General features: G+C 69.8%; 103 protein-coding genes and 5 pseudogenes (1 of these 108 running past the window's edge). 45 read left to right on the top strand and 63 right to left on the bottom strand.

Features of this window, described 5'->3' with window-relative positions; genetic code table 11:
* The 4 genes from nthB to BFN33_RS13595 all read left to right on the top strand — a co-directional run.
* Nucleotides 1-455: the 3' portion of a nitrile hydratase subunit beta gene (nthB, locus tag BFN33_RS13610; RefSeq protein ID WP_069760205.1), read on the top strand. The gene continues 298 nt to the left of window position 1, outside the view; only the last 455 of its 753 coding nucleotides appear in the window; its start codon lies beyond the left edge, outside the window; the stop codon is at nt 453-455.
* A complete protein-coding gene (nthA, locus tag BFN33_RS13605; protein WP_069760204.1) occupies nt 452-1,075 on the top strand; it encodes a nitrile hydratase subunit alpha in 624 nt (207 codons plus the stop codon). Before nthB ends, nthA begins: the two co-directional genes overlap by 4 nt.
* Nucleotides 1,076-1,106: 31 nt before the next feature.
* The gene (locus BFN33_RS13600) at nt 1,107-1,424 is read left to right on the top strand and encodes a nitrile hydratase accessory protein (protein WP_069760203.1); all 318 of its coding nucleotides are present in this window, start codon (nt 1,107-1,109) and stop codon (nt 1,422-1,424) included.
* Nucleotides 1,425-1,578: 154 nt separating this feature from the next.
* Nucleotides 1,579-2,676 (top strand): HoxN/HupN/NixA family nickel/cobalt transporter, encoded by a 1,098-nt coding sequence (locus BFN33_RS13595; protein ID WP_069760202.1) that lies wholly within the window; start codon nt 1,579-1,581, stop codon nt 2,674-2,676.
* 302 nt (nt 2,677-2,978) lie between these two features.
* Here the strand turns inward: BFN33_RS13595 and BFN33_RS13590 are convergent, their stop codons facing one another.
* From BFN33_RS13590 to BFN33_RS13570, 5 genes are read right to left on the bottom strand one after another with little or no spacing between them, the layout of a single operon-like run.
* Nucleotides 2,979-4,733 carry an RICIN domain-containing protein gene (locus BFN33_RS13590; protein ID WP_069760201.1) on the bottom strand — a complete coding sequence of 585 codons (1,755 nt, stop codon included), beginning with the start codon at nt 4,731-4,733 and terminating at the stop codon, nt 2,979-2,981.
* Between the two features lie 48 nt (nt 4,734-4,781).
* Nucleotides 4,782-5,603, bottom strand: a complete 822-nt coding sequence (locus BFN33_RS13585) for a carbohydrate ABC transporter permease (RefSeq protein ID WP_069760200.1) — start codon at nt 5,601-5,603, stop codon at nt 4,782-4,784.
* Complete coding sequence (locus BFN33_RS13580; protein WP_069760199.1) at nt 5,600-6,586, bottom strand: carbohydrate ABC transporter permease; 987 nt, start codon at nt 6,584-6,586, stop codon at nt 5,600-5,602. The genes BFN33_RS13585 and BFN33_RS13580 overlap by 4 nt, the downstream gene beginning before the upstream one ends.
* A 9-nt stretch (nt 6,587-6,595) precedes the next feature.
* Nucleotides 6,596-7,843 carry an extracellular solute-binding protein gene (locus BFN33_RS13575; protein ID WP_069760198.1) on the bottom strand — a complete coding sequence of 416 codons (1,248 nt, stop codon included), beginning with the start codon at nt 7,841-7,843 and terminating at the stop codon, nt 6,596-6,598.
* Between the two features lie 43 nt (nt 7,844-7,886).
* Nucleotides 7,887-9,857: a glycoside hydrolase family 127 protein gene (locus BFN33_RS13570; protein WP_069760197.1), complete on the bottom strand. Its 1,971-nt coding sequence runs from the start codon at nt 9,855-9,857 to the stop codon at nt 7,887-7,889.
* Nucleotides 9,858-10,137: 280 nt separating this feature from the next.
* Here BFN33_RS13570 and BFN33_RS13565 point away from each other — a divergent pair, with 280 nt between their 5' ends.
* Together BFN33_RS13565 and BFN33_RS53150 are read left to right on the top strand one after the other, a co-directional pair.
* A complete protein-coding gene (locus BFN33_RS13565) occupies nt 10,138-11,160 on the top strand; it encodes a LacI family DNA-binding transcriptional regulator (RefSeq protein ID WP_079140806.1) in 1,023 nt (340 codons plus the stop codon).
* Between the two features lie 209 nt (nt 11,161-11,369).
* Complete coding sequence (locus tag BFN33_RS53150; protein WP_176742378.1) at nt 11,370-11,531, top strand: hypothetical protein; 162 nt, start codon at nt 11,370-11,372, stop codon at nt 11,529-11,531.
* Between the two features lie 205 nt (nt 11,532-11,736).
* On the opposite strand, the gene BFN33_RS13560 is transcribed toward BFN33_RS53150, so the two are convergent.
* On the bottom strand, nt 11,737-12,087 hold the full coding sequence (locus BFN33_RS13560) for a metalloregulator ArsR/SmtB family transcription factor (RefSeq protein WP_069760196.1): 351 nt from the start codon (nt 12,085-12,087) through the stop codon (nt 11,737-11,739).
* A 211-nt stretch (nt 12,088-12,298) separates the two neighbouring features.
* Here BFN33_RS13560 and BFN33_RS13555 point away from each other — a divergent pair, with 211 nt between their 5' ends.
* The gene (locus BFN33_RS13555; protein ID WP_069760195.1) at nt 12,299-13,093 is read left to right on the top strand and encodes a 2-phosphosulfolactate phosphatase; all 795 of its coding nucleotides are present in this window, start codon (nt 12,299-12,301) and stop codon (nt 13,091-13,093) included.
* Between the two features lie 12 nt (nt 13,094-13,105).
* Here the strand turns inward: BFN33_RS13555 and BFN33_RS13550 are convergent, their stop codons facing one another.
* From BFN33_RS13550 to BFN33_RS13515, 8 genes and pseudogenes are all read right to left on the bottom strand, one after another.
* On the bottom strand, nt 13,106-13,519 hold the full coding sequence (locus tag BFN33_RS13550; RefSeq protein ID WP_069760194.1) for an STAS domain-containing protein: 414 nt from the start codon (nt 13,517-13,519) through the stop codon (nt 13,106-13,108).
* Nucleotides 13,520-13,555: 36 nt separating this feature from the next.
* A complete protein-coding gene (locus BFN33_RS13545) occupies nt 13,556-13,981 on the bottom strand; it encodes an ATP-binding protein (RefSeq protein ID WP_069760193.1) in 426 nt (141 codons plus the stop codon).
* A complete protein-coding gene (locus BFN33_RS13540) occupies nt 13,981-14,367 on the bottom strand; it encodes a hypothetical protein (protein WP_069760192.1) in 387 nt (128 codons plus the stop codon). Before BFN33_RS13540 ends, BFN33_RS13545 begins: the two co-directional genes overlap by 1 nt.
* A complete protein-coding gene (locus BFN33_RS13535) occupies nt 14,364-16,088 on the bottom strand; it encodes a SulP family inorganic anion transporter (RefSeq protein ID WP_069760191.1) in 1,725 nt (574 codons plus the stop codon). Before BFN33_RS13535 ends, BFN33_RS13540 begins: the two co-directional genes overlap by 4 nt.
* A complete protein-coding gene (locus BFN33_RS13530) occupies nt 16,085-16,426 on the bottom strand; it encodes a helix-turn-helix transcriptional regulator (RefSeq protein ID WP_069760190.1) in 342 nt (113 codons plus the stop codon). Before BFN33_RS13530 ends, BFN33_RS13535 begins: the two co-directional genes overlap by 4 nt.
* Before the next feature lie 149 nt (nt 16,427-16,575).
* Nucleotides 16,576-17,781, bottom strand: coding sequence for a globin domain-containing protein (locus BFN33_RS13525; protein ID WP_069760189.1), 1,206 nt, complete (start codon nt 17,779-17,781; stop codon nt 16,576-16,578).
* 300 nt (nt 17,782-18,081) lie between these two features.
* Nucleotides 18,082-18,493 (bottom strand): annotated as a pseudogene (locus BFN33_RS54255) (nitroreductase); the annotation flags it as partial.
* Between the two features lie 55 nt (nt 18,494-18,548).
* Nucleotides 18,549-18,974 carry a DUF1003 domain-containing protein gene (locus tag BFN33_RS13515; protein WP_069760284.1) on the bottom strand — a complete coding sequence of 142 codons (426 nt, stop codon included), beginning with the start codon at nt 18,972-18,974 and terminating at the stop codon, nt 18,549-18,551.
* Nucleotides 18,975-19,421: 447 nt separating this feature from the next.
* Here BFN33_RS13515 and BFN33_RS13510 point away from each other — a divergent pair, with 447 nt between their 5' ends.
* From BFN33_RS13510 to BFN33_RS13495, 4 genes are all read left to right on the top strand, one after another.
* On the top strand, nt 19,422-20,135 hold the full coding sequence (locus tag BFN33_RS13510) for a CBS domain-containing protein (RefSeq protein WP_069760188.1): 714 nt from the start codon (nt 19,422-19,424) through the stop codon (nt 20,133-20,135).
* Between the two features lie 423 nt (nt 20,136-20,558).
* Nucleotides 20,559-21,251 carry a response regulator transcription factor gene (locus tag BFN33_RS13505; protein WP_069760187.1) on the top strand — a complete coding sequence of 231 codons (693 nt, stop codon included), beginning with the start codon at nt 20,559-20,561 and terminating at the stop codon, nt 21,249-21,251.
* 128 nt (nt 21,252-21,379) lie between these two features.
* Nucleotides 21,380-22,408: a type I glyceraldehyde-3-phosphate dehydrogenase gene (gene gap / locus BFN33_RS13500; protein WP_069760186.1), complete on the top strand. Its 1,029-nt coding sequence runs from the start codon at nt 21,380-21,382 to the stop codon at nt 22,406-22,408.
* 247 nt (nt 22,409-22,655) lie between these two features.
* A complete protein-coding gene (locus tag BFN33_RS13495; RefSeq protein WP_069760185.1) occupies nt 22,656-23,321 on the top strand; it encodes a DUF4389 domain-containing protein in 666 nt (221 codons plus the stop codon).
* A gap of 50 nt (nt 23,322-23,371) precedes the next feature.
* Here BFN33_RS13495 and pflA read toward each other — a convergent pair whose 3' ends face one another.
* The 6 genes from pflA to BFN33_RS13465 form a co-directional block, all read right to left on the bottom strand.
* The gene (gene pflA / locus BFN33_RS13490; protein WP_176742377.1) at nt 23,372-24,118 is read right to left on the bottom strand and encodes a pyruvate formate-lyase-activating protein; all 747 of its coding nucleotides are present in this window, start codon (nt 24,116-24,118) and stop codon (nt 23,372-23,374) included.
* Nucleotides 24,115-26,376 carry a formate C-acetyltransferase gene (gene pflB, locus BFN33_RS13485; protein WP_069760184.1) on the bottom strand — a complete coding sequence of 754 codons (2,262 nt, stop codon included), beginning with the start codon at nt 26,374-26,376 and terminating at the stop codon, nt 24,115-24,117. Before pflB ends, pflA begins: the two co-directional genes overlap by 4 nt.
* A 393-nt stretch (nt 26,377-26,769) precedes the next feature.
* Nucleotides 26,770-27,600 (bottom strand): universal stress protein, encoded by an 831-nt coding sequence (locus BFN33_RS13480; protein WP_176742376.1) that lies wholly within the window; start codon nt 27,598-27,600, stop codon nt 26,770-26,772.
* 153 nt (nt 27,601-27,753) lie between these two features.
* Nucleotides 27,754-28,194: a pyridoxamine 5'-phosphate oxidase family protein gene (locus tag BFN33_RS13475; protein WP_069760182.1), complete on the bottom strand. Its 441-nt coding sequence runs from the start codon at nt 28,192-28,194 to the stop codon at nt 27,754-27,756.
* Nucleotides 28,195-28,523: 329 nt separating this feature from the next.
* Nucleotides 28,524-29,447, bottom strand: coding sequence for a carbamate kinase (locus BFN33_RS13470; protein ID WP_069760282.1), 924 nt, complete (start codon nt 29,445-29,447; stop codon nt 28,524-28,526).
* Between the two features lie 119 nt (nt 29,448-29,566).
* Entirely contained in the window at nt 29,567-30,475 is a 909-nt protein-coding gene (locus BFN33_RS13465) for a universal stress protein (RefSeq protein ID WP_069760181.1), read from the bottom strand.
* A 282-nt stretch (nt 30,476-30,757) separates the two neighbouring features.
* On the opposite strand from BFN33_RS13465, the gene BFN33_RS13460 reads away from it, so the two are divergent.
* Nucleotides 30,758-31,222, top strand: coding sequence for a Crp/Fnr family transcriptional regulator (locus BFN33_RS13460; RefSeq protein WP_069760180.1), 465 nt, complete (start codon nt 30,758-30,760; stop codon nt 31,220-31,222).
* Nucleotides 31,223-31,260: 38 nt separating this feature from the next.
* Complete coding sequence (locus BFN33_RS13455; RefSeq protein WP_069760179.1) at nt 31,261-31,968, top strand: CBS domain-containing protein; 708 nt, start codon at nt 31,261-31,263, stop codon at nt 31,966-31,968.
* A gap of 129 nt (nt 31,969-32,097) precedes the next feature.
* Here BFN33_RS13455 and BFN33_RS13450 read toward each other — a convergent pair whose 3' ends face one another.
* The 5 genes and pseudogenes from BFN33_RS13450 to BFN33_RS13430 all read right to left on the bottom strand — a co-directional run bounded on the left by BFN33_RS13450 (nt 32,098) and on the right by BFN33_RS13430 (nt 38,104).
* Entirely contained in the window at nt 32,098-32,595 is a 498-nt protein-coding gene (locus tag BFN33_RS13450) for a flavodoxin domain-containing protein (RefSeq protein ID WP_069760178.1), read from the bottom strand.
* A gap of 16 nt (nt 32,596-32,611) precedes the next feature.
* Entirely contained in the window at nt 32,612-33,343 is a 732-nt protein-coding gene (locus tag BFN33_RS13445; protein WP_069760177.1) for a CBS domain-containing protein, read from the bottom strand.
* A 13-nt stretch (nt 33,344-33,356) separates the two neighbouring features.
* Complete coding sequence (locus BFN33_RS13440) at nt 33,357-36,068, bottom strand: bifunctional GNAT family N-acetyltransferase/acetate--CoA ligase family protein (protein WP_069760176.1); 2,712 nt, start codon at nt 36,066-36,068, stop codon at nt 33,357-33,359.
* Between the two features lie 176 nt (nt 36,069-36,244).
* Nucleotides 36,245-37,141 carry a universal stress protein gene (locus tag BFN33_RS13435; RefSeq protein ID WP_069760175.1) on the bottom strand — a complete coding sequence of 299 codons (897 nt, stop codon included), beginning with the start codon at nt 37,139-37,141 and terminating at the stop codon, nt 36,245-36,247.
* 25 nt (nt 37,142-37,166) lie between these two features.
* Nucleotides 37,167-38,104, bottom strand: a pseudogene (locus tag BFN33_RS13430) (universal stress protein).
* A gap of 169 nt (nt 38,105-38,273) precedes the next feature.
* On the opposite strand from BFN33_RS13430, the gene BFN33_RS13425 reads away from it, so the two are divergent.
* Entirely contained in the window at nt 38,274-39,986 is a 1,713-nt protein-coding gene (locus BFN33_RS13425; protein ID WP_069760174.1) for a SulP family inorganic anion transporter, read from the top strand.
* Between the two features lie 307 nt (nt 39,987-40,293).
* On the opposite strand, the gene BFN33_RS13420 is transcribed toward BFN33_RS13425, so the two are convergent.
* Nucleotides 40,294-40,944: a TetR/AcrR family transcriptional regulator gene (locus tag BFN33_RS13420; RefSeq protein WP_256122742.1), complete on the bottom strand. Its 651-nt coding sequence runs from the start codon at nt 40,942-40,944 to the stop codon at nt 40,294-40,296.
* 166 nt (nt 40,945-41,110) lie between these two features.
* Between BFN33_RS13420 and BFN33_RS13415 the strand changes: the two genes are divergently transcribed.
* The 3 genes from BFN33_RS13415 to BFN33_RS13405 are packed head-to-tail and all read left to right on the top strand — an operon-like array spanning nt 41,111 to nt 43,654.
* On the top strand, nt 41,111-42,307 hold the full coding sequence (locus BFN33_RS13415) for a cytochrome P450 (RefSeq protein ID WP_069760172.1): 1,197 nt from the start codon (nt 41,111-41,113) through the stop codon (nt 42,305-42,307).
* A 1-nt stretch (nt 42,308) separates the two neighbouring features.
* Nucleotides 42,309-42,503 carry a ferredoxin gene (locus tag BFN33_RS13410; RefSeq protein WP_069760171.1) on the top strand — a complete coding sequence of 65 codons (195 nt, stop codon included), beginning with the start codon at nt 42,309-42,311 and terminating at the stop codon, nt 42,501-42,503.
* Entirely contained in the window at nt 42,500-43,654 is a 1,155-nt protein-coding gene (locus BFN33_RS13405; RefSeq protein ID WP_069760170.1) for an NAD(P)/FAD-dependent oxidoreductase, read from the top strand. The genes BFN33_RS13410 and BFN33_RS13405 overlap by 4 nt, the downstream gene beginning before the upstream one ends.
* Before the next feature lie 81 nt (nt 43,655-43,735).
* Here the strand turns inward: BFN33_RS13405 and BFN33_RS53145 are convergent, their stop codons facing one another.
* The 13 genes from BFN33_RS53145 to BFN33_RS13345 all read right to left on the bottom strand — a co-directional run bounded on the left by BFN33_RS53145 (nt 43,736) and on the right by BFN33_RS13345 (nt 56,449).
* Nucleotides 43,736-43,882, bottom strand: a complete 147-nt coding sequence (locus tag BFN33_RS53145; protein ID WP_176742375.1) for a hypothetical protein — start codon at nt 43,880-43,882, stop codon at nt 43,736-43,738.
* Nucleotides 43,883-44,387: 505 nt separating this feature from the next.
* On the bottom strand, nt 44,388-45,407 hold the full coding sequence (locus tag BFN33_RS13400; RefSeq protein WP_069760169.1) for a dihydrodipicolinate synthase family protein: 1,020 nt from the start codon (nt 45,405-45,407) through the stop codon (nt 44,388-44,390).
* 21 nt (nt 45,408-45,428) lie between these two features.
* Nucleotides 45,429-46,922 (bottom strand): NAD-dependent succinate-semialdehyde dehydrogenase, encoded by a 1,494-nt coding sequence (locus BFN33_RS13395; RefSeq protein ID WP_079140802.1) that lies wholly within the window; start codon nt 46,920-46,922, stop codon nt 45,429-45,431.
* A gap of 8 nt (nt 46,923-46,930) precedes the next feature.
* A complete protein-coding gene (locus BFN33_RS13390; RefSeq protein ID WP_069760168.1) occupies nt 46,931-47,911 on the bottom strand; it encodes an ornithine cyclodeaminase family protein in 981 nt (326 codons plus the stop codon).
* Between the two features lie 36 nt (nt 47,912-47,947).
* On the bottom strand, nt 47,948-48,598 hold the full coding sequence (locus tag BFN33_RS13385) for a CoA transferase subunit B (protein ID WP_069760167.1): 651 nt from the start codon (nt 48,596-48,598) through the stop codon (nt 47,948-47,950).
* Nucleotides 48,598-49,380 (bottom strand): CoA transferase subunit A, encoded by a 783-nt coding sequence (locus BFN33_RS13380; protein WP_069760166.1) that lies wholly within the window; start codon nt 49,378-49,380, stop codon nt 48,598-48,600. The genes BFN33_RS13385 and BFN33_RS13380 overlap by 1 nt, the downstream gene beginning before the upstream one ends.
* 43 nt (nt 49,381-49,423) lie before the next feature.
* A complete protein-coding gene (locus BFN33_RS13375; protein ID WP_069760165.1) occupies nt 49,424-50,176 on the bottom strand; it encodes an SDR family NAD(P)-dependent oxidoreductase in 753 nt (250 codons plus the stop codon).
* Nucleotides 50,173-51,132 (bottom strand): fumarylacetoacetate hydrolase family protein, encoded by a 960-nt coding sequence (locus tag BFN33_RS13370; protein ID WP_069760164.1) that lies wholly within the window; start codon nt 51,130-51,132, stop codon nt 50,173-50,175. Before BFN33_RS13370 ends, BFN33_RS13375 begins: the two co-directional genes overlap by 4 nt.
* A gap of 110 nt (nt 51,133-51,242) precedes the next feature.
* Nucleotides 51,243-52,181 carry a VOC family protein gene (locus BFN33_RS13365; protein ID WP_069760163.1) on the bottom strand — a complete coding sequence of 313 codons (939 nt, stop codon included), beginning with the start codon at nt 52,179-52,181 and terminating at the stop codon, nt 51,243-51,245.
* 50 nt (nt 52,182-52,231) lie between these two features.
* Nucleotides 52,232-53,281: an amidohydrolase family protein gene (locus tag BFN33_RS13360; RefSeq protein ID WP_069760162.1), complete on the bottom strand. Its 1,050-nt coding sequence runs from the start codon at nt 53,279-53,281 to the stop codon at nt 52,232-52,234.
* Nucleotides 53,278-54,408, bottom strand: coding sequence for an FAD-dependent oxidoreductase (locus tag BFN33_RS13355; protein WP_069760161.1), 1,131 nt, complete (start codon nt 54,406-54,408; stop codon nt 53,278-53,280). The genes BFN33_RS13360 and BFN33_RS13355 overlap by 4 nt, the downstream gene beginning before the upstream one ends.
* A 92-nt stretch (nt 54,409-54,500) precedes the next feature.
* Nucleotides 54,501-55,457 (bottom strand): cyclase family protein, encoded by a 957-nt coding sequence (locus BFN33_RS13350; RefSeq protein ID WP_069760160.1) that lies wholly within the window; start codon nt 55,455-55,457, stop codon nt 54,501-54,503.
* Nucleotides 55,454-56,449, bottom strand: coding sequence for a fumarylacetoacetate hydrolase family protein (locus tag BFN33_RS13345; RefSeq protein WP_069760159.1), 996 nt, complete (start codon nt 56,447-56,449; stop codon nt 55,454-55,456). Before BFN33_RS13345 ends, BFN33_RS13350 begins: the two co-directional genes overlap by 4 nt.
* Before the next feature lie 129 nt (nt 56,450-56,578).
* Here BFN33_RS13345 and BFN33_RS13340 point away from each other — a divergent pair, with 129 nt between their 5' ends.
* From BFN33_RS13340 to BFN33_RS13330, 3 genes are all read left to right on the top strand, one after another.
* On the top strand, nt 56,579-57,538 hold the full coding sequence (locus BFN33_RS13340; protein WP_069760158.1) for a LysR family transcriptional regulator: 960 nt from the start codon (nt 56,579-56,581) through the stop codon (nt 57,536-57,538).
* 147 nt (nt 57,539-57,685) lie between these two features.
* Entirely contained in the window at nt 57,686-58,891 is a 1,206-nt protein-coding gene (locus BFN33_RS13335; protein WP_069760157.1) for an MFS transporter, read from the top strand.
* 337 nt (nt 58,892-59,228) lie between these two features.
* On the top strand, nt 59,229-60,515 hold the full coding sequence (locus BFN33_RS13330; RefSeq protein WP_079140819.1) for an FAD-dependent monooxygenase: 1,287 nt from the start codon (nt 59,229-59,231) through the stop codon (nt 60,513-60,515).
* A 111-nt stretch (nt 60,516-60,626) separates the two neighbouring features.
* Here BFN33_RS13330 and BFN33_RS13325 read toward each other — a convergent pair whose 3' ends face one another.
* Nucleotides 60,627-61,193, bottom strand: a complete 567-nt coding sequence (locus BFN33_RS13325; protein WP_069760156.1) for a dihydrofolate reductase family protein — start codon at nt 61,191-61,193, stop codon at nt 60,627-60,629.
* A 505-nt stretch (nt 61,194-61,698) separates the two neighbouring features.
* Complete coding sequence (locus tag BFN33_RS13320; protein WP_069760155.1) at nt 61,699-61,914, bottom strand: hypothetical protein; 216 nt, start codon at nt 61,912-61,914, stop codon at nt 61,699-61,701.
* Between the two features lie 440 nt (nt 61,915-62,354).
* On the opposite strand from BFN33_RS13320, the gene BFN33_RS13315 reads away from it, so the two are divergent.
* Nucleotides 62,355-62,870 carry a VOC family protein gene (locus BFN33_RS13315; RefSeq protein WP_256122741.1) on the top strand — a complete coding sequence of 172 codons (516 nt, stop codon included), beginning with the start codon at nt 62,355-62,357 and terminating at the stop codon, nt 62,868-62,870.
* Between the two features lie 516 nt (nt 62,871-63,386).
* Nucleotides 63,387-63,638, top strand: a complete 252-nt coding sequence (locus tag BFN33_RS13310) for a hypothetical protein (protein WP_069760153.1) — start codon at nt 63,387-63,389, stop codon at nt 63,636-63,638.
* Between the two features lie 395 nt (nt 63,639-64,033).
* Here the strand turns inward: BFN33_RS13310 and BFN33_RS13305 are convergent.
* The 3 genes and pseudogenes from BFN33_RS13305 to BFN33_RS13295 all read right to left on the bottom strand — a co-directional run.
* Nucleotides 64,034-64,597, bottom strand: a pseudogene (locus BFN33_RS13305) (sigma factor-like helix-turn-helix DNA-binding protein); the annotation flags it as partial.
* A gap of 192 nt (nt 64,598-64,789) precedes the next feature.
* On the bottom strand, nt 64,790-66,952 hold the full coding sequence (locus BFN33_RS13300; protein WP_069760152.1) for a SpoIIE family protein phosphatase: 2,163 nt from the start codon (nt 66,950-66,952) through the stop codon (nt 64,790-64,792).
* 563 nt (nt 66,953-67,515) lie between these two features.
* Nucleotides 67,516-68,139, bottom strand: coding sequence for a TetR/AcrR family transcriptional regulator (locus BFN33_RS13295; protein WP_069760151.1), 624 nt, complete (start codon nt 68,137-68,139; stop codon nt 67,516-67,518).
* 448 nt (nt 68,140-68,587) lie between these two features.
* Between BFN33_RS13295 and BFN33_RS13290 the strand changes: the two genes are divergently transcribed.
* From BFN33_RS13290 to BFN33_RS13280, 3 genes are all read left to right on the top strand, one after another.
* Nucleotides 68,588-69,460: an alpha/beta fold hydrolase gene (locus BFN33_RS13290; RefSeq protein ID WP_069760150.1), complete on the top strand. Its 873-nt coding sequence runs from the start codon at nt 68,588-68,590 to the stop codon at nt 69,458-69,460.
* A 47-nt stretch (nt 69,461-69,507) separates the two neighbouring features.
* On the top strand, nt 69,508-69,915 hold the full coding sequence (locus tag BFN33_RS53680; RefSeq protein WP_218108981.1) for a hypothetical protein: 408 nt from the start codon (nt 69,508-69,510) through the stop codon (nt 69,913-69,915).
* A 403-nt stretch (nt 69,916-70,318) separates the two neighbouring features.
* On the top strand, nt 70,319-71,149 hold the full coding sequence (locus BFN33_RS13280) for an enoyl-CoA hydratase/isomerase family protein (RefSeq protein ID WP_069760149.1): 831 nt from the start codon (nt 70,319-70,321) through the stop codon (nt 71,147-71,149).
* A 175-nt stretch (nt 71,150-71,324) separates the two neighbouring features.
* On the opposite strand, the gene BFN33_RS13275 is transcribed toward BFN33_RS13280, so the two are convergent.
* The gene (locus tag BFN33_RS13275) at nt 71,325-72,038 is read right to left on the bottom strand and encodes an SDR family oxidoreductase (RefSeq protein ID WP_069760148.1); all 714 of its coding nucleotides are present in this window, start codon (nt 72,036-72,038) and stop codon (nt 71,325-71,327) included.
* A gap of 175 nt (nt 72,039-72,213) precedes the next feature.
* On the opposite strand from BFN33_RS13275, the gene BFN33_RS13270 reads away from it, so the two are divergent.
* Nucleotides 72,214-72,816 (top strand): TetR/AcrR family transcriptional regulator, encoded by a 603-nt coding sequence (locus BFN33_RS13270; protein WP_069760147.1) that lies wholly within the window; start codon nt 72,214-72,216, stop codon nt 72,814-72,816.
* A gap of 441 nt (nt 72,817-73,257) precedes the next feature.
* On the opposite strand, the gene BFN33_RS13265 is transcribed toward BFN33_RS13270, so the two are convergent.
* Nucleotides 73,258-73,905 carry a hypothetical protein gene (locus tag BFN33_RS13265; protein WP_069760146.1) on the bottom strand — a complete coding sequence of 216 codons (648 nt, stop codon included), beginning with the start codon at nt 73,903-73,905 and terminating at the stop codon, nt 73,258-73,260.
* A gap of 467 nt (nt 73,906-74,372) precedes the next feature.
* Nucleotides 74,373-74,831, bottom strand: a complete 459-nt coding sequence (locus BFN33_RS13260) for a MarR family winged helix-turn-helix transcriptional regulator (protein WP_069760145.1) — start codon at nt 74,829-74,831, stop codon at nt 74,373-74,375.
* 94 nt (nt 74,832-74,925) lie between these two features.
* Between BFN33_RS13260 and BFN33_RS13255 the strand changes: the two genes are divergently transcribed.
* The 4 genes and pseudogenes from BFN33_RS13255 (at nt 74,926) to BFN33_RS49720 (ending at nt 80,228) form a co-directional block, all read left to right on the top strand.
* Nucleotides 74,926-76,065 (top strand): ABC transporter substrate-binding protein, encoded by a 1,140-nt coding sequence (locus tag BFN33_RS13255; RefSeq protein WP_256122740.1) that lies wholly within the window; start codon nt 74,926-74,928, stop codon nt 76,063-76,065.
* A 595-nt stretch (nt 76,066-76,660) separates the two neighbouring features.
* A pseudogene (locus BFN33_RS55470) lies at nt 76,661-77,777 on the top strand (IS630 family transposase).
* Nucleotides 77,778-77,849: 72 nt separating this feature from the next.
* Complete coding sequence (locus BFN33_RS52640; RefSeq protein ID WP_141757967.1) at nt 77,850-79,355, top strand: hypothetical protein; 1,506 nt, start codon at nt 77,850-77,852, stop codon at nt 79,353-79,355.
* 79 nt (nt 79,356-79,434) lie between these two features.
* A protein-coding gene (locus tag BFN33_RS49720) for an IS5 family transposase (RefSeq protein ID WP_088245319.1) occupies nt 79,435-80,228 on the top strand; the annotation gives its coding sequence in 2 pieces (ribosomal slippage) (nt 79,435-79,939 and nt 79,939-80,228; 795 coding nt in all).
* 65 nt (nt 80,229-80,293) lie between these two features.
* On the opposite strand, the gene BFN33_RS13225 is transcribed toward BFN33_RS49720, so the two are convergent.
* From BFN33_RS13225 to BFN33_RS51290, 3 genes and pseudogenes are all read right to left on the bottom strand, one after another.
* Complete coding sequence (locus tag BFN33_RS13225) at nt 80,294-81,034, bottom strand: class I SAM-dependent methyltransferase (RefSeq protein WP_069760141.1); 741 nt, start codon at nt 81,032-81,034, stop codon at nt 80,294-80,296.
* A 249-nt stretch (nt 81,035-81,283) separates the two neighbouring features.
* Entirely contained in the window at nt 81,284-81,751 is a 468-nt protein-coding gene (locus BFN33_RS13220; RefSeq protein WP_069760140.1) for a hypothetical protein, read from the bottom strand.
* Nucleotides 81,752-81,791: 40 nt separating this feature from the next.
* Nucleotides 81,792-82,604: pseudogene (locus BFN33_RS51290) on the bottom strand (IS5 family transposase).
* Between the two features lie 977 nt (nt 82,605-83,581).
* On the opposite strand from BFN33_RS51290, the gene BFN33_RS13200 reads away from it, so the two are divergent.
* Genes BFN33_RS13200 through BFN33_RS13190 form a run of 3 tightly spaced genes read left to right on the top strand, consistent with a single transcriptional unit; the run spans nt 83,582 to nt 86,892 of the window.
* Entirely contained in the window at nt 83,582-84,430 is an 849-nt protein-coding gene (locus tag BFN33_RS13200) for an alpha/beta fold hydrolase (protein ID WP_069760137.1), read from the top strand.
* Entirely contained in the window at nt 84,423-85,280 is an 858-nt protein-coding gene (locus BFN33_RS13195; RefSeq protein ID WP_218108980.1) for an SDR family NAD(P)-dependent oxidoreductase, read from the top strand. The genes BFN33_RS13200 and BFN33_RS13195 overlap by 8 nt, the downstream gene beginning before the upstream one ends.
* A gap of 49 nt (nt 85,281-85,329) precedes the next feature.
* Complete coding sequence (locus tag BFN33_RS13190; RefSeq protein ID WP_069760136.1) at nt 85,330-86,892, top strand: long-chain fatty acid--CoA ligase; 1,563 nt, start codon at nt 85,330-85,332, stop codon at nt 86,890-86,892.
* A gap of 511 nt (nt 86,893-87,403) precedes the next feature.
* On the opposite strand, the gene BFN33_RS13185 is transcribed toward BFN33_RS13190, so the two are convergent.
* A complete protein-coding gene (locus BFN33_RS13185; protein ID WP_218108979.1) occupies nt 87,404-87,835 on the bottom strand; it encodes a helix-turn-helix domain-containing protein in 432 nt (143 codons plus the stop codon).
* Nucleotides 87,836-88,090: 255 nt separating this feature from the next.
* Between BFN33_RS13185 and BFN33_RS13180 the strand changes: the two genes are divergently transcribed.
* The 5 genes from BFN33_RS13180 (at nt 88,091) to BFN33_RS13165 (ending at nt 92,502) form a co-directional block, all read left to right on the top strand.
* Entirely contained in the window at nt 88,091-88,723 is a 633-nt protein-coding gene (locus BFN33_RS13180; protein WP_069760134.1) for an isochorismatase family cysteine hydrolase, read from the top strand.
* 439 nt (nt 88,724-89,162) lie between these two features.
* On the top strand, nt 89,163-89,591 hold the full coding sequence (locus tag BFN33_RS13175; protein WP_176742374.1) for an ester cyclase: 429 nt from the start codon (nt 89,163-89,165) through the stop codon (nt 89,589-89,591).
* A 431-nt stretch (nt 89,592-90,022) separates the two neighbouring features.
* Nucleotides 90,023-90,238: a hypothetical protein gene (locus tag BFN33_RS52635; RefSeq protein ID WP_141757965.1), complete on the top strand. Its 216-nt coding sequence runs from the start codon at nt 90,023-90,025 to the stop codon at nt 90,236-90,238.
* Nucleotides 90,239-90,276: 38 nt separating this feature from the next.
* Nucleotides 90,277-91,161, top strand: coding sequence for a hypothetical protein (locus BFN33_RS13170; RefSeq protein ID WP_256122739.1), 885 nt, complete (start codon nt 90,277-90,279; stop codon nt 91,159-91,161).
* Between the two features lie 81 nt (nt 91,162-91,242).
* Nucleotides 91,243-92,502, top strand: coding sequence for a cytochrome P450 (locus tag BFN33_RS13165; RefSeq protein WP_079140800.1), 1,260 nt, complete (start codon nt 91,243-91,245; stop codon nt 92,500-92,502).
* Between the two features lie 209 nt (nt 92,503-92,711).
* Here the strand turns inward: BFN33_RS13165 and BFN33_RS13160 are convergent, their stop codons facing one another.
* Nucleotides 92,712-93,731 carry an SDR family oxidoreductase gene (locus BFN33_RS13160; RefSeq protein WP_069760132.1) on the bottom strand — a complete coding sequence of 340 codons (1,020 nt, stop codon included), beginning with the start codon at nt 93,729-93,731 and terminating at the stop codon, nt 92,712-92,714.
* A 265-nt stretch (nt 93,732-93,996) separates the two neighbouring features.
* Complete coding sequence (locus tag BFN33_RS13155) at nt 93,997-94,698, bottom strand: TetR/AcrR family transcriptional regulator (protein ID WP_069760131.1); 702 nt, start codon at nt 94,696-94,698, stop codon at nt 93,997-93,999.
* Between the two features lie 151 nt (nt 94,699-94,849).
* Here BFN33_RS13155 and BFN33_RS13150 point away from each other — a divergent pair, with 151 nt between their 5' ends.
* Together BFN33_RS13150 and BFN33_RS13145 are read left to right on the top strand one after the other, a co-directional pair.
* The gene (locus tag BFN33_RS13150) at nt 94,850-95,923 is read left to right on the top strand and encodes a medium chain dehydrogenase/reductase family protein (protein ID WP_069760130.1); all 1,074 of its coding nucleotides are present in this window, start codon (nt 94,850-94,852) and stop codon (nt 95,921-95,923) included.
* Nucleotides 95,924-96,039: 116 nt separating this feature from the next.
* Complete coding sequence (locus BFN33_RS13145; RefSeq protein WP_069760129.1) at nt 96,040-96,609, top strand: nuclear transport factor 2 family protein; 570 nt, start codon at nt 96,040-96,042, stop codon at nt 96,607-96,609.
* Nucleotides 96,610-96,733: 124 nt separating this feature from the next.
* On the opposite strand, the gene BFN33_RS13140 is transcribed toward BFN33_RS13145, so the two are convergent.
* The 3 genes from BFN33_RS13140 to BFN33_RS13130 all read right to left on the bottom strand — a co-directional run bounded on the left by BFN33_RS13140 (nt 96,734) and on the right by BFN33_RS13130 (nt 99,250).
* Nucleotides 96,734-97,651 carry a pyridoxamine 5'-phosphate oxidase family protein gene (locus BFN33_RS13140; RefSeq protein WP_218108978.1) on the bottom strand — a complete coding sequence of 306 codons (918 nt, stop codon included), beginning with the start codon at nt 97,649-97,651 and terminating at the stop codon, nt 96,734-96,736.
* Nucleotides 97,652-97,666: 15 nt separating this feature from the next.
* Complete coding sequence (locus BFN33_RS13135; protein ID WP_069760127.1) at nt 97,667-98,239, bottom strand: TetR/AcrR family transcriptional regulator; 573 nt, start codon at nt 98,237-98,239, stop codon at nt 97,667-97,669.
* Between the two features lie 132 nt (nt 98,240-98,371).
* Nucleotides 98,372-99,250 carry a helix-turn-helix transcriptional regulator gene (locus BFN33_RS13130; protein ID WP_069760126.1) on the bottom strand — a complete coding sequence of 293 codons (879 nt, stop codon included), beginning with the start codon at nt 99,248-99,250 and terminating at the stop codon, nt 98,372-98,374.
* A 131-nt stretch (nt 99,251-99,381) separates the two neighbouring features.
* On the opposite strand from BFN33_RS13130, the gene BFN33_RS13125 reads away from it, so the two are divergent.
* Complete coding sequence (locus tag BFN33_RS13125) at nt 99,382-100,332, top strand: NAD(P)-dependent alcohol dehydrogenase (RefSeq protein WP_069760125.1); 951 nt, start codon at nt 99,382-99,384, stop codon at nt 100,330-100,332.
* Between the two features lie 478 nt (nt 100,333-100,810).
* Here BFN33_RS13125 and BFN33_RS13120 read toward each other — a convergent pair whose 3' ends face one another.
* Nucleotides 100,811-101,263, bottom strand: coding sequence for a MarR family winged helix-turn-helix transcriptional regulator (locus tag BFN33_RS13120; protein ID WP_069760124.1), 453 nt, complete (start codon nt 101,261-101,263; stop codon nt 100,811-100,813).
* Between the two features lie 63 nt (nt 101,264-101,326).
* On the opposite strand from BFN33_RS13120, the gene BFN33_RS13115 reads away from it, so the two are divergent.
* Entirely contained in the window at nt 101,327-101,695 is a 369-nt protein-coding gene (locus BFN33_RS13115; protein WP_069760123.1) for a VOC family protein, read from the top strand.
* A gap of 46 nt (nt 101,696-101,741) precedes the next feature.
* Here BFN33_RS13115 and BFN33_RS13110 read toward each other — a convergent pair whose 3' ends face one another.
* Nucleotides 101,742-102,656, bottom strand: coding sequence for a GNAT family N-acetyltransferase (locus BFN33_RS13110; RefSeq protein ID WP_069760122.1), 915 nt, complete (start codon nt 102,654-102,656; stop codon nt 101,742-101,744).
* A gap of 636 nt (nt 102,657-103,292) precedes the next feature.
* Here BFN33_RS13110 and BFN33_RS13105 point away from each other — a divergent pair.
* Complete coding sequence (locus BFN33_RS13105) at nt 103,293-104,732, top strand: DUF488 family protein (RefSeq protein ID WP_370743278.1); 1,440 nt, start codon at nt 103,293-103,295, stop codon at nt 104,730-104,732.
* A 29-nt stretch (nt 104,733-104,761) separates the two neighbouring features.
* Here the strand turns inward: BFN33_RS13105 and BFN33_RS13100 are convergent, their stop codons facing one another.
* Nucleotides 104,762-105,475, bottom strand: a complete 714-nt coding sequence (locus BFN33_RS13100) for an SDR family NAD(P)-dependent oxidoreductase (protein ID WP_069760121.1) — start codon at nt 105,473-105,475, stop codon at nt 104,762-104,764.
* A 371-nt stretch (nt 105,476-105,846) separates the two neighbouring features.
* Between BFN33_RS13100 and BFN33_RS13095 the strand changes: the two genes are divergently transcribed.
* Nucleotides 105,847-106,566, top strand: a complete 720-nt coding sequence (locus BFN33_RS13095) for an SDR family oxidoreductase (protein ID WP_069760120.1) — start codon at nt 105,847-105,849, stop codon at nt 106,564-106,566.
* On the opposite strand, the gene BFN33_RS13090 is transcribed toward BFN33_RS13095, so the two are convergent.
* The 4 genes from BFN33_RS13090 to BFN33_RS13075 form a co-directional block, all read right to left on the bottom strand.
* Complete coding sequence (locus tag BFN33_RS13090; protein WP_069760119.1) at nt 106,556-109,342, bottom strand: AAA family ATPase; 2,787 nt, start codon at nt 109,340-109,342, stop codon at nt 106,556-106,558. The genes BFN33_RS13095 and BFN33_RS13090 overlap by 11 nt on opposite strands.
* A gap of 107 nt (nt 109,343-109,449) precedes the next feature.
* Nucleotides 109,450-110,049 carry a peroxiredoxin gene (locus tag BFN33_RS13085; protein WP_069760118.1) on the bottom strand — a complete coding sequence of 200 codons (600 nt, stop codon included), beginning with the start codon at nt 110,047-110,049 and terminating at the stop codon, nt 109,450-109,452.
* A gap of 77 nt (nt 110,050-110,126) precedes the next feature.
* Entirely contained in the window at nt 110,127-110,744 is a 618-nt protein-coding gene (locus tag BFN33_RS13080; RefSeq protein WP_069760117.1) for a VOC family protein, read from the bottom strand.
* A gap of 41 nt (nt 110,745-110,785) precedes the next feature.
* Entirely contained in the window at nt 110,786-111,478 is a 693-nt protein-coding gene (locus tag BFN33_RS13075; protein WP_069760116.1) for a type 1 glutamine amidotransferase domain-containing protein, read from the bottom strand.
* A 434-nt stretch (nt 111,479-111,912) separates the two neighbouring features.
* Between BFN33_RS13075 and BFN33_RS13070 the strand changes: the two genes are divergently transcribed.
* Complete coding sequence (locus BFN33_RS13070) at nt 111,913-112,932, top strand: GlxA family transcriptional regulator (protein ID WP_069760115.1); 1,020 nt, start codon at nt 111,913-111,915, stop codon at nt 112,930-112,932.
* Nucleotides 112,933-112,998: the final 66 nt, after the last annotated feature.

Raw genomic sequence — 112,998 nt, 5'->3', positions numbered from 1 at the left:
TCTCCCAGGGCTACATCACCGCGGAGGAGTTGGAGGAGAAGGCCGCGGAGTACCTCCAGGAGCCGGGACGCGGCCTGCCCGAGGGCGGGGACGAACGCATCGACGACCAGGTCATCCGCTACCTGCGCGAGGGTGACTCCCCCCGCCAGGGTCCGGCCGAATCCCCCGCTTTCGCCGTCGGTGACCGGGTGACCGTCACGGACGTACCGCCCACCGAACACACCCGGCTGCCGGGCAACCTCCGCGGCCGCACCGGCACCGTGGAGCGCGTCTTCGAAGGCAACTACGGCTACTTCTGCTCCACCGGCCCCGACGGCATCGGAGAGCCGATGCCCGTCTACGCCGTCCGCTTCGAACCGACCGACATCTGGGGAGAACTCGCCGAACCCGGCGCCGTGCTCTACGGCGAGCTCTACCAGACCTACCTCACCCACGCGACGGAGGACCAGCAGTGACCGTGCAGTTCGACTACCCCGAGGACCGCGAAGCCCGCAGCGCCGCCCGCGTGCGGGCGCTGGAAGCCCTGCTCATCGAAAAGGGGGTGATCACCGACGCCACCGTCGACAAGGTCCTCGGCTACTTCGAGACCGACATGACGCCGCTCAACGGAGCAAAGATCGTCGCCCGCGCCTGGACCGACCCGCAGTTCGCGGAACGGCTCGTCAAGGACACACCGGCCGCCGTCGCGGAACTCGACCTCCCCATCGGCATGGACGGCGCCGAGGGCGAACACCTGCAGGCCGTGGCCAACACCCCCGGCGTGCACAACCTGGTCATCTGCACCCTGTGCTCCTGCTTCCCCTGGCCCGTGCTCGGCCTCCCGCCGTACTGGTACAAGGACCCGACCTTCCGCGCCCGCGCGGCCCGGGAACCCCGGGTGGTGCTCAAGGAGACCGGCCTGGACCTCGACCCGTCCGTCGAACTGCGGGTGTGGGACAGCAGCGGCCATTCCCGCTGGTTCGTCATTCCGCAGCGACCCTCCGGAACCGACGGCATGACCGAGGAAGACCTCGCCGCCCTGGTCACCACCGAGTCGATGATCGGCATCGCCGCGGTTCCCTCACCCGCCGCCTGAGCCGCAACCGGACACCACAGAAAGGGAATTCATGGAGGCCACCGCCACCACCACGCCCCCCTCGCCCCTGCACGACACCTGCGTCACCGACATGAACGCGCCCACCTTCGACGCCGACTGGCAGCGCCGGGCGTTCGGCGTCGCCGTGGCCCTGTCCGAGTTCGGCCACTACCCCTGGGACGCGTTCCAGCAGCGACTCATCGCCGCCATCGGCGCATGGGAGGCCACCTCCGCGCCCGAGCAGGGCAGTTGGCAGTACTACGAGCACTGGCTCGCGGCGCTCGAAGGCGTGCTCGTCGATCACGACCTGGTCGCCGACGACGAGATGCGTGCCCTGCTCGGGGCGTAACCCGCTCCAAGGCCCGGGCTGGGCCACCCAGGACGTCCGTTCCGGCCCGTCCGCCAGGGCCGCACCCGCGCATGACTCACGATCAGCGGGTGCGGCCCGCGCTATCTCACTGCTGACGACGGCACCGCGCGGTGCCCCCGCCAAGGATGTGTGTGTGACCACAACGACCATCACCGCCGGCCGATGGACCCGCGCCGAACGGCTGCGCATCACGGGCATCGTCGGCGTCATCGCCGCCCTGCACGTCATCGGATGGAGCCTGTACCTCTTCTACGCCCGCGGCCCGGCCGGCGCCGGGGCCTTCGCCGGAGCCGGAACCCTCGCCTACACGCTCGGTATGCGGCACGCCTTCGACGCCGACCACATCGCAGCCATCGACGACACCACCCGACTGATGATGCAACGCGGACGCAGACCCGTCGGCGTGGGCTTCTTCTTCGCCATGGGCCACTCCACCGTGGTCCTCGCCCTCGCCTTCGTCGTCGCCCTCGCCGCAGGCGCCGCCGGTTCGGGCATCGACACCTTCCGCCACGTCGGCGGCCTGGTCTCGCAGATCGTGGCCATGGTGTTCCTGCTGCTCGTCGCCGTGCTCAATCTCATGGTGCTGACCGGCATCGTCGGCCTGTGGCGGCGCATGACCTCGGGCCGGCTCGACCAGGGCGAGCTCGATCTGCACCTGCTCAACCGCGGCCTGATGAACCGTATTCTCGGTCGCCGCGCCCGCGGACTGATCCGTTCGTCATGGCACATGTACCCGGTCGGCATCCTCTTCGGCCTCGGTCTGGAAACCGCCAGCGAGATCACCCTGCTGGCCCTGTCCGCCAGCGCCGCCGCCCACGGGTCCGGCCTGCCGACCCTCGCCGTCCTCTCCCTCCCGCTGCTGTTCGCCGCGGGAATGAGCGCCTTCGACACCGCCGACAGCATGCTGATGACCCGCCTGTACTCGTGGGCGTACCGCAGCCCCGCCCGCAAGCTCTACTACAACATCGCCACGACCGGCATGACCGTCGCCGTGGCCGCGTTCATCGCCAGCGTCTACGTCGCGGGGCTCGTCGCCGACGTCACCAGATCCGGGACACTGGTCACGGCCTACGCCTCCCTGGCCGACCACTTCGAACTGCTCGGCTACATCGTGGTCGCCATCTTCGCGGCCTCCTGGCTCTGCGCCGCCGCCATCTGGCGCTTCCGCGGACTCGCCGAGAAGTACGGCGACCGGCAAGGCGCCGCTGACGACGCACCTCAGCGATCCTGAGCTCTGGTTCCGGATGAGCACGGCCGCGCGCCAGGCGGCGACCAGGGCGGAGCAGTCGGCGATCGACATGTCCTCGGAGCCGAGGGCGAACGCCTGGACGTCGAGGAGCCAGGAGACGTCGATGTGCAGGTGCATCAGGCGGCCGCGGCCCCGCCCGGACACTCGCCGCAAGAGCCCCGCTCCCCTGCCCTCCCACCCGGTGCCGGAAGGCTGGAGCGCGAGAGCTGCCCTCCCCGAGGTCCGCGCCCCCGCGTCTGCGTCCCCGGCCGCCGACAGCGGCCGGGGACGCGCACGTCCATGGGTCAGCGCGCGGTCAGTTTCCAGAGGTGGTCGGCGGTGCCGTTGTCGGTCCACTGGAGGACCTGGGCGCCGGAGGACGTGTTCATGTCCTGCACGCCGAGGAGCAGGCCGCTGTTGTAGTTGGCGATCTTGTAGTAGCCGTCGCGGGCCGGGATGAGCTGCCAGAGGTGGTCGGCAGTGCCGTTGTCGCCCCAGATCAGGGCGGTGCCGCCGTCACCGGTGCCCGCGTTGGTGATGCCGAGCAGCAGTCCGCTCTTCTGGTTGACGATCTTGTAGAGGCCGGAGCCGGCGGCCACCAGGGTCCAGTTCTGGTCAGTGCCGGTGGTGGACGTGGCCTGGACGACCGAGGTGCCCTGGGCGGTGCCCGCGTTCAGGGTGTCCAGGGCGAGGCCGCTGTTCTTGTTGGTGATCTGGTAGCGCCCGGCGAGCGAGGTGTTGGTGCCGCTGGGCGTGACGACCACGTGGTAGCCGTCGGTGGCGTTCATGGTCACCGGTACGGTGACGGAGCCGCCGGACACCGTGTAGTCGGCGTCCGAGACGGTGATCGGGCCGGGGGACGCCGTGGTGCGGCCGGTGCCCGGGCTGTACTCCACCTTCACGTGGACCGTGCTGCCGAAGGCCGACAGGGACGACAGGCCGTTGACCGTCACCGCGCAGGAACCCGTGCAGCCGCCGGCGACGACGCTGATCTGGTTGCCCGCACTGTTGCGGGAGGCGATGCCGTCGATGCCGGTCTGTGCGGGAGGCGTGGTGACGAGCATGTTCCCCGACATGTCGCCGTACCACTTGTACGTCCAGTACGAGCCGTTCGGTGAGCCGCCGGTGTCGGTCAGGGTGTCGCCGAGGGTGCCGTAGTGGTTCCAGAAGGCGAGTTCGGCGTCCCGGACTCCCGTCCGCTCGAACTTGGCGGCGTAGCCGATGAGAGCGCCGGAGTTGCCCATCTCGGCGGGCGTGCCGTACTCCTCGATGGAGATCGGCCGCGGGCTGATGCCGAGGCTCGACTCCAGGGACCGGTACGCGGAGACGTGCGCGGCGATGTCCTTGCTGCCGTTCAGCTCGTGCCAGGCGATCACGTCGGGGACGGTGCCGCTCGCCTTGGCGTCGGTGAGGAACGAGCTCATCCAGGACTGGTTCCACGCCGAGTAGCTCGGGCCCTGGATGGGGGCGGCGGCGTCCTTGGCGCGAACCTCCTTGAACGTGCGTGCCCAACCCGCGTTGAAGGCGCCCGCGTTGGTGGTGTCCCAGGTCCAATCAGGCTCGTTCCACAGCTCGTACGCGCTGATGTTGGTGGCGCCGGAGGACTGCACCGAGGCGACCTGCTTGTCGACGGCGGACAGCCAGTCAGTCCAACTCACCCACTTGTAGGGGAAGTTCGGGTACCAGTCAGGCATGCGGACGACCACCTTGGCGCCGGCTCGGGCCGCCTTGGGCGCTACGACGAGCGCGTCACCGGCGGGCTTCGGCTCGCCGTTGGGCAGCTGACTGCCGCCCGGGGCCATCTGCACGAAAGTGTTCGGCTTGAGCGCCTGGACCACGCTGTCGGCGGGAGTGGTCCCGTCGGCGAGGCCGTAGAGGCTGCCGGTCGCGACGTGGGTGACCGCGCGCAGGGTCTGGTTGGCGTTGACGACGAGGGTGGTGGCGGAGGTAGGGACCGCCTCGGCGGACGGCACGGTGACGGCGAGTGCCGTGACGGTCAGCGCGGCGGCGCCGATGGCGGCGGTCAGGCGGCCGGGCGTGGGGGGTCTTGTGCGGCTCATGACAGGGGTTCTCCTCAACGGAGGGGGTTGGATGGAAGGTCGTGCGGCTCAGTCCTTCACGGCGCCCGCGGTCACACCCGCGGCCACGTAGCGCTGCGCGAGGACCAGCAGGACCGTGGCGGGGACGGACGCGACGACGGCGGTGGCCATGATCGCGTTCCACTCCTGGTTGTTGTTGCCGATGTACTTGTAGATGCCGAGGGTGATCGGCCTCCAGTCGCCTCCGCCGTCGAGGGTGTTGGCGAAGACGAAGTCGGACCAGGCCCACAGGAAGCTGAAGAGCGAGACGGTGACGACGGCGTTGCGGCTCACGGGCAGGACCACCGACCAGAAGGTGCGGAAGGTACCGGCGCCGTCGATGCGGGAGGCGGCGATCAGCTCGCCGGGGATGCCCGACATGAACGCGGTGAAGATCATGACGCCGAACGGCACGGCGATGGTGGAGTCCGCGACGATCAGGCCCCACCAGGAGTTGAGCAGCCCGAGATCGAGGAAGATGCCGTAGAAGCCCATCGCCATGACGATGCCGGGGATCATCTGAGCGACCAGCAGTACCAGGCCGAGCGCGCCGCCGCCGAGGGGACGCAGTTTCGCCAGGGCGTAGCCGGCCGGGGCGGCCAGGACGAGGGTGAGGGCGACCGTGCCGAGGCCGATGAGCAGGCTGGTGCCGAGGTAGGGCATCTGATCGTCGAGGACGGCCCGGTAGCCCTCGAAGGTGGGGTGCAGCGGGAACAGGTCGGGCGGGGTTTTGCGCATGTCCTGCTGCGGGGTGAGGGACACGTTGAGCATCCAGTACACCGGGAACAGCATCAGGGCTGTCAGCAGGAGCCCGATGAGGGTGTAGCGGCGGGAACCGGTACGTGACTTCACGCCTCCTGCCTCCTCTGGCCGGACTGGACGCGGATGTACAGCAGGCCGAACACGAGGGCGATGAGGATGAGGATGTTGCCGACCGCCGCCCCCGGCCCGAACTTGGGCAGCAAGGTGCCGAAGCCCAGTTGGTACGACCAGGTCGCCAGGGTGGAGGAGGCGTCGCCGGGCCCGCCCTTGGTCATGATCCAGATCAGGTCGAACACCTTGAGGGTGTAGACGAGTCCGAGGAGCAGGGTGATCGCCGACACCGGCCGCAGCAGCGGGAAGGTGATCCGGCGGAACTGCTGCCAGGCACTCGCCCCGTCGAGGGACGCCGCCTCGTACAGCTCGCCGGGGATGTTCTGCAGCCCGCTGTAGAGGATGACCAGGTTGAACGGGATGCCGATCCAGACGTTGGCGATGATCACCGAGGTGAGCGCCCAGTCCGGCGAAGTGAGCCAGCCGACCGGGTCCACGCCGAAGAAGTGGAGGAAGTAGTTCACCACGCCCGACTCGCTGTTGAGCATCCACGACCACGAGGACGCCGACACGATCAACGGCAGCAGCCACGGAATGAGGAACAGGGCGCGGAGGGTCGGGGCCAGGCGGAAGTGCCGGTTGAAGAACACCGCGAGGGCGAGGCCGATGGCGTACTGGAAGGCGATCGACACGAAGGTGAAGATCATGGTGTGGCGCATCGCCGGGCCGAACGTCGGGTCGTCCAGCACCTTCTGGAAGTTGTCCCAGCCGGAGAACGGCGCGTCCCCCGACACGAACGACCGGACGGTGTAGTCGCGCAGGCTCAGGTCGAGGTTGCGGTAGAGGGGATAGACGTAGAACGCGGCGAGGTAGGCGAGCAGCGGGGCGACGAAGGCGAGGGCGGTCAGCCGGCTCCGGCGCCGCTGCCGGCGCCGCAGCGGCAGGGAACCGGTGCCACCCGTAGAGCTCGCCTTCGACACGGCCCCGGCCCGCCGCGGTCGGTCGACTCGGGCGATGGTCATGGCGGCGGCCTAGCCCTTCTCGGCGCTCGACTGGGCCGTGTCCAGGGCGTCCTTGGGGCTCTTGGCGCCGGACAGGGCCGACTGGACGGCGGTCCACATCGGCTGCGAGATGGTCGGGTACTTCGAACCCAGACCGCCGCTGGTGCGGCCGCGGGCCGCGGCGACCGCGCTCACCCACGGCTCGAGCTTCGGATTGGCCGCCACCTGCTTGGCCTGCACGGCCGCCGTCGGGGCGATGTACGTCAGGGTCGTGTCCGTGGCCAGGAGGTTCGTGTCGTTGGTCAGGCACTCGACGATCTTCTTGGTGACGTCATAGCGGGCGCTGTCTTTCTGCACTGGCACGGTGACGAACTCGCCGCCCGTGGGTACCGGCGCCGAACCGCCGTTCTGCGCGGGGACGTTGATGACGCCGTAGTCGAAGCCGGCCTTGTCGGCATTGCCGAGCTGCCAGGTGCCGTTCTCACCGAAGGCGTAGTCGCCGGTGGCGAACTCCTGCCAGCTGGTGGTCTGCGTGTTCTGCAGCACGTCCTTGGGGGCCAGTCCGTCGTCCACCCATCCCTTCCACAGCGACAGCGCGGCAACTCCCTTGTCGGAGTCGAGCTTTGTCAGATCGCCGCCCGCGCCCCAGAACCAGGGCAGGAACTGGAAGCTGCCCTCCTCCGTGTTGATCGCGGAGAAGGTGATGCCCTTCTTCCCGGCCGCCTTGACCTTGTTCAGGGCCGCGGTGAGGGACTTCCAGTCCTTGATGCCGGCGGGGTCGACGTCCGCCGCCGTCAGAACCTTCTTGTTGTAGTAGAGGGCGAGCGTGTTGGCGCCGATCGGGACGCCGTAGGAGGCGTCGTCGATGGTGCCCGCGCCGATGATGTTCTTCTGGATCGACTTGGTGTCGAGGCCGAGGTCGCTCGTCTTGTTGAGGATTCCCGCCTCGACGAGCGTGGAGACGACCGGGTTGTCCACCAGCATCACGTCGGGCGCGTTGCCCTGCTGGGCGGCGAGCAGCGCCTTGTTGCCGAGGTCGGTGGTGTCGTACGCGGTGCGCTTGACGGTCACCCCGGCCTTCGTTCCGCAGCCGGTGACGAGCTTGCCCCACGGGGAGGAGGCGTCGAACTGCGGGTACGGGTCCCAGAAGGTGTACGTCCCTCCGGACGCGTCGGTGGAGCCCGACCCGTCGTCGGAGCCGCCCGAGCAGGCAGTGAGTGAGGCGAGGGTGCCGACGGCGGCGAGCGCGGCCAGGAGGGTACGGCGGTTGGGTATCACGGGGTGACCTCGTTGTCGTGGAAGAGGGGAAGGCAAGGGGGCTTCAGGAGGTGGGCAGCCAGACGCGCATGCTGCCGTCCTCGCGGTTGGCCCAGGCGTAGTAGGGGACAGCGGTCAACTCGACGGGGTCGCCGTCCTGTTGCGGCGAATCGGACGACTCGTCGACTGGGGCGTACGGCCACCAGCCCGCGTCCGGGTGGTGCCGCCGGCTGCCCGCCGCCACCACGGTGGTGACGCCGCCGAGCAGGTCCGGGCGGTGCTTCAGGGCGAGTGGGCGGGTGGTGTCGATGACGATGTCGTCGAGGCCGCCGCCGGGGTGATCGACCCCTTCCAGGCAGTAGACGAGGGGTCCGCGTTCGATGGCCACGCAGCCGCGTACGGCGTCCACGCGGGGGTCGGCGGCCGTCAGCCGCGGCTCCAGGGAGAGTTCGAGGACGACCTGGTCCCCGGGCGACCAGGTCCGCTCCAGCCGCAGCCAGCCGTCGGCCACGGGACCCTCGTACGTCTCCGGCCCGCATCGCACCCGGAACTCCCGGCACCACTGCGGGATACGCAGGGAGAGCGTCCAGGGCTCCGCCGGAGTCTCCTCGACGGTGAGGGCGATCGTGCCGTGCCAGGGGTAGTCGGTCTCGGCCCTGATGACGGCCACGTCGCTTGCGTAACGCCCGGATACGTACTGGTGGATCTGCAGGCCGTTGTCGTCGCTGCTGGCCAGGTAGTGTTCCAGGCTCGCCAGCAGGCGCATGACGTTCGGCGGGCAGCAGGCGCAGCGGAACCAGCGGGTGCGGCGGGCCGACTGGTCGCCGCCGGGGTCGGTGTGGCCGTCGCGGACCTGGAGCGGGTTGACGTACAGCCAGCGCTCGCCGTCCAGCGACACCCCGGCGAGGAAGCCGTTGAAGAGGGTGCGTTCGATCAGGTCGGAGTAGCGGGCCTCGCCGGTGAGCAGGGCCATGCGCCAGCTCCACTGGATCGAGGCGATGGCGGCACAGGTCTCGCAGTAGGCACGTTCGTTGGGCAGTTCGTACGGGTCACCGAAGTCCTCCTCCTCGTGGTGGGCGCCGAGGCCGCCGGTGAGGTGGGTCTTGGTGGTGGTCATGGCGTGCCACAACCGCTCGGCGACGGTGCGCAGTTCGGCGTCGCCGGTCTCGGTGGCCAGGTCGGCCGCGGCGGCCAGCAGATACAGCTGTCGTACGGCGTGGCCCTCGACGTTCGTCGCCTCGCGCAGCGGGACCCGGTCCTGGCAGTAGGCCTCACCGCCGAGCAGTCCATGGCCGTAGCGGTCGACGAAGTAGGCGGCCAGGTCCAGATAGCGGCGCTCACCGGTCTCCCGGTACAGCTCGACCAGGGCGGTCTCGACCTCGGGGTGGCCGTCGATGCCGTCGATGGGTTTGCCGCTGCCGGGCGGCCCGAAGACGGAGTCGATGTGATCCGCGAACTTACGTGCCACGTCGAGGAGTTCGCCGCTGCCGGTGGCCCGGTGGTGGGCCACGGCCGCCTGGATGAGGTGGCCCGCGCAGTACAGCTCATGGCCCCAGCGCAGTTCCTTGTAGCGCTCACCGCCCTTGACCAGCTGGAACCAGGTGTTGAGGTAGCCGTCGGGCTGCTGGGCGCCGGCGACCAGGCCGATGATCCGGCCGACTTCGGCGGCGAGGTCGTCGTCCGGGGCCAGGTCTCCGTCCGGGGCCAGGTCTTCACGGGCCTGGTCTTCGCCCCGGTCCTGGGCGAGCTGCCAGGCGGCCGCCTCCAGCCACTTGTAGACGTCCGTGTCCACGAAGGGATAGGCGCCCTGGAACTCGCCCGCGGCCGTGCCGGCCGCCAGCCTGAGGTTGTGCAGGTTGCCGGCGGCCTCCAGCAGTGCCGGTCCCTGCGGGATGGAGACATGCGCGTTGCTCGCACGGCGGGCCTGCCAGAACCCCGTGTCGATGCCGACGGCGGCGGGCCGCAGTGCGGCCCGGCTGTCCGGGCCGAGTCGGACCGGTCCCGTCGCGGGCAGGGCGGAGTGTGTGCGGGGCATGGCTCTCCGGTGGTGAGTGGCGGGGCGAAGCCGGCATACGGCCGTGACGGGCAGCCTCGCCAAGGACCGCCTCCCGTGCACGAGGAGCGTCGAAGGCGGGTGACCGACTACCTGGAACTCGTTTTGAGCAATCGTTTTCTCGTCGAGAATGTAGAGGGCAGACCACCTGACAGGTCAAGGGTCACGTCAGGTGTTTGTTCAACTTTTCCCTGGACTGGCGCAACGACGCAGCACCTGTCACGATGTCGGGCGTCTGACTCATCCAGGAAAAGGTTTGCCCGTGACTCCTGCCGCTCCAGACTCTCCTCCGGCCGGGCGGGCCCGGCTCGCCGACGTCGCCGCCCTCGCCGGCGTCAGCGTCGGAACGGCGTCCAAGGCGCTCAACGGCGCCGGACGCATGCGGCCCGAGACCCGGCAACGAGTGCTGGACGCGGTCGCGCAACTCGGATTCAGTCCCAACCAGCACGCCCAGAGCCTGCACAGCGGCCGCAGCTGGACGGTCGGCCTCATGACCACTGACGGCATCGGCCGCTTCAGTACCCCGGTGCTCCTTGGCGCCGAGGACGCGCTCGGCGCGGGGAAGATCTCCGTGCTGCTGTGCGACACCCGGGGCGACGCCATCCGGGAGCAGCACCATCTGCAGAACCTCATGGACCGCCGGGTGGACGGAATCATCGTCACCGGCCGACGCACCGACCCCCGGCCGCCTCTGCCCGGCGTGGAGGGCATCCCGGTCGTCTACGCCCTGTCTCCCTCCACCGACCCGGCCGACACCTCCGTGGTCACCGACGACCGCGGCGGCGCACGCCTGGCGGTCGAGCATCTCGTGGCCGCCGGACGTACCCGGATCGCGCACGTCACCGGCCCGGAGCACCACGCCGCCGCCCGCGAGCGCGCCCGGCACGCGGTGGAACAACTGCAGGCCGCCGCGCTGGAACCGTCCACCGGGCGCATCCATCACGGCGAGTGGAGCGAGGCGTGGGGCCGTCGGGCCACCGAGGCGGTGCTACGCACAGCGCCGGACACTGACGCCTTCTTCTGCGGCAACGACCAGATCGCCCGAGGCGTGACGGACGCACTGCGTGAGCGCGGGGTGGCGGTGCCAGACGACATGGCTGTCGTCGGCTACGACAACTGGGACACCATGGCCCTGGCCAGTCGCCCCCCTCTGACCACCATCGACATGAACCTCGCCGAGATCGGCCGTATCGCGGCCCTGGAACTGCTGCGGGCCATCGACACCGAGCCCCGGCCGGGCGCGCACACCGTGCCCTGCCGGCTGGTCGTGCGCGAATCCAGCTGAATGCGGACGCGGGCCCGTGCGGATCTCCGGTAGCGAGTGGGCCGGTCCGGCACCTGCCCGCCGTCCCGCCGCGGGCACCGCGTACTTCAGCGGTGCCGACGGGGCGACGGCATGCAGGCGGGAGCCATCGAGGGGTGCCGCAAGAGACATCCCCGGTGTGACTGGTGGCGGACGAGCACCCGCCGGAGCGCAGAGCGAGACACGCGTGGGTGACCATCGCGATCGTCATGGGTGGGTCGGCCGCGGCGGCTACGGTCATGGCGGGGACGATTCTGCGCGGGCGGGGAAGCGGTGTGCGGGACGTGGGCGTCCACCTCAACGCCGGCGACCGCGCCCTCGACGCCGTACCCGCCGGCGAACACCGCAGTTGATCGTGCAGTTCCCCACCGCGACCACCAGCCGGGCTCGGCCATGTTCCGCATGACGAGTCCGGTCACCGCGCCACGTCCGTATGCCGGGGCGGGGCCACCAGCTGTGCGCGGTACGTGTCGGCGCGGGTTCGGCCATCTTCCCGGTACTTGACCTCTGGCGCCCCTCGCCACGGGGGGAAGACGGCCACCGCTCAAGAGACCGTCGCTACGACGACGGTTTTCCCTCGGCCTGGGCCGCTTGCAGGTCAGCGAGCAGCTCGGCCTGACCGGCCAGCACACCCGACAGGATCGTGCGCGCCACCCGCAGCAGCTCCGCCACGTACGGGCTGGTCAGTGAGTAGTAGACCGTCGAGCCCACCTTGCGGGTCACGACCAGGTTCGCCCGGCGCAGCACGGCCAGTTGCTGCGAGAGGTGCGCCGGCTCGATCCCCACCTCGGGCAGCATCTCGGCGACCGCGTGCTCGCGCTCGCTCAGCAGCTCCAGGACGCGGATACGGGCCGGGTGGCCGAGGGTTTTGAAGAACTCGGCCTTCAGCTGGTACAGCGGCGTACTCACCGTGCCGTCCCCTCCGCCGTAAGGCAACACGGCCCCAGCGGCCGGGCCTTGGCGCATCGCATCCACCCACTCGTCAAGAACATGCGGCCAATCCTCGCGTGTGGCGCCGGGCAGGCCGAATCCAGCAGTGACGGTCTCAGTAATTGCTAATATTAGCAATTACTGAGACGAGGGAGCCGCCTTCTGGCGTTGCCCCGGCGAGAGGGGTGCAATGGGTGGCTGGGACGTCCAGTCCGGAAGCGGAGTGCGCTTCGAATGGGGGCCCGCGGGTGCGAGCCGGCTCGCGAGCGAGGCTGTCTGTCTTGTCGCCGTCGACGTGCTGTCGTTCACCACAGCGGTGAGCGTCGCCGTCGACCGGGGCATCCGCGTCCTTCCCTTCCGGTGGCCGGGCGGCCCCGTGTCCGGCGCGGAACGGACCGGCGCCGAGCAGGCCGCCGCCGCGTATGCGCGCCGGTCGGGTGCCCGGCTGGCCTCCCACCGCCACACCGTCACACCGGAAACGCCCTGGTCGCTGTCGCCCGCCCACCTGCGCGCCGCCCCGTTCGTGGGCCGCCTGGTGCTGCCGTCACCGAACGGCGCCGCGATCGCAGCCGCCGCGCCGCCCAGGGTGCGGGTGGTCGCCGTCTGCCTGCGCAACACCACCGCGGTCGGTACCTGGCTCGCCTCCCACGGCTACGGCACCCCCGAACGTCCCGTCGTCGTGATCGCCGCCGGTGAGGCGTGGCCGGACGGCAGCCTACGGCCCGCGATCGAGGACCTGCTCGGCGCCGGAGCCCTCATCAGCGACTTGTGCTCCCGGGGCGCGGGCCCGCTCTCCCCAGAGGCCGCCGCCACGAAGGCGAGCTACGAAGGCACCGCCGATCTCGCCCACACGGTTGCCACCAGTGCGTCCGGCCGTCAGCTGGCCGCGATGGGATTCGTCGAGGACGTGGCGATCGCCACCGAAGTGGACACGTCCGCCCTCGTCCCGGTACGCCACGACGACGGTTCCTTCGTCTCGGGTTGAGAGCCGGAGCGGTCAGCCGGCCGGCTCATCACCGTCCGGCCACCCCGTGGTGCGCCATTCGTGACGCCCCTCCACCTGGTCCCCGCATGCTGAGCGGTGTGCGGCACGCGCGGCAGCCAGGTCGGCATGGATCGGGATGGGCGGGCACTCGGCGGCGGGGACGAGCGATCCGTCAGCGGGAATGGCGGCCAGCTCCAGAGACCGGCCCGCCTGGGCGAGGCGACGGGCGGCCTCGGTGATCGCCAGCTGCCCTCCGGCCGACCAGCTGCGCAGCTCGGTGAGGTCGACGACAACCGGGCCGGCGCCACGGGCCAACGCCCAGCCGATGGCGCCGGTAAAGCGGCGCACGGCGTCGGGGCCAAGGTAGCCGGCGACGGAGAGGATACCGAGGTCACCCTCGGCGGTGTAGCGCCAGTCGATGGTCATAATGGTGAACTTCCTTGCCGTTCAGCCCAGTTGGACTCAGAGAGGGAGAGTGATCCAGATGCTCTTGCCGCCGCCGTCGGCATCCGCGCGGACGACGGCCGTGCCCGCCAGCCCGAGAACCAGCTCCATTACGGTGCCCAGTCCCCCGACTTCAGAGTCTGTGACGGCCTCGTACAGGACGGGCTGGTAGGGGTGGCGGTCGTGGACGGCGAAGGCGAGGCAGTCCGGGCCCGCCGCGTAGATCACCGTGAGCTGCGGGGAGACGACGGCGGCGTGCCGCACGCTGTTGGTGACCAGCTCGCTGACTATCAGCAGGGCCGGGTCCACGGTGGGGTGGCGCAGGCCGATCCCCCATTCCACCAGTGCTTGTTGGGCGGTCTTCCGTGCTATGCGGACGGCTGACGGCTCGGCGGGCAGGGTGAGTACATGCCGGTGGGGCAGGGCTTCGAGGCGCGTGGACATCAGCCCTCCGTGGGCCGCGCGCAGCGGTAGCCGGTCGCACTCTGCGGGCGGATGCGCACGACTGGGTCGTGTGGACCGTGCACCCGGCCGGGCGGGGTGCACCGGTAGTGGGCGGCCTCGCCCAGGTCGGTGAACACGTCGGCGGGGCCGACCGCGGTCACCGTCCAGCGGTTGTCGGCGGCGGACAAGGACAGCGGCTCAGGCGGGGTCGGGGTCAGGGTGCGGACGATCCGGCGGACGAACTCCCCCACGTGCCGGACGGGAGGCGCAGCGGCCATCCCCCGCTGTACGTGCGCAGGCCGCACCGGAGTGCTGCCATCCAGCAGCCGCACGGCCTCCGCGCCGGAGACCTCGGTCAGAGGCAGTTCGGCGGAACGGGTCCTCATCGGACGGCTTCCTCGCTGGTGGCGGTGGTCCGCTGGGCCGGGCCGCCCGACAGGACGCCGGCCTTCTCCAGGTGATCGCGGGCACCCCGGATCGCGTCAGGTGTGGAGGCGTACTCCCGCCCTTCGTGGCGCAGCAGGTCCAGTGCCCCGACGGAGTCGAGGACCTGAATCTGGCTAGGGCGTATCCCGGAGGCGAGGACGAGGATGCCGCGCCGCTGCAACTTCTCGACCGCGTCCTTCAGGACGAGGGCCCCGGTGGCGTCCATCGTGGAGATGCGCGACATGCGCAGGATGACGACGCGGACGTCGGCCACCTCGGTCAGCTCGAGCAGGAAACGGTGCGCGGCGGCGAAGAACAGCGGGCCGTCGATGCGGTACGCCACTATGTGCTCGGCCAGCAGCGCGTGTTCCTCCGCGCTGTGGTCGCCGCGGTCCAGCGGTACCTGGTCGAGACGAGCCTGCTTGGCCACGGCACGCAAAGCCAGGGCGCCCGCCACCACCAGGCCGATGATCACGGCGTACACGAGGTCGAGTGCGAGCGTGGCGACGCAGGTGAGGACGAGGATCAGCGCGTCGGAGCGGGTGGCCCTGGCCATGGCCCGGAGCGAGCCGACCTCGACCATCCGGATCGCCGTGGCCAGCAGGACGCCCGACAGGGCGGCCAGTGGAATCTTCGAGACGAGAGGCGCCGCCGCGAAGACGATCACGGCCAGGACCGCGGCATGCGTCAGGGCTGCCAACCGGGAGCTCGCGCCGGTGCGGACGTTGACCGCGGTGCGGGCGATCGCTCCGGTCGCCGGGACACCGCCGAACAGTGGGGCGGCGATGTTGGCCAGACCCTGCCCGAACAGCTCCCTGTCCGGGTCGTGCCGCTGGCCCACGGTCATGCCGTCGGCGACCGAAGCCGACAGCAGCGACTCCAGTGCGGCCAGGGCGGCGACGGCCACGGCCGGCGCGAGCAGCGTCCCGAGCGAGCCGAGTTCCAGGAAGGACAAAGACGGTACGGGCAGCCCGGAGGGCAGGTCGCCGATCGGCTTCGCCTCGTCCAGGTGCGCGAGCTGTGCCACGGCCGTAGCGGCGATCACGGCCAGGATGGAGAACGGCACGGTCGGCAGCCGGCGGGCACCGAGCAACATGACGGCGGCCACCGCGGTCGCGAAGCCGACGGCCGTCCAGTTGGGGGCCTTGGCGAACTCCTCGATCGCCCGCCAGGTCACCACCAGGACGCGGTCGCCCCCGGGCTTGGGCACGCCGAGGGCGCTCGGGACCTGCTGCAGACCGATCACGCAGGCGATGCCGAGGGTGAATCCCTCGACGACCGGGGCGGGCACGTACTGCATGTACTTGCCGGCCCGCAGCGCGGCCAGCCCGACGAGCATGACGCCCGCCATCAAGCCGACGGTGAGCACCCCACTCGCCCCGTACTTGCCCACGATGGGCACGAGGACCACCGTCATCGCACCGGTCGGGCCGGACACCTGCAGATTCGACCCGCCGAAGACCGCAGCGAGCGCACCCGCGATCACGGCGGTCGCCAGGCCCGCCTGAGCGCCGAGCCCCGAAGAAACACCGAAACCCAGCGCGAGCGGCAGCGCGACGATCGCCACGGTCAGACCCGCGAGCAGGTCCCGTCGCGGGTCACGCCGCATCTGAGCCAGCTCGACCCGCCTGGGCAGCAGTGCGGCGATCCGGTCCCCCGCCCGGCCAAGTGCCGTGGTCATCGCGCGACGACCTCGGCGTTCCGCAGCTCGGCCAGCAACTCGTTCCGTCCGGCCAGCACCTCGGTGAGGATCCGCCGCGCCGCCTGCAACAGGGCGGCCACATCGCCGCCGGCCAGCTCGTAGACGACGGTCGAGCCGTTCCGCGTGGAGGTGACGATCCCGGAGCGGCGCAGCACCGCCAAGTGCTGCGACAGGCCAGAGGACTCCACCTCGATCGCCGTGAGCAGGTCCCGTACCGGCAGCGGGCCGTCCTGGAGCAACTCCAGCACCCGTATCCGTACGGGATGCCCCAGCATCCGGAAGAACTCGGCCTTGGCCTGGTACAGCGGAACGGACACGGCCCCTCGGCTCCCTTCGAAGACCCCACCTCGGGGCAGACACCAAACGCTGCGTCCGCTTCTACTTGCGATCCCAGCCAACCCAGCATCTAACCAATTGCGAAATTTTGCAATTAAGCATTCGGTTGTCGCGCTCTCGGTGCCGGTGCTCAGCCCTCCGTGTGGGCCAGCCACAGGTCGGGGCCGAAGACCTCGTAGCGGATGTGGCGGGCGGGGATGCCGGCCTGCAGCAGCTGGGCCCGCACGGTGCGCATGAAGGGCAGTGAGCCGCACAGGTAGACGTCCGCGTCGGCGGGCAGGTCCAGTCCGTCGAGGTCCATCAGACCGGGGTGGGCGCCGGGTTCGGCGGCGGCGTCCTGTTCGTACCAGAACTCGGCCCGGGCGCCGGGCAGTCGGCCGACGAGGCGGCGGGTGTCCGCGCGCAGGGCGTGGTCGGCCGGAGAACGGTCGGCGTGCAGCACCGTGACCGGGCGGGCGGCTCCGGTCGCCGCGAGGTGTTCGAGCATGCCGACCATCGGGGTGCAGCCGATGCCGGCCGAGACCAGCAGCAGCGGGCTGTCGGCGTCGTCGAGGACCACGTCGCCGAACGGGGCGGACAGAGTGAGTTCGTCACCGGCCCGGACGGTGCGGTGGAGCTGGTTGGACACCTCGCCCTCGGGGGCGTCGGCCACGCTCGCGACCCGTTTGACGGTGATGCGGCGCACCTGGTCGCCGGGAGCGCCGGAGAGGCTGTACTGGCGCAGCTGGTGTATGCCGTCGGGCATCTGCACGCGGACGCTGACGTACTGGCCGGCCCTGCCGGAGGGGATCGGGCCGCCGTCGGCAGGGCGCAGCAGGAAGGACACCGCGTCGGGGGTCTCCTCCCGCCGCTCGACGACCGTCCACTGCCGCCACGGATCGCGGGGATCGACCCGCGCCTCCTGGTACAGGCGGGCCTCCTGGGCGATGAGCGCGCCGGCCATCAGCCAGTACACCTCGTCCCAGGCGGCGGCGACCTCCGGCGTGACCGCCTCGCCGAGCACCTCGGCAATGGCCCCGAACAGGTACTTGTGGACGATCGTGTACTGGTCCTCGGTGACACCGAGTGCGGCGTGCTTGTGGGCGATCCGCGACAGCAGCGCGTCCGGTCGGGCGTCGGGGTCGGCGAGCAAGGCCTGTGCGAAGCCTGCGATGGACCCGGCCAGAGCGCGGCGCTGTTGTCCGCTGGCCTGATTGCCGCGGTTGAACAGCCCGTCCAGCAGCTCCGGTTGCTCGGCGAACATCGTGTCGTAGAACCGCGCCGTGATCTCGTCCAGGGCTCCGCCGACGGCGGGCAGGGTGGCACGGACGACGGTGGCCGACTCGGGCGAAAGCATGGGTCTCCTCAGCAGACGAGGTGGACAAGGGGATTGGCGCCCACCATCGTGGCTTGATCCATGGACGGGGGCCGAGGGCCGAATGGCCCTCTCTTTGAGGCCGATCGGCTCGTGTGGACGCGGACGCCCCCACCAACGGATCCGTCGGCGGCAACAGCGCCCCCGGCCACCCCTCGGTCCGAACAGGTCACGGAGTCGCGCCTGGTTTCCGTGCGGGTCACCCCGCGCGCTGTGCCGGACGTGCGCGGAAGACGCCGATGGCCAACGCCGTCGTCCGGCCACGAAGGTGAAACGGTGCGGTTACACGATGTCGAGAACGTCAGCGACCGGGCGGCGGGGGGTGGCCGGACCCCGCGGGCCGTAGCCGAGACGCAGCACCATCTGCACCTGCCCGGGCCCGACCCCGGGTCGCGGACCGGCATGCGCAGCTCGGGGGTCTCCAGCGCGTGGGAGGTGAGGGAGGTGGCCAGGTCGGCCGCAGTTGCCTCCAGGAGCACATGTTCCAGTGCCTGACCGGCACGCAGCCAGTCGGCGGGCCCGTCGCCGGGGTGCTCAGCAGGGCCAGGTGCGGGGTGTACTCGAAGGTGGTGGTGCCGCGGTCGGCCACCGGTCGGCGCCCGGCGAAGTCCGGTACCGGGGCCTTGCCGTCCCGCTTGCGCGGCCCGAAGGCGTACTCGGGGACACCGTCGACGGCGCTGTACGCCTCCGGGCCTGTGGTGCTACGGCCCGGGTGACACCGGGCTGCCCCGCGACCCGGTGGGCGGGAATCAGAGATCCTGGGGATCGACCGGCGTCCCACGCTGTTCGAAGTCCATGCCTGCCTTGCTCTGGGCGATGATCTCCTGCACGTGCTGCTCGATCTGCAGAGGGTCGAGGCCCAGTGCCTTTCCTATGTGAACGGACCACACCTCGGAGCGCAGGTTGGTCTCGAAGTCCAGGTCGGCGCGTACGTTCTCGCGTGCCGCCTGCCGGTTCTGGCTGACCATGACGAACGTCGACAGGAAAATCGCTTCCAAGCTGACGATCATGGTGAGCAGCCCGTAGGGATACGGGTCGAAGATCGCTGCTTTCCCGAGCAGGCCCTCGTTCAGCGCGATCCAACCTGCGAACCAGAGAGCGTGCAGGTACACGAATCGCATCGTCCCCGCGAACGAGGTGATCGCGTCCGCGACACGGTCCTGCGAGGTGCGCATCCGTGCCAGCCGGACACGCTCGTGGGGAACGCGGACGGCAGCACGCCGAGGACGGCTCCGGCCCGCGGAAGCGGGGCTGCTCTCATCGGCGGAGCCCGGCTTCACGCCCTCCATCCGTCGTCCTTTCGATCGGTGCCCGGTGGTGACCGGGGTCGCGCTCCCAGCGTGACAGCAGGGAAGCATGTCATGTGGCCCGCATGGGGACGGCATCGGGGACGTCCGGCCCAGCCGCCTCCTGCGAGAACGCCGGTCCCTTCGCGCCGGAGCCGGCCGTCTTCCCCGCGAGGAAGAGCCGGCCGATCTGGATGAACTCCTTTCCAGGGGGCCGGAGGTCCCGGGGCAGTTCGGTCCTCGACCCAGGGACGCTCGGCCCTGCCCCCGCCGCCCATACGGAAGGGAAGCTGAAGGAAATGGCACCAGGGGGCGGCTCGGAAGGAAGTGGGCGCGATGACGCACATTGTTGGTGACGTGATGACCCGCGAGGTCGTCGAAGCCCGCCGCGAGACGCCGTTGAAGGATCTGGCACGGCTCCTCGACCGGCACCGGATCAGCGGGTTGCCCGTGGTCGACCACGACGACAAGGTCCTGGGCGTGATCTCGGAGACCGACCTGGTCCGCCGTCAGGCGGCCCGGTCCGCCGACCGTCCTGTACGGCGGTTCCGCGTGCCCGCACTGCGACGCTCCGCCCGCCGCGCGGCCGCCGTCGCCCGGGCCGCCACCGCGGAGGACCTGATGACGTCTCCAGCCATCACGGTGCACCCCGAACAGCGGGTGGCGGACGCCGCGCGCGTGATGGAACGCCACGGCGTCGAACGTCTCCCGGTCGTGGACGAGGAGGACCGCCTGATCGGCATCGCCACCCGCCGCGACCTGCTGCGCGTCTTCCTGCGCAGCGACGAGGAGATCCGCCGGGAAGTCATCGTCGAGGTGTTCACCCGCGCCTTGCGCGTGCCGCCCGACACCGTGACCGCCTCCGTTCGGGACGGCATGGTCACGCTGGAAGGGTGCCTGGAGCACGACAGCGACATTCCGTCGGCAATCCAGCTGACGTACCGGATCGACGGTGTGGTCGGCGTCGTCAACAGCCTGACGGGCGGCGACGGCGACGGCCGGACCCCGACTTCGCGGAGGCCGGGCAGGAACAGCCATCACGTCGGGTGAAACTCTCTGCCGCAGGAACCCCCGGATCGGAGAGTCGTAGGCGAAGGCTGATCGGTACGCGCGATCGCCCTGCCCACCCGAGATGGACGGAAGCGTCGGTGCCATGACGTCCGGAGTCGCCCATCAGCCGCCGTTTCAGCCGGAGCAGCCTGGACACCCACGCGCATGACTGAGCCCTGGCGATGGTGCTCGCGACCATGGTTCCGCGCCGGTCGAGCAGATCGATTGTTCGGCCGCTGACGGTCGGCGTCGGCGATCCGATCGGGATGCCGGGAGAAAACCGGGCGCTGGTGGCAGTAGGGCCGAACGGCCCTGGCCCTTTGGCCCCGGATCGCGCAAGATCGGCCATAGGCAAGGATCGGTCACACCCTGTGGGTGACAGCCCGGTGCAGGATTCGGACGGCGCAGAACAAGGAGCATCCAATGGCGGACGGCGCGCAGCCCAGCCCCGACAACTCGATCCGGGTCTTCCTGCTGGACGACCACGAGGTGGTACGGCGAGGGGTGCACGACCTGCTGAACGACGAGCCGGACATCACCGTCGTCGGCGAGGCCGCCACTGTCGAGCAGGCCCTGATCCGCGTGCCCGCGCTGCGCCCGCAGGTGGCGGTGCTCGACGTCCGCCTGCCCGACGGCGACGGCGTGACCGTGTGCCGGGAGCTGCGCTCGCAGATGCCGGAGCTGGCCTGCCTGATGCTGACCTCGTTCGACGACGAGGAAGCCCTGCTGGACTCGATCATGGCGGGGGCGTCCGGCTACGTACTGAAACAGATCAAGGGCTCGGACCTCGTCTCGGCCGTCCGCACGGTCGCCGCCGGCCAGTCCCTGCTCGACCCCAGCGCCACCGCCAAACTGATGGCCCGGCTGCGTCAGGGCCAGGAGCCGGAACCCGAGCCCGACGCCCTCCCCGGTCTGACGGACCGGGAGCGGGAGATCCTGGCCCTGATCGGCGAGGGACTGACCAACCGCCAGATCGGCCAGCGGCTCTTCCTCGCGGAGAAGACGGTGAAGAACCACATCTCCCGACTGCTGGCCAAGCTCGGCGTGGAGCGACGCATCCAGGCGGCGGTCATCGCCACCCAGGCCCAGGACCGGGCCACGCAACAAAAGCGCTGAAGCCGCACGGCGAGTCGCCGGGCCGAACGTCCCCCCCGGCTCGCCCCCGTCCGGCCCAAGCACGATCCCGTACCCGGCCAGCACGCTGGCAGCGACACGGAAGCGGATCGATCGGGAGGACGACGGACATGAGCGTGCGCGTGGGAATCAACGGCTTCGGCCGCATCGGGCGCAACTACCTGCGGCTCGTGCTGGAGCGCGCGGAGACAGCGGCTGGCACGCCGGTCGAGGTGGTGGCGGTCAACGACCTCACCTCACCGGCGGCGCTCGCCCATCTGCTGGAGTACGACTCGACGTACGGCAGGCTGCAGCGCACGGTCGAGCACGACGACACCTCGATCACGGTCGACGGCCACCGCATCGCCGTGACCGCCGAACGCGACCCCGCCGCGCTCGACTGGGCCGGGCTCGGCGTGGACGTCGTCATCGAGTCCACCGGACGCTTCCGTAGCCGCGAGGACGCCGGGCTGCATCTGAAGGGTGGCGCCCGCAAGGTGCTGCTGTCCGTGCCGGGCAAGGGAGTTGACGCCACCATCGTCATGGGCGTCAACGAGGGCACCTACGATCCGGAAAGCGACCACGTCGTCTCGAACGCCTCGTGCACCACCAACTGCGTGGCACCGATGGTGAAGGTCCTCGACGACGCGTTCGGCATCGACAAGGGCCTGCTGACCACCATCCACGGCTACACCAACGACCAGGTCGTCCTGGACGGCCCGCACAAGGACCTGCGGCGGGGCCGCACCGCCGCTGTGAACATCATCCCGACCAGCACCGGAGCGGCCCGTGCCGTGGGCCTGGTCCTGCCGGAGCTGGCCGGCACCCTCGACGGCCTCGCGGTCCGCGTCCCCGTCGAGGACGGTTCCCTGACCGACCTGACCCTCGTACTCGACCGGGAGGTGACCGTCGACGAGATCAACGCCGCCTTCCGGGAGGCCGCCGACGGGCCGCTGAAGGGGATCCTGCGGGTGTCCGACGCCCCGATCGTCTCCCGCGACGTCGTCGGCGACCCCGCGTCCTGCGTCTTCGACGCCCCGCTCACCCAGGCCCACGGGAACCTGGTGAAGGTGTTCGGCTGGTACGACAACGAGTGGGGCTACACCAACCGGCTCCTCGACCTCACCGAGTACGTCGTCGCCCGGCTCCCCCTGGGCTGACCGGCGAGCGCAGATCACGGGGTGTCGTCGCCCCACATCGCCCACGGCCGCACCAACGCCGTCCTGAGCAATACGACCGACGAGCAGGCCCGATCGGACGGCACGGCATCCGCACCGCGCGGGTGTGCCGATCCGCCCGTCGCGGCCTTGCCTGTCGGCACAGATGGCGAGGCTCCCCGTCAGCGGCCAGGCTGGTCTTGGGCCCGATTCAGCGGCCGTCGCTCCGGGCCCGGAGGAGTTGATCGCCATGACAACCCTGGCAGGAACACCAGAGCGCCCGGTCCGGGTGAGTGCGGTGCTGGATACGCGGCTGTCCCGGTGGCTGTGGCTGGTGAAATGGGTCCTGGTCATCCCCCACTACGTGGTGCTGTTCTTCCTCTGGATCGCCTTCAGCGTGGTGAGCGTGATCGCGTTCTTCGCCATCCTGTTCACCGAGCGTTACCCACGCCCCCTGTTCGACTTCAACGTCGGGGTGCTGCGATGGAGCTGGCGCGTGACCTATTACTCGTACGGCGCCCTGGGTACCGACCGCTACCCGCCCTTCAGCCTGGGTGAGGAACCCGACTACCCGGCCCGGCTGGACATCGCCTACCCGGAGCGCCTCTCCCGCGGCCTGGTGCTGGTGAAGTGGTGGTTGCTGGCCATCCCCCACTACATCGTCATCGGCTTCTTCCTCAGCGGCTGGCACCCCGGCTGGTGGGGCGGCGGGCTGATCGCGGTACTGGTGGTGATCGCCGCCGTGGCCGTGACCTTCACCGAGAAGTACCCGCGGAGCCTGTTCGACCTGATCCTCGGCCTCAACAGGTGGGTGCTGCGCGTCGTCGCCTACGTCGTCCTGATGACGGACTCGTATCCACCGTTCCGGCTCGACATGGGAGGCACGGAACCGCACGAACCGGCGGTGGTGCCCTGATCACCTTTGCGTCTGGACTGCGCCGCAGACACGGCGAACCGCTCGGCGCGTCAGAGCGCCCGCAGGCCGTGGTCCCGAAACTGCTCGCGCACCCGCTCCGTCAGGTCCGGATCCGGCGTGGGTGTGTCGCGCAGGGGGAAGGGGATGCCGAGCGCGTCGTACTTGTGGGTGCCGAGCTTGTGGAACGGCAGGACGTCCACCCGGTCGACGTTGCCCAGCCCGGCGAGGAACCCGCCGAGGGCGTCGACGGCCGGCGGGTCGTCGGTCCAGCCGGGCACGAGGACGTAGCGGATCCACACCGGGACGCCGAGCCGGTCCAGGCGGGTGGCGAAGTCGAGGGTCGGGGAAAGGTCGCCGCCGGTCAGCCTCCGGTAGGTCCGGACGTCGAAGGACTTGATGTCCAGGAGGACGAGGTCGGTGTCGGCGAGCAGCTCGTCGGTGGCGCGGGCGCCGAGGAAACCGGAGGTGTCCAGGGCCGTGTGCAGACCGAGCTCCTTGCAGCGGCGGAAGACCGAGGCCGTGAACGCCGGCTGCAGCAGGGCCTCGCCGCCGGTGAGCGTCACTCCCCCGCCGGCGACGGAGATGAAGGGCCGGTACCTCTCGATCTCGGCCATCACCTCGTCGACGGTGGTCTGCTTCCCGTCCCGCATGTGCCAGGTGTCGGGGTTGGCGCAGTACAGGCAGCGCAGCGGGCAGCCGCTGAGGAACAGCACGAACCGGGTCCCGGGACCGTCCACTCCCGTGGACAGGTCCCAGGAGTGGATGCGGCCCGTCACCGGTGCGACCGTGCTGCTCACAGCGATCCGTGGAAGGTACGGCTGATCACGTCGAGCTGCTGCTCGCGGGTCAGGCGGACGAAGTTGACGGCGTAGCCGGAGACCCGGATCGTCAGCTCCGGATACTTCTCCGGGTGCTCCATGGCGTCCTCCAGCGTCGCCCTGTCCAGGACGTTGACGTTCATGTGGAAGCCACCGGAGGCCGTGTAGGCGTCGAGGATGCCCACCAGGTGGCCCGGCCGCTCGTCGGGGTTGTGCCCCAGTCCCTCCGGGGTGATCGTCGTGGTCAGCGAGATGCCGTCCCGGGCCTCCTCGTACGGCAGCTTCGCCACCGACAGCGCGGAGGCGGCCACCCCGTGCCGGTCCCGGCCGTTCATCGGGTTGGCGCCGGGCGCGAAGGGCTGTCCGGCGCGGCGGCCGTCGGGGGTGTTGCCCGTGTGCTTGCCGTACACCACGTTGGAGGTGATGGTCAGCACCGACTGGGTGTGCTCGGCGTTGCGGTAGGTGGGGTGCTTGCGCACCTTCGCCATGAAGGACTTCACGAGGTCGACGGCGATGGAGTCGACACGGTCGTCGTTGTTGCCGTACGCCGGGAACCCGCCCTCGATCTCGTAGTCGACGGCCAGGCCCGTGTCGTCCCGGATCACCTTCACCCGGCCGTACTTGACGGCGGAGAGGCTGTCGGTGGCCACCGACAGTCCGGCGATCCCACAGGCCATGTAGCGGTACACGGGGTGGTTGTGCAGAGCCATCTCGATGCGCTCGTAGGCGTACTTGTCGTGCATGTAGTGGATGACGTTGAGGGTGTTGACGTAGGTGGCCGCCAGCCAGTCCAGCATGCGGTCGTACGCCGCCGACAGCTCCCCGTACTCGAGGTACTCGCCGGCCAGCGCGGGGGCTTCGGGCGCGATCTGCTCGCCGGTCATCTCGTCGCGGCCGCCGTTGATCGCGTACAGCAGCGCCTTGGCGAGATTGACGCGGGCCCCGAAGAACTGCATCTGCCGACCCACCGTCATCGCGGAGACGCAGCAGGCGATCGCGGTGTCGTCGCCGGTGCGCGGGCGCATCAGGTCGTCGGACTCGTACTGCACGGCGCTGGTGTCGATGGACACCCGGGCGCAGAACTCCTTGAATCCGGAGGGTAGTTGGGGTGACCAGAGCACGGTCAGGTTGGGTTCGGGGGCCGGGCCGAGGTTGTAGAGCGTCTGCAGGAAGCGGAAGGAGGTCCGGGTGACGAGTGTGCGCCCGTCACCTCCCATGCCGCCGATGGACTCGGTCACCCAGGTCGGATCGCCGGAGAACAGCGCGTCGTACTCCGGGGTGCGCAGGAACCGTACGATCCGCAGCTTGATCACGAAATCGTCGATCAGCTCCTGGGCGCGGGGCTCGTCGAGGGTCCCCTCGTCCAGTTCCCGCTGCACATAGACATCCAGGAACGTGGAGGTACGGCCCAGCGACATCGCGGCGCCGTTACGCTCCTTCACCGCCGCCAGGAAGCCGAGGTAGAGCCACTGCACGGCCTCGTGGGCGGTGACGGCCGGGCGGGAGACGTCACAGCCGTACGAGGCCGCCATCTGCGTCAGTTCGCCCAACGCCCGGATCTGCTCGGCCAGTTCCTCACGGTCGCGGATGACGTCCGGGCTGGAGAGCCGTGCGTCCAGCAGCGCGCGCTCGGCCCGCTTGGACTCGATGAGCCGGTCGGTGCCGTACAGCGCGACCCGCCGGTAGTCGCCGATGATCCGGCCGCGGCCGTAGGCGTCCGGCAGGCCGGTGATGATCCCTGCCTTGCGGGCGGCGCGCATCTCGGGGGTGTAGGCGTCGAAGACACCTTCATTGTGGGTCTTGCGGTAGGTGCCGAAGACACGGGTGACGAAGGGGTCGGCCCGGTAGCCGTACGCCTTGAGACTGTTCTCGACCATCCGCAGGCCGCCGTTGGGCATGATGGCCCGCCGCAGCGGGGCATCTGTCTGCAGGCCGACAATCAGCTCCCGGTCGCGGTCGATGTAGCCCGGCCGGTGCGAGGTGATGGTGGACGGGTTACCCGGGTCGACGTCGAGGATTCCCTTGCGCCGCTCCTCGGGGAACAGCCGAGCGACCTTGTGCCAGACGGCCAGCGTGCGCTCGGTCGGACCGACCAGGAACGCCGAGTCGCCCTCGTAGGGCGTGTAGTTGGCCTGGATGAAGTCACGTACGTCGATGCGGTCGCGCCAGCGCAAGCCGGCGAAGCCCCGCCACGCCTCGGTTGCCGCCCGGGCTCCAGTTGTCACCGTTGCCGTCATCGCCGGTCTCTCCCTCGCTCTGCACGTGGAACTTCTTCGCCTTTGATGCTCGTCGCTCGCGATGCCCACGAGGAGGGCCTGTCGGAGCACCTGGGGCTCGCCATCGGTCCCTCGTCTGCTGGGCCGTTGGGCCCGGTCGGGCCCCCGGAACCGCCCCTGGCTGCCGGCAAGGGAGCAACTGGCCCCCAGAGCAGCCCGCGGTTGCGGCTGACGAACGGCAGCCGCTCCCAGGCGTACGGGTTGGTCGACACGCCCGTCGAGCCGTCGGACAAATGCTTCACCGGCGGCCACTCGGCGATCCAGATGAGCGCCATCTTGGCGATGCCGGAGACGAAGGCAAGGCCGATGCCGAGCAGGCCGACCGGGCCACACGCTGTGCCGCTGTCGTTGTCTTCAGGTCGTGGGCACCAGCACCACAGGGCAGTGGGAGTGGTGCAGAAGGACATGCCCGAACGGGCCGAGTGGTGGACCGAGTCGGCCCGCGCGCCGGTGCGTGCCGATGATGACTACGTCGGCCTCGCAGGTAGCCGCCAGCAGGGCATGAGCCGGGCCGGTGCGCACCGTGCGGCTGTCGACCTCGACTCCGGGGTACTCCTCCCGCAGCCGGGCCAAACTGAAGCGCGGCACGGCTTCGTCCGCACGGTCGCTCTGGGCCCGGCGCTGCCGGACAGGACTCGTCGCGGCCACCAGCGAGGCCGGTTCCGGTGTGGTGTGCGGGTGTGTCGCGGAGTGCACGACACGCAGCCGGACCCCACGCCGGGACGCCTCCTGGAAGGCATGAGCAGCCGCGGCCTCATCGGCGTCGCTCTCCAGGCCGAGCAGCACCTCGCGCCCCTCGTCGCGAGGGTGATCCCCGCGGACGACCAGCAACGGACCGTGGACGTGCGCGGCCAGGCGCCAGCTCACGGAGCCCGCCAGCAGGCCGGAGACACCGCCGAACCCCCGGGTGCCCACAGCGGTGAGAGCCGCGCTCTCGCTTTCCCGTGCCAACACCCGCACGGCGCCGCCCTCCACGGCCCTGGCCTCCACCGGCAGTCCGGGATGACGCTCGTGCACCCGCGAGACTGCCGACGCCAGCACCGGCCCCGCCTCGTCCCAGTCGGCCACGGCGTAGACGACGCGCAACGCGGCGCCGCGGCGCACCGCCTCCTCGGCGGCCCGGTCCAAGGCCCGTACGGCGACCAGTGAACCGTCCACTCCAACAACCACATGACGCTCCGTCATTGTCCTGTTCCCTTCTGCTCCAAGGAAACGCTCGTCGTCCGCGGGCGCTGCGGGCAGAGGCCGTCGGAACCCGATGGCGTGCCGTACGGCCCCATGTCGTCGGGCCGTACGGCCCCGGCCGACGACAGACAACGGGAAGGAGGAGGAAGACCTTCAGGCGGGCAGATCCACCCCATACAGCGTTCGTCCGCCGACGAGCTCCCGTCCGGTGACAAGTTCGGCCTCGATGCGGACGAAGACCTCCGGCGGCGCGGGCACCCAGGAGACAGGGCCGGTGCGGGCCAGGCGTTCATGCTCGGCCGGGTCGGTCACCACGGTGGCCGTACCCGTGACGACAACGCTCCAGCCGGAGTGGTGGGCCGCATCGACGTCGTCGGCCTCGAAGGCGACCACCGCGCCGTCGATCGCGCGGACCAGTTCCGAGGCTGTTGAGGTGCGCAGCAGGATCGCGTCGTCGCCGTCCAGGGCGAAGTTGACCGGCAGCACGGCGGGCAGGGCGCGGCGCGTGTAGACGATGCGGCCGATGGGCGCCTTGGCCATCAGCCGCAGGCACTCCTGCCGCCCGAGTTCGCGGTAACCGTCATTGGAATCCATCAGCCGACCTGTCTCTCACCTGGTACAGCGGCATTGCGTTCTTCCACCCTGCATCGGAGCAGGCCCCAGGATGAGGGGCCATGAGTCCCGTCCGAGACGGAGAGCGGCCCGCGCACCACCACAGTCGATGGGCCGCACGGCAGGCCTGTCCGCGGTGTTCGGCAATGCGCGGCAGGCTCGCTACTCAGACAGGCCGTACGAGCACTCGGGCGGTTCCCGTTCCGTAGTCGCGCGTGCCGGGAAACCGATGTGCGCCACGGTTCGCGTATCGCTGCGATGGCGGGAGAAGAACTTCTTCTGGAGCCCCACGCCCTTCGCGCCGGCGGCTCTCAGCCGACGGTCAGGTCGGAGCGCACGAGGGTCCCCGACCGCCCGTGGACGATCTCGTACGCGGCGTCGAGGGCGCCGATGGCGGCCAGACCGCCCGTGCGTTCGACGAACCGGGCGGCGGCCTCCGTCTTGGGGCCCATCGAGTCCTCGGGGAAGCCGCCGCGCCGCAGATCGTCGGGGGTGACGTCGGTGACGGACTGCTGGTGCCGGGTGCCGTAGTCGGCGTAGACGTTCGGCACGTCGGTGAGGATGAGCAGGAAGTCGGCCTTGAGTTCCTCGGCGAGCAGGGCGGCCGTGAGGTCCTTGTCCACGACCGCCTCGACGCCGGTCAGCGCGCCGGTGTCGTGGTCGGCGGTGACGGGAACGCCCCCGCCGCCGGCGCAGATGACCAGCACGCCGCAGGTGAGCAGGTCGTGGATGGTCTCGGTCTCCACGATCCCCTGGGGCGCGGGCGAGGCGACGACCTGGCGCCACCCGGTGGCGTCCTTGGCGAGGTGCCAGCCGCGCCTTCGCGCGAGGGAGTGGGCGACGTCCCGGGGATACACGGGGCCGACGGGCTTCGTGGGCCGAGCGAACGCCGGATCGTCGCCCCGTACCAGGGTGTGGGTGACGAGTGCGGCGATCTTGCGTCCGGGAAGCGTGTCGTGCAGGGCCCGGACCAGCAGCGATCCGATCAGGCCCTCGGTCTGGGCGCCGAGCAGGTCGAGCGGGAAGGGGGCGGTCAGGACGGGGTCGGCCGCGCTCTCCATGGCGAGCAGGCCGATCTGCGGCTCGTTGCCATGAGTGATGACGATCTCGTGTTCCAGGGCGAGGGCGGCGACTGCGGTGGCCACCCGGTCGACGTTCGCCTGCTGTACGGCCGCGTCGGGGCGATCACCCCGGCGCAGCAGGGCGTTGCCGCCGAGGGCGATGACGATGCGCACTGTTCTGTCCTCCAGAGTGACGGCCGGCACGGCCTTCATGGTGTGCAACCCAGTTGTTGATGAGCTCCGGCCCGTCGAGGTGGTCGGGCGGCGCCGGTCGGAGCACCGTGGGGGCCGGTTCAGGTGTGCGGTACGACGGCGACGGGGCAGCCGACATGGTGCAGCGCCGCGTGCGTCACGGGACCGATGTGCGTGCCGAGGTGACCGTCCCGGATGCGGCGTCCCACGACGACGAGGGAAGCGCCGGACGACGCGCGCACCAGTGCGGTGGCCGCCCTGCCTTCGGAGACGGTCTCGGTCACGGAGATCTCGGGGAACTTCTCGCACCACGGACGCAGCGTCGAGACGACGGCGCGTTCCTGTGCCGCAAGCAGTTCCGGCCCCGTCCCCCTGACCGCGGGCAGGTCGGCGCCGTCGGCCGACGGAACGGTGAAGGCGTGGATCACGCGCAGTGCGGCGCCGTAGCGCCCGGCGGCCTCGAAGGCGAACTCGATCAGCTCGTCGCAGGGGCGCCGGGTGTCCAGCCCCAGGACGACATCGCGGTACGGGGTCCCGGGAATCTCCTCCGGTGAGACACCGTCGGACACCGGAAGGTGTTCGTCGGCGGCGGCCTCGCCCGCCCGGACGAGCACCACGGGGCGCACCGACCTGGCGACGACCCGCTGGGACACGGATCCGACCACGAAGCCCGCGACACCGCCGAGCCCGCGGGACCCCAGCACCAGCGACTCCGCCTCCGCCGGCGCGGCGAGCAGGGCGTCGACCGCGGAGCCGGACACCAACTGCTCCACGATCCGCAGCCCTGGGTGTGCGGCCCGGACGCTGCCGGCCGCTCGGTCCAGGGTCTGCTGGGCCCACTCGCGCTCGCTCGTGCCCATGGGTACGGAGGCGGCAGGGCGGGGATGCCGGGTCCACGCGTGCACCAGCCTCAACGAGGCTCCGCGGCGCAGGGCTTCCCTGGCCGCCCAGTGTGCGGCCGCGAGGCTCTCGGTGGAACCGTCGACTCCTGCGGTGACGTGCTGAACCATGATGCCTGCCTCCTCCGGTTGAGCCTGTCTGCTCTTCTGGGTCGAGCGGCGTCCAGGAGCGGCCTCGAGCGCTGGGCTCCGGACGGGGCGGCGGCGCGAGTCGCTCAACAGGTTGTCTCTCGTCTTCATCGAACCGCCCGGCCCGTTCCCGGCCCAGGGGCCCAAGGGCTCTCATGGGGTACCGGACGGCCCGGCGATGGGGCCGGGTGGCCCATGGACCAGGAGCAGGCACGGGAACACGCTGGACATAGCAGGTTCGTACGCCCTGACTGGAGGCACGCCATGAACGCTCCCGCCACGGCCGGCATGCTGCGGGCACTGCCGGCCGAGCACCGTAACCGGTTGATGTGCTTCGCCCGGGAGGTGTCGTTCCCGCAGGGCACCCGCCTCTTCGAGGAAGGCGGCAAGGCGGATCGGTTCTGGATCATCCGGACCGGCACCGTCGCCCTGGACATGCGCGTGCCCGGCCGCTCCGCGGCTGTCATCGAGACCCTCGACCACAACCAACTCCTCGGCTGGTCCTGGCTGTTCGCGCCGCACAGCTGGCATCTGGGCGCCGAGGCGACCAGCCCGGTGCGGGCATACGAGTTCGACGCCACCGCGATCCGCTCGATGTGCCGGGACGACCCCGCGCTCGGCGCGAGCGTCGCCCTGTGGGTCGGGAACGTCCTCGCCCACCGCCTGCGCTCGTCCCGCACCCGGCTGCTGGACCTGTACGCCCCCTACGGCAGCGGCAGCCTCCTGTGAACGCGCCGAGTCGAAGTGACAGCGCCGATGGAGGCGTCATGCACGGCGGCCCGCACATCGTCAGCGACGTCATGACCCAGACCGTCGCCGCCATCGGCAGGGGCGCCTCCTTCAAGGAGATCGTGCGGATGATGCACGACTGGAAGGTCAGCGCCCTGCCCGTACTGGAGGGCGAGGGCCGCGTCGTCGGGGTGGTGTCCGAGGCCGACCTGCTGCCCAAGGAGGAGTTCCGCGACAGCGACCCCGACCGGTACACCCAGTTGCGCCGCCTGTCCGACCTCGCGAAGGCCGGCGCGGTGACCGCAGGGGAGCTGATGACCTCGCCGGCCCTCACCGTCCACGCGAACGCGACGCTCGCCCAGGCCGCGCGGGCCATGGCCCACGCGAAGGTCAAGAGGCTGCCCGTCGTCGACGACCTGGGCATGCTGCAGGGCATCGTCAGCCGCGCCGACCTGCTCAAGGTGTTCCTGCGCGAGGACGAGGACATCGCGGAGGAGGTCCGTCGCGAGGTGGTGTCGTACCTCTTCCCCGCTCCGGCGTCGGCCGCACGCGTCTCGGTACGGGACGGTGTCGTGACGCTCGGCGGCCGTATCCGGGATGCGTCACTGGTGCCCGTGGCAGCACGGCTGATCCGAGCCGTCGAGGGCGTCGTGGACGTGGAGTTCGACGTCTCCGAGCACGGCCGTTCCTCTGAGTCGGCCCCTGCCCCGTCGAGTCACGGCGGCGAGGACGCCGCACCGTCGTGATCCAGCAGCTGTGTGCCAGGCCGCCCGGGCAGCGCGCGGGGGGCTCCGGCGGTTGCCGCAATCGATGTCGCCGCTCTACTCAGGCCCCGGTGCCGGGCACCGGGGCCTGAGTAGAGCGGATGACCCGCCCTATGTAGGCGTCAGCTCGTCGGCGACACGTGCCGCCCACGTCTCGATCGCGGTGAAGTCGCGGAAGTCCCCGCCTTTTCCATTGCGGAGGATCATCCGTGCGACCCATCCCTTCGCGCCCTCCTCCAGGCATCCCCCGAAGGTGACGTGGTCCCTGACGTCGAGCTCGACCATGGCCTTCCTCACCCCGGGAACGGGCGGGATCTCCCGCTCCGAGGCCGAGGCGTCGAGCGGGCCGCTGCTGAACAGCCACAGCGGGCGTTCGGCCAAGTCGTGGCGGTGCCGGCGGAGGAACCGGCGCGCGTCCTTCTGCCAGCGCCCGGCGTACAGTCCGCCGCCGACCACCACCGCGTCGTACGCCGTCACAGTCGGGACGGCCTGGGCCGGAAGGGCCTCGACCGTCAGCCCGCTCTTGCGCAGGACGTCGGCGATGGTTTCGGCGATCTGTGCCGTCGATCCGTTGGTGGTTCCGTAGGTGACCAACACGGTGCCGGTCATGGCGGTACGCCTCCTCTCACATCTTGCGCAGCCAGTCGTCGGCCACGCCGTGCAGTGCCTGCTCCTGGGGGTGCAGGCGTGTGTCGTCCAGTCGGTAGGTGAGCTTGTCGACCACGCCGACCACGCCGTCGATCCGCGCGATCATCGACAGGGCGATCACCGTCTCGCTCTTGCGTTCCATGTGGCCGGTGAGCGTGACGACGCCCTGCACGACGGACACGTCGACGCTGCGGGGCGGAAGCCACAGGGTGCGCCCCAGTACGTCCTCGATCACCTCGTCGCGGATGTCCCCGTCAGGCCGGAGGAACACCTGGAGCAGGTCGCGGCGGGTGACGATGCCGACCAGCCGGTCCGCCTCGTCGAGCACCGGCAGGCGTTCCACCTGACGCTGGGCCATGGTGCGGGCGGCCTCGACGATGGTGTCGTCGGCGTGGGCGGTGACGGGCGGCTCGGTCATGAGCTGCCCGGCGGTGCGGGCGTGCGCCTTCGCTGTCTGCCGCCGGGCGCCGCGTGTCACCCCGGGGAATGCGAGGCGACGGCGCGGTTCGTACGGTCCTGGGGTGGCCGCCTGGCGTGCCACCAGGTCCGTTTCGGAGATGACGCCGATGACCTTGTCGTCCTCGTCGACCACCGGCAGCCCGCTGATCCGGTGGGCCGCGAGCAGCCTGGCGACCTCCTTGAACGGGGTGCCGTAGGTGGCGCGGACGACGTCCGTGGTCATCACGGAGCCGACCTTGTTGTGCCTCATGTCCGTTCCTTCCTCAGCGGAGTCGGCGCAGATAGGGGTCCTGGGGCCTGCACGGCACCAGGCGGATCCGCGCGTCCAGCACGGTGACACCGCCCGGTGTCGCGAGGACCGGGTTGAAGTCGGTCTCGGCGAGCTGTGGCAGGTCCGCCGCCATGCGGGACAGCCGCAACAGCAACTGCTCGAGCTCCCCGAGGTCGACGGGGCCGCTGCCCTGCGCGCCGAACAGGAGCGGGGCGCAGCGCGGGGAGGTGATCAGGTCGTGCACGTCGTGGTCGCTGAGCGGGGCGAGCCGGGCCGCATGGTCGGCGAGTACCTCGGTTGCCGTACCGCCGAGGCCGAACAGGACGAGCGGCCCGAAGACCTCGTCCTGGACGACGCCGGCGAACAGCTCGGTGCCACGGGCGGCGAGCGGCTGCAGCACGACGCCGGTCGTCAACCCGGCGAAGCGCGTCTCCAAGTCCCGGTAGGCAGCGCGGACTTGGGAGTCGCCGCGCAGGTCGAGGTGGACGGCGTGCTGCCGGCTCTTGTGCACAAGGCCGGGCCAGTGGGCCTTCATGACCACCCGGCCGTCGAAGCCGCGCAGCCGGTCCGCGGCCAGGACCGCGTCGTCCTCGGTCTCGGCCCAGGCCCACGGGATCTGCGGGATGCCGTAGCAGGACAGGAGGTCGGCGCAGGTACGCGGGTCCAGCCAGCCGCCGTCGGGGTGCGCGGCGAGGTAGGTCTCGACGACGGTGCGGGCTCGGTCCGTCTCGATGCCGTCGAGGTCGGGGACGGTCCCGGCGGGGCGGGCGAGCCAGGCCGCGCGGCGGGTTGCGTGGGCCAACGCTCGTGCCGCCGCCTGGGGTTCGGCGTACGACGGGACGGTGCCGTCGTCCGTTGCGGGCAACAGCTCGACGGGCAGGCCCTGTTCGAGCCGTACCGCGACGATCGGCTTCGCCCTTCGGCCGGGTCCGCTGGTGAGGGCCCGGACGAGGTCGTCACCGGTCGCAGCGGCGACCGCCGTGGGGACCAGGGCCACGAGGACGGCGTCGACACCGCCGTACCGCATGATCCGGTCCAGACAGTCGGTGAGCTGTTCCTCCGTGACGGCGGCGGTGGTGTCGACCGGGTTGCCCACCGCGGCCCCGTCCGGCAGTACGGCGAGCAGGTCGTCGACCAGTGCCGGTGCGGGCGCTGGGAGCGACAGTCCGGCTTCGGCGCAGGCGTCGGCCGCGAGGACACCGGCGCCGCCCGCGTTGGTGATGATCGCCACCCGTGCGCCCTGGGGCAGCGGCTGGGAGTGCAACAGGGCGGCGGCCTCCAGGAGTTCGCCGACCGAGCGGGTCGCGGTGATGCCCGCCTGGGTGAACAGGGCCTGGCGGGTCATGGTGCGGGTGGCGGCGGCTGCCGTGTGCGAGGCGGCGGCGCGACGGCCCGCGTCGGTACGCCCGGCGTCGACGGTCAGCAGCGGCATCCGGCGCGTCACGCGCCGAGCGGTACGGGAGAAGGCGCGCGGGTTGCCGAAGGACTCCAGGTGCAGCAGGGCGAGGCCGGTGCGGCCGTCGCTCTCCCACCACTGGAGCATGTCGTTGCCGCTGACGTCGAACTTGTCGCCCAGCGAGGCGAAGGACGACACACCGATCCCGAGCCGCGACAGCCCGTCCAGCAGGGCGATGCCGACACCGCCCGACTGCACCGCGACACCCGCGGTGCCGGGGCGCGGATGTCCGGCGGCGAACGTGGCGTCCAGGGTCAGCTGCGGGTCGGTGTTGGAGATACCGAGGCAGTTGGGGCCGACGAGGCGCATGCCGTACGAACGGCAGGTCGCCAGCAGCGCCTGCGCCTGATCCGCGTCCAGGCCCGTAGTGACGACGAGGAGGGCGCGTACGCCCGCCTTCCCGCACGCCTCGGCGGTCTCCGGGACCGCGGCGGCGGGTACGGCGAGCACCGCGAGGTCAGGTGTCCTGGGCAGGGCGCTGACCGACGGGTAGGACGGCACGCCGATAATCGCGTGCGCGGCGGGGTTCACCGCGAACAGGCGCCCGGTGTAGCCACCCGCGTGCAGCTGGTGCAGGATCGCCCGGCCGACCGAACCCGGCTTGCGCCCGGCGCCTATGACGGCTACCACCTTCGGCCGCAGCAGCGGCTCCAGGCTGGCGACGTCGGCGGCCCGGCCACGTTCCTCCACGGCCGTGAGGTAGCTGTCGCTCTGGTCGAGGGCGATGCTGCAGCGCACCTCCGGGCCCTCGAAGCGGCGGGTCGTGCGCAGACCGAGGTCGGCGAAGAGCTTGAGCACCGCGTGGTTCTCACTGAGCGCGTCGGCCGTGAAGGCCTTGATGCCCTCCGCACGGGCGGCCGAGACGAGGTGCTCGACGAGCAGGGTGCCCACGCCCCGGTGGTGCAGCCCGTCGGCGACGGCGATGGACACTTCGGCCGCGTCCGTCTCGTCCCCGGAGTCCCCGGCGTCCCCGGCGTCGTACTCGGCAAGGCCGACCACCTGGCCCTGCGTCTCGGCCAGCAGCGCCCGGTAGCCGCTGCGGGCCGGAGCACAGGCCCGGTCGGCGGCCAGATGGGCGGACCGGTGGCTCACCGCGAAGAACCTCAGGCGCAGGTTCTCCGGCGACATCTCCTCGTACAGCCCCTCCAACTGGTCGTGGTCGCCCGCCACCACGGAACGGATGCACACGGTGGTGCCGTCCGCGAGCAGGGCGTGGACGGGGGGTCGGTCGGTCAGGTGGTGCGCCATCTCGGGATCCTCCAAGCCTCTTGTCACTTCGAGCATCCGGCGGATCAGGAGGTTGTCCCATGGGCTGTCCGGGGGCGACGTGGGGGCCGATAGGCCCCAGATCACACTGGTCGTCCCCGACCCGCATGCGGGAGGCACGCCTGACGGCGCACGTTCAGGTGCGCTGGTCACCTTCGTCACGCCTGCTGCGGTACGACGGCGACGGGGCAGTCGGAGTGGTGCAGCGCCGCGTGGGCGACCCGGCCGAGCTGGAGCCCGAAATGCCCCTCACGGCGCCGGGCACCGACGACCAGCAGGTCGGCCTCGTGCGAGGCGGCCAGGAGCACCCGGCGGGCATGACCCTCGACGGTACGCCGACGCACCTCGATGTCCGCCGGGACGTCCCGCAACGCCGCTTCCAGTTGCTCGGCCGCCCGTTCCTCGTGCAGGCGGGCGGGTTCGCCGGAGATGAGCGGGTGGTCGGTGGACTCATGCGCGGGGCACCGCCACGCGCGCACGGCCTCCAGAGTCACCCCACGCCGCCGTGCCTCCGCGACGGCGAATCCGACGGCTGCCGACTCCTTGACGTCCTCGCCGACGCCCACGACGACGCGGCGGTGCACCGGGGGCGTCGCCCGGTTGTCGTGGCTGCCGCGCAGCACGATCACCGGGCAGTCGGCACGGGCGGCGACGGCCAGGCTGACGGAGCCGAGCAGCATCTCGGCGATGCCGCTGCGGCCGCGGGTGCCCACGACCAACGCCGAGGCGTGCCGCCCTTCGCGGACCAGGGCGTACTCCGGCTCCTCGAACACCACGTCCGCGGTCACCTTCAGGTCAGGATGCCGGACACGTGCCCGCTCGGCGGCGGCGCCGACAACGTCCTGGGCCAGCGGCAGAGCGGTCGGCCTGCCGATGTCCCGGGCGAGTGCGGCACCCTCGTACCGCTCCCACAGACAGGCGTACACCAGCCGCAACGGCACCCCGCGCAGCACGGCCTCGTCCGCCGCCCAGTCGACGGCCCGCAGGCTCGGCTCGGAACCGTCCACGCCCACGACCAAAGGCCCACCGAGGGCTCGTTCCACCGCTGTGTTCATGATCCCACTCCTTCAGAGGGTGCGTTCAGTCGTGCGCGACGACGGCGACGGGGGCGGTGGCGTGGTGCAGTACCGCGTGCGTGACGGATCCGATGTGGACGCCGATCGGGCTGCGGCGGATCGGCGGCCGACGACGACCAGCGATGCGTCATGGGAGGCGTCGATGACGTGGTGGGCAGGGCTTCCGGACCGGGACTCCTCGACGACCTCGACATCCGGGTACTTCCGCCGCCAGGGGCGCAGCACCTCGCTCAGCGCGGCAGCCTCCTGTCGGCCCAGTTCGGCGTTGAGCTCGGGGTCGGCGGGCACGCCGTAGGCGGAGTAGGGCGGTAGGTTCCAGCCGTGCACGACCCTCAGCGAGGTACCGCGGCGGGCGGCCTCGTCGAAGGCGAAAGCGAGCACCGCGTCATCGGGGCGGCCGGTGTCGATGCCGAGCACCACCGGCCGGTACGCGGTCGCGGCGGACGGGATGCCCGCGGGACCTGCCTCGTGCTCGTCGGCGGCCTGCTCTCCGGCCCGCACCAGGACGACGGGGATCTCCGTGTCCGCGATCACGGCCATGCCCACGGATCCGACGAGGAATCCCCCGATCCCGCTCAGGCCGCGCGAGCCGAGGACCAGCAACTCGGCGCCCTTCGCCGCCACGGCAAGAGCATCCGCCGGCCTGCCGGGAATCTGCTCCGTGTCCACGTGCACGCCGGGATGGCGCATGCGCAGTTCCTCGGCCGTCTCACGCGGAATGCGCTCCCTCCAGTGCGCTGGCGTCTCGGCCCCGAGCAGCGGGGCCTGTGCCATGGGCTCCGGGACGGGTTCCCAGACGTGCACCAGCCGCAGCGGCAGTCCGCGCAGCTTCGCCTCGCGGGCCGCCCTCCCCCACTGCCCGAAAGGCGTGGGAGGTGCCCCCATGGCGGCGGCGCGGCTCTCGGTCGAGCCGTCGAGGCCCACGGTGACGTTGCGGGACATGGTGTCCACCTCCTGGTCGGCTTTCCGACTCCAGGGTGGCGACGAGATGAGACGGGGTGCAGAGACCGCAGGTCCCCGGTCGGGGGCCGACCGGCCCCATGGCCGTTCGGCATCTCCCGGCCATCCAGCGGCCCGGAGAATCATGAGACCCTTCGGCCCGAGGAGGATCATGTCCCAGAGTTCGGTCGGCAGTGCTCCGATGTGGCGCCGGCTCGTCCCCGGGCTCGCCGCGCTGCTCGGCTATCGGCGCTCGTGGCTGAAGGGCGACGTCCTGGCCGGGGTGACGGTGGCCGCTTATGCCGTGCCCCAGGTGATGGCGTACGCGGGCGTGGCCGGCCTGCCGCCGGTCGCAGGACTGTGGGCCATCCTGCCCGCCTTCGCCCTGTACGCCCTGCTGGGCTCCTCCCGCCTTCTGTCGGTCGGCCCCGAGTCGACGACCGCGCTGATGACGGCGACAGTGGTCGGTCCGTTGGCCGCCGGAGATCCGGCGCACTACGCGACGCTGGCGGCCACGCTCGCGATCGCGGTCGGCCTGTTGTGTGTGGTGGCCTGGGCGGCGCGCCTCGGCTTCGTCGCGGACCTGTTGTCCCGGCCGGTGCTGATCGGGTATCTGGCGGGCGTCGCACTGATCATGATCGTGGACCAGCTCCCCAAACTCACCGGTGTCCGGACGACGGGCTCAGCCTTCTTCCCCCAACTCTGGTCGTTTGCAGGGCACTTGTCGCGGCTTCACCTGGCCACGCTGTTGTTCGCCGTCGCAGCGCTCGCGGTCCTCTTCACGGTGGCCCACTTCTTCCGCACCGTCCCCGGACCCCTGCTCGCCGTGGTGTTCGGCACGGCCGCCGTGTCCGTCTTCGACCTCGACGGCCGCTACGGCATCAAGGTGATCGGTGACGTCCCCTCGGGCCTGCCCACCGTGGCCGTGCCGGACATGACCGAGTTGCCGCACCTGGTGCTCCCCGCCTTGGGCGTGCTCCTGGTCGGCTACACGGATTTCATCCTCACCGCGCGGGCCTTCACCAAGCACGAGGAAGGGGAATCCGGGCTCGACCCCAACCAGGAGTTCCTCGCAATGGGCGCCGCCAACCTCGGCGCGGGCACGCTGCACGGCTTCCCGGTCAGCAGCAGTGCCAGCCGTACCGCGCTGGCCTCCTCGGCCGGCGGTCGCAGCCAGGGGTACTCGCTGGTGGCCGGCGCGGCCGTCCTGTCGGTCCTGCTCTTCCTGAGCCCCCTGCTGTCCCGCACGCCAACGGCAGTCCTCGGCGCGCTCGTCGTCTATGCGGCGGTTCGCATGATCGACCTGGCGGGCTTCCGACGGCTGGCGTCCTTCCGCCGCCGGGAACTCCTCCTGGCGCTCGGCTGCCTGGCAGGGGTTCTCGCGCTCGACATCCTGTACGGCGTGCTGGTCGCCGTCGGTCTGTCCGTGGCCGAACTGCTCACCCGGGTGGCCCGCCCGCACGACGCCGTCGAGGGCCTGGTACCCGGCGTGGCCGGCATGCACGACATCGACGACTACCCGCAGGCCCGCACCATCCCCGGCCTGCTCGTCTACCGCTACGACTCCCCTCTCTTCTTCGCCAACGCCGAGAACTTCCGTCGCCGGGCCCTGGCCGCCGTCGACGAACAGAGGGAACCGGTCCGCTGGTTCGTCCTCAATACCGAGGCCAATGTGGAGGTCGACATCACCGCTCTGGACGCGGTCGACGAACTCCGCCGCGAGCTCACGCACCGCGGCATCGTCTTCGCCCTCGCCCGCGTCAAGCAGGAGCTGCTGGACGACCTGACGGCGTACGGTTTGGCGGGCACCGTCGGCAGCGAGCGGATCTTCCCGACCCTCCCGACGGCCGTGACTGCTTACCGGACGTGGAGCCGCGAGCAGTAGTTCGGTGGTAGCGCCACGCGCTTCACGGCCAGGGGCGAGCCCTGGTCCAGCACGACAACGACAGGTGACGACCAGCGGACCCCCTGCCAAAGCAGCGGCAAGTCGACCGCTCGCCGGGGACCCGCCCACGGTCCGGAGCGCTGTGTCGGCGCCGACCAGTCATCACATACCTATCGGACCGGAAAACCCGCGCTCGCCCGGGTACGCGAGGCAGGCGTTCGCCGGTGTCGCCACCGGGGCGGACACCGTGCCCGCCTGCCGGCCCCGCCGGACTCGGCAGGTCGCAACCATGCCGTCGCCGCGCGGCTCACTCACCGCCGAACAGGTACCGCACCGCTGTCTGGGTGAGGTGTCGGACGAACACGTCGGTGTCGGCGGCGGGAGCTGCGAAGTCGGGGCCGTAGCCGACCCTCATCATGAGAGAGGCGAAGACCGTGCTGAAGCAGAGGCGTACCGCCGTTTCGGGGTCGGGATGTGTGATCTCGTGCGCGGCGCCGAGGACCACGGCGGTGAACCGGTCCGCCATCTGCGCGGTGTAGGAACGGGCCCGGCGGTAGACCTCCGCGTGCGCTCCGCTGAGCAGCACCATCGGCTTGAGGAACGCCGCGTGACGCTCGAAGATCCCGGCGAACTCGGCGACGGCCTCGCCCACCAGCGTGTGCGCGTCGAGGCCGGCCCAGCGCTCCTCGCGATCGAAGACCTGTTCGTCGACGCGGATGCGGCTGAGACCGTGCTCGTAGACGGCGAGGAAGAGCGCCTCCTTGCTGGTCGTACGGTCGTAGATGGCCCGTGGGGCGACCTTGGCGCGCTCACAGACGGCCGCGATGGTGAAAGCCTCGTACCCGCCCTCCTCGATGATCGCGGCGCCCGCCTCGAGGATGCGGGTCCATGCCTGCCGGGTCCGTTCCTGGCGCGGCGGACGTATCGCGAGCTCGTTGTTCCTGTCCGTGGATGTCACCACGCCATTCTCCCCGTGAATCGCCGGCATCCGGCTTGCCGATAGGCCGCGGAAACCCCTCCGCGCCCATTGACAGCGCCCCATCGTGAGTCGGATGCTTCCCGCTAATCGTAGCGCGTACTACGGTTTTTCCGCAGCCTCATCACCACTCAAAGGAGAGTCCGCTGTGACGCAGGCGACCTTGCCCGTACCCACCTCCGACGTCGACCTGTTCGCCGACGAGACGTTGCACGACCCGTACCCGGCTCTCCGCCGACTTCGGGAAGCCGGCCCGGCGGTACGGCTGACCACGTACGACGCATGGGTCCTCCCCCGCTACGACCACGTCCGCGCGGCCCTGGCCGACCACGAACGGTTCTCGTCCGCGCAGGGTGTGGGCTACGAGGACCAGTTCAACGCCCCGATGAGGGGAAGCGTGCTGGCCAGCAACCCGCCGGACCACACCCGGCTTCGGGCGGTGCTGTCCGACAGGCTCGCCCCCAAAGCCCTTGCCAAGCTCCGGACGCGGATCGCCGAGCTCGCGGACGACCTCGTCGCCGGCGCCGTGGCCAAGGGTGATTTCGATGCCGTGGCGGATCTTGCCGCGGTGTTCCCCGTGACCGTGGTCGCCGACCTGATCGGGCTCGCCGAGGAAGCAAGGGGTCCGCTGCTGTCGTTCGCGGACGCGGCGTTCAACACCTTCGGCCCGTTCAACGCCCGCGCCCAGGCGTCCCTCCCCTTCATCGGCCAGATGTTCGAGTATCTGAACACGGTGATGGTGCCGGAGAACCTCCGCCCGGACGGCTGGGCCGCCGCGGTCTACCAGGCCGCGGACCGGGGAGAAATCGAGCCGACCTCCGTGGTGCCCCTACTGTCCGCCTACGTGGTCGCGAGCATGGACACCACCATCAACGGCATCGGCAACACGATCCTCCTCTTCGCCCGCCATCCCGAGGCATACCAGGAGGTACGCGCGGACCCGGCGCTCCTCGGACCGGCGTTCGAGGAGTCGCTGCGGCTGGAGTCGCCCGCACAGGGCTTCTTCCGGCGCACCACCCAGCCGGTGGACATCGAGGGCATCACCATCCCCGCCGACACCAAAGTCCTGCTGTCCTGGGCCTCGGCCAACCGGGACGAACGCAAGTGGGAGCGCCCCGAGGAGTTTCTCGTCCGCCGCAACCCGGTCGACCACGTCGGTTTCGGCTACGGCGTCCACGGCTGCGCCGGCCAGGGGCTGGCCCGTGTGGAGGCGCAGGCGGTGCTCGGCGCGCTGGTGCGGCACACGTCGTCGATCGAGCTCGCGGGCGAGCCGGTCCGCAAGCTCAACAACGTGATCAGGGGCCTGGCCTCGCTCCCCGTCACGGTACGCGCGGAAGGGAAGTGAGATGTCGAGGATCGTGGTGGACTTCGACCGTTGCGAGGGCCACGGGCTGTGTGAGCAGACCGCGCCCGACGTGTTCCGGCTCGACGACGAGGGCGAACTGCACCTGACCCACGAGGAGGTGGCCCCTGAGCACGAGAGCACCGTCGCCGCCGCCGTACGGGTCTGCCCAGTCGCGGCCCTGAAGGTCCAGTCGTGAAGCGGATCGTCGTGGTCGGCGGGTCCATTGCCGCGCTGACGGCAGCGGAGAGCCTGCTGGCAGAGGGGTTCGACGGACAGGTGACCGTCCTGTCCGACGAACCTCACCCGCCCTACTCGCGGGTCCCGCTGTCCAAGGGCGTCCTCGCCGGCCGGGAACCCGTGGAATCGGCCCTGCTTCCCCCTCCGGCCGAGGGCATCGACTTCCGCCCCAAGGCACGGGCCGTACGACTGGACGTTCACGGTCGTGCGGTGACACTGACCGACGGCACCCGGGTGCCGTACGACGGGCTGGTCGTCGCCACCGGCGCCCGGGCCCGTCGCCTGACCGGCCGCGACGATCTGGCGCTGCGCACCCTGGACGACGCTTCGGCCCTCGCTTCCCGGCTTGCCGTCGCCCGAAGTGCGATCGTGCTGGGCGGCGGATTCCTCGGCATGGAGATCGCCACGACCTGCCGCGCCCTGGGCCTGGACGTCACGGTGGTCGACCTCGTCCCGCCGTTGCTCAGGCTCCTCGGACCCTGGCTGGCCGATCTCGCCGTCACGGCCGCGCGGGATCACGGCATACGTGTCCGGGTCGCGCCGGACGGCGTCGACGTCCTGGGTGAACACCGCGTGCGCTGTGGCGAGTCGGTCCTGGAGGCCGACGTGATCGTGTGCGCGGTCGGAGACGTACCGAACACCGAGTGGCTGAAGGACTCCGGCCTGCCCCTGGACGCCGGCGGCGGCCTCGTCGCCGACGCGTGCTGCCGTGTCGCGCCGGGCGTGGTGGCCGCCGGGGACGTCGTGTCCCGGCAGGGACGCCGGACTCCGCACTGGACCAACGCGGTCGAGCAGGGCCGGGTGGCCGCGGCCGGCCTGCTGCACGGCGCGTCGGCCCGGTCCTACCGACCGGACCCGTACTTCTGGACCGAGCAGTCCGGACTCGACATCAAGATCAGCGGCGAACTGCCCCTGACCGGGACCCCCGAAGTCCTCGCGGGCTCGGTGAACGACCGCAGTGCGCTGCTGAGGTGGCGGAATGACGGAGGCACGGCCACAGCCGTCGCGGTCAATCACCGCCTCCCCGTCATCAAACTCAAGCGGCTCGGAGCCGGAGTACCCGACGCTCGCACGCCCCGGCATCGTCCCGTCCTCGGCCACTCCTCCTGATACGCCTGCCTGGCGGATCACCACCGACGTGTCCCTGATACGTGAAGGAAGCTGACCACGGCTCCCTCCTGGTGAATCCGGTCAAGCCGCGCCTGCTGCAAGGAACTCGTACTGCAGTCCGCGCGCGCCGAGGCCGACCTGACCGGTCAGGTCGGACAGGTCGGACAGGTCGGCCAGTTCCGGCAGGGTGTGGGGACGCTCGGGGGCGGCCTGGATCGCCTCCGCCACCCTGCGGAACGAGCGCGGCAGAGCGGCCTGGCGCGGCCTGCGTCAGTGTGTAGCTGTAGAAATGGGCGTGGGCCGGCAGCAGGCCGGAGATCAGGCTGCGCTGAAGCAGCTGCTGGTCCATGGCCGCCCCCGCGGTCCAGTTGGGCCCTGCTCCAGACGACCGAAGCGGACGTAGCCGATGGTCACGTGCTCGAGGTCGACGGCTGACAGCCGCGGTCGGCGCATGAACGGCGAGCTGTTCTGTCCAACGGCTCAAGCCCGGCGGCGTGATAGTGCCGGCGGTCTTCTTTGTCACCGCGGCCCAGTCCCCGTGCGACCACGAGGAGCCCGGACTCTGCCCTCCGGGAGACAGCCGCCCGTCGACGGAAACGGTCAACAGGGCGACCGTCAGGTAAAGCTCACGTTCACGCAGGTGCGCCTCGCTCCCTCCGGACACCGGAGGGGACGTCCGCCGCAGACCTCAGGTCAATCACCTCGCGGCGGGCGCACGGCAACCTCGGGCGGCTCAGGCCGGGTTGCGGCCGATGAAGAACTCGCGGAACGGGTCCATGCTCGGTTCGAGGCCGGCGTCGACGAGGCCCTTGCGCAGGGCGTTCATCTGGGCGTCGTGGATGCGCTGGGTCGGCATGCGCAGCGGGCCGCCGTTGTAACCCTGGAGCCAGCCCTGGAACTTCCACGCCTGGCGGTTGATGAATGCGCCGCCGTGCAGGGCCGGAGCGAGGCCCCCCTTGATCTTGCGGGCCGGGTGGAGCTGCCAGTAGATGTCGGCGGCGTCGTCGTACTTGCCCTCCCGCAGGAGCTGGAAGACGCGCGGGATCATCGGGCCGTAGTACTCGTGGTCACTGGTGGCGGAGAACTGGAGCGGCATGATCTGCGACAGCGGGATCAACTCCCCCTCGATGGGCATCGAGATGACGACCTCGTCACCGAAGTGACGGTGGCACTCGATGACGCTCTGGATGCTGGGGAAGCCGCCCTCGGCCTTGATGGCGACGATGTTGGGGCAGTCGTCGAGCAGGCGCCGGATCAGGCGCACGGGGATGTCGGAGGGGTGGATGCGCGGACTGAAGCCCCACAGGTACATCGGGAAGAGCATGACGCCGAGGTTCGTCGCGTCGCAGACGGCCTTGGTGTAGTCGTAGATCTCCTGCTCGGACTCGGGGTAGAAGTTCGGCGGGTACGACAGCAGCACCAGTTCGGCGCCAGCCTCCTCCGCGCCCTTCACGGCCTCGATGTTCTGCTCCAGGTTGTTCCAGCTGGCGTGGTGGGTGAGCAGCAGCCTCTCGCCCGCCTCGTCCTTGATGATGCGCAGGAAGTCCAGGTACTCGGGGAGCTGGATGGAGACCTCCGAGACACCGAGGGTGCCCATGAAGCCGTGCTCGATGGCGAGGCGGGTGTCGTGGCGGATCGCCTTCTCGTTGATCGCCGTCAGGTCGGCCGTGAAGGACGGGATCGTGCAGTTGACGACGCCGACGAGATTCTCGCGCGCCCAGTCGCGGGCTTCGGCGCGGGTGTAGCGGGCCATGGTGTGCTCCTTGTGGGGTGATCAGCTGGGTTCGGGGGCGGAGGTGGGGGTCTTCGCGCCTTCCCAGGCGAGGTACTTGAGCTCCAGGAACTCGTCGAGGCCGTAGACCGAGCCCTCGCGGCCGACGCCGGACTGCTTGACCCCGCCGAACGGGGCTGTCTCGTTGGAGATCAGGCCGGTGTTGATGCCGACCATGCCCGCCTCCAGGGCGGCGGCGACGCGCCAGATGCGCTCGGCGTCCTTGGCGAACAGGTAGGCGGCCAGGCCGAATTCGGTGTCGTTGGCCATGCGCACCGCGTCGCTCTCGTGGGTGAACCGCACCAACGGCGTCACCGGTCCGAAGGTCTCCTCGCGGGTGACGGCCATCTCGGCGGTGACGCCGGTCAGCACGGTCGGCTCGTAGAAGAGGCCGCCACGCGCGTGGCGCCTGCCGCCGTGCAGGATCACGGCCCCGTGGGCGACGGCGTCGGCGACGTGGGATTCCACCTTGGCCACCGCGTCCTCGTCGATGAGCGGGCCCTGTTGGACGCCCTCGTCGAAGCCGTCACCGACGGCAAGAGCGCCGACCCGTTCGGCGAGTCTCTTCGCGAACGCGTCGTGGATTCCGTCCTGTACGTAGACGCGGTTGGCGCTGATGCACGCCTGGCCGGTGTTGCGGTACTTGGTGGCGATCAGGCCCTCGACCGCCTCGTCGAGGTCGGCGTCGTCGAAGACGAGGACGGGGGCGTTGCCGCCGAGTTCCATCGATGTCTTCTTCACGGTCTGCGCCGCCTGGGCCAGCAGCAGCCGGCCGACCTCGGTGGAACCCGTGAAGGTGATCTTGCGTACCAGTGGGTTGCCCGTCAGCTCGGGGCCGATCTCGCGCGGATCGCCGGTGACCACGTTGAACACGCCCGCCGGGATGCCCGCCCGGTCGGCGAGTTCGGCGAGCGCCAGGGCGGTCAACGGGGTCTGCTCGGCGGGCTTGAGGACCATCGTGCAGCCCGCGGCGAGCGCGGGCCCCGCCTTGCGGGTGATCATCGCCGCGGGGAAGTTCCACGGGGTGATCGCCGCGCACACACCGACGGGCTCCTTCAGGACGACGATCCTGCGCGAGGCCTCCGGCGCCTCCATGACGTCACCCCGGATACGCTTGGCCTCCTCGGCGAACCACTCCAGGAACGACGCCGCGTACGCGACCTCGCCGACGGCCTCCGCATACGGCTTGCCCTCCTCGAGCACGATCAGCCGGGCGAGGTCCTGCGCATGCTCGGTGACCAGGTCGAACCAGCGCCGCAGGAGCCGGGACCGCTCCTTGGCCGGGCGTGCTCGCCAGGCCGGAAGGGCGCGGTGCGCCGCCTCGATCGCCGCGGTGGTCCGCTCCCGGTCGAGGAGCGGCACTTCGGCCAGCAGGTCTCCGGTGGACGGGTTGTGTACGGCGAGGGTGACGTCGGTGGTGATCCAGGTGCCGTCGACGTACGCGGCGCTCTTCAGCAGCGACGGGTCGTCGAGTTCTCTGCGCACGGCGTTGCTCACGGGGTCGCTCACTTCGAGACGGGGGAGATGGTGACGGGCAGTTCGGTGCCCAGGGACAGTTCGGCGGCCCGCCGCACGCACATCGCGGCGACGGCGAGGTCCTGCGCCGCCGAGCCGACGGACTTGTAGATCACGACCGCGTCCGGGTCCTCGGCCGGTCGGCCGGGCGCGCGGCCGGAGACGACGTCGGCGAGCGGGACCACCTTTCCGGCGAGGTCGACGCCCGCCTTCCTCGCCGCGATCAGGTCTCCCGTGTCCTCGGTGACCTCGTCGGCCATGTCGGCGACGATCACCTCGGCGCGAGCGATCACCTCGGTCGCCAGTTCGCGCTGCTCGGGAAGGGTGGAACCGATCGACACGACGGTCACGCCGGCCGGAACCTCCCGCAGGGTCGGCTGCTCGTCGCGGGAGCGGGCCGCGCAGATCACCAGGTCGCTATCGGCGACGGCCGCCTCGGCGCTCTCCGCGCCGACGAGCGGCAGCCCGAGGTCGGCGAGTTCCCCGGTGAAGCGGGTGCGGCTGGCCGGGTTGGGGCTGAACACCGTTACGGACGACAGCGTGCGCGTCGCCGCCAGGGCACGGACATGGTTCTGCGCCTCGAAGCCGGACCCGATCACGGCTACCCGCAGGGGGCCGGCAGGGGCGAGCAGGTCGGCGGCGAGTGCCGAGGTGGCCGCGGTACGGAAACCCGTGATGGAGTGGCCGTCCAGGAGCGCCGTCAGCTCCATGCTGTCCTGGTCGAACAACGGGATCAGATACGAGGCGCGCCGGTGCCGGGGTGAAGCGGCGATCAACTTCGCCCCCATGGGGCCGCCGTCACCGGGCACACCGCTGAGCGTGCGCAGCCACAGGCCGTCTCCGCGAGCCATCGTGCGGGCAGGGAAGCGGGACTCGTCAGGCGGTGCGGCGTAGGCGCTGTGCAGGGCCGTGATGGCGTCGGCCCAGTCGAAGGCGGCTCTGACGTCGGCGTCGGTGAGAAAGACGGTCATCTCGGGGCTCCGTGCGGGATGAAAGGACGAGGGGAATCAGCAGGTGGCCGTGACGGCGTCGGTGTGCAGCGGCGCGCCGGTGCGGGCGCGAATGTCCTCGACGGCGACCCCGGGTGCCGTCTCGACGAGCGCGAGGCCGGTCGGCGTGACGTCCAGGACGCCGAGGTCGGTGATGACGCGATGGACGCAGCGCTCGCCGGTCAGCGGCAGAGAGCATTCCCCGACGATCTTGGGGGTGCCGTCCTTGGCGGTGTGGTCCATCAGGACGATGACACGCCGGGCGCCGTGAACGAGGTCCATGGCGCCGCCCATGCCCTTGACCATCTTTCCGGGAATCATCCAGTTGGCCAGGTCGCCCGTGGCCGACACTTGCATGGCGCCCAGGACGGCGGTGTCGATGTGCCCGCCGCGGATCATCCCGAAGGACAGCGCGGAGTCGAAGAAGGAGGCGCCGGGCAGCACCGTGACGGTCTCCTTGCCGGCGTTGATCAGGTCGGGGTCGACCTCGTCCTCGGTGGGGTACGGCCCGGTGCCGAGGATGCCGTTCTCGGAGTGCAGCACGACATGCACGCCGGCCGGCAGATGGCCGGGGATCAGCGTCGGCAGGCCGATGCCCAGGTTCACGTAGGAGCCGTCGGTGAGTTCGGCGGCGGCGCGGGCGGCCATCTGGTCGCGGGTCCAGGCCATCAGGTACCTACCGTTCCTCGTGTCGGAGACGCGGAGATCGAAAGCCGCTCGACCGGCTTGTCGGCTGCCTCTTCAGCGGTGAGGGCCACGACCCGCTGGACGAAGATGCCGGGCAGGTGCACCTCGTCGGGACGCAGCTCGCCCGGCTCCACGAGCTCCTCCACCTCGGCGACGGTGATGCGGCCGGCCATCGCGGCGAGCGGGTTGAAGTTGGCGGCGGACCTACGGAAGACGAGGTTGCCGTGCCGGTCGCCGCGCCAGGCCCGTACGAGGGCGAAGTCGGTGTTGATGCCGTGCTCCAGGACGTGGGTACGGCCGTCGAAGTCCCGGGTCTCCTTTGACGGCGAGGCCACGACGACCGTGCCGTCGGCCGCGTACCGCCAGGGCAGTCCGCCCCGCTCCACCTGGGTGCCGACGCCGGCCGGGGTGTAGAAGGCGGGGATGCCCGCGCCGCCCGCGCGCAGGCGTTCGGCCAGCGTGCCCTGCGGCACCAGCTCCACCTCCAGCTCGCCCGACAGGTACTGGCGGGCGAACTCCTTGTTCTCGCCGACGTAGGAGCCGGTCACCCGGGCGATACGGCCCGCGGCAAGCAGAACGCCGAGGCCACGGCCGTCGACCCCGCAGTTGTTGGAGACGACCTTCAGACCGTCCGCACCCTGTGCGTACAGGGCACGGACGAGGACTTCGGGTACACCGCTGAGGCCGAAGCCCCCGACGGCCAGCGAGGCGCCGTCCGTGATGTCGGCGACCGCCTCCGCGGCGCCGGCGCTGACCTTGTTCACTTGCGATGGTCCTTTCTGGTGACGGCACGGCACAGGGTGTCGGTCATGGCGTCTCCGGTCGCAGGGCGTCCGAGACGGACTTGACTCCGCCGTGCGCGGTGAGGCCGCCGTCGACGGGGATCTCCGCGCCGGTGATGAACGACGACTCGTCCGACAGCAGGAAGACGATCAGTGGGGCGACCTCGTCGACGGTGCCGGTGCGGCCGAGCGGGGTCTCGCGGATGTTGGCCTCGCGGAAGGCGGGGGCGGCGGAGGCGGTCATCTCGGTCTCGATGTAGCCGGGGTGGATCGTGTTGACGCGGATTCCGCGCGGTCCGAGTTCCAGCGCGGCCGCCTTGGACAGCCCGCGCAGGCCCCACTTGCTGGCGGTGTACGCCACCGGGTAGTGGGCGGTGAGCGCGGCGGAGGAGCCGACGTTGACGACCGAGGCGCCGGGCGGCATGAGCGGGGCGAGGTGCTGGATGCCGAGCAGCGGGCCGGTGACGTTGACGGCGTGGACGCGGTCGAAGTCCTCGGGGCGTACGTCGCCGAGCCGGGCCCGCCAGGTGATGCCCGCGTTGTTGACCAGGCCGTGGACCTGCCCGTACGCCTCCTTCAACTCGGCAGCGAGATCGGCCCAGTCCTGCTCGCTGGTGACGTCGAGACGGCGGCAGCCAGGCGCCTCGGTCACATCGGTGGCGATCACCCGAGCGCCCTCGCGGGTCAGTGCCTCGGCCTCGGCGGCACCCTGGCCGCGAGCCGCGCCGGTGACCACGACCACCCTGCCCAGCAGCCTCTTGGAGCACAGGTCCGTCATGGCCGCTCCCGGCTGCGGCGCCGGCCGGCCGGCAGGGGCACGGGATCGACCCCGGGAATGACTGTGTTGGTGAGCGTGCCGATGCCCTCGACGGTGAGCGAGACGGTGTCGCCGGGCCCCAGCGGCGGCGGGGTCCGCTCGCCCCGCAGCCCCCACAGCTCGGCGAGGCAGCCGCCGTTCCCGCACGTGCCGGAGCCCAGGACGTCACCCGGCACGACCCGGGTGCCACGGGAGGCGTAGGCGACCATCTCCTCGAACGTCCAGCTCATGTTGGACAGCAGGTCCTTGCCGACCACCTGCCCGTTGACCTCGGCGGTCAGGGCCAGCCGAAGAAAGCCCTCCGCGTCCCGGTACGGCTCCAGTTCGTCGGCGGTGACCAGGTACGGGCCGAGGGTGGTGGCCGTGTCCTTGCCCTTGCAGGGGCCGAGGCCGACCTTCATCTCGGCGGACTGGAGGTCGCGCGCGGACCAGTCGTTGAAGACCGTGTAGCCGACGATGTGCTCACGCGCCTGCTCGGGGGTGAGGTCGCGGCCCTCGCGGCCGATGACGGCGGCGACTTCGAGTTCGAAGTCCAACACCTGGGACCCCGGCGGCATGGGGATGTCGTCGTACGGCCCGTACACGGCGTGGGGGTTGGTGAAGTAGAACGTCGGCGCCGCGTACCAGGCGTCCGGCACGCCACTCGCCCCGTCCACCGAGCGCCGTACGCCCTCGACATGCTCCTCGAAGGTGACGAAGTCACGTACGGAGGCCGGCAACAGCGGCGAAAGCAGTCGCACCTCGGAGACGTGGGGTCCGGCCGGGACATCCAGGGCCGTGGCTCCCGCCTCCAAGAGGGCGCCGCCTGTGATCAGTTCGGTGAGTGTGCGCCGGCCGGGGACCGGGTGGAGGTGGCCGTCCTCGCCGACGACGGCCACCTGGCGCTGGTGTCGGTGCTCGTACGCGGCGAAACGCATGTGCGTGCTCCAGGCTCTGGGATACGAGGTTCTCGGGGGCGGGAGGAACCGGGGGCGCGGCGCGCAGTCAGGGCAGGACAGGAGGTGCCGCGCCCCCGGATCTGAAGGGGTCAGACCGGCGGGGCGACGAACACGCCGGGGTCGACGTCGTTGAACGACTCCTTGGCGACGAGTTCGTTCATCGGGTTGGCCGTGCCCCACTGGTCGGCGACCTCGGGCTGGGAGAAGTCGTAGACATGCGGGTGCCAGGTGTCCTCGTCGACGAGCTCCAGCTCGGTCGTGTACTCGACGGTGTTGCCGTGCGGGTCGAGGAAATAGGTGAACGTGTTGTCGCCCGCCGTGTGCCGGCCGGGGCCCCAGACCTTGTGGACTCCGGCCCGCAGCAGGCGTCCGGTGCCACGCAGGTACTCGTCGACGCCGCGCATCTCGAAGGAGACGTGGTGCACGGAGGTGTGCGGGCCCTGCGCGACGGCCATCGAGTGGTGCTGGTTGGAGATCCGCATGAAGTGCATGACCTCGCCCATGTGCGGCGAGCTGAGCGTGTCGGTCAGGCGGAAGCCGAGGTGGCGCTCGTACCACTCCCGAGTCCTGTTCAGATCAGGGGAGTTGAGGACGACGTGGCTCAGCCTGACCGGGATCGACTCCTTCTCCTCGATCCTGCGGTGCCGGCGGGCCTCGACGTCCGCGGAGACCTCGACCGTACGGCCGTCGACATCGAAGAAGCGGAAGCCGTAGCCGCCTCCGGGGGTGTCGACCTTGCCCGGCTGCGAGATCAACTGCACACCACCTGCGAGGAGTTGCTCGGCGAGAGTGTCCACGTCGGCCGGGTTCGCGGCGCCGTAGGAGACGAGGTCGAGGCGCTTCTCCTCGGCCTTGCGCAGCCGGACGACGTACTGCTCAGGGCTGCCCTCGGCGGCCAGGAAGGAGATCCCGGAATCCTCGGCGACCTTGGTCAGGCCCCAGACGCCGGCATAGAAGTCGAGCTGTTTGTCGTAGTCGGGTACGGCGAGGTCGACGTGGCGGAGGTGGGTCAGCAGACGTGCACTCATGATGGGTTTCCTCCTGTGGGGGCAGGCGTGGGGTCAGGCGAGCGTGGGGGTCAGGTGAGCCGCAGCAGCGCTGCCGCGTTGCCCCCGCGTACGGCGTGGAAGTCGGCTTCGGGCAGGTGGGCGGAGCGCAGTGCCCCGACGGGGTCTTCGGTGCCCATGTCGAAGGGGAAGTCGGAGCCGATCAGGACCCGGTCCGCGCCCGCGGCGGCGATGAGCGCGCGCAGGACGTGGGGGTCGTGGACGAGGGAGTCGAAGTAGAGCCGCTTGAGGTAACTGCTGGGCAGCTGGGCGCAGTCGGTGCCCGCGTCGGCGCGGACGGACCAGGCGTGGTCGGCGCGGCCGATGTGGGTGGGGAGGTAGCCGCCGCCGTGCGCCGCGATCAGTTTCAGTCCCGGATGGCGGTCCAGGACCCCGGAGAAGATCAGGTGGGACAGCGCGACCGCGTTCTCGGTGGGCTGGCCGACGGTGTTGGACAGGTACCACCGGTCCAGCCGCTCGTCGAGGGTGCAGCCGAACGGGTGCAGGAAGAGCACCGCGCCGGTTTCCTCGGCCCGCCGCCAGAAGGGCTCGTAGGCCGGGTCGGACAGCTCGCGGTCCGGCGAGTGGCTGGAGATCTCCACACCCAACAGACCAAGTTCCAGGGCGTGTTCGAGTGCCGCGACGGCCAGGTCGGGGTGGTGCAGCGGGACCAGGCCAAGCCCTTTGAGTCGGTCCGGTGCGGCCGAGCAGTGCGCCGCCGTGCCCTCGTTGGCCAGCCGGCACACCTTGTCGGCGGTCGCCTCGTCCGTCCAGGGGTGGTAGTGCGACGGGGACGGGCTGACCAACTGCACATCGACGCCCTGGGCGTCCATCGCGGCCAGCCGCACGTCGGCGTCGGTGAGCCGGGGGATCCGCTCGCGCACCATGGGCCCGTTGACGGCGAGCGCGGCCGGTCCGTTGCGGCGGGCGTCGAGTGCCCTCGCTTCGGCGAGGCCCGGCGAGCCGTCCACGAGTGCCTCGATCGCGGGCAGCAGGACGTGGGCGTGCACATCGACCGTGGGCCAGGGGTACGGGTCGGTGCTCGTCGTGGGCTGGTGGCCGGGTGCCAGGTGGGAGGTCACGGCAAGTCCCTGAGCATGGTCGACATGCGGTTGACCAGGCCGGGCACATCGGCGTCACGCACTCCGTCGAGCTGCCACTGACCGATCTGCATGGAGGCGTCCACCACCGGGCGCACCCGCGAGATGCGGCGCTCGTAGTACGTCTGGAACAGCTGGTCGTCCCAGTCGTCCGTGCCGGTGAGCAGCTCGGCGAGAACCAGCGCGTCCTCCAGGGACATCGCGGCGCCCTGAGCCAGGGTGGGCGGGCAACTGTGGGCCGCGTCACCGATCAGCACGACCCGTCCGCGATGCCAGGAGCCCTCCACCAAGAGCCGGTGGTACCACGTGTAGTTGACCTTCGCCGGATCGTCGATGTGCTTGACGATCTCGGTCCAGTGGCCGCCGTACCCCTGCACGAGGCCGCGCATCTCGTCGGCGTAGCTCTCGGGGGGTATGGACGCGCGATCGCGGTTGGCCTCGACCGCGTAGGCGTAGATGGTGTCCTGACTGGTGGGGCAGTAGCCGGCGATGTAGGCGGGACCGCCGTAGGCGAGGTCGGTCCGCTCCAGGCCCTCGGGACGGGGAGCGGCGATGCGCCAGATCGCCATACCGGTCGGCACGGGACGGTCGGGGATGCCGATCGCGTCTCGTGTGCTCGATCCCATGCCGTCCGCGGCGATCACCAGGTCGTAGCGGCTCTCGCTGCCGTCGGTGAAACGCACCCGCACGCCGTCGGCGTCCTGGTCGAAGCTCTCGGCTCGGGTGCCGAGCCGCACCGAGGCGCCGCTCGCCCGGACGGCGTCGATGAGGATGCACTGCAACTGCGGCCGCTGCATGCCGACGGTGGCGGGCAGGTCGTCACCGCCGGTGCGGATGTCCTCCACGACGTGCAGGACGGTGCCGTCAGGGCCGGTGATGCCGAGCGATCCGAAGCCGAACCCGGAGGCCTGCACCTGCTCCCACACGCCCAGTTCACGCAGGACCCGCAGGGCGTTGCCCTGGACGGTGATGCCGGAACCCGCGGTGGCGTTCCAGTCCTCCCTGGCCTCGATGAGGTCGACGGTCAGTCCGGCCCTGCGGAGCAGGATCGTGGCGGCGTTGCCGGCCGATCCGCCGCCGACGACCAGGACGGTGCGGGGTGTTCTCATGGGAAGTCCTTTGTTCCTCTAGTTGCTCCGGGCGAGGGTGTTCCTCTGGTTGCTCCGGGCGAGGGTGTTCCTCTGTGTGGGCTGGGCGAGGGCTACTTGACGGCGATCGGGTTGACGGGAGAGCCGACGGCGCCGGTGATCGGGAGGGGGGCGGCGGTGAGCCAGAACTCGTACACGCCGTCGGCCGCGCAGTCCGCGGCGAGGGCGTCGAGGTCCCACATCTCGCCGATCAGCAGGCCCATGTTGGGGATGACGACCTGGTGCAGTGGCTGGAAGGCGTGCTCGAACTCGTTGGGCCTGACCTCGAAGCCCCAGGTGTCGGTGGCGATGGCGGCGATCTCCGTGCGGTGCAGCCAGCCGGCCGTGGTGAACGACAGGCCGGGCGCCGCGCCGCCCGCGTAGTCGCCCCAGCCGTCGCGGCGGACCCTGGTGAGCTGCCCTGTGCGTACGACGACGATGTCCCCGCGGCCGACCCACACCCCGTGGGCGGCGGCGGTCCGGATGAGGTGTTCCTCGGTGACGGCGAAAGCGTCGGGCAACTCGCCGTTCCGCCCGTGGACTTGGCCGACGTCCAGCAGCACGCCGCGCCCGGCGACGTGCGGCGCCATGTGCTCGATGCCGGTGACCAGGTCGCCGTCGGAGGTGACGACCTTCTCGGCCGCCCGGCCGTTCCACGCCTTGCCGTGGTCGAAGATGTGCCCCAGGCCGTCCCACTGGGTCGAGCACTGCAGCGGCATCGCGATCACGTCGTCGGCGCCGCCGATGCCGTGCGGGAAGCCCTGGTTGCCGAGGGCGGCGTCGGTGCCGGTGTCGAGCATGGTGTGCACCGGGTTGGTGCGGCGTCGCCAGCCCTTCTGCGGGCCGTCCATGTCGAACCGCTGCGACAGCGAGAAGCTCACGCCCCGCCGGACGAGGGCGGCGCCCTCGCGGCGCTTGCCCTCGTCGAGGAAGTTGAGGGTGCCGAGGACGTCGTCCTCGCCCCAACGGCCCCAGTTGGAGTACGCCTTGGCGGCCTCGGCTATCGCGCCTTCGGGGTCGTACCGGTTCATGAGGCCTTCTCCCCGATACACCGGGTGCGCTGGGCGCCCAGCCCGGTGATGGAGCCGTCCATGACGTCGCCGTCGCGCAGCAGCCGCCCCCAGTGGATGCCGTTGCCGGCCGGGCTGCCGGTCAACACGAGGTCGCCGGGCAGGAGTCGGGAAGTCCGGGAGATGTACGACACCAGCCTGGCGACTCCGAAGAGCATGTCCTTGGTGGACTCGTCCTGCATGGTGTCGCCGTTGAGTCTGAGCGTGACCCGTAGATCGCCGGGGTCGGCGATCGACTCGGCGGGCACGATCCACGGGCCGAGGGGGGTGAAACCGGGGGCGTTCTTGCTGCGCAGCCAGTCGGTGCCGATGGCGGGCATGTCCCGGCGGAAGACGGTGGCCCGGTCGGTGAGGTCGTTGGCGATGGTGTAGCCGGCGACGTACTCCAGCGCCTCTTCCGTGGACACCCGGTAGGCGGGTTTGCCGATGACGGCCGCCAACTCCAGTTCCCAGTCCGGCTTTTCGGCCCAGTCAGGAAGGTGCACGTCGTCGTACGGCCCGGTGATCGCGCTGGGCAGCCCGATGAACACGTACGGCAGGTCCTCGGCCGCCCGCCGGTCCATGACCGCGGCGATCTCCTCGCGTGCCTCCTCGACCGTGCGGGGGTCGTCGGGGGCGCGGTGGGCGACCTCCAGGTCGATCACGTGCTGCCGGTAGTTCGCACCCGACTGGAAGACCTGCCGGGGCTCCACCGGAGCGTGCGCCCGCAAGTCCCCGAGGGGCTGGCAGGCGGCCTTGTCGTCCCTGGCGAGGGCGTACAGGCGGGGCGTGGCCTCGGCCCAGCTCTCGAGGAGTGTGCGGGTGGTCAGCTCCCGCTCGCCGAAGGCGGCGCGCAGGTCGAGGGCGCGGCCGTCCGGCGTGACGAGAGCGGGGAACGGGACCCCGTCAGGGGCGGAGAGAGTACCGAGGGCAAAAGGTCCGGCGAAAGGGACGGACGTGGCTGCGGGTTTCACGAACGTGTCCTCCTGATTGCGATGGGACTAATCTGGCCGCAGCCCTTGGGATAAGGGAAATCGATTATCTGGATGACAGTCATCCGTCGGACTTATCCTGTCGACGCCCTCGCACGCTGGAGTGCCGCCGTGAACCTGGCAAGCCTTGATCTCAATCTGGTCGTCGCCCTGCGCGCCCTGCTCGAGGAGCGCAACGTCACCAGGGCCGGCCGGCGGGTCGGTCTGAGCCAGCCCGCGATGAGCGGCGCGCTCGCCCGGCTGCGCCGGCACTTCGACGACGACCTGCTCGCCCGCGTGGGAGGGCACTACGAACTGACGGCACTCGGACAAGTACTGCTCGACCGCACCTCCACCGTCTGCGACCAGCTGGAACGCCTCTTCACCAGCCAGGCCGCCTTCGATCCGGCGACGGAGTCCCGCGAATTCACCCTCGGCGTCAGCGACTACTCGGTGGCCGTCTTCGGGGCCGAGCTCACCCGGATCCTCGACCGCGAGGCGCCCGGTGTCCGCGTGCGCTTCGTCCAGATCCCGCCCCGCATCACCGAGGTGGCCGGTGCCGTGCTGAGCAGCATGGACGGCGTGGTCATGCCGCACGGCATCATCAGCGACTTCCCCGTCACCGACCTGTACGAGGACGGCTGGGTCTTCCTCGTCGCCGAGGACAACCCCGAGGTGGGCGACGGTCTCTCCCGCGACGACCTGGCGCGCCTGCCGTGGGTGACCTATCTGCGCGCCTACGACACCCCTGCGGTCCACCAGCTCGGCATGCTCGGCATCGAACCGCGGGTGAGCGTCTCCGTCGACAGCTTCACTGTGCTGCCCTTCCTGGTCGCGGGCACCCACCGGATCGCCCTCGTCCCGGCACTCCTCGCCGAACGCCTGCGCGGCACCGCACCGGTACGCATCATGACGCCGCCCTACGAGACCGTCCCGCTGCGGGAGGCGCTGTGGTGGCACCCCGTCCACACCCACGACGCCGCGCACATCTGGCTGCGGGAGACCGCCGCCCGCGTGGCGTCGGCGGTGCGGGCAGACCCCATCCGCGGCACGGATGACGAGGATCCGGCAGTGCGATCACGTAAGGGCTAGTCGCCGGGAACGGCCTGGCTCATAGTCGGGGCAGTCCCCGACGCCCGCTGTCCAGGGCGTGTCCCCTCCGGTGCGCCGGTGCCCCGCTGCGTGGCCCAAGGGCAGCGGTTCTGCGCCGCACCCCTGCCACCATCCGTGGAGTTCGGCATGTCCAGACCCATGTCCCCGCCCGCGCCCGCCGACAGCCTGCGCCCGAATACCGAGAACGCGGGGCCGCTGCGCGCCGTGCTCCTGATGGCGGGCAGCTGTCTGCCGGTGCTGGGCGCCGTCCTGCTCGCGCCGGTCCTGCCGAAGATGCAGGACCACTTCGCGACCGTGCCCGGAGTGAAGACCCTCGTCCCGATCGTCCTGACCATCCCCGCCCTCGCGCTCGCGCTGCTCGCCCCCTTCGCGGGCGTCATCGTGGACCGCCTCGGCCGGGTACGGCTGCTCGTCGCGGCGACGATCCTGTACGCACTGCTCGGCACCGCCCCGCTGTGGCTGGACTCGCTCGGCGCCATCGTGATCAGCCGGGTGCTGGTCGGCATCGCCGAGGCGGCCATCATGACCTGCTGCACCACGCTGATCGGTGACTACTACAGCGGTCGGACGCGCGAACGCTACCTGGCCCTGCAGACCATGTGCGCCTCCATCTCCGCCACCGCGTTCTTCGTCATCGGCGGCGCCCTCGGCTCGGCGGGCTGGCGCGCACCCTTCTGGATCTACGCCGTAGGCCTGCTGCTGGCCCCCGCCATGGCGCTCACCCTGTCCAGGCCCGGGCCTGCCGGCGCCGCGGAAACCGCGGAACCCGCGGGCGAGAAGCGGCCGTTCCCCGTGCGCCTGCTGGCGGGCATCTGCGCACTCACCGTGTTCGGCGCGATGGTCTTCTACACGGTGCCCGTCGAGATGTCCTACCTGCTCGACGACCTGGGCGTGAAGTCCACCGGCGTCATCGGCCTGGCCACCGCGGTCGCCAGCGCCGCCACCGTGGTCGGTTCCATCACCTTCACCAGACTGTCCGGCAGCCCGGACCGCAGGCTGCCCCTGATCTTCGCCCTGTGCGCGACCGGTTTCGTGGTGATCGCTCTGGCGAACAGCCCGGTGATCGTGATCGTCGGCGCGGTGCTCAACTGCCTCGGCACCGGGATGCTGTTGCCCTCGCTGCTGACCATCGCGATGTCCAAGCTCAGCTACGCCGACCGGGGCCGCGGCACCGGTCTGTGGACGGCCGCCTTCTTCGCGGGCGAGTTCATCTGCCCGCTCATCGTGATCGGCCTGGAATCGGCCGCCGGCAGCATGGCCCACGCCGTCGGCATCCTCGGTCTCGCCTCGGCCCTGGTCGCCGGCGGGCTATTGCTCGGCCGTCGCCGGTAGGCGTTGTTCCGCCCCCGAGGGATCCGGCGGGCGCACGCCGCTCAGGCCCCACCCCACAACGAGACAGGCCCCCCGTCACGGCATCACAACGCACCCGGATTCCACGACATGTCCTCGATGACATCCGCCTTCGGGAACCTGAAGGCCATGGCCCGGTACAGCTGTTCGCGACAGTCCCGGCGGACCCTACCGATTGAGTTGACGTGGCGTTTCTCATCAACGTCTGCCGTGACCGATGAGTTTTGTGCGGATCCGTGGTCGATACGGCTGGAACACCGACAGCGGTGGGCCTGTGCTGGGAACGTTCCAGCGCGGGAGGAAACAGATGGAGGCTGTGATGAGCGTCGACGACTCCGACCAGGGGCACGCGATCCGGACGGGCGCGCAGGGGGCGCGGGTGAGCGGTCCCAGGGTGTTGGTGGCGGGGGCGAGCATCGCGGGACCCGCGCTGGCCCACTGGCTGCGCCGGTGGGGGGCTGAGGTGACCGTGGTCGAGCGGGCTCCCGAGCTGCGTCCGGGCGGGCAGGCGGTGGACGCGCGCGGGATCGCCAAGGAGGTCATCGGGCGCATGGGGCTGGACGCGGCAGTGCGCGCGGCGTGCACCGACACCGCCGGCGCGCACACCGTGGATTCGGACGGGCAGGTGCTGGAGACCTTCCGTGCCGATGACCACGGTGGCGACGGATTCATCGCGGACATCGAGATCCTGCGCGGGGACCTGTCCCAGGTGCTCTACGACGACACCCGCGACGGCGTCGAGTACATCTTCGGCGACCGTATCGCCCAGCTCGCCCAGGACGCGGACGGGGTCGACGTGGTCTTCGCGGGCGGCAACCGGCGGCGCTTCGACTTGGTGGTCGGGGCGGACGGGCTGCACTCGGAGCTGCGAGCGATGGTCTTCGGGCCGCATGAGCGGTACCTCCGCCACCTCGGGCAGGTGCTGGCCTTCTACAGTGTGCCCAACGAGTTCGGACTGGACCGCTGGCTGCTGGAGTACCAGGATCAGGAGTCCGGGCGCTCCGCCCTCCTGCGGCCCATCCAGGACGCCACCCGGGCGATGGCCATGTTCTACTTCGCCTCCGCTGACTTCAACGTCGACCACCGTGACGTCGCGGCCCAGAAGGTCCAACTGCGGGAGCGGTTGGCGGGCCTGGGCTGGTTGACCTCGGACATCCTCGCCCACCTGGACGACACTCCGGACTTCTACCTCGACCAGGTCGCCCAGGTGGTGATGGACGGCTGGTCGAGTGGACGGGTTGGGTTGCTCGGGGACGCGGCGTTCAGCTCGTCGCCGATGTCCGGGCAGGGCACGGGGCTGGCCCTGGTCGGCGCCTACGTGCTGGCCGGAGAACTGGCCGCTGCCGGATGGGACCACGACGCCGGGTTCGCTCGCTACGAGGCGCGGATGCGCTCGTTCGTCGAGGCCAACCAGGAGATCGGCCGGTTGAACGCCCGCACCCGCGACGTCCCCGGGCCAGACGCCGAGCCGCGCCCCGATTTCGCCGGCGAATGGTTCACCGAGCTGGTCGGGCGCGCGATCAACGGCGTCGAGCTGCCCGACTACGCGGTGCCGGACTCCGCAGCCCCGGCCGGATCGCCGATCACCTCGTCGGCCAAGCCGTAGGTGTCACAGAACGTGTCGAGAGGGACCACGCTTCGGCAGGCCACATTCTGATTCGGCGCAGATCGCCGGTATGGCTCCCTGACCCGATGGATGAGAACGGACAGCTGCTGCTCAGCGCCTTGTCTCGTACCTGGTCAGGACCACGCCGCCGGGGCACGTCCGCGTCTCCACCAAATTCAGGTTCACCCAGCTGTCCAGCGCGGTGAAGAACGGCGTGCCGCCGCCCACCAGGACCGGATGGGAGGCGATGACGTACTCGTCGATCAGCCCGGCGCGCATGGCCGCCCCGGCGAGGGTTGCGCCGCCGATGTTCATGGGGTCGCCGTCCTCGGCCTTGAGCCGGGTGATCTCGGCGATCGCGTCGCCGGTGACCAGGCGGGTGTTCCAGTCGACCTTGTCGATCGTCGAGGAGAACACCACCTTCGGCGTGTCCCGCCAGTTCCGTGCGAACTCGATCTGCGCCGGGGTGACGCCCGGCTGCTGGTCACCGGTCGGCCAGTAGGAGCTCATCGCCTCCCACAGCTTGCGCCCGTACAGCGACAGGCCACTCGCCTGCTCGTGGTCGAGCCACCACTGGAACAGCTCGTGGCTCGGCGGTCCGCTCCAGCCGATGTCGTCCCCGGGCGCGGCGATGTAGCCGTCCAGGGTCAGATTCATGCCATAGATCAGTTTCCGCATGGCCCAGCCTTCCGTCCGTGGGTGTCCGGCGTACAGACCAGCGCGGCGCGAGAAACTCATCGGTGCACGATCTGGGCTCGCCGCTAGTACTCATGCTCGGGGCTCAGCGTGGTGCACTCGGCCGACGCGGGCAAGCCGCCTGATCTCGCCCTCGCCCTCACCTCGCGAGGAATGCGGCGGACTTGAGGCCGATCATGGGTGACAAGGCCGTGAGTGTGGCTGAGGAGCCAGGTGAGCGCTACCTGCCGGGGGGCGTCGAGCTCGGTCGCCCCGGACCCCAGGTACGGGGGGTCACGTCGGAAACCCAGTCGTAGGCGGGGTGGTCGGGAGGCCGCCGGACGACCACGGCCGCAGCTCGGCGAACAATCCCCTACTCGGTCTCGACCGGATGCCGCGCTCCGCCAGACATAACACCGCCTTGCTCTCCAGGAGCGTCTTGCGGGTGCCCCATCTCTTCGACGGTGCAGTGGAACTGCTCCAGCTGCGCGGACAGCTGACAGGCCGGTCAGTGTTCCCAGACGTCGGCCCCGCCACCGCGCCATTCGATGAGCCCAGATCGGGCGACGTCCATCTCGTCCCAGTCCTGCAAGCCGGCTTCTTGGACGAAAGCGGCGATGTCGAGGAGCCCGTAGGCGATCCCGACGAAGTGGTCGCCTATCCGGACGCGTCGGCCTCCGTCTTCAGTGGGCGGGTATACGACGACGGGCTGATCAGACGCCATAGAGCCAGCGTGCCGTCGGCGCGGTTGGGCTGCGCGGTGGGGTGCGCCAGTTGGGGGACGCTCCTCGGTGTAGGTGTTCAGCTGCGCAGGCGGCTGTCTTGGAGCGTTCTTCACGCACTCCGGCCGGAGGAAGTCGTCAAGGGTGTCGTCGTTGCGTGCCGCAACCTGACGTGTAGGATCTCGCGACTCGTGGCACGGAGCGCTGCCCTGACCACGAAGTTTCGGGCGTGCCTCACAGCGTGTCCCTCATCCTCGCGGTCTCAGCTCCCCCTGGTATTTCCTCGGCCCGGCATCGGGCCTGTGCGCAAGGATGAGGCCGTGCTGCCCTACGCGTACCGCGTCACCAAGTACGACCCCCCGACCGCGACTGGGCACTTCGTGAGCACCCAGGGTGAGCGCTCCGACCAGCCTGACTCCGAGTCGTGGCCGACCATTGGGCCATGCAATCTCAGCTCCCCCAAGCCGGTTCAAGCACCAAGTCCTTTCCGCTGTTGTGCAAGTCAGTCGGCGTGTCATCGGATGCGGTCCAAGGTTTTCTGGGACCTGAGCGTGCCAAGATGCCGAAGGGCACGAGCGCCAGCACGTCGACGGGGCAGGAGCCAGCCATGATCAGCGGTGCACACGTCATCCTCTACAGCCACGACGCCGAGGCGGATCGCGCCTTTCTCAGTAACGTTCTCGGCTTTCCCGGCGTCGACGCGGGTGGCGGCTGGCTCATCTTCAAGCTGCCCCCAGCCGAGGTGGCCGTCCATCCAACCGACGGCCCGCCGCAGCACGAGTTCTACTTGATGTGTGACGATCTTGACGCCCAGCTCGGCGAGCTCCGCGCACAGGGGATCGAGATCACCCGCCCGGTCAGTGAGCAGCGTTGGGGCAAACTGACTGCGGTTCGCCTCCCCAGCGGCGCCGAACTCCCGCTGTATCAACCGCTGCACCCCATCGCCCACAGCCTGTGACCTCACGGCGCCCAGCCCAGCCTGACGCATCTCGCGCCGGCCATGGCGCATCGGCAGCTTCGCCACCTCAGCGGGGCCGTCCGCAACGCACATCACGATCGCAGCGGTTGGTAACGCTGCGACCAGTGCGCGACGCTGGGATGTTGTGTCGTCGGACTTGAGTCGCCGCAGGTCAAGGCGCCGCAACAGATCAGCTTCGGTTGCAGGTTGTCACTGCTACCCCAGTACGCCCGGCTGCTCACGCGACAGGACATGCCCCGCCACGGCCGGTAGCATCCGCGCGCTCACACCTGTTCGCTCGAACTCGAGCACCCTTCGGCGGCGGTCCCACCCCCGATCACGATGACGGGCCGGCCAGCCCGTCGGGAACCCCTCCCGAGCCGGTCCTTCTGTCTGCGCGCCCCAGAGCCCCCGGACGGCTCCCCCGGTGAGCGCCGTGGGAAATGTCGATCTAGCCTCCGAAATGAGCGCTTGGTGATCTTTGACGGCGCGCTCCATTCGACTCCAGGAGGACAAATGCGCAAGCTTCACAAGGCCGCTGTCGCGGTCGCCATCATCAGTGGATTCAGCTTCATGGGCGTCGGCCCTGCCACCGCCCAGGCTGCGGGAGGCTCGCATGGCGGCGGGTGCAAGTCCCACGACCTCAACATCGACATCCTCGGCGAAGTGAACCTCCTCGGCGGCCTCGCCGGCAACCTGATCAACGGCGAGGGCAGCCCGGGTGCACAGAGCACCGACATCGGTTCGGACTGCGGGCACGGCTGGTAAAGACACTCCATGACCCACTGAACCGGCTTCCGCCGCCCGGGCGCGGAACCCCTGCACCCGCCCGGCCGTCAGTGGCCGCTTGCGTTCATCTCGAGGTGAGGCCAGAGGCCCCGGACCACGGTCGGTCCGGGGCCTTCTGCCCGTCGGCCCCGGCAGGCACTTGGACCGGCGGAACCCGCTTCCGGAGGCGTCGTGCCCGACGGCGCCGCTTCCCTGCCGCTCCCGGCCGGCGACATCGTCGAACGCCTGTGGTGGCGTCGGGTCAGCAGCCGGAGGATGAAGGCGACCGAGACGGACACGACCTTCCGAGCATGCTGTCGTCCCCGCACGGTTTCCTGCTCAAGTAGACCCGACGTCCCAAGGGCAGCTCATGCCCGGAACACCCACGCCGCGCTCTACCTGGTGAGGTCGGCCGGTTTGTCGAGTCGCGTCAGCTTCTGCGGATTGGAGGTCGCGTAGATCCGGGTGATGCGCCCGTTCTCGACCACGATGCTGACCGCGGCCCGCCCCCTGTCGGATTCGATCCGGATGGCCGGGGCGCCGTTGAGCCACACTGTCGTGGTCTTGGAGGCGGCCCGGTCGGTGCCGGCGAGCATTGTCGCCACCAGACCGGCCCCGTGGACGGGGGCCAGTGCGGCGCCGGACAGCCCGCCGCCGTCAGCGATGAAGACCACGTCCGGCGCCATGATCTCCATCAGGTCCTGGATGCGCCCGGTGTGCAGCGCGGTGACGAACCGGGCCACCACGGCCTTGTGTTCCGACCGGCTCACGCTGACGCGTGACTGCCGAGCGGCGATGTGGCTCCGGGCCCGCCGGGCGATCTGGCGAACCGCAGCGGGGGTCTTGCCCACGGCCTCGGCGACCTCCTCGTACGGAATGTCGAAGACCTCGCGGAGCACGAACACGGCCCGCTCAGTGGGGCCGAGCGTTTCCAGCACGGTCAGCATCGCGATGGAGACGCACACAGACCCGGCAGCGCCTCGAACCCGGCTTGGCTCAGGAACGGGTGGTCGGCCCGGACGGGAGGAGGGGCGACCGGCGACCCCGGTCCGAGTTCCATTCGGTTCGGGGCAGCGGCATTGCTGGGGCCGTCGCCGCCGACGTCCTCCGTTTCGCACCCCTCACGTCAGAGCGGACAGCTCTTGGGCAATTTAGGCCGGAGTCAGCTGCTCCGCCCAGATGACCTTGCCTTCGCGGTTGTGCCTTGTGCCCCAGTGCTCGGTGAGCTGGGCGACGAGGAGCAGACCGCGGCCGCCCTCGTCGAAGACCCGGGCGCGACGCAGGTGTGGGGCAGTGCTGCTGGCGTCGGAGACTTCGCAGGTCAGAGCGGATTGAAGGATCATCCGCAACTGGATGGGGCTCTTGCCGTAGCGGATGGCGTTCGTCACCAGTTCGCTGACCACGAGTTCGGTGGTGAAGGCCATTTCTTCCAGCCCCCACGCGGTCAGCTGGCCGGATACGTGGTCGCGGGCCTCGGAGACGAACGCCGGGTCGCTGGGAAGGTCCCATGTGGCGACGTGATCGGCGTCGAGAGCCGCGGTTCGTGCCATGAGGAGGGCGACGTCGTCCGTGGGGCGGCTGGGCAGCAACGCGGCGAGCAGTTCGTCGCAGGTCTCCTCGAGTGACGCCGGTGCCCGGACGAGCACGTCGTGCAGCAGTGCGAGGGACGTCTCGAGGTCACGAGAGCGGCTCTTGACGAGGCCGTCGGTGTACAACACCAGCCGACTGCCCGGTGGCAGTTCGAACTGGGCGGTCTCGAAGGGGAGCCCGCCCAGGCCGAGAGGCGGGCCGATCGGCAGTTGCGGGAAGTCGACCGCGCGGGGTGCGGAGGCTGCGCCGTCGGCGGTCGGTGGAGTCACCACGGCGGGAGGAAGGTGTCCGGCGCTGGCCAGGGAACAGGTGCGGGAGACGGGGTCGTAGACCGCGTACAGACAGGTGGCGCTGATCTCGTCCGTGCCCCGTTCCTCCTCGCGCTGCATGCGGATGACCACGTCGTCGAGGTGGGTCAGCAGCTCGTCAGGGGTCAGGTCTATGTCCGCCAGAGTGCGCACGGCCGTCCGCAGCCGGCCCATGGTGGCCGCGGCATGCAGGCCGTGACCGATCACGTCGCCCACGACGAGTGCGACGCGGGCGCCGGAGAGCGGTATCACGTCGAACCAGTCCCCTCCCACGCCCGCCCGCGATCCGCTGGGCAGGTAGCGCGATGCCGTCTCGACCGCGGACTCGTCCGGCACATGGTGTGGCAGCAGGCTGCGTTGGAGGGTGAGCGCGGTGGAACGCTCCTGGGTGTAGCGACGGGCGTTGTCGATGTTCACCGCCGCTCTGGAAGCGATCTCCTGGGCCAGCAGCAACTCGTCGTCGTCGAAGGGCTCCGCCGTTTGACGGCGGAGGAACTGTGCGAGTCCCAGCGGGCTTCCGCGGGCCCACAGCGGGACCAGGAGCACCGCGCGCAGGCCCAGGGCGCGCAGCGCGAGCTCGTGGTCCGCCGACATCGCCAGCCATGGGGGAACGTCGTCGGCGGTGATGCTGAGCCGGGAAGGTTGTCCGGTGGCCAGTACGCGAGCCGGCTCCGAGTCTTCCGGGTAGGTGTGCGTCTGTCCTGTGCCGACCGCCGGGGCCGGGCAGCTGTCCGAGACGGCCTGGGCGATGCGGCGGAGCGTCGCGGGACTGGACGGCGGGTATGTCCCCTCCTCCTGGAGGGCGGAGGACAGGAGGTCGACGGTGACGTGGTCGGCGAGGTGGTCGGCACCGACATCCGCCAGTTCCTGCGCGGTGCGGGTGGTGTCCAGGGTGGTACCGATCCGTGCCCCGGCCTCGTTGATCGTGATCAGGCGCCGCTGCAGCCAGCGGTCGCGTTCCCTCTGGTAGGCGGCGACAGCGTGTTCCGCCGTGCGATCGACGTACTCGAAGGCCATCGCGCTCAGGGTGAGAGTCGTCGCGTTGATCAGCTCCTGGGACCCGGCGACACGGGCCGTTTCCGCATAGAGCTGATCAAGCATGTCTGCGTGGACGAGCCGATAGATGCGAAGGAGTTCGCTGATCGGCACCCCGTGCTCGGCGAGTCGGCAGGCGAACTCGATGGCGGCGGGGGGCGTCCTGACCTCGCTGATGTCGAGGTCGCGCTCGAGGAAGTCCAGAACGACCCCGATGTTTTCGGACAACGCCAGCGGCGCCACGGAGGCGATGTCCTCGTACTTCCACACCTCGGGGAGCTCGTCGATCAGATGGCGCAGGAGGGCGTCGACCAATTGATCCGCTCGGGGTGCGAGGCCCCGAGCGAGATCGCTGAGGAAGGCATGGGTGTCGGTTCCCATACTCAAAAGGTACGCCTGGCCTGGGCGACGGGCCGTGTCGGCCAGAGCCAGCTGGAATGCGCTCGCACGCCGTCGGCCAGGGACGCGTCGTCCGTTTACCGCGGCCGTCGGCGATGCCGCGCATGGTCTTGCGCAGGAACTTTCCCGAGCGGGTTTTTGGGCGGGACGGCCGCGGCCGTGACGTCCACGAGAGAGGCGACGGCGCCGATGCGCTCGCCCCCGAGCTAAGCCCAGGTCGCCGCAGGCATACGCGGATCCGGGCGGCGTACGCGCGGGGGTTGCGGACGAAGCTCGCAGGGTCGTCCTGCACGCGCGGTGGCACGCTCCCGTATGGATCGCAAGATCGCGGGAGAACCGTGATCGCCGACCCGCAGGACGCGAACAGGCCGAGCCACTGTGACCGTTGGAGGGCGCGCGGGACATCCGCAGTATCTGGGCCTGTGACGGCGGCGCAGGGCAAAGTAACTGGCAGCAGGTGTCCGCCGACTCCTGCTCATGTTGGTGTGGGGCGAAAAGCCTGCCAGACGCCTGATGTTCGATGGTTCGCTCGTGGAACGCGTTGGTCATGCGGCGCGATGACGGGCTGTCAGAGCGGCGTCAATCTGGTCGCGAATGTCGGCGAGGACAGCGTCGTCGCTGCGATGCAGGTACACGGTGGCAGTCGTGCTGATGTGGATGATCGCGGTGACCACGCGCGCCAGCGTCGCCGCGTCGGCGGCGTCGATGGACTCGCCGCGAGTGAGCAGGCCGGTCACGGCGTCCTCAAGGCGGGCCGAAAGAGCGAGACCCGCCCGCCGGTAGGGCTCATCCGGATCGCCGAAGACCAGCTCGTGCAAGTACGTGCGGCCATTCTCGGTCTGCTCCCTGATACAGGCGACCACAGGCCGTATGAGAGCTACGACCGGCTCTGGCAGAGCCTGCCCCAACGCGGCGTTCGCGGCAGCGAGGCCCTCGTCGATGGCGTCGGCGAACTTGTCGTTCTGCACCATGATCAGCAGCTCCGCCTTCGTGGACGCGTACAGGTACAGGGTGCCGATCGCGACATCGGCACGCTCGGCGACCTGCTGCGTCGTGACCCCGTTGACGCCGTGTTCGGCGAACAGCTCGCGAGCTGCGGTCATGATGCGCTCGATCTTTTCCTTCTTGGCCCGTTCTCGGCGCCCTGTCGGCATCTGACCGCGTCCCATGAAGCGTCCCCTCCCTTGACAGAATTCTGAATCCACTCATAATTGAGTATACTCGGCTTGGTCGAGTGGAGAGAGACCTGGGGAAGGCATTCCGCAGACGGGGCCCCACCCGGGCATACCTGAACAACTGACATGACTGCCGCGTCTGGCCGTCGCAAGCCTCAGCGGCAAGATCCGTAAGCGGGCGGAGCAGCTCGACGTGACGTACGAGTTCCTGTTCATGCACACCGCCGACCACCGGTCTCGCCAGATCATCGCGCTCGTCGACCAAGAGGTGGTCCGGTCGGCCGTGGGAACGGTGCCCGGTTTCGGACCAGACGGGCACGGGCTGCAGTCGTGTCCAAGGGCGGCATCCCGAGGCGAGGCCATTGATCACCCCCGACATCCACCCCCCCGACCGCGACGGGCGGCCCGGCCCCCCGACACCAAACGAGCAAGGAAAACCCTCATGAGCACCAACGGCACTGGCACCCCGAACGAATCCGTCATCACCTCCTACGCGAAAGCCCCGGCCCGCACCATCACCGCCGGCGGCGTCACCTACGCCTACCGCGAGCTGGGACCCAAGGGCGGCATTCCCGTCGTCTTCTTCGTCCACCTCGCCGCGACCCTGGACAACTGGGACCCGCGCATCATCGACCCCATCGCCAAGGGCCGTCACGTCATCGCCTTCGACAACCGCGGTGTCGGGGCGTCGACAGGCCAGGTGCCGGACAGTGTCGAGGCCATGGCCGACGATGCCTACACCTTCATCAAGGCGCTCGGGTTCGACAAGGTCGACGTCTTCTCGTTCTCCCTCGGCGGCATGGTCGCCCAGGCGCTGGTGGTGAAGCACCCCGAGCTCATCCGCAAGCTTGTCCTCACCGGCACCGGGCCCAAGGGCGGCAAGGACATCGACAAGGTTGTCGCCACCACGTACTGGGACACGCTGCGAGCCACCCTGACCCGGTCGGACCCCAAGGAGTTCCTCTTCTTCAACCGCAACTCCACCGGCAAGGCCGCCGCTCGCGCGTTCGTCAACCGGCTCAAGGAGCGCACCGTCGACCGCGACGCGAAGATCAAGTTCAAGGCGTTCCAGACGCAGCTGAAGGCGATCACGAAGTGGGGGCGCTCCACCCCGGACGACCTGTCGAAGATCACCCACCCGACGCTGATCGCCAACGGCGACAACGACCGCATGGTCCCCTCGGTCCTCTCCGAGGACCTGCACCGGCGCATCAAGGGCAGCGAGCTGATCATCTACCCCGACTCCGGTCACGGCGGCATCTTCCAGTACTACGACGAGTTCGCCCCGTTCGCGGTCGAGTTCCTCGCCCGATGACCACCGTCTGGGGGGGAAGAGTCGGCCAGGGAGAGGAGGGCAACACCATGAGCATGCCAGCAAGCGCCGTGCAACTGGCTGTCAAGAAGCACCTCACCTGCTCGATCCTGTTGTGGATGCGCACCGACCCGCCCCGCCAGACCGGCATGGACCACTGGAAAGGCCCGCACTCGGGGATCATCTCCGCCAGCCCGGGCCTGGAGGAGTACCGCCAGATCCACCTCGCCGAGCACAACTCGGGTGCCTACGCGGACGAGATCAACGTGTTCCGTCGCACCCTGCTCTACGGCGGCCCGCCGAACTCGTCCCGCTGGTACGACGTCGCAGGCCCGGGCGAGAAGGTCGGTGCCCTCGTCCTCGTCTGTCTGCGCCGCAAGGACGGGTCGGCGCGGGTGTGTCCCGGAAGTTCGTCAAGAAGCAGCTCGCCCGCGCAGTCGCCGGCACCGGAGTGCTGAAGGAACTGCGTACACAGACGCTCCTGCCCTGGATCCAAAAGCTGTAGGACACCCCGAACGTCGCCCACGACAACCCCACGACCAGCGCTTCCACGCCTCGCTCACCCTCGAGTTCCCCCGACACCGCGGCACGGGACGCCTTCTTCACCGGCCACGTGATCCAGGACCAGTCCAGCCGGCCGGCACCTCTGGTCTCCGCGATCCACGCCTACGACGTCGCCGCCGCCCTCACCTACGTCAAGAACGGCGACATCGTCCCGCACTACCAGGAGTGAGCGACAACGGCCGGCAGCAGAGCCGCCGGACCTGCTCGGCAATCCCCCATGCCTCCCCATCCCCCAAGCCTCCCTCCCCCTGACGCCCCTTCGGCCGTCGACACCCATCACACATCTGGAGCCAGACCATGAGCGAGCAGAGCACCATCCACTACGAGCGCAGCTCACCCCAGGTCGCGAAGATCACCTTCGCCAACCCGCCCGTCAACCTCATCGTCGGCGAGACCGTCCTGCGCCTCACCGAGATCGTCGAGAAGCTGGCCACCGACCCGGACATCCAGGTCGTGGTGTTCGACAGCGCCACCCCCGACTTCTTCTACAACCACTTCGACCTGGCCGCCGCCGCCGACTTCCCCGCCCCCGAGGACGAGAACGAGGTGCCGGCCTGGACGAACCTGGTCCTGGCACTCTCCAAAGCGCCCTACATAACCATCGCGGCCATCCGTGGGCGCACCCGCGGCGGCGGGAACGAGCTCGCCCTGGCCCTCGATCTGCGGTACGCCAGCCGGGAGAAGGCGATCTTCGGGCAGCCGGAGGTCGGCAGCGGACTGCTCCCCGGCGGTGGCGGCACCGAACGCCTCCCCCGGGCCATCGGGCGCGACCGCGCCCTCGAAGCCATCCTCACCAGCGACGACTACGACGCCGACACCGCCGAACGCTGGGGCTGGATCACCCGTGCCCTCCCCGACAGCGAACTCGACGGCTTCGTCGACACGATCGTCGGCCGGCTCGCCTCCTTCGACCGCACCTCACTCGCCTCGGCCAAAGCCCAGATCAACCGGGCATCCCTGCCCCCGGACGAGGATCTGGTCGCCGCCTACGGCGAGTTCGCCCACTCCCTCGCCCTCCCCGGGTTCCTCGTCCGCGCCGTCGGCACGCAGGCCTTCGTCGAGCAGGCGGGCATCGACTTCGAGTACCGCCTCGGGCACTACATCGGCCTTGCCAACCAGCAACTCTGACCCCCATCACGAAGCGAGCACCGACGCAGCAGATGCTGCGGCGGTGCTCGTCTGTCGGGGGGCCACCATCGCGGCGACCCGACGATCGTGGCGGCGCACACCTCCTCGACGCCGGCCAGCCGCTCGAACGCCATGGACCGACGTGAAAGGACCATGTCGGGGCCGCAGAACAAACTCAGGCGTTCGTGCTCTGCAGGTCCGGGTAGAGCGCCTCGACCGGGCCGCTCAGGGCCGACTTCACCTGCACGGTCAACTCGTCGGCCAGGACCTCGTACGCGCCGGCCTCGACGGCGTCGTAGACCGTGGTCACCAGCTCTCCCGGCAGCAACTTGGGGCCTTCGGCGTGCTCGGCCATAGGGGTGTCGACATAACCCATGTGCACCCCCGTCACGTGGACGCCCTTGGGCGCGAGCTCGATGCGCAAAGAGTTGGTGGCCGACCACAGTGCGGCCTTGGACGCGCTGTAGACGCCGCCGAAGGCGTACCAGCTGGCAACGGAGTGCACGTCGACGAGGAGCGAATCCGGCTTGGCGGCGAGGATCGGTGCGAAGGCGCGGGCGAGGAAGACGGGGCCGAAGAAGTTCGTCTCCATGTTCCCCCGGATGTCTGCCTCGCTGACGTCGAACAGGCTCGCGCTCGGCGGGACCGCGCCCGCGTTGTTGATGAGCATGGTGACGTCCGGCGCGGCGGCGACAGCCGCGTCGATCGACGCGGGATCGGTGACATCGAGCGTGAGGGGGACGATGCGCTCATCGTCCCAGGTCCGGGGGGAACGGGCGGTGGCGTAGACCTTGGTGGCTCCGCGAGCCAGGGCGTCGTGGACGAAGTGGGTTCCGAGGCCGCCGTTCGCTCCGGTGACCAAGACGACTGCTCCGTTGAGGGAGGGCATGGGCGTTCCTTTCAAGGGGTACGAAGCGCGCGGTCGGCGCCATCGCTCCGCACGGAGAGAGCAATGGCTCCGCTCCCGGCTGTGGGAGCATGAGCGAAGACACTTTCGAGCCGACACGTTAATGACTACGTTCACAACTGAGTCTAGTCAGAATCTATTCCCGGAGGGCACCGCCATGTCTCTCGCCTCCCAGCCGACCGGACGGCGCGAGCGGAACAAGCGGGACAAACTCGAGCGCATCATTGCCGCCGCGAGCGAGCTGTTCGCCGAACGCGGCGTGGACGAGGTCACGACCCAGCAGATCGCCGACAAGGCCGACATCGGCACCGGGACACTGTTCCTGTATGCCAAGACCAAGGGCGAACTTCTCCTGCTCGTGCAGAACGTCAAGTACGCCGAATCACTCGCCCGGGGCCGGGCGGAAGCCGAGACCACCCCGGGCGTGCTCGACGCGGTACTGGCGATCGTCCGGCCGATCGTGGAGTGCAACCGCACCCAGATCGACAACGGACGCACCTACATGCGAGAGGCGGTCTTCGGCGACCCCGAGGAGCCCCGGCACGGCGAAGCACTCGCCATCGCCGCGCAGGCCGAGGAGGCCATCGCCGCCGTGCTGCGCCGAGACGAGCGGGTCACAGAGGGCGATGCCGCGACGCTGGCGCACATCGTGTCCGCCGTGATGTTCCTCAGCATGGCGGCGAGCGTGAACATCACCTTGAGCGTCGAAGAGCTCGTGCAGGACATTCGACGGCAGGTCAGCGTCCTGCTGCCTCGCTGAAGCGCGCCGCACGTTCTGCAAGCGGACGCATCCCAGGACGTCTTGCACCTGCAAGCCCTCCAAGACCGCCCTCTGGGGCTGCGGCGGGGCGTTGCAGCCCTCGGTGGACAGACCGGACACCACAAGGGCACCGGCAGTTCGACCGGCGCCTTGCTCAACCCGGCGGAAGACGCCGCCTCGGACTGTGCTTGTTCGGTCGGCCCGCTTACGGGCCCGTCGGACCCGATCAGCGCCGCCGCGACCGACGGACCACGCGGGCCCGCAGGTCACGGCGAGCACGGAAGCGTTCCGGCACAACGGCACCCGGCGTCCTCGGGTGACATGCGCCGCCGAAATCGACGGCGTCACGCACCCACCCGGCCGGAGCCGGCCGGCGCCGTTCTCGACCTTGGTGAACCGCGGGTTCTCCCCCGCCCTTGATGCCGCCGCCCGGCCGAAAACTCAGCTCGGGCAGCCGCGAGGAGATTCGTTGCGCAGCCTCCAGATCTCCTTCCACTGCCGGGCATGGTCGACCGCCACCAGCGGGTCGGGTCCGTCGGCCCGCTGCACCGCGAGACTGACCCCGCATTCCCTGCACAGCCGATGGATCCGGTAGGCACCGTCGTACCAGACGATGGTGTCGTCCAGGCTTCCGCACACACGGCACGTCAGTACAGGAGCCTCATCCGGCGCCACCGACGAACGGAGCACCCGCTCGACCACCGCCGGCAGCGGCTCGTCGGGATGAATCGTCGGCTCGGGACAGTAGGCAATGTTCCCCCACCCACGCTGCCAGCCTCTCCAGGACTCGTCTCGTTTCACTTGCCGAAAGCCACGCGCTTTGTCCGCTCGGCGACTGTTGGCATAGGCCCGCTCATCGGCGAGCCAGAGCTGTCGTGCGTGGTGCAACTCCTCGACGGCACGTATGAGCGAGCTCGGATCCTTCTCCAGATCCTTGGGGATCCCCGCGCTGAGGCAGAGATGGTGGTACGTGGCCCGGAAGCCGTAGGGCGCGAAGTGGACGAGGCACGACCGAAGATTCGTATGCCGGACGCGCGTCGGCAGGCCCTCGTCGTACACCCGTCTCCGGTGCGTGTTGAAGCTGCTCATCCCAGGACGCTATGGCCTGCCACGCACCGATCGCACTTCACTTTCACGCAAGGTTTCGCCTCTGCCGTATTCTTCACGAAAATGCCGCCAGAACCGTTTTCAAGTTGCGCCATGACTGGCGGGAAGCCGCACCTGACCCGCGCCAGTGGTTGACCGAGCGTCACGCTCCACGTCAGCGCGGCAAGCAGAGTGGTGAGGGAGACCGCGGCGTGCAGAGCGCCCCGAGCCGCTGTGATAGCCGGGCTTCCATGGACATCGTCCGGTGATCGGCACTCTTTCGGCCCACCGAGATAGGCAGAAGGAAGACAGCGCACGAGCCGAGCTCGGCGGAGTCGGCCCGCAGGGTCTCGAATCCGCCCGCGACCCTTCTGGCCGCACTTCTAGAGCTCGTCGGGGTCGCCCTCCGTCGCAGGTCAGCACCTTCAGCGTGGCTGACCTCCACATCCTGAGGTGTGGCGAGTGCCGACTCACTGCCCCAGCATGCGGTCGCGAGCCCTGCCCAGACCGTCGGCCAAGGCAGTGAGCTGCTCGGGGGTCAGGACGTCGATGAGCAGCTCGCGGACCGCGGTCACGTGGCCCGGGGCCGCCCGCTCCAGCGTGGCGAAACCGGTGTCGGTCAGGACGGCGTACACGGCACGAGGGCCGCTCGGGCAGATCCGGCGCCGTACCAGCCCCGCCTTCTCCAGTTGGGTGATCTGGTACGTCACGCCGCTCTGGGAGGCGTACACCGACTCGGCGAGTTCCGTCATGCGCAGCTCCCGGCCCTCGGCTCCGGAGAGCCTGGCAAGGATTTCGTACTGCACGTGGGTCAGGTCGGCGTCGTCCTTCAGCTGCTGGTCAAGGCGCCGGTTCAGCAGCGCGGCGGCGCTGAAGAACGCCATCCAGGCCCGCGTCTCCTCGCCGGTCAACCATCGCGTGTGACCCACGGCGCCACCTCCTTCATCAAATTTTAAGTAGAGGGTAGTACCTTGGCGAACGACTTCAAATTTGAAGCCGATTGCGTAGCGAGAGGTACCCACGATGGGATTCAGCAGAAGGACGCTCCTCCGGACCGCGGCGCTCGGCACCGCCGCGGCCGGTCTTCAGGCCATGACGTCGAACACGGCCTCCGCCGCGCCCTCCGGCCAAGCGGCGGCCGGTGAACAGGAACAGCTCCAGGCCCTGTACCGCACGGCCAAGGACGAAGGCGGACGACTGACCGTCTACATGGGCGGCGACGCCCCCGGATTCTTCGACTTCATCCCGCAGGCCTTCCTAACGCAGTTCCCTGGCATCCAGGTCAACACGATCACCGACCTGAGCAAGTACCACGACGCGCGCATCGACAATCAACTCGCCACCGGCAACCTGGTCGCCGACCTCGCCATCCTGCAGACCACACACGACTTCGACCGCTGGAAGGCCATGGGCGAACTCCTGCGGTACCGCCCGGTCGGCTGGGACAACGTGTTCGACAACGCCAAGGACCCCGATGGCCACTGGACAGGCGCCTACTACGGGGCGTTCGCCCCGATCGTCGGCATCCATCAAGTGCCGGCCGACCCGAACGACTTCCGTGCCACCGACCTGCTCAGCCCCGTCTTCACCAACAAGATCGTCTCCACCTGGCCGAACGACGACGACGCGGTGCTCTTCCAGTACAAGCTGTTCGTCGACCAGTACGGCTGGGGCTGGCTGGACAAGTTCGCCGCGCAGCGGCCCACCTACGTGCGCGGCCTGCTGGGGTCGATCAGCGGCGTCACTGACGGCACCTACCTTGCCAGCCCGGCCGGAGCCGGGGGCACGGGTCCCAACAGCGTCCAGGTGCTGCCCCGCCACGACCGATTCCCGTCCTGGGCACAGCGCGCCGCCATCTTCCGGCGGTCCCGGCACCAGGCCACCGCCAAACTGTTCATGAGCTGGCTGCTCTCCCAACAGGCTCAGCAGAACGTCATCGCGAGCTTCACCTGGTCGGTACGCGCCGATGTCGCCCCGCCCGCGGGGCTGAAGCCCCTCGCCGACTACCCCACCACCGACCCCCTCGCCTTCCCCAGGTTCATGAGCGACCGCGCCGCCGTCGATCGGTTCAAGTCCCAGGTCGAGTTGTACGTCGGCGCGGTACAGGGCCCCGACCCGGCCGACTCCCAGAACACCCTCGGCCGCACCCCCGGCGGATTCTGAAACCCGCCATCCACGCCTGCGCATCAAACCGACCCCGGTCGGTGTGCGGGCCTCCGAGATTCGGTAGGTGAGTCCGGCCGTTGGGGCGGTGCTTGGGGTGCGGACACCGTGCCGCGGTGTCGCCCCAGAGAGCCTTGATGTAGGCGTCCGGCACGGACAGCGCGTCTGCGGGGACGCCTAGTCGGCGGCCGGTCGCCCGGTGCCAGCAGCCGCAGCAGGGTTGGCGGCGTCAAGGCCTGGGCGTCCACACCGACTTCACCTGTTCAGGTCAGACTTCGGGCGCGAGGCCAGCCAGCCGGTGAGCTCGCGGATGTGACGGGGATGGGCTGCCGAGGTCGAGCCGGTGAAGAAGTGGCGACCGCAGGGCCGTGCGGCGGGCATCAGGTGCGGCTGCTCCCGTCGCTGGACAACTGGCTGACCCAGCACCACCTGGCCCGGTTCGTCGCGGATTTGGCCGGCGTGCGCTCGACCTCGGACCGGTTCTGGCTGGCTGCGCCGGAAAGTGCGGCTAGTGCTGTGACCGCACAGGTTCACCGGTTTGGTGGTCGCGGCGGTTGGATGTGGGGTGACGTCCTATCCGACCGCTGGAGGCGCGGTGGCTGAGCCCGTCCGTGTGCGCAGGCTGACCGACCAGGAGGGGCAGAAGCTGCAGCAGATCGTGCGCCGGGGCAACACCAGTTCGGTGCGCTACCGGCGGGCAATGATGCTGCTGGCAGCGGCCGGCGGGAACGCCCGTGATCGCCCAACTCGTGGCGGCCGACGAAGACACAGTGCGCGATGTGATCCACCGATTCAATGAGATCGGCCTGGCCTGCTTGGACCCTCGGTGGGCGGGAGGCCGTCCCCGCCTGCTCAGCCCTGACGACGAGGACTTCGTTGCGGCGACGGCCACCACCCGACCGGCCAGGCTCGGCCAGCCCTTCACCCGCTGGTCGTTACGCAAACTCGTCGTCTACCTGCGCAAGGTTCACGGCCGGGTGATCCGCATCGGCCACGAGACCTTGCGCTGCCTGCTGGCCCGCCGCGGCGTCACCTTTCAACGGACCAAGACTTGGAAGGAGTCCACCGACCCCGAACGTGACGCCAAGCTGGACCGCATCAAGCACGTTCTGGAGCAATTTGCCGCCGCGTTTTCGCCTTCGACGAGTTCGGCCCGCTGGGAATCCGGCCCACCGGTGGGACCTGCCTGCTGAGCCCCACCGAAGCGGCCCGACCGCGTCCCTGCGACCTACCACCGCACCCACGGTGTGCGCTACTTCCACGGCTGCTACTCGGTCGGCGACGACACGTTATGGGGCGTGAACCACCGAAAGGGAGCCGTGAACACGCTGGCCGCGCTCAAGTCGATCCGCGCTGCCCGCCCGGACGGCGCACCGATCTACGTGATCCTGGACAACCTGTCCGCGCACAAAGGCGCCGACATCCGCAGCTGGGCGAAGAGGAGCAAAGTCGAGCTGTGCTTCACCCCGACCTATGCCTCGTGGGCGAACCCGATCGAAGCCCACTTCGGACCGCTGCGGCAGTTCACCATCGCCAACTCGAATCACCCCAACCACACCGTGCAGACCCGGACTTTGCACGCCTACCTCCGCTGGCGCAACGCCAATGCCCGCCACCCGGCCGTCCTGGCCGCCGAACGCAAGGAACGCACCCGCATCCGCAGCGAGAAGGGCATCCGCTGGGGCGGACGCCCCAAGGCCACCGCAGCCTGAACGACCCGGCGAATTGCCGCGCTCACAGCACTAGCATGGGCGCAGGGCCGACGGAGGGGAGTGACAGACCTGATGGAACCCTTGGAGCCGAACATCACTCCCCTGCCCGCGTCGTTTCCCATCGTGCCTGCGACAAATCCCGACGGCGGCTGGGGTGCGCGGCGGACTCCGCTGCCCGCGCCACCGCTCGTTCTCGACCCCGCGCAGCGAGACGGGGACCTCGACCCCCTCGCACTGCGCACGTTCGTGCTGTCGACGCTGTCGCCGCAAGACCGTCGAGCCCTGCGCGAAAGGCTCACCCCCCAGGAACGAGCCCGCCTTGCAGCGGAGACGGCGGGCCCTGAAGGAGAGCGCCTCCTCATGGTCCGCGCGGGGCTGCGGCTCCTCCTCGGGCAGATGCTGGACGCCGACCCAGGGGCCGTCGTCCTCGATGACGGCCCCTGTCCGCACTGCGGCCAGCCCCATGACCTCACCGCCAGCTCCCCGGCCGGCCGACGACTGCACTACGCCGCCGTCGGGCGAGGCGATCTCGTCGTGTACGCAATCTGTCGCTTCCCCGTCGGACTCGGACTCGGCGTGCCCGACGGACCTGGCCGCCAGGCATGGCTGAGGGCCCGCCGTCCGGCCCGGCTCGCCGCGCGCTGGCAGGCCGTGGCCCGGGGACTGTGTTCCGCTCCGCGGGACAGTTCGGTGGAGTACATCCTGCGCTTCGTCGATACGGCGCCCGCAAACGACTGTGTCGTATCGGTGGCGCTGGAGGTGCCCTACCGCCCGGACAACCCCGTTTTCCGGGACCCGCCAACCGACTCACACAGACGAAGGGGAGTGACAGACCTGGTGGAAGAACGCGTGGAGCGAGATGTCACTCCCCTGCCCGCGTCGTTTCCCATCGTGCCTGCGACAAATCCCGACGGCGGCTGGGGTGCGCGGCGGACTCCGCTGCCCGCGCCACCGCTCGTTCTCGACCCCGCGCAGCGAGACGGGGACCTCGACCCCCTCGCACTGCGCACGTTCGTGGTGTCGACGCTGTCGCCGCAAGACCGTCGAGCCCTGCGCGAAAGGCTCGCCCCCGAGGAGGAAGCCCGCCTTGCAGCGGAGATGACGGGCCCTGAAGGAGAGCGCCTCCTCATGGTCCGCGCGGGGCTGCGGCTACTCCTCGGGCAGATGCTGGACGCCGCCCCAGGGGCCGTCGTCCTCGATGACGGCCCCTGTCCGCACTGCGGCCGGCCCCATGACTTCACCGCGAGCTCTCCGGCCGGCCGACGACTGCACTACGCCGCCGTCGGGCGAGGCGATCTCGTCGTGTACGCAATCTGTCGCTTCCCCGTCGGACTCGGACTCGGCGTGCCCGACGGACCTGGCCGCCAGGCATGGCTGAGGGCCCGCCGTCCGGCCCGGCTCGCCGCGCGCTGGCAGGCCGTGGCCCGGGGACTGTGTTCCGCTCCGCGGGACAGTTCGCTGGAGCACATCGTGCGCTACGTCGACACGGCGCCCGAAAACGACTGTGTCGTATCGGTGGTACTGGAGGTGCCTTACCGCCCGGACAACCCCGTTTTCCGGGACCCGCCAACCGACTGACAGCCTGGAACCGTCAACTCCTAACAAAATGATCTCCAAGGTGGCTGGATCACTCCGGGACTGATGATCGAGGGTTGGAGTGGCTCGGCCGAAGCCGCGGGAAGTCGACCACGAGCTGTGGGCGGTGATCGAGCGGCTGCTGCCAAAGGTGGAGCGTCGGCCGCGGCACCCCGGGCGAAGGCGGCATCCGGACCGACTGGTATTCCAGGGCATCCTGTTCGTCCTGCGCACGGGGATCGCTTGGGAACATCTGCCGCAGGAACTCGGCTTCGGCTGGGGCATGACCTGCTGGCGCCGCCTGGCCGAGTGGACCGAGCCTGGAGTCTGGCCCCGGCTGCACGAGGTCCTGCTGGCCAAGCTTCGCAGGGCGAACGCCCTGGACTTCTCCCGGGCGGCCGTCGACGGCTCCCACATACGGGCATTGAAAGGGGGATCCAAGACAGGACGAAGCCCCGTTGACCGGGGCAGGACGGGCAGCAAGCACCACCTGATCACCGACGCCACCGGTATCCCGCTTGCCGCCACCTTGATCGGCGGCAACCGCAACGACGTCACCCAGCTGATTCCGCTGCTTCAGGCGGTGCGCCGGTGCGAGGCAAGCGCGGCCGGCCCCGGCACCGCCCGGGCGTGGTGCTGGGCGACCGCGGCTACGACCACGACAAGTACCGCCGCCTCGTCTGGGATCTCGGCGTGAAGCCGCTGATCGCCCGTCGGGGCACCGAGCACGGCTCCGGACTCGGCACCCAACGCTGGGTCGTGGAGCGAGCATTCGCCCACCTGCACTGGTTCCGCCGCCTGCGGATCCGCTGGGAGATACGCGACGACATCCACGAAGCTTTCCTCACCCTCGGATGCGCACTGCTCTGCTGGTGACGCCTGAACTCCTGACAGGAGCTTCAAGACAGGCACGGCCTACATTGACAGCCCGGTGGCCGACCTCAGGTTGGCTTGCGCCACACGGAGATGTGCTTCGCGGAGCCCTGGGTGAACGGATTCTCGTCCCAGTCCGCGACGCGACGTTCAAGCTCAAGGCCGGCGATCCGCGCCATCAGGTCGAGCTCTGCCGGCCAGGCGTACCGGTGTCGGGAGTTGTCGCGGCGGTAGCGGCCGTCGTCGCCGTCGCGGGTGAGGTGGTGCGAGACGAGAATCTGCTCGACCAGATCGAAGGTGTCGAAGCCGAGATGCTGCTCGGAGACATCGAACGGTACCGCGACCTGGCCGGGCGGCAGGAACCGCAGCGGCGGCACACCCAGCTCAATGACGAATCGGCCGCCGGGCTCCAGATGCCGTGCGGCGTTGCGGAAGCACTCGACCTGCTCGTCCTGAGTGAGCAGGTTCGTGATGGTGTTGTAGACGAGATAGACCAGGGTGAACCCACCGGGAACGACGGTGGTAGCCATGTCACCGATGACTACCGGGAGCGTGTCCTCGTCGATCTTGCGCCGCAGCACCGCTGCCATGTGCTCGGATAGTTCGATGCCCACTACCGGCACGCCGCGTTCCCGGAGTGGGACTCCAACTCGTCCGGTACCGATGGCGAACTCCAGTGCCCGGCCGTCTCCGGCGAGCTCGGCGAGGAAGGCGAGGGTCGGTCCGAGGACGGCAGCCGAGGACGCTTCGGCCTCCTCGGCGTCGTAGCGGTCGGCGGTCTCACGGGGCCACAGTTCACTGCTCGTCACGGACGGCCACTTTGCCGGGGACTGAGGGGCGCTGTCGACGCATTTACGTTCTCTCCAGCGGAGCGTGAACCACCCACAACTCGTCGCCACCTTCCCACGGCTTCGGCCGATCCACCCCGCACCCCGAATCATCAGTCCCGGAGTGATCCAGCCACCTTGGAGATCATTTCGTTAAGAGTTCTAAGAGGTCGTTTCTTTTGGTGTGCGTGAGGGCTGGCTGGTGAGTGGTGAGCGTGGCCATGGCTGGTGTCACTGCGTGTGTGGAAAGGCTGTTCCAGCCAGAGCCTTTGCGGCGAGGTGTACAGCGTTCTCCCAGGCCCGGACCTCTTCGGGGGACATGAAGTCGAGGTGGTACTCCAGGCCCACGGCCGCCACGAACTCCCGCTCAGGATCTGTCAACGCCTCGATCCCCTGCCAGACTCGATCTGCGACCATCTTCGGTGACAAGGCACCGGCGGTCAGCTCTGTCGCCATGTGATGCAGGAGGCAGCGTTCAGCGGTCTCGTAGTCCGGGATCTGGATCCCGAGCTCCTCCATGGTGTCCCCGAAGAGCTGGCGGATCTCTGCTGGGTGCTCGCGCCGGGAACGGCCAGCCAGGTCGCGCAGTGAAGGAGAGTCATGGCCGGCAGCCAGTAGGTGGGCCGCCAACATGGGCAGGTCTTCCTCGCAGATGGGGTTCGCCGCGTACTTCCAGGCGATGGTGGCTGGCTCGTCCATGAGCGAATCCTGACCGAGGGGAACACCTCTGACCAGTGAGTTATCGGATCCGTGTGAGGCGCCGATGGCCGATGAGGAGGGCAGCGATGCCCACGAAGGCCAGGAAGTGCTCGGGCTTGCGCTCGTAGCGGCGGTGGAGACGGCGGCAGCCTGCCAGCCAGGACACCGTTCGCTCGACCACCCATCGGTGGCGGCCGAGTCGTTGTGAGGATTCGATGCCTTTGCGGGCGATGCGGTGGCGTATGCCGCGGCTGCGGAGCCATCGGCGCAGGTGGTCGTAGTCGTATCCCTTGTCGCCATGGAGTTCCCAGGTCGCCTGCGACGCGGGCCCCGGCGGGACCGGATCGGCGGTATGCCTCGTACGAGCGGCACCAGGCGCTGACTGTCGTGCAGGTTGGCTGCGGAGATACCCAGGGACAGGGGCAGTCCTTTTCGGTCGGTGATCAGGTGGATCTTCGATCCCGGCTGCCGCGATCGGTCGGATTTGGTCCCGTCAGTAGCCCCCTTTTGCGGCCCTGACGCTTACCGAGTCGATTGCACATCGGGACCAGTCCAGCTCACCGAGCGCGCCGAGTTCGTCGAGGATGACGCGGTGCAGTCTGGCCCAGACGCGGGCACGGCTCCACTGCGCGAAGCGCCGGTAGACCGTGGGCCACGCCGGGCCGAAGGCCGGCGGGAGTTGCCGCCAGGTGCAGCCCGACGTGGCCACGAAGATGATCGCCGCCAACGTCTCGCGGTCGCCCGCCCGTCGTCGGCCCCCGCCCTGGGGACGTATGACCTCCGTAGGAGGTACCACCCGGCGAAACAGCTCGCACAACTCGTCCGGTACCAGCCGCTGGACCAGGTCTGCCATGCACTGACCAACGACCACCCCAGGCCAAAAGAAACGGTGCCTAAGGCTTGCCGGGAAACAAGTCGTGGCTTCCAACTGCGGGACTCGTTGCTCTGGTGTGGGGAGACCAGAGGGGATCGAGGCCGTCCTGGCTGCGAAGTTTCAGGTGTTGTTGCCGCACCTGGACGAGCGGCAGCGTCGGCTGGCCATAGGGGCGGAAGCACGGTCGCTGGGGCAGGGTGGGCTCGTCGTCCCTGCGCCTCGCCATGAAGCTCGGCATGGTCAAGGACGCGTCACCCTGGGACGGCATCGAGCTCGAGGCGAACGCCTCCAAGCGCGACGCGAGGAATGACAACTCAAGGCCGAGATCGCCATTTTCGGAGGAGAGGGCCGGGCCCCTGCCGGTCGAGGCGGAGGCCAGCGAGAACCGAGGACCAGGCCTTCGGCTCCGACTGCAAGAACGTGGACCTGCCCACCGAGCTCGACCACCGCGAAACGCGCCTTGCCAAACTACCGGCCGTCCGCGCACAGATCGAGGCCGAGGCCGCCGGCAGAACCCGCGGGCATGCCGACGACAGGAAACCCCGCTGCCAGGGCTGCGGCGGCACCAGCGACGAACAAGGCCGTCACCGACGCCCGTGCGAGAAAGCTGCCCGGACCGGTAGAGATTTCGGCCTGCCAGGTGGACCCCCCGCCGGCGTCTCGTGCGTAGGTCCGCTCGAGATGCTGTCGGCTCGAGCCGGGTGACTTCCTCTGCCCGGTGGCGACTTGGGTAGGCATCACCCCGCGCCTTGCCCGCGAACCCGCGAATGAAGAGCGCGCACGGTCGAGACGTCTTCGCGACGGTTCGTCGGACCTGAGCCTTCGGTGACAACCCCAGTGGTGCACAACCCTTGCCACCACCCCGTTCCGGCGTGTATCTATTACAACCGTAAGGCAAACGAGCGTAATATAACTACACGGAGCCGCGGTCCTCGCGCCGTATCCGGTGAGGTCAGATGAAGACGACAAAGAGCACGAAGTGGATCGACGTTCCCACCCGCACGATCGACGTCGGCGGGGTGCCCTTCGCCTATCGCGAACTCGGTCCGACCGGCGGTGTTCCGGTGGTGTTCCTGCACCACCTGATGGCTGTCCTTGACGACTGGGACCCGAGGATCATCGACGGCATCGCCGCCCGTCACCGGGTGATCACGTTCGACAACCGCGGGGTCGGCGCGTCCGGAGGATCCGTGCCGACCGACATCGCGGACATGGGCCGCGACGCCGTCGCCTTCATCCGCGCGATGGGACTCGAGAAGGTCGACCTCCTCGGGTTCTCGCTCGGCGGCGGAGTCGCACAGATGGTGGCCCTGCAGGCACCCGAGCTCGTGCGCCGGATCATCCTGGCCGGGACCGGTCCCCGCGGGGGCGGCGGCATCAAGGAGATCAACAAGGTCGCGGTCAGTGCGTACGTAAAGTCCGCGCTCACCTTGAAAGACGCCAGGACGTTCCTGTTCTTCCCCCGCGACGCGCAGGGCAAGAGGGCCGCGAAGGACTACCTCGCCCGGCTCAAGGAACGCACCCGGAATCGCGACGAGAAGATCTCCCTGCAGGCTCGACGCGCGCAGCTGAAGGCCATCCGCGCGGCCGGGCTGCACGCACCCGACGACCTCTCGGTGATCACCCAGCCGGTCTTCGTCGCCAACGGTGATCACGACCTCATGGTGGCGAGCAGCAACTCGGCCGACATGGCCCGCCGGATCCCGAACGCCCGGCTGAAGATCTACCCGAACTCCGGGCACGGTGGCGTCTTCCAGTACCACCGGGAGTTCGTCCCCGAGGTTCTGGAGTTCCTCGGTGGCTGAGAGACCCGACCGGTCGATCGCCGGAAAGGTCGCCCTCGTCACCGGTGGCGGCCGGGGCCTGGGCGCGGCGACCGCGCGGTCCCTGACCGCCGCCGGCGCCCGGGTCTTCGTGATCGATCTGCACCGCCCGGCGGCGGGCGAGGCGATCGACGAGCGGGTCACCTACCTGGTCGGCGATGTGACCGACCTCGGCGACATGACCCGAGCGGTCGAGACCGTCGTCAGGGACGCAGGACGCCTGGACATCGTGATCGCGAACGCAGGTGTACTCGGGCGGGGCGTGACCCTCCGGGCGTCATCGCCTTCGGTGGTCGACCGGCTCTTCGACGTGAACGTCGGGGGTGCGCTCAACACGGTCCGTGCTGCCCTTCCGAGCCTCATCGAGAACCGCGGTCGGCTCGTACTGGTCTCGTCGGTCTTCGCGTTCGTCAACGGCGCCGGCGCCATCCCGTACGCCATGAGCAAGGCGGCGGTCGAACAGCTCGGCCGTGGACTGCGAGTCGAGCTCGCCGCTCATGGCGTCAGCGTCACGACCGCGTATTTCGCGGTGATCAACACGGACATGACCCGGCAGGGCCTCGACGAGGATCCCGTAGCCCAGGCACTGCTCGGCACCCAACCGCGGTTCCTGCGCAAGCGCATCAGCGCCGAGCAAGCGGCGCAAGCCATCGTCGTAGGACTGTGTCGCCGGGACGTACAGGTCTTTCGTCCACGCAGATGGACCGTGGTCTCGAAAGTCCGCGGACTCATCGCACCCGGGTTGGACTCCGGCCTGGCGCGGGATCGCACCGTCCAGAACATCCTCGGACGCCTCGACACGCGTGAAGGCGAGGACTTCCTGACCACCTGACGTCAGGACGGACTCGGTGCCCCGACTACGCACAGACCAGGAGCCATTGATGACAAGTTCGACCCGGAACGTGTCCGGTCTACTGACCCGCAGCGCGTCGGAATATCCCGCGCGCACCGCGATCGTCTTCGGTGGCGATCGAATCTCCTACGCGGAACTCGACGCGGCGTCGAACCGGGTGGCGAACCTGCTGACCGAGCGCGGCATCCGCCCCGGCGAGAAGGTCGCCCTGTCCTGCACGAACATCCCGCAGTTCACGACGATCTACTTCGGGATCCTCAAGGCCGGCGCGGTTGTCGTGCCGGTGAACGTGCTCCTGAAGGCGCGTGAGATCGCCTACCACCTCAACGACTCCGAAGCGACGGCGTACTTCGCCTTCGAAGGCAGTGCAGAGCTCCCGATCGGGCGCGAGGCATGGTCGGCCTTTCAGGACGCCGACCATGCCGCGCACTTCTTCCTCATCGGCAGCGGCGCAACTGTGGACGGCGTCACCCCGGACCAGATCTACGCCCCCGCTGTCGCCGGGCAGCCAGAGACGTTCGAGACGGTCGAGCGGGCCGACGACGACACCGCGGTCATCCTCTACACGTCCGGTACCACCGGGCAGCCCAAGGGAGCAGAGCTCAGACACCGGAATGTGTACGACATTGCCCGAGCTGGTGTCCAGCTGTTCGAGTCGGACCCTGTGACGCCTGACGTCTACCTGTGCGTCCTTCCGCTGTTCCATGCGTTCGGCCAGATGGTCATCCAGAACGGCGCGATTGGGTTCGGCGGCACACTCGTCCTGCAAGCCAGGTTCTCCGCCCGAGAGGCGCTGGAGCTCATGCTCGACCATGACGTGACCTTCTTCGGCGGCGTACCGACCATGTACTGGGGCCTGCTCGATGCGCTCGACGACAGCGTTGACGTCGCCCGGCTGGCCGCCGGCCTGCGCATCGCCGTGTCCGGTGGTTCCGCGCTTCCCGCGAAGATCCATCACGAGTTCAAGAAGCGTTTCGGTGTGACGATCCTCGAGGGCTACGGGCTCTCGGAGACGGCGGCGATCGCGTCGTTCGCCAAGTACGGCGAGGAGCCGCGTGTCGGATCGATCGGCCGGCCCATTGACGGGGTCCGGATGAAGCTCATCAACGACGACTGGTCGGATGTGGAAGACGACCCCGGTGCGGTCGGCGAGATCGCGATCAAGGGCTACAACGTCATGAAGGGCTACTACAAGCGCCCCGAGGCGACTTCGGAGGCCATCAACCAAGGATGGTTCCGCACCGGAGATCTGGCTCGCAAGGACGCGGACGGCTTCTACTCCGTCATCGACCGCTCCAAGGACATGATCATCCGCGGCGGGTTCAACGTCTACCCGCGCGAGCTCGAGGAGGTGCTCATGGAGCACCCCGCAGTCTCCTTGGTCGCTGTCATCGGAGTTCCGCACGTCAGTCACGGGGAAGAGATCAAGGCCGTCATCGTCAAGAAGGCCGGGGACAGTACGACTGAGGCTGAGCTGACAGCCTGGGGAAAGGAGCAGTTCGCAGGCTACAAATACCCCCGCATCGTCGAGTTCGTCGACGCCCTGCCCATGACCTCGACCGGGAAGATCCTCAAGCGCGAACTGTCCTAGAAGCAGGGCTGTCTCCGGCGCCACGGGTTCCCTGCGCACTGCCGGCGCCTCGGGGCTGTCACCCGGTCCCGTCCGGAACCGTGCCGGCACCGACATCACCATCAGCGCCACGGACATCGAAGACGGCATCGCCGACATGGTCGCCGTCGGCGTGATGGCACTCACCAGCGCCGATCTCGTCGAGCGCATACGCACTGGTGCGCGGCTGAACACCCGCGCCCTCCACCTTTTACGGCGGCGGCGTGGCCGACTGAGAGGCAGGCAGGCACGGAAAGAGCCTGCAGCTGCCGGGGTGGGCGAAAGGCGGCTCGTCGATTGGATGCGCATCGCGGGTGAGTGCTGCCCGTGGAGGGATCCTCATGAAATCCTCGCGTGTGAAGCGGCGATGGAGCAGCCCGCCGAGAGTCGCTCATCTGACGCGCCGGCCGCCACGGACACCCTCTTGCAGTCCTTGGTCGGGCGACAGCTCGGCTGCGGTCAACCGCTTGTGCCCCTTCGGCGACAGCTGACGTCAGGTTGAGCGGGCTTCGGCATCCTGCCTGGCCGCTGTGCTCCTGTCCTCGCGTTCGCGCGCGAAGGCCGGGCTGAGTTCACCAAGTACTTCGTCCATGGTGAAGGGCTCGCCGCACCCCTCACACACGGTGCCGCTCAGGCCCACCTCGCGCCCGCATGCCTGGTGGATGTGGTGGACGGCAATGCCTTCCCCGGGCTCCTTGCACCATGTCTCGCCCCATGCCCGCAGGGCGAGCAGCACCGAGGCGAAGGCCTCGCCCTTTGCGGTCAGGTGGTACTCGTAGCGGCGGGGTTTCGCGCTGTAGGCCCGGCGCTCGACCATGCCGTCGGCCTCCAGTCGCTTGAGGCGGTTGGTCAGCATCTGCGGCGAAGCCAGGGTCTGGACCTGTAGCGAGTCGAAGCGGCGGTTGCCCATGGTCAGCTCGCGCATGATCACCAGCGTCCAGCGGTCCCCGATCACCGCGCTCGAACGCGCGATGGGGCACTCCGTGCTCGTGATCTCCGACCAGCCGCCCATGTCGTCCTCCTCGTGAACTCGTTCCGTTCCCATCATCGCAGAGATCGAACGAATCCCTATGAAAAATAGAGTTGGTAACTATGATTTATTGAGTTACGGTGTGGATGGGCCGAGCGAGCGTCCGCGGCACAGGACCTGGACCCCTTGGCCCTTCTGGAGGAACGACTCATGACCGACACGCAGTACGAGCCGGCGCACACAGGGCTGCTCCTGATGGACCCCTACAACGACTTCCTCTCCGAAGGGGGGAAGCTGTGGCCCCTGGTCGAAGAGGTGGCCACGGAGGTCGGCCTGCTCGACAATCTGCGCGCGGTGACGGCCGCCGCGCGTGCGGCCGGCATCCAGGTCTTCGTCGTCCCGCACCGCCGCTGGCGCGAGGGCAACTACGCGAACTGGAACTTCCTCACCGCGGACCAGGCCGGCGGCAACCAGAACCGAGTCTTCGAAGACGGAGCCTGGGGCGGCGACTGGCACCCGGACTTCGTTCCCCAGGACAACGACGTCGTCGTCCACGAGCACTGGGGACAGAGCGGGTTCGCCAACACCGATCTCGACCTCCAGCTCAAGCAGCACGGCATCACCCATGTGGTGACCGTCGGCATGCTGGCAAACACCTGCATCGAGTCGACCAGCCGCTACGCCATGGAACTCGGCTACCACGTGACCCTGGTACGCGGAGCGACCGCCGCATGGACCCGGGAAATGCTGCACGCGGCCCACGACCTCAACGGCCCGTCCTACGCCCACGCCATCGTGAGCGCCGACGAGATCGTCACCGCATTCAAGGGAGCACAGGTCTGACGCTCACCAGAGAACCGCCCATGGGGGGCCGGTGCTGTCGAGTTCACTTCGACGGCGTGCCGAAGCGGCACTCAATGGATTTGAGCAGGCGGTCGGGGCAGTCCGGCGGACCGGGAGCCTCATTGTCCCTGACGCCATGACGGCCGTCCGGGACGCCGCTGCAGCACGTCAAGGCTTCCGCCGCCGAGGGGCCAACTTCCTCGCCAACTGACCACGCCGACCGAAACGTCGGCACGCGACTCGGGCGGCGAACCGCTGACACGGGGTCAGAGGCACCTGCTGGGCGTGCGAAGTGCCGCCTGATCCGACCGCCAATAACCACCGCCGAGCGACCCAGGGCCCGGGCCCGATGGTGACCCCGTACAGCTCACGGTTCGACCCTGTTCCGCTGTCCATCACCCCGGCGGAGCCGCTCCGTCCCTCCACATTGGAGAAGCACATGTCTTCCTCAGACGTCGAAATCGGCACGTCAACCGCCGACTCGCACCGACTTGCCGATGAGTACGTCAGGCGCGTCAACCTTCGTGACCTCGACGCCCTGTTCGCCCTCTACGCGCCGGACTTCCGTAACCACGCCGCGGACGGCACAACCTCCGGCGTCGAGGAGACCCGCGCGGTGCTGGCGTCGTTCCTCGACGCGGTCCCCGACTTCGCCGCCACGCCGGTCCGTGTCGTCGCCGAGGGCGATTGGTTCGCGATCACCTTCGTCCTCACCGGCACGAACACCGGACCGTTCAACGGCACTCCCGCCACCGGCCGATCGATCAAGGTGCTGGAAGTCCGCATGTTCAAGGTGGCCGAAGGGAAGCTCACCGACCACTGGGGCCTCATCGACCTGGCAACGCTCTTCGCCCAGCTGCAGGCCTGAAAAGGGCAGCCGCTACAGGAAAATTGGCCCATAGCTCTGGTAGGAGCCTCGCCAGGTGGGTGCGGTCCGGGAAGCTGGGTTTTCGCTCACCGTGAGCGCGACGGGCCCCGAACGAGTGCGGCAACGTCGACGGTTCCACGCACTGGGCGGATCCCTTCCTGACCTCCATCGTCCCGTATCTGGCGTTCAGCGACGCGGACGCCGGGTTCGAGGACGGACTCGAGCTACAGATCTGTCTCTTCGCGATGGGTGCGGGCCGGTGCCCAGATCGGGACCGGGCGCCGTCGAGGCCAGGGCGGACGCCGGCTGCCGGCACCCGCGGCGGTGAAGCGGACCGTGCCCGCGACCGTGTCGCGGGTCGGTCAGTGCGAGCGCCGTCATCCAGACGCGGTCGGGATGCGGGGCCGTGAGGCGCGCGTGAGGCTGGTGCCATGTCGACGAGGCGCCGCATGATCGTCTGCCCACCGTCCGGGGCGGGCAGACGCAGGGTGGGCATCGGTGGTCAGATGCCCGGCGCGGCCTTCAGCGTCCATGCCCTCACCGTGCTCGCGCCGAACTCGGGCCTGACCGGCCGGGACGTGCTGGACGTCGTCGAGCCGGGACGGATCGAGTGGGCCGCGGGCGAGCCGGAGGTGTGGAGACTCTGAACGCGCGCACAGGCCGCCGGGGCGGCGAAGATCCCGACGTGGAAGCCGTCCTCGACGACCTCTACACCACGCCGCCGTCCGACTTCGTCGCCCGACGGGAGACGCTGGCCCTCGCCGCGAGAACAGCCGGCCGGGCGGACGATGCCCGCCGCATCCGCGCCGCCCGCCGACCCACCCTCGCGGCCTGGGCGGCCAACCTCCTGCTGCGCTCCCAGCCGGAAGAGAGCCGGAAGTTCCTGGAACTGGGGCGCGCGCTGCGCGAGGCCTATCACGCCCTGGACGCCGAAAGCCTCAAAGATCTCTCCACACAGCGCCGCCACGTCGTCTCCGCCCTGTCCCGGCAGACCGCCCAGCTCGCCCGCGATGCCGGGCAACGGCTGTCGCAACCGGTCCAGCAGGACCTGGAAGAGACCCTGCGCGCCGTACTCGCAGATCCGGACGCAGCCGGTCAGTGGGCGAGCGGCCGCCTGGTCAACGCCCTCACCCCGCCCTCGGAGTTCCGCCCGGACAACGCTCCAGTGGCCAAGAAACCGGGCAAGCGCAGTCGCCTCGCGTCTCCGTCTCCGGCACGGTCCTCCAAGGACGAACTCGCCGAGCGGCGCCGCGCCCGTCAGGAGCAGCTGGCCCGGGCGCGGGAGGCCGCCGAGGCGGCCGAGGAGCGCCTGCGTGAAGAGCGGGCACGCCAGGCGGACGTCGACGCCGAGCTGCAGCGGGCACGCAAGCGCACCGAACAGGCTCGCCGACGGATGTCCGCCATCGAGGAGCAGATGCAGCAGGCACGCGAGAAGTACCGGCAGGCCGAGAACGCACAGCAGGAAGCCGAGGAACACAGCCGGTCCGCCGCCGACGCCCTCGCCCAGGCCGAGCGAGCGGCACACGAGAGCGCGCAGCAGGTACGCCGTATGGCCAGAGGCGGCACGTAGACAGCGCCGCACCAGCCTTGAGCCCTGGGCGTACGGTCAGGCCCGCGTTTCCAGCCGGGGACGGCGGGCACCCGCCACGCCATGAATCAGAGTCGTCCGCCGATTGCCGACAGCTCGCTCGCACTTCTCGCCAAGGGGTACACCTGGCTGCCCGACCGTCGACTCCATACCACTGCGCCACTCGTGCGCACCCGACTGATGGGACAGCACGCCGTCGCCCTGCACGGCCCGGAAGCGGTGCGGTTCTTCTACGACGAACGGCATGTGGAGCGCGGTACGGCGCTTCCCGGTCCGGTGCTGAGCACTCTGTTCGGTCACGGAGCCGTGCACACCCTCTACGGGCAGGAACACCGCGAACGCAAGGGAGTGTTCCTCTCCCTGCTCACCGGGCCGCAGACGGTCTCCGCGCTGGTCGACCGCGTCACGGCGGTGTGGGACGAGGCGGTGGAGTCGTGGTCCCACCGCCCGGTCGTCCTGTTCGACGAGGCGAGCCGGATTCTCACCCGGGGAGTGTGCCAGTGGGCCGGCATCCCCTTGGCCGACGCGGATTCCACGGCCCGGGACCTTGTCGCCATGGTCGACGGCTTCGCCACGCCGGGACCGCGCCACTGGCAAGCACGCAGGGCGCGGGCTCGCAGTGAGGCCTGGCTGGGAGGCCTGGTCGAAGAGGTACGGGCGGGGCGCGCCACCGCTCCGGCCGGATCGGCGCTGGAGACGGTGGTCCGCCACCGGGACGCCGACGGCCGGCTCCTGGACCCGCACACCGCCGCGGTCGAACTGCTCAATGTCATCCGTCCCACCGTCGCCGTGTGCTGGTTCGTCGCCTACGCCGGTCACGCACTGCGCACCCCCGGAGTCAAGGAACGGCTGAGCGGGGACGATCCCGCCTACGCCGTGGCCTTCGCCCACGAGCTGCGGCGCTTCTACCCCTTCGCGCCCTTCCTCGGCAGCCGGGCCGTGACAGATCTGGAGTGGCAGGGCGAGCCGATCCCGGCCGGCACCCTGATCCTGCTCGACCTGTACGGGCAGAACCACGATCCCGACCTCTGGGACGAGCCGTACGCCTTCGCCCCGCAGCGCTTCGTGGGGCGGCCGCCGCATCGCGACGAACTCGTTCCGCAGGGCGGCGCGGACCGGGCCACCGGCCACCGCTGCCCCGGCGAGGACATCACGGTGGCGCTGTTGGCGGCCCTCGGACCGCGGCTGGCCCGGCTGGAGTACGACGTGCCCGAACAGGACATGCGGATCCCGCTGACCCGCATGCCGGCGCGAGTGCGCAGCGGGTTCGTCATCCAGGCTGTCCGGACCCGTGTTCCGGCGGCGGCTCATGGCCCGACATAAGGAGTGTCATGAAGACGCTTGGTGTACCCGGGCGGCAGGAGACGGTCTGGGCCCGGCCGGGCGGGACTGCTGACGGCGCTGCGCCCCGGGAGTCCCGCGGAACGGGCCACTGATCTGTCGCGGCGGCCGTTGCCCGTCCGGTTTCGCTGTCGCACCGGGCGGGCAACGTTGTGCCGGCACGGGGCCGGGGCCCCCAGGCCTCGGCCCCATCACCGTGTCAGGACCCGCAGCCGTTCGCCCTCAGCAGCCGCCGCGGCCCGAGTCATCTTGCGCCCGGCGGTCACGGCCGCTCCGGCCAGTGCGGCGGCGACGGCGGTCCTGCGCATCGCGGTGCGCCGCCGCCCGTGCCAGCCGCCGCGCACCGCGCCTTCCCCGGAAGCAGGTACGTGCAGCGCTCCGTGGGTGGCCGGGGCGGCCTCGTCGTGATCGAGATGACTCTTGTCCGTCTGCCGTGCCATGGTCCGCTCCGCGAGCCCGGGCATGATCCGGGACTGGCGTACCAGGGCGCGGCCCGCCGGACCGACCACCACCTCGCGGCGAGGATGGCGCACGAGGTCGACGACCGCCCGGGCGACGCGTTCCGGGGTGTAGACCGGCGGCATGGCAACGACCTTGTGTCCGGTGTAGTTCGCCGCCTGCTGGAAGTGCGGCGTGTCGATGGTCGCGGGCATCACGGTGCACACGTGCACGCCCTTCATCCCCTCGACCCGCAGCTGCTGCCGCAGGCTCGAACCGAGCCCTTGGACGGCGTGCTTGGACATGCTGTACGGGTGGCTGTACGGCTGTGACACCGCACCCACGATGGACGAGATGTTGATCAGCGTGCCCGTTCCCTGCTCCCGCATCACCCGCAGCGCGGCCCGGGCTCCGTGCACGTAGCCCATCACGTTGACGTCCAGGACCTTGCGGAAGTCCTCCAGCGGCACGTCCTCGAAGCGGCCGAAGGCGTTGACAGCCGCGTTGTTCACCCAGACGTCGATCCGGCCGAACTCCGCCACCGCCCGCCGGGCGAGGTTCTCGACCGCCGCGGCGTCCGTCGTATCCGTCGGTACGACCAGCGTCCGTGCCCCGCGATGCTTCTCGCACTCCTTGGCCGCCGCCTCCAGTGCCTCCTCGCGGCGCGCGGCCAGCACCACGGCGCAGCCCTTGCGGGCGAAGGCCTCGGCCGTGGCCCGTCCGATGCCGCTGGATGCTCCGGTCACCACCACGACGTGATCGTGCAGTCCCATGGGTACCTCCTCAGGTCCGCCGAGCCGGGCGCCCTGTGCCCGCCTCCGTGGCGGAACGGGTACCCGACTGACGCCGAACCGACCTACAAGGCCGCCGGTCACACGCAAGCGCTTCGGCACGTGACCACCTACGTGAGTGCGCCAACGCGAGCCGTGCCAGGCGGCGGCTGAAACCGACGGATCGGCCGCCCACAGCACCTCACGGCAGCCGTAGAACGCCCGAGATGGCAGACGGTGCGGAGCGCCGGAGCGGCCCGTGCGCCCTTCAGGAACCGTCCGGTTCCAGTGACCGGACGGCGTTGTCGATCTCCGAATCGATCAGCCGCTGCGCCTCCAGGGGACGGTTGTCGAAGACGCCGGTGAGTTCGAGACTCACGATCCCGTGCACCCGTGACCAGATCAGGATGGCGGCGCGGGCGGCGCGCGGTGGGGTGTCCGGCCGCTGCTGGGAACGGGCCCACTGCCGCAACTGCCCATCGAGCGTGCGGTCGCCGCTGCCGCTGTCGGCCTGTGGGGTTCCCTGTACGGCCGTGAGCAGGTCGATGAGCAGCGCCATCGCCTGGTCGAGCGGCGTGTGTTCGGTGACGTCGCCGGGCAGGTCCCCGGCCTGCTCGCCGAAGAGCATCCCGTAGCGACGCCGGTGTCGCAGGGCCCAGTCGCGGTATGAGGCGACCAGTTGGCGCAGTCGCGCGCGGGGGGCCCGCCTGCTCCCTTCCACCGCCTGGCTCATCGCCGCTACGAGCTGCTGGTAGGAGAGCGTCACCAGGTGCGCCACCAGCGCGTCGCGCGACGGGAAGTAGCGGTAGACGGCCGGTGCGGACATCGCCATGCCCCGGGCCAGAGCGGCGATCGTCAGAGCGTGGATGCCGTCCGCGTCGATGATCGCGAACGACGTGTCCTCGATCTCCCGGAGGGTCTGCGCCCTAAGCCGCTCGCGCCTGCTCATGGTCTGCGGTGGGTTAGTCATGGACGCATCGTAAGGGACCGTCGGAGTTCGGGTCACCCATAGCTGCTGTTACGACCCGTAGCACTTTCGCTTGACAATCACTGACGGCCAGACACATAGTTACGACCATTAACAGAGCGACTGAGAGTCGCAACTGCTTGAGGAGCCGGCCATGACCGAGTTGAACGCCACCGCAGAGGGCACCACGGCCGCCACCGAGATGGTGCTCCCGGGCAAGGTCGCCCCGAGCGGCCTGCAACTGGTGCGGCGGACACTGCCGGCACCCGTCGCCGGCCAGGCGCTGGTGCGGGTCGAGTCGACCGCGGTGTCCTTCGCGGAGAGCGCGATGCGCCGGGGCCGCTACTACGGCCAGCCCGCCTTCCCGTTCGTGCCCGGATACGACCTCGTCGGCGTCGTCGAGGCCGTCGGCCCCGGCGTGGACCGCGCCCTCATCGGCCGCCGGGTCGCGGCCCTGACCAAGACCGGCGGCTGGGCCACGGCCGTACTGCTGCCCGCTGCAGATCTGGTCGAGGTGCCCGACGGTATCGACCCGGACGAGGCGGAGACGCTGATCGTCAACGGCCTCACGGCCTACCAGATGCTCCACGCCAAGGCGAAGGTGCGGGAAGGACAGACCGTCCTCGTGACCGGCGCCGCCGGGGGCGTGGGCTCGATCCTGGTCCAGCTCGCCCGGCACGCCGGCGCCCAGGTGATCGGCACGGCGAGCCCGCGCCATCACGAGGCGCTGCGCGCACTCGGCGTGGAGCCGATCGACTACCGCGACCCCGACCTGGCCGCCCGCGTCCGCGCACTGGCCCCCGACGGCGTGGACGCCGCGTTCGACCACCTCGGTGGCGTGAGCGTCACCCTCTCCTACGGACTGCTCAGCCGCACCGGCACGCTGGTCTCGTACAGCATCGCTGCCGCGCTCGACGACGCCCGCCCCATACTGCTCGACTTCCTGCCGCTGCTGGCCAAGCTGGCGTTCTGGAACCACCTGCCCACACGCAGGCACGCGAGCTTCTACGACATCTGGGCGGGCGCCGGCAAGCCTGACTCGGCCAAGCGCGAGGCGTTCCGGGCCCGAACGCGCACGGACCTCACCCATGTCCTCAACCTGCTGCGCGAAGGCGTTCTCACCCCCCAGATCGCCGCCCGCTTTCCGCTGACCGAGGCGGCCGCGGCGCTGGAGCTGGCCGAATCCTCAGCCCGCACGACCCCCGGCAAGATCATCCTCACGCCCTGACGGCCGAGTGCTGACGGCGGCTTGGACAACCCACTCGAAAGGCTTGCTCAAATCGGTTAACTTATTAATCTGTAACTGCGGTAGCGGCTCGCGCCGGCACCCGGGAGGAGACGAGCATGGGCCGACTTGGACCCTGGACACCGAAGACGGTCGAAGAGCGACTCGACCGCATGGAGTCGCTCGCCGAGATCCGCCAACTCCCCTACCGGTACGCGCTGGCACTCGACTCACGGGACATGGACGCCGTCGCGGACCTGTTCGTTCCCGACGTACGGGTGGGACGCGACGCATTCGGCCGTGCGGCACTGCACCGCTGGTACACCGAGGCCATGCGCGCCTCGAGAACCACCATCCACCAGGTGACCAACCACATCGTGGACTTCGACGACGCCGACCGCGCCAGAGGCGTCGTCTACTGCCGGGATCAGCTCGAACGGCCCTCCACCGGCCAATGGGAGGTCGGGGAACTGCAGTACTGGGACGACTACCTGCGCGTGGACGGCGAGTGGTGCTTCCGGCGGCGGAAGTTCCACCGCTGGTACCTGGCCGACGCACTGTCCAGACCCGCACACGGCACGGGCGTGAACGACGGCAGCGACCCGCTGGGTGCCCACCAGCTTCCCGAGTCCTTTCCGACCTGGGCGCCGTACTGGGACTCCGCCGGCAGCCACTCTCCCCACGCCTGACCGCCCATGCCGCCCGCAGGGCGGCGTCCGGAGGTGCGACTGGGATCCCGCGCCTCAACCGAGAGTGCGTTCATCGCGTCGACTCCCCTCTCGTCGGGCGTCCGCTCCCCCGGGCCGGCCCCCGTCACGCCGCGTGCGGATTGAATCGGGAGTAGTTCAGAAGTTCCCATCGCAGCGGGCTGGCGTTGTCGATCTCCACCACAGTGTCGATGGTGAACTCCACGACGCGCAGGGCCCCGGGGTACTCCGCGGCGCTGCGAGGGTCCCAGTCGATCCGGCCCGTGCCGGTGAGCTGCAGGGTGTGGCCGCGCTCCCAGTCGAGAAACAGCAGGCCACACGCGGGGTCGAGGTGCAGGTTGCCCAGTGTCATGTAGAACTGGTTGCCGGTGTAGTCGGGCCAGCGCAGTGTGCGGGGCCCCGTGACGGTGACGAAGCCCGGCATGCCGCCGCGGTGTGACGAGTCGGCGCCCTGATCGGGGGCGTGGCTGGCGATGAAGAAGGTGTCGGCCTGCTCGATCCAGCGGCGCTGGCCGTCGGTGAGCTCTTCGCCGGTGCGCGCCTTCCCGGCCGGCGCGTCATCCGCCGGCCCGGTGATGACGCGGTTCTGCAGGTACTTCGGGCAGTTGCCGAGTACTTGCTCGGTGCGCATCCGCAGGCCGTCCCCGTCACGTACGGCCACGCCGTTCGCCCGGATACGGCGCTGGGTCTGCGGGTGCAGGGCGAGCACGCCTATGGCGCGTTCCGCGTCGAAGGCATGGCGAAGCGGGTCGCCGGGTGCGGGCAGCGCATGGATGGCGAGAGTCCGGTCGTCCTCCGGCTGGGCGAAGCCGGGCGGCCCTGTCACGATCGTCGACCAGACGGCGCCGGCCTCATCGGCGGCTGCGATGATCAGCATCTGCTGGGCGCGGATGAACGGGTAGAACCCGTGCGGGATCTGCGGGCCGAACATCGGCGATCCCCATCCGGGACCGCCCTCGTGAGCCTTGCGCTGGACCGCCTGCTCACCGGGATGGTCCACGGGGCGATCTACGGGCAGTGCCATGGCGTGCCTCCTTGATCAGCGTGCGAGCAGGTCGGGTGCGAGCAGGTCGGGCAGCTCGCCGAGGACCTGCTCGAAAACGGAAGGGTCGTCCAGGACGCGGGCCACCACCAGGGCACCCTCGATGCGGACGAGCGCCGCACGGGCCCGGTTCTGAGCGTCCTTTTCGCTCGCGCCCGCCCGGGCGGCGGCGTCGGCCATGGCCTGGAGCCAGGTTCGAGCGAGGCGGCCGGCATGGGCCCTGATGTCCTCCGGCGCCCCGAGCAGTGTCATCGTGTCGAGGACGCAGGCCATGCGACCGTCGTCGTAGAAGAGCGCCATCCGCCGCGCCATCTCGGCGACGCCTTCGGCGACGTCCGACTCCGAGGCGAGTGGCTGCAGGACTTCGCCGAACCGGGCTCCAAGGCTCGTGAGCATGGCGGCCGCCATGGCGGGTTTGCCGTCGGGGAAACGGTGGTAGAGGCTCGCGCGTTGCAGCCCTACCGCCCGTGACAGGTCGGAGAGCGATGCTCCGGCGTACCCGTTGACCCGGAAGACCTCGGCGAGCCGGGCATGGATCCGTTCATCGTCGACACTCGCGGTCCGTCCCATGGTTGATACTTTACCGAACGTTCGGTAAAACTGCAAAACCCCGGACGACTCCGCACCCGGAGCTCCGAAACGCAAGCGAAGACCCGATCCCGTACGGCCGCGGCCGTGGGCGCCGTTGCGCAGGCGTGCGTGTCAAAGAGGCCGGCGGGACGCCGATTGCGCGCCGGATTCCTGGGTGTCGAGCAGACCTGCGAGCAGTCGGAGCCGCTCGGTGTCGGGGCTGCCGTCCTCGGCGGTGAGGACGATGAGGACCGGGCCGGAGGCGCCGGGTATCGGGTAGGCGTCCCAGTCCAGGTTCAGTTCGCCGACGAGTGGGTGGTTGACACGCATGCGGCCGCGGGTGACTTCCTCGATGTCGTGGCGGGCCCACAGGGTGGCGAACTCATGGCTGCGTACCGCGAGTTCGCCGACGAGTTCCGCGCCGCGCGGGTGGCTGGGGTCGGCGGCCACCTGGGCGCGCAGCATCCCGGTCAGTTCGGCGACGGTGGCCGCCCGCTCCGGGCACGCGTGGTCGGCCTCGGGGTGCAGCAGAAGACCCAGCAGGTTCCGCTCGGCCTGTGGCAGCTGGGTGAACGCCCCCAGCAGGGAGCCTGCCAGCGGGTTCCAGGCCAGTACGTCGAGGAAGCGGCCCACGACCATCGCGGGCGCGGTCGTCGTGTGCAGCAACCGCAGCGTGGTGGGCGGTACTTCCTCCGGCCCGTACGGTCGCGGGGGCCGGGCCGGGGTGCGCGCGGCGGCGGCGAGGCTGTGCAGGTGCCGGGTCTCCTCGGCGGAGAAGTTGAGGGCGCGGGCGAGGGCGTCGAGGACCTGCTGCGAGGGCCGTACGTCGCGTCCCTGTTCCATGCGCTGGTAGTAGTCCGCACTGACCCCGGCGAGCAGGGCCAGCTCCTCACGGCGCAGTCCGGCGACGCGGCGCCGCGGGCCAGGTTCCAGGCCGACGTCCCGTGGGTGCAGCCGGGTGCGGCGGGTGCGCAGGAAGTCGGCCAGTTGGCGCCGGGGTTCGTCTGTCACGGCGTCAGTATGCCGCTGGAGCGGCCCACAAGGGTGGGTCTGCCAGTCCCAGGAAAAGCCGAACGACCACGATGTCGCGAGGAGGGGCCAGGCTCGGTGGCACGCAACCGACCCCCGAGTGAGGAACGCTCATGGAATCCGCTCAGATCACCCGCTTCGGTGGACCGGACGTCCTGCACGTCAATGACATCGAGCGGCCCGTTCCCGGCCCGGGCGAGGTGCTGGTGCGGGTCGGGGCGTCCAGCGTGAACGGACATGACGTGCTCGTCCGCTCCGGCCAGGTGCGCATGGTGTCGGGACGCCGGTTTCCCATCGCTGCCGGGCTGGACTTCGCGGGCGAGGTCGCCGAGACCGGAAGCGGCGTGGAGGGTTACCGGGTTGGGGACCAGGTGTGGGGCATGGTGCACCCCCGTCAGCGGCACACGACGGCCGGGGCGGCCGAGTACGTCGTGGTCCCCGCAGGCCGCATCGCTTCCACCCCGGCGGGCCTGTCGCCGGTGGACGCGGCCTCCCTGGTCGTCGGGGGCGCGACGGCGCTGATCGCACTGCGGGACTCCGTGCGGTTGGTGAAGGGGGAACGGGTCCTCGTGCGGGGCGCGGCCGGCGGAGTCGGTACGGCCGCCGTGCAGTTGGCGCATGCCATGGGTGGCCACGTCACCGCGCTGGCCCGCGCCCGTCACGCCGAAGCCCTCGGCGACCTGGGCGCCGACCAGGTCCTCGACTACGGCGACACCACCCCTGAGCAGAGCGGGACGTTCGACGTCATCGTCGACACGGTCGGCTCCGACCTGAGCCGTTACCGCCGGCGCCTGACGGACAGCGGCCGGATGGTCACCGTAGCTCTCTCGGGTCCCGTTCTGGCCGCGATCGCCGCGTCCACGGTGCACGGAGCCCGCCGCGTGCGCACCTTCAGCGCCAATCCCGACAGCACCCTCCTGCACGACCTGGCCGACCAGGTCACCTTCGGCGCGCTGCGCCCCGTCGTGGCCGGCGTGTACCCCTTGGCGGACATCGCGTCAGCCCACCGGGCGTTCGAACGGGGCGGTGCCATCGGCAAACACGTCGTTGCCATGTCCGGCTGACGGGGCTCACCGAGCGGGTTTGGTCAGCGATGGACGGGGGTCGCCTGCGCTGCGCTTGGGTCGAATTCGGGCAGCAACGGCACCATGGTCTGGCGCTCGTGGCGGTCACCGTTTCGACCAACGCCCCTGCATCGGCTACGCGGAGTCGGCCGACCACGTTAGGCCGACGGTCTGGTCACCCCTCATGTCCCCGGCGTCGAAGGCCGAGACATTGAGCTGACGCATCAGCATCGTCGGGGAAAGCTCCGGTGCACAGCGGCCTGACCGCGTCGAACGGCCAGGCCGACATGTACGGGATCGACAATTGACCGGTTGCTGACGGCCCGCACCCGCCGGTGGCGGCCCGGGCGCCACCGGGTGGGCCGGCCGCCTGATCACGGCTCGACGCTTCCAGCCAGTATCGGACGAGACGAACCTGCGGCAGTGGAACGGGAAAGCCTCCCGGAAGATCTCCACGAGACCTGCGCCGGGGAACGAGCTATGTACCGTCGTTGCTCTCGCGCAAGGAATGGATCATGCTCCGCAGGCTCCGGAACGCGTCTGACTGCTCGGTCTCGGTCATGCCGGCCAGCATTCTGACCTCGACGGAGCGGACCGCCACGGTCGCCTTCTCGAGGCTCCGTCGGCCGCGAGGCGTGAGCCGCGTGGGAAGAACCTTTCCGACGGGTGCCTCCGTGGGCCTGGTCACGTAGCCCTCTCGTTCCAGAGCCTGGAGCAGCACGTTCATCGACTGCCGTGTCACGAACGCGCCCCGTGCGAGCTCGGAGTTCGACAAGCCCGGTCGTTGAGCCAGCAGTTCGAGGCAGGAGTAGCGCGTCACGTTCATCCCGAGCGGTCGCAGCACCTCCTCCATGGCCGCGCGGAGGGCGCTCGACGCCTCCTTCAACAGGTAGCCCAGTGACGTCTCGAGATCGACACCGTCTTGATTCATGTCAGCATTCTGACATAGGTTGACCTGTGTCAGAAAACTGACATGAGCAGAAGGAGCAGCGTCATGCCCGCCACCGGTCCCGACTTCATCTCACTCCAAGCGCGCGACCTCGACGCTTCGCAGGCGTTCTACGAGCAGTACCTGGGCCTGGTCCGCTCACCCACCGGACCTCCGCACGCCGTCGTCTTCGAGACGAAGCCGATCGCGTTCGCACTCCGCGACGTCATTCCCGGCACCGATCTCGCATCCGTCGCTCAGCCCGGCATCGGTGTCGCGATCTGGCTCCACGCCACCGACGTCCAGGCCATCCACGACGCGCTCGCCGCCGACGGTCACACCATCGTCTCCGCACCGATCGACGGCCCCTTCGGTCGGACCTTCACCTTCGCCGACCCCGACGGCTACCAGGTCACACTCCACGACCGCGCCTGACGATCACCGGCCGGGGTCCGATCCGGTACCGGCCAGCGAGCCGATCTCACCCCGGCAGGTGCTCCCAGCGGCGGTCGGTGCGGGTCAGTTCACGGAAGCCGGCCGAGGTCAGGTAGGCGATCGCCGTCTGGTCGCTCGCGGCTTCGTAGGCGAGGAGACGGTCGGCCCCGCACAGGCGCAGCCAGTCGGCGGCCTGGGCCAGGAGCCAGTGCTCCAGGCCCAGGCCGTACGCGCCCGGGTCGACGTGCAGGTTGCCGATGTCGGCGAGGCCGGCGGCGCGGGCGTGCCGCTCCGGGCGGGCCAGGGAGGTGTCGACCTCGATGAAGCCAAGGGCGCGCCCGTCGGCGTACGCCGTGAGACGGGTGCCGCACTCCCCCAGCGTGCGCTGGACGGTGATGCCCGGGCGGGCCTCGGCGGGCGGCAGGTCGGGCACCCGAGCGATCAGGATCACCTCCGTGTCGCCGACATGCCTGAAGCCCGCGCGTTCGAAGGCGGCACGGATGTGCGGCCAAGTGTGGGGCAGGCCGTACACCCCGGGAGCGGGCACCTCTCCGCCGGCGTACCGGACCCGTACGTTCCACCGGGCGAGCTGGGCCAGGCAGGCGCCCATCAGCAGGTCGGCGGCCTCGTCGGTACCCTGCCGGAAGGAGGCCGCCGGATGGCAGAGAAACCAGTCGATCTCCCCGACTTCCCGGTAGGACTCACCGACGTCCGGCCCTGACCGGTAGCGCAGCAGATGCGCGGCGGCGATCACGTGATCGCGCTGCTCGGCGACGAGGGTGACGCGTTCACTCACCCACGGGTCGGTGATGAACTCGTCGGGCCGCCGCTCCAGGGCGCTGAGCACCGTGTTCGTCGAGACCGAGACACCGGGGACGACGGCGGATACATGCGCGTTGACCAGGTCGGTGAGCTGGTCGCGGTCGTCGCGGCGGAAGGGGCGCACCGTGAGCGCGGGCATGCGGGGACCTCCGGGTCTTTGGGGTGTGCGCTGGAGGCCGCCATGTGGTGCGGTACGGGGCGAGGGTACGTCGGTCCGCGCGCCGCACGCCACCCTGTTGCCGCGAGACGGCCGGGACCGTGGCCCGGGCTCACAGCGTCCGACACAAGGGCATCGCCCAGTACTGCGACTCGCAACTGCTCGGCATAACAGTCGCGCACCGGGTCCTCGAAACCCGACGCCTCGCGGACGACCTGCTGCTCGGGTACTTGGGCGTCGACTTCCCGTTCACCGACCGGCCCCCCGCTCGACGTCGAACTCGCGACGCTGGTGAAACGTGCCGAGGACGACTGGTCCGATCGTCCACCAGCAGGTGTCCAGCCTCCGGAGGGTGTCGGTGCGCACGCGCGACACGGAGTCCGGTCGTGCGGGCGGTCGCTTCAGGCGGTCCCTGGCCGCACGTCGGCCAGGGACCGTACGAGTTGCGGGGCCGGGTGTCGAGCGAGACGGTGGTTGGCGACCGGACTGCGTGATGCGGCCGCCCGGCGTCCGGACCGCCGTACCTCACCGCGACGAGGTGATCCCGCCCGGTGTTCCTGTTGTCGAACCGGTGTGACTTCTCGGCCGTCTCCAGGCCGTGTCCGGGAAAGGTACGTCATGGCCAAGCAGGTGACCTGTCGCACGGTCTACGAACAGACGCCCGTCGAGGACGGCACCCGGGTGCTCGTCGACCGCGTCTGGCCGCAGGACATCAGCGAAGAGGCAGCGCGTCTCGACGAATGGCTGAGCACGGTCGCACCCTCGGCCGCGTTGCAGCGCAGCTACAGCCAAGACCCCCTGGAATACTCGGAGTTCCGCCACCGCTATCTCGCCGAGCTGGAGGATCCTGAGCACCGACAGGCGGCGAACCATCTGCGCGACCTGGCCGAACACACCAGACTGACCCTGCTGACCTCCGCCGAGGACCCGCACGGCGGCCATGTCGCCGTCCTCGCGGAGTGGCTGGCCCGCGCGGACCCCGCGCGATCGGATCCGCCCTCGCGCGGATTCCTGGCGCGTGTGTCCTCCGCGGTCGCCGACCTCAACGCGGGGGCGTTCGCGTTCGTCATGGGCACCGGCATCGTCTCGACCGGCCTGAACATCAACGGCGCGCACACCGCCTCCGCCGTTCTCCTGGTGGTCGGCCTGATCGGCTGCGCGGTGCTGCTGCCCGCCTACGCCTGGCGTCTGCTGCGCCGGCGGGAGCGCATCGTCGCGGACTTCGTCGGGCCGCGCGGCTTCTCGTTCCTCACGATCGTCATCGCCGCCGACGTGATGGCCGCCCGCCTCGCACCGGACGGCCATACGGCGGCGGCCGGCGCGTTCCTGGCGTTCGGAGCGGTGGGGTGGCTGCTGCTGGGCTACGCAATTCCCCTGGGACTGATCGCCGGCGTCCGGCGGAACCCGTCGCTCGACCACGTCAACGGCGCCTGGTTCCTGTGGGCCGTGGGGTCGGAGTCGGTGGCCTTGGCGGCGGCGGCTCTGGCCCAGCAGGTGTCGGGCCGGCAACTGCCTGTCCTTGCCCTGGTCTGCTGGGGCATCGGACTGGTGCAGTACCTGTTGATCGCCGGCATGGTCCTGAGCAGGCTCCTGACGCGACCGGTCGAGCCACGAAGCCTCATGACCTCGTCCTGGATCTTCATGGGGGCGGCGGCGATCACGGTGCTCGCCGGAACGAGGCTGCTCTCACTGCCCTCAGGAAACATGCTGCTGTCGCGTCCTGTCATCGCCGGCACGTCGGTGGTCCTGTGGTCGTTCTCCACCTGGCTGATCCCGCTGCTGCTCGCGCTGGGCGTCTGGCGGCACGTGGTGCGCAAGGTTCCGTTCCGCTACGAATTCGGCTGGTGGAACCTGGTGTTCCCCATCGGCATGTACGGGGTCACCACCCACGAACTGGGACGCGCGACCGGAACGTCGTGGATGACCACGCTGGGCCGATGGGAGATCTGGGTCGGCGCACTGGTCTGGGTGGCGGTGATCACCGCCATGGCGGCGACCGCGGTCCGGGCCCACCTCACGACCGGGCACGGAGGCGATGCCGTCGGCTCCTCCGCCTGAGGGCAGCCGCCGTCACCTGACCGAGCGGTTCAGTGGCCGGCGTTCTGGCCGCCGTCGACGTGGAGGATCTCGCCGGTCACGAAGGGGGCGTTCTCCAGGTAGACGATCGCGTCGACGACGTCGCCGACCTCACCCATCCTGCCCAGGGGATGACTGCGGGCGAGGGAGCCGTCGTCCGCGTCCGAGTTCATCGGCGTCCTGATCACGCCCAGGGAGACCGCGTTGCTGCGGATGCCGCGGGCCGCGTACTCGATGGCCAGAGCACGGGTGACGGACTGCAGTCCACCCTTGGTCAAGGAGGCCAGCGTCGCGGTCACCGCGGAGTTGGCGTGGTCGGCCAGACTCGTACTGATCTGGACGACATGACCGCTCCCCTGGCGGAGCATCTGCGCGACGGCCAGCTGCGTGACGAAGAAGAAGCCCGCCAGGTTCACGCCGGTGATGGCCTCGTAGTCCGCCCGGGTGTACTCGGTGAACGGCTTGGCGATGTAGATACCGGCGTTGTTGATCAGGGTGTCGACGCGGCCGAACCGTTCGATCGCGGCCGCGACCACATGCTCAGCTGCCGCGGGGTCGGTGATGTCGCCCCGGACCGCGAGGACATCCGGGTCCGGTCCGGGGGCGATGCTCCGCGATGTCGCCACGACGCCGTAACCGAGCTTCCCGTACGCCTCGACCAGGGCCGCACCGATGCCCTGCGAGGCACCCGTGATGACAGCGACCTTCCTGCCCGGCACGCTCATGATGGCCCTCTTCCGTCGTGTCGTACGAAGCGATCGCCCCGTGACCGGCCGGCCGGGGGGCCCACTGGTGCACTGGCCCCACGTGGGGCAACCGGGTCAGCACCGCACCGCCCTGCCCGCCTGCGTAGTGGCCCGACGGACAACACAGGACCACAGTGGGGGACGACCCCGTTTCGTCGCGCCCGTGGAACTCACTGGCCGGCACACGACCAGGGAACTTCACAGGCGCGAGCGTTCGCCCGGCCGTCCGATGCTGGACGCGGCGACCGCCTGGTCACGACCACCACTCGGTTCTCCGCCGAGGTCGCCGCGTTCCCGATCACCGGCCGGGACTCAACCGAAGCAGGCAGTGACCGCGCGAGGAGGAAGCAGTGAACGATCTCTCGGGAAGCACCGTGGTCGTCATCGGCGGCAGCTCCGGCATCGGGTTGGAGACCGGCCGTCAGGCACACACGGCCGGGGCGAAACTCATCCTCACCGGTCGTGATCAAGGACGGCTCGACGCCGCCCGGGACGAGTTGGGGGCGCTGGCCGCCACACTCGTCCTGAGTGACACCGAGGGCCTGCGCCGGTTCTTCACCGAGCTGCCCCTGCCCGTCGACCACGTACTGGTCGGTGGCGGCGGCCCCGTCTACGCCCCGATCCTCGAGATGGACTTCGATCAAGCCCGGAGTGTGCTGGACGAACACGTCCTGGGGTCGCTGCGCATCGCCCGGGAGTGCGCGAGCCGTGTCCGTCCCGGCGGATCACTGACGTACATCACGGGCACGCACGCCCGTCGTCCCGGTGTGGGTCTGAGCATCGCGGCCGTCGCGGCGGCCGCACTGCCCGCCATCGTCGCGAACGCCGCCCTCGAACTCGCCCCTATGCGGGTCAACGCGATCGCCGCCGGGTTCGTCGACACGCCGTTGTCGGCACACCTCCTCGGCGACGAGATCGAGTCCCGCCGGGAGCAGTTGCGCGCCACACTGCCCATCCGGCGCGTCGTCGGACCCGAGGACGTGGCGGCACTCGCACTGCACCTGATGACCAACACGGCGCTGACGGGGGCGACCTACGACGTGGACGGCGGCCAGCAACTCATCCCTTGAAGCCCCACTCCGGTGCCAACTCGCCGTGCGGCAGATCGTCCCGCAGCTGCCTGCGGGAGGTGATCGACAGCTTGGTGAAGACCTTCCGCAGATGCCACTCGACCGTCCGCGGGCTCAAAAAGAGCCGCGTTCCGACCTCGGGGTTGGACAGGCCGGCCCGCACCAACAGCGCGATCTGCCGTTCCTGCGGCGTCAGTTCGTCACTCGACGACGCCTCGGTCGTGCGTTTGCGGACGGACTCCCCGGTGGCGAGCAGCTCGCGGCGGGCCCGTTCGGCGAACGCCTCCATCCCGATGGACACGAAGATCTCGTACGCCGTGCGCAGTTGCTCACGGGCCTGGACCCGCTGCCGCTCACGGCGCAGCCATTCCCCGTACAGCAGGTGGGCACGCGCGAGTTCGGGACGCAGCCGCGTCCGGCCCAGGCGCTCGACCGCCGCACGGTACAGGCGGTCCGCAGCCGCTCCCTGGCTCAGCAGCGCCCGGGACCGGGCCAGCGTTCCCTGCGCCCAGTCGGTCTCACATTCCTCCGCCGCCTCCGCCAGCCGTTCGAGTGCGCCGCGAGCGGTTTCCTCGTCACCGACACGCACCGCGGCCTCGACGAGTTCGGGCAGCACCCACACCGAGACCCACAGCTCCGCCGTCCGCGTACCGGCGCGGGCCGCCGACATCGCCTGTTCGTAGCGGGCGAGACCGTTGTAGAGGACCGCGGCCGCCCACTGCGCGCCGGCGACCCCCTTCAACTGGCCCCCCGCGCCCGCCACTTCGATCGTGTCGGCGATGAGGGCCTCGGCCTCGGCGCCCCGGCCCCGCAGGGCGCTGAGCCGCAGCCTGACGTACGGCGCGATGGGAACGCCGGTCGCCGCGGCCACGGCGTCGGCCTCGGCGACGATCGCCGCCGCACCGTCGAAGTCCCCGGCCCAGGTGGTCGCCATCCCCAGCGAGGCCAGGTACAGCGGGAGTTCGGTCAGGGCGCCGGCGGTCCGGACCACCTCGACGGCCTGGCTGTACATGACGCGCAGGATCTCGTCGTCCCAGAGGACCGCACTCACGCAGTTGGCCACCCAGCCCCACTTCAGGACGTCGCGCGCGGGCAGGTCCGCCAGTTCGGTCACAGCCCGCCGCAGTACGGGAACGGCGGCGGCCCTGCCGTCGGTGACGAGCAGGGCGCACCCCTTGATCACGAGATCGAGGGCGTGCGGAGCGCCCTCGGCGGGCGGAAGTTCCTTCATCGCGCGGGAGACCAGCTCCAGGCTGTCCGCGTCGGCGGCGATCAACGCCGCCGCGCCCCACGCGATCAGACAGGTCTCGTGCGCGAGGACCGCGTCGAACGGTTCGAGCCGCTGCGCGGCCCGCAGCAGGAGACGCGGCGCCTCGTTGTCGACCCCGGCCGCGAGAGCCATCCGGCCGCGAACGAGGTCGCATCGCGCGCGCTGGAACTCGGTCCGGGCATCGGTGTCCGCAATGTCGACGAGTTTGCGTGCGCCTTCGACGTCGCCCGCCTGAAGGGTGGCGGCCGCGGCTGCCACGGCGCGGTCCGCCCGCCGTGTGATGTCGACGGTCAGCGCGACGGAGCGTTGCAGGAACGCCGCCGAGGCGGCCGGCCCACCGCGCGCCTGTGCACGGTCGGCGGACCGCTCCAGTTCGCCGGCGACGCTCTCGTCGGGCTCGGTGGCGGCGGACGCGAGGTGCCAGGCGTGGCGATCCGGGTCCGCCTGCGGGTCGGTGACCTCCGCGAGGGCGAGGTGTACCGCTCGGCGATCCTCTTCCGTCGCCGACCTGTACACGGCCGACCGCACGAGCGGGTGGCGGAACGTCACGCGTACGTCGAACGACAACAGCCCGTGTGTGCCACCGGCCAGGGCCCCCTCCGGGGTCACACCGAGTCGGCCGGCGGCACGCCACACCAGGGCCGGGTCACCGACCGGCTCGATGGCGGCGACCAGCAGCAACAGACATGTCTGCCGGGGCAGTTCGGCGATTCGGCTCATGAAGCTCTGCTCGATCCGGCCCGGCACGCTGTCGGCGTGCACCAGCCCGGAGCCCCCGGCCGCCTCGCCGACGGCCGGCCCTTGTGGCAGCTGCAACAAGGCCAGGGGATTGCCATGGGTCTCCGCGACGATCCGGTCGCGGACCTGCTGGTCGAACCGAGCGTGCGTGACCGAGTCGAGCAACATGTGGGCGTCGGCGTCACTGAGTCCGGTGACCTCCAACTCCGGCAGACCGTGCAGCTCCTGGGCCCGCTCGCGGGTGCCGAAGACCAGGACGACCGACTCCACCGGTAGCCGGCGGGCGACGAAGCCCAGCACCTGCGCCGAGACGCGGTCCATCCACTGCGCGTCGTCGACGACACAGACCAAGGGGCGTTCCAGCGCGGAGTTCGAAAGCAGACCGAGCACCGCAAGGCCCACCAGAAGGCGTGGGGGCGGAGCCCCCGCCCGCACCCCGAACACCGTCTCGAGCGCGCCGCGCTGCGGGGCAGGCAGGTGGTTCAGCCGGTCGAGCAGCGGAGCGCACAGTTGGTGCAGGGCGGCGAAGTCGAGTTCCCGCTCGGATTCGATCCCGACGGCGCGCAGCACACGCAGATCGGTGGCCGTGTCCATCACATGGGCGAGCAGCGCCGATTTCCCGACGCCGGGCGCGCCGTGGACGACGAGTGCGCGGCTCTCCCTGGCCCGGACCGCCTTGATCATTTTGCCGAGGAAGGCACATTCGCTCTGCCGCCCGAGCAGCCCTGCCTGCGTCGCGTGCTCTGCGTCGTGCGCCGGAAATGCCACCGTTGCCCGCCTCTGCCGGTTTCCCGCCCGACACATTGCACGCTACAGCGGTGTCGCGGTGGCACGCACCTTCACCTGGCGGGAGCCTCGCCGTCGAGGGGCCGCGTCTATCGGACCCGCGCTGCCGCGTCGGCCGCACGCCTGTCCCAGCCGTGGAACGCCGAGTGGTCGCCGGAGTCCCAGGCCTCGCGCAGGCCGGGAGTGCTCAGGTCCCAGTCCGGTCGGATCTCCCGCGTGGCAGCGGCGAGGTCGCGCCACAGGTCGTAGGGCGAGGGGCGGCCCCAGAACCAGTAGCCGTTGTAGACGCTGTGCACGATCAGCCCCGGCTTGAGCACCAGCGTGTGCGGGATCATCGGATCATGGTCGGGGTCGGTGTACTCCTGGATGTCGAGTGCCCGCTGGACCGTCCTGCCCGGATCGGACAGGAACGGCCACTGGGCGCCGACCGAGAGACGGAACTCCTGCAGTGTGTGATGTTCGTCGGTGGCGATCGTCACTATCTGTGTGTAGGCGACCGCGGCCTTCGGCTGGAGCACCGACGCCATCTCGCGGTGCTGCTGGTGCTCCTTCGGGCAGTAGTGCCCTCGCGCCAGAGTGAGCACCAAGGGGTCGCTGCCCTGCAGCTCGCTGAGCGTACGGACCTCTCCGGTGTGATCGGGCAGCGCGAAGTCCGGAAATATCCCCCCTGGGACGATGTCGGGACGCATGAGCTCAACCGCCTCTCTCCGTCGGTGTCAGGAAGGCCCGGATCCGCTCGGCCGCCTCTGCCCGTCCTCGGCCGCCCTCAGGACGGCAATTCGCTACCGGCCTGTTCCCGCACCATGTACCGCGCGTACCAGTCCGGCCAGTCCGGGTCCTCCGCGCCGGTCCTCGCTTCGTGCTCGCCATGTGCCGCCGCGGCGCGGCGCAGCGCGGCGGCCATGTCCTCGGCCGAGGCGAACACCGTGGAGGCCGGGTCCAGCCGTCCCGGCAGCCGGGTGGTGATCTCCTGCAGCAGCCAGCCGTTGCCGTCGGGGTCGCTGAACGACAGGAACGAGCCGTAGCTGGCGCGCTGCGGGTCCGGACCGGGCACCCGCGCGTCGGTGCCGGCGTGGTGGAAGACGCCGCCGGCGTCGTGGAACACATCGCTGACATCGACGCCGAGCCGCTTCAGCTCGTCGTGGGCACCGACGATGTCGTCCACGACCAGATGCAGGCCCTGAGCGGAGCCCGGTACCTGGGACGTGACCGAGGTACCGAAGATGACGGACGCCGAGGAACCCGGCGGGGTGACCTGCACGACCCGGAAGTTCTCGTCCATGGCGACCTCCGCGTCGAGCCGCCAGCCCAACGTCGTGTAGAAGTCCTTGGCCCGGTCGACGTCGGTCACCGGCACCACCACGACCTCCAGCTTCATGTCCATGACCTGTGCCTCCCGTGTTGGAACACGACCGTCTTCGCGAGCTACTTCACGACCTGCAACAACCGCTCTCCGAGTACAGCGGCGGAGTGGGGGTTCTGCCCGGTGACAAGGTTCCGGTCCTCAACCATGTACGGCTTCCAGATCTCGCCACGGCTGAAGTCGACGCCGAGTTCCTTGAGCTCGTCCTCCAGCAGCCACTGCGTCTTGGAGGCGAGCCCGACGGCCTCCTCCTCGTCGTTGGTGAAGCATGTGACCCGGTAGCCCTTGAACGGCGACACGCCGTGGATCCGTGTGGCCAGCATCGCGGCGGGGGCGTGGCACACGATGAAGAGCGGCCTGCCCGACTCGAGCTGTTCGGTGAGGAGCCGTCCCGCGTCGGCGTCCACCCACATGTCCTCCATGGGACCGTGGCCACCGGGCAGGTACACCGCGTCGTAGTCCCCGAGTCGCACGTCGGACAGCTGAAGCGGCCGGCGCATGACCTCCGCGGAGCGGATGATGGCCTCCAGTTCGAGGGCCGCCTCCACACCGCCCGCCATCTCGGGCCGCAGGCTCATCATGTCGACGTTCGGAGTCACCCCGTTGGGTGTCGCGACGACGACCTGGTGGCCGGCTTCGGTGAGTTGCTTGTACGGGGCCGCGAACTCCTCGGCCCAGTAACCGGTGGCGTGCCTGGTGCCGTCCTTCAGCGTCAGGTACGTGGCACCGGACACCACGAACAGTATCTTCGCCATCTGCGATCACTCCTGTCGTCCCGGGCTCGCGGCAGCCGTACGCACCGCGAAATCGCCATGCCCTCCACGCTCCCGCGCGCGGCGGTCGGTCGCACCCGTGGAACACCCTGGTCGGCGTCCCTGGCCACTGCGCCGGGTCCGTCGGCGCGATCACGCTCTCGCTCAATGCCTCCGGTCCTGCCCGGCTGCCGGCCCGCATGAGAAGCGCTCCACGCCGCCGCCGCTGCCGGTCTCCGCCGGAGAACAGGACTGAGATGCCGTACCTCCCAGCAGGGAGGGAGCCGGTCGTAGCGTCTGCGCGGGTCGCCTGCGTACGTTGGGCGCACGGACATCCGTCGCGACCCCGCCTTGAAGAGCGGCAGCGCGCCGACCCGCACGGTGTCGGCGGCGTCTCGGCCGTTCAGCGCTCACAGGCATCGTCCAGGAGGCATTCCATGCATCATGAGCACCGTGGAGCGGGCTCGCGCACCGTGACCGTGTTCGTCTTCCCGGGGGTGCGACTGCTGGACGTGACAGGTCCCATCGAGGTGTTCACGACGGCGAACGAGTTCGGCGGACGCTACCGGGTTGAGATCGTCTCGCAGGACGGCGCCGAGGTGATCACCTCCGCCGGAACCCGTCTGGGCGCCGATCTCTCTGTCGACGACCTCACTGAGCCGTCCGACATCCTGGTGATCCCGGGCGGCCCGGAATGGGAGACGGTGATCAAGGACGACGCTCTGCTGGATGTGGTGCGACGCCTGAGTGACCAGGCCAACTGCACAGCATCGGTGTGCACGGGAGCGTTCCTGCTGGCGGCGGCGGGACTCCTGGACCGTCGCCGCGCCACGACGCACTGGCGGCACACACGGGAACTGGCCCTGCGCTTCCCGTCCGTGCGGGTCGATCCGGACGCCATCTTCGTGCGGGACGGGCGGATGATGACGTCGGCGGGTGTCACCGCCGGTATCGACCTGTCGCTGGCGCTGGTCGAGGACCATCACGGCGCCGAGGTCGCACGAGCGGTGGCCAAGGACATGGTCGTCTTCATGCAACGGCCCGGTGGCCAGTCCCAGTTCAGCGTCCGCTCGCTGGCCCCCCACACCCGTCAGGAGATGCTCCGCGGGGTCCTGGACGCGGTCGCCGAGAACCCGGGGGCCAATCACACGCTGTCGGCCATGGCTCGCCGGGCGGGCGTCAGTGTCCGGCACATGACCCGGCTCTTCCACGAAGAGGTGGGCACGACACCGGCCCGGTATGTGGAGGACATCAGGCTGGAAGCCGCCCAGGCGATGCTGGAGACGGGTGATGACCCGATGTCAGTGGTCGCGCGACGCACCGGGTTCGGCTCATCCGAGTCGCTCCGCAGGGCGTTCGTGCGACGCCTGGGCGTGACCCCTGGCGCCTACCGGACCAGCTTCCGAACGACCGGCGTCGGCGCGGAAGATCCCGCGCCCGACGGGGTCTCCTCCTAGCAGAGGAGCAACTTCCCTCCGCCTACGGCTCCTTGCGCGACGGACAGCCTACGGTCACCGGATTGC

The organism is Streptomyces sp. LUP47B, from assembly GCF_001746295.1.
In the GTDB taxonomy this organism is placed as follows: domain Bacteria; phylum Actinomycetota; class Actinomycetes; order Streptomycetales; family Streptomycetaceae; genus Streptomyces.
Note: the sequence above shows the minus strand (reverse complement) of the source record. Positions and strands in the feature narration are given on the sequence as shown.

What these genes read in the sequence shown, in the direction of transcription:
- BFN33_RS13600 (WP_069760203.1), top strand. Translation starts at nt 1,107, where the DNA reads ATGGAGGCCACCGCCACCACCACGCCCCCCTCGCCCCTGCACGACACC.
- BFN33_RS13590 (WP_069760201.1), bottom strand. Translation starts at nt 4,733, where the DNA reads ATGAGCCGCACAAGACCCCCCACGCCCGGCCGCCTGACCGCCGCCATC.
- BFN33_RS13580 (WP_069760199.1), bottom strand. Translation starts at nt 6,586, where the DNA reads ATGACCATCGCCCGAGTCGACCGACCGCGGCGGGCCGGGGCCGTGTCG.
- BFN33_RS13570 (WP_069760197.1), bottom strand. Translation starts at nt 9,857, where the DNA reads ATGCCCCGCACACACTCCGCCCTGCCCGCGACGGGACCGGTCCGACTC.
- BFN33_RS13555 (WP_069760195.1), top strand. Translation starts at nt 12,299, where the DNA reads ATGGGTGGCTGGGACGTCCAGTCCGGAAGCGGAGTGCGCTTCGAATGG.
- BFN33_RS13550 (WP_069760194.1), bottom strand. Translation starts at nt 13,519, where the DNA reads ATGACCATCGACTGGCGCTACACCGCCGAGGGTGACCTCGGTATCCTC.
- BFN33_RS13545 (WP_069760193.1), bottom strand. Translation starts at nt 13,981, where the DNA reads ATGTCCACGCGCCTCGAAGCCCTGCCCCACCGGCATGTACTCACCCTG.
- BFN33_RS13540 (WP_069760192.1), bottom strand. Translation starts at nt 14,367, where the DNA reads ATGAGGACCCGTTCCGCCGAACTGCCTCTGACCGAGGTCTCCGGCGCG.
- BFN33_RS13535 (WP_069760191.1), bottom strand. Translation starts at nt 16,088, where the DNA reads ATGACCACGGCACTTGGCCGGGCGGGGGACCGGATCGCCGCACTGCTG.
- BFN33_RS13525 (WP_069760189.1), bottom strand. Translation starts at nt 17,781, where the DNA reads ATGCTTTCGCCCGAGTCGGCCACCGTCGTCCGTGCCACCCTGCCCGCC.
- BFN33_RS13515 (WP_069760284.1), bottom strand. Translation starts at nt 18,974, where the DNA reads ATGCGCACCTCGCAGGACCGTGTCGCGGACGCGATCACCTCGTTCGCG.
- BFN33_RS13510 (WP_069760188.1), top strand. Translation starts at nt 19,422, where the DNA reads ATGACGCACATTGTTGGTGACGTGATGACCCGCGAGGTCGTCGAAGCC.
- BFN33_RS13505 (WP_069760187.1), top strand. Translation starts at nt 20,559, where the DNA reads ATGGCGGACGGCGCGCAGCCCAGCCCCGACAACTCGATCCGGGTCTTC.
- gap (WP_069760186.1), top strand. Translation starts at nt 21,380, where the DNA reads ATGAGCGTGCGCGTGGGAATCAACGGCTTCGGCCGCATCGGGCGCAAC.
- BFN33_RS13495 (WP_069760185.1), top strand. Translation starts at nt 22,656, where the DNA reads ATGACAACCCTGGCAGGAACACCAGAGCGCCCGGTCCGGGTGAGTGCG.
- pflB (WP_069760184.1), bottom strand. Translation starts at nt 26,376, where the DNA reads ATGACGGCAACGGTGACAACTGGAGCCCGGGCGGCAACCGAGGCGTGG.
- BFN33_RS13480 (WP_176742376.1), bottom strand. Translation starts at nt 27,600, where the DNA reads ATGACGGAGCGTCATGTGGTTGTTGGAGTGGACGGTTCACTGGTCGCC.
- BFN33_RS13475 (WP_069760182.1), bottom strand. Translation starts at nt 28,194, where the DNA reads ATGGATTCCAATGACGGTTACCGCGAACTCGGGCGGCAGGAGTGCCTG.
- BFN33_RS13465 (WP_069760181.1), bottom strand. Translation starts at nt 30,475, where the DNA reads ATGGTTCAGCACGTCACCGCAGGAGTCGACGGTTCCACCGAGAGCCTC.
- BFN33_RS13460 (WP_069760180.1), top strand. Translation starts at nt 30,758, where the DNA reads ATGAACGCTCCCGCCACGGCCGGCATGCTGCGGGCACTGCCGGCCGAG.
- BFN33_RS13455 (WP_069760179.1), top strand. Translation starts at nt 31,261, where the DNA reads ATGCACGGCGGCCCGCACATCGTCAGCGACGTCATGACCCAGACCGTC.
- BFN33_RS13450 (WP_069760178.1), bottom strand. Translation starts at nt 32,595, where the DNA reads ATGACCGGCACCGTGTTGGTCACCTACGGAACCACCAACGGATCGACG.
- BFN33_RS13445 (WP_069760177.1), bottom strand. Translation starts at nt 33,343, where the DNA reads ATGAGGCACAACAAGGTCGGCTCCGTGATGACCACGGACGTCGTCCGC.
- BFN33_RS13440 (WP_069760176.1), bottom strand. Translation starts at nt 36,068, where the DNA reads ATGGCGCACCACCTGACCGACCGACCCCCCGTCCACGCCCTGCTCGCG.
- BFN33_RS13435 (WP_069760175.1), bottom strand. Translation starts at nt 37,141, where the DNA reads ATGAACACAGCGGTGGAACGAGCCCTCGGTGGGCCTTTGGTCGTGGGC.
- BFN33_RS13425 (WP_069760174.1), top strand. Translation starts at nt 38,274, where the DNA reads ATGTCCCAGAGTTCGGTCGGCAGTGCTCCGATGTGGCGCCGGCTCGTC.
- BFN33_RS13410 (WP_069760171.1), top strand. Translation starts at nt 42,309, where the DNA reads ATGTCGAGGATCGTGGTGGACTTCGACCGTTGCGAGGGCCACGGGCTG.
- BFN33_RS13400 (WP_069760169.1), bottom strand. Translation starts at nt 45,407, where the DNA reads ATGGCCCGCTACACCCGCGCCGAAGCCCGCGACTGGGCGCGCGAGAAT.
- BFN33_RS13390 (WP_069760168.1), bottom strand. Translation starts at nt 47,911, where the DNA reads ATGACCGTCTTTCTCACCGACGCCGACGTCAGAGCCGCCTTCGACTGG.
- BFN33_RS13385 (WP_069760167.1), bottom strand. Translation starts at nt 48,598, where the DNA reads ATGGCCTGGACCCGCGACCAGATGGCCGCCCGCGCCGCCGCCGAACTC.
- BFN33_RS13375 (WP_069760165.1), bottom strand. Translation starts at nt 50,176, where the DNA reads ATGACGGACCTGTGCTCCAAGAGGCTGCTGGGCAGGGTGGTCGTGGTC.
- BFN33_RS13370 (WP_069760164.1), bottom strand. Translation starts at nt 51,132, where the DNA reads ATGCGTTTCGCCGCGTACGAGCACCGACACCAGCGCCAGGTGGCCGTC.
- BFN33_RS13365 (WP_069760163.1), bottom strand. Translation starts at nt 52,181, where the DNA reads ATGAGTGCACGTCTGCTGACCCACCTCCGCCACGTCGACCTCGCCGTA.
- BFN33_RS13355 (WP_069760161.1), bottom strand. Translation starts at nt 54,408, where the DNA reads ATGAGAACACCCCGCACCGTCCTGGTCGTCGGCGGCGGATCGGCCGGC.
- BFN33_RS13350 (WP_069760160.1), bottom strand. Translation starts at nt 55,457, where the DNA reads ATGAACCGGTACGACCCCGAAGGCGCGATAGCCGAGGCCGCCAAGGCG.
- BFN33_RS13335 (WP_069760157.1), top strand. Translation starts at nt 57,686, where the DNA reads ATGTCCAGACCCATGTCCCCGCCCGCGCCCGCCGACAGCCTGCGCCCG.
- BFN33_RS13330 (WP_079140819.1), top strand. Translation starts at nt 59,229, where the DNA reads ATGAGCGTCGACGACTCCGACCAGGGGCACGCGATCCGGACGGGCGCG.
- BFN33_RS13325 (WP_069760156.1), bottom strand. Translation starts at nt 61,193, where the DNA reads ATGCGGAAACTGATCTATGGCATGAATCTGACCCTGGACGGCTACATC.
- BFN33_RS13320 (WP_069760155.1), bottom strand. Translation starts at nt 61,914, where the DNA reads ATGGCGTCTGATCAGCCCGTCGTCGTATACCCGCCCACTGAAGACGGA.
- BFN33_RS13315 (WP_256122741.1), top strand. Translation starts at nt 62,355, where the DNA reads ATGCAATCTCAGCTCCCCCAAGCCGGTTCAAGCACCAAGTCCTTTCCG.
- BFN33_RS13310 (WP_069760153.1), top strand. Translation starts at nt 63,387, where the DNA reads ATGCGCAAGCTTCACAAGGCCGCTGTCGCGGTCGCCATCATCAGTGGA.
- BFN33_RS13300 (WP_069760152.1), bottom strand. Translation starts at nt 66,952, where the DNA reads ATGGGAACCGACACCCATGCCTTCCTCAGCGATCTCGCTCGGGGCCTC.
- BFN33_RS13295 (WP_069760151.1), bottom strand. Translation starts at nt 68,139, where the DNA reads ATGGGACGCGGTCAGATGCCGACAGGGCGCCGAGAACGGGCCAAGAAG.
- BFN33_RS13290 (WP_069760150.1), top strand. Translation starts at nt 68,588, where the DNA reads ATGAGCACCAACGGCACTGGCACCCCGAACGAATCCGTCATCACCTCC.
- BFN33_RS53680 (WP_218108981.1), top strand. Translation starts at nt 69,508, where the DNA reads ATGAGCATGCCAGCAAGCGCCGTGCAACTGGCTGTCAAGAAGCACCTC.
- BFN33_RS13280 (WP_069760149.1), top strand. Translation starts at nt 70,319, where the DNA reads ATGAGCGAGCAGAGCACCATCCACTACGAGCGCAGCTCACCCCAGGTC.
- BFN33_RS13275 (WP_069760148.1), bottom strand. Translation starts at nt 72,038, where the DNA reads ATGCCCTCCCTCAACGGAGCAGTCGTCTTGGTCACCGGAGCGAACGGC.
- BFN33_RS13270 (WP_069760147.1), top strand. Translation starts at nt 72,214, where the DNA reads ATGTCTCTCGCCTCCCAGCCGACCGGACGGCGCGAGCGGAACAAGCGG.
- BFN33_RS13265 (WP_069760146.1), bottom strand. Translation starts at nt 73,905, where the DNA reads ATGAGCAGCTTCAACACGCACCGGAGACGGGTGTACGACGAGGGCCTG.
- BFN33_RS13255 (WP_256122740.1), top strand. Translation starts at nt 74,926, where the DNA reads ATGGGATTCAGCAGAAGGACGCTCCTCCGGACCGCGGCGCTCGGCACC.
- BFN33_RS52640 (WP_141757967.1), top strand. Translation starts at nt 77,850, where the DNA reads ATGGAACCCTTGGAGCCGAACATCACTCCCCTGCCCGCGTCGTTTCCC.
- BFN33_RS13220 (WP_069760140.1), bottom strand. Translation starts at nt 81,751, where the DNA reads ATGGACGAGCCAGCCACCATCGCCTGGAAGTACGCGGCGAACCCCATC.
- BFN33_RS13200 (WP_069760137.1), top strand. Translation starts at nt 83,582, where the DNA reads ATGAAGACGACAAAGAGCACGAAGTGGATCGACGTTCCCACCCGCACG.
- BFN33_RS13190 (WP_069760136.1), top strand. Translation starts at nt 85,330, where the DNA reads ATGACAAGTTCGACCCGGAACGTGTCCGGTCTACTGACCCGCAGCGCG.
- BFN33_RS13185 (WP_218108979.1), bottom strand. Translation starts at nt 87,835, where the DNA reads ATGCGCGAGCTGACCATGGGCAACCGCCGCTTCGACTCGCTACAGGTC.
- BFN33_RS13180 (WP_069760134.1), top strand. Translation starts at nt 88,091, where the DNA reads ATGACCGACACGCAGTACGAGCCGGCGCACACAGGGCTGCTCCTGATG.
- BFN33_RS13175 (WP_176742374.1), top strand. Translation starts at nt 89,163, where the DNA reads ATGTCTTCCTCAGACGTCGAAATCGGCACGTCAACCGCCGACTCGCAC.
- BFN33_RS52635 (WP_141757965.1), top strand. Translation starts at nt 90,023, where the DNA reads ATGTCGACGAGGCGCCGCATGATCGTCTGCCCACCGTCCGGGGCGGGC.
- BFN33_RS13165 (WP_079140800.1), top strand. Translation starts at nt 91,243, where the DNA reads ATGAATCAGAGTCGTCCGCCGATTGCCGACAGCTCGCTCGCACTTCTC.
- BFN33_RS13160 (WP_069760132.1), bottom strand. Translation starts at nt 93,731, where the DNA reads ATGGGACTGCACGATCACGTCGTGGTGGTGACCGGAGCATCCAGCGGC.
- BFN33_RS13155 (WP_069760131.1), bottom strand. Translation starts at nt 94,698, where the DNA reads ATGACTAACCCACCGCAGACCATGAGCAGGCGCGAGCGGCTTAGGGCG.
- BFN33_RS13150 (WP_069760130.1), top strand. Translation starts at nt 94,850, where the DNA reads ATGACCGAGTTGAACGCCACCGCAGAGGGCACCACGGCCGCCACCGAG.
- BFN33_RS13145 (WP_069760129.1), top strand. Translation starts at nt 96,040, where the DNA reads ATGGGCCGACTTGGACCCTGGACACCGAAGACGGTCGAAGAGCGACTC.
- BFN33_RS13140 (WP_218108978.1), bottom strand. Translation starts at nt 97,651, where the DNA reads ATGGCACTGCCCGTAGATCGCCCCGTGGACCATCCCGGTGAGCAGGCG.
- BFN33_RS13135 (WP_069760127.1), bottom strand. Translation starts at nt 98,239, where the DNA reads ATGGGACGGACCGCGAGTGTCGACGATGAACGGATCCATGCCCGGCTC.
- BFN33_RS13125 (WP_069760125.1), top strand. Translation starts at nt 99,382, where the DNA reads ATGGAATCCGCTCAGATCACCCGCTTCGGTGGACCGGACGTCCTGCAC.
- BFN33_RS13120 (WP_069760124.1), bottom strand. Translation starts at nt 101,263, where the DNA reads ATGAATCAAGACGGTGTCGATCTCGAGACGTCACTGGGCTACCTGTTG.
- BFN33_RS13115 (WP_069760123.1), top strand. Translation starts at nt 101,327, where the DNA reads ATGCCCGCCACCGGTCCCGACTTCATCTCACTCCAAGCGCGCGACCTC.
- BFN33_RS13110 (WP_069760122.1), bottom strand. Translation starts at nt 102,656, where the DNA reads ATGCCCGCGCTCACGGTGCGCCCCTTCCGCCGCGACGACCGCGACCAG.
- BFN33_RS13105 (WP_370743278.1), top strand. Translation starts at nt 103,293, where the DNA reads ATGGCCAAGCAGGTGACCTGTCGCACGGTCTACGAACAGACGCCCGTC.
- BFN33_RS13100 (WP_069760121.1), bottom strand. Translation starts at nt 105,475, where the DNA reads ATGAGCGTGCCGGGCAGGAAGGTCGCTGTCATCACGGGTGCCTCGCAG.
- BFN33_RS13085 (WP_069760118.1), bottom strand. Translation starts at nt 110,049, where the DNA reads ATGCGTCCCGACATCGTCCCAGGGGGGATATTTCCGGACTTCGCGCTG.
- BFN33_RS13080 (WP_069760117.1), bottom strand. Translation starts at nt 110,744, where the DNA reads ATGGACATGAAGCTGGAGGTCGTGGTGGTGCCGGTGACCGACGTCGAC.
- BFN33_RS13075 (WP_069760116.1), bottom strand. Translation starts at nt 111,478, where the DNA reads ATGGCGAAGATACTGTTCGTGGTGTCCGGTGCCACGTACCTGACGCTG.
- BFN33_RS13070 (WP_069760115.1), top strand. Translation starts at nt 111,913, where the DNA reads ATGCATCATGAGCACCGTGGAGCGGGCTCGCGCACCGTGACCGTGTTC.